68 protein-coding genes (2 of these 68 cut by a window edge) are annotated in these 115,343 nt (G+C 36.9%); 46 read left to right on the top strand and 22 right to left on the bottom strand.

The features are described from left to right. The 4 genes from ACFSAH_RS02675 to ACFSAH_RS02660 form a co-directional block, all read left to right on the top strand. Positions 1–945: the 3' portion of a RagB/SusD family nutrient uptake outer membrane protein gene (locus ACFSAH_RS02675; protein ID WP_379661148.1), read on the top strand. It extends 528 nt beyond the left edge of the window; 945 of the gene's 1,473 nt are visible here — the last part of the coding sequence; its start codon lies beyond the left edge, outside the window; it ends in the stop codon at positions 943–945. Between the two features lie 6 nt (positions 946–951). Then, positions 952–2,484, top strand: a complete 1,533-nt coding sequence (locus ACFSAH_RS02670; RefSeq protein WP_379661147.1) for a cadherin-like domain-containing protein — start codon at positions 952–954, stop codon at positions 2,482–2,484. Between the two features lie 61 nt (positions 2,485–2,545). Then, positions 2,546–6,832, top strand: coding sequence for a sialate O-acetylesterase (locus ACFSAH_RS02665; protein ID WP_379661146.1), 4,287 nt, complete (start codon positions 2,546–2,548; stop codon positions 6,830–6,832). Positions 6,833–7,079: 247 nt separating this feature from the next. Next, positions 7,080–7,781: a hypothetical protein gene (locus ACFSAH_RS02660; protein WP_379661145.1), complete on the top strand. Its 702-nt coding sequence runs from the start codon at positions 7,080–7,082 to the stop codon at positions 7,779–7,781. A gap of 66 nt (positions 7,782–7,847) precedes the next feature. Here the strand turns inward: ACFSAH_RS02660 and ACFSAH_RS02655 are convergent, their stop codons facing one another. The 5 genes from ACFSAH_RS02655 to ACFSAH_RS02635 form a co-directional block, all read right to left on the bottom strand. After that, on the bottom strand, positions 7,848–9,269 hold the full coding sequence (locus tag ACFSAH_RS02655) for a sialate O-acetylesterase (RefSeq protein ID WP_379661144.1): 1,422 nt from the start codon (positions 9,267–9,269) through the stop codon (positions 7,848–7,850). Further along, the gene (locus tag ACFSAH_RS02650; protein WP_379661143.1) at positions 9,269–9,973 is read right to left on the bottom strand and encodes a DUF6250 domain-containing protein; all 705 of its coding nucleotides are present in this window, start codon (positions 9,971–9,973) and stop codon (positions 9,269–9,271) included. The genes ACFSAH_RS02655 and ACFSAH_RS02650 overlap by 1 nt, the downstream gene beginning before the upstream one ends. A 129-nt stretch (positions 9,974–10,102) precedes the next feature. After that, entirely contained in the window at positions 10,103–11,323 is a 1,221-nt protein-coding gene (locus tag ACFSAH_RS02645) for a BACON domain-containing protein (protein WP_379661142.1), read from the bottom strand. A 60-nt stretch (positions 11,324–11,383) separates the two neighbouring features. Next, the gene (locus tag ACFSAH_RS02640; protein ID WP_379661141.1) at positions 11,384–12,874 is read right to left on the bottom strand and encodes an alginate lyase family protein; all 1,491 of its coding nucleotides are present in this window, start codon (positions 12,872–12,874) and stop codon (positions 11,384–11,386) included. Between the two features lie 209 nt (positions 12,875–13,083). After that, on the bottom strand, positions 13,084–17,121 hold the full coding sequence (locus ACFSAH_RS02635; RefSeq protein ID WP_379661140.1) for a hybrid sensor histidine kinase/response regulator transcription factor: 4,038 nt from the start codon (positions 17,119–17,121) through the stop codon (positions 13,084–13,086). Between the two features lie 405 nt (positions 17,122–17,526). Here ACFSAH_RS02635 and ACFSAH_RS02630 point away from each other — a divergent pair, with 405 nt between their 5' ends. The 6 genes from ACFSAH_RS02630 to ACFSAH_RS02605 all read left to right on the top strand — a co-directional run bounded on the left by ACFSAH_RS02630 (position 17,527) and on the right by ACFSAH_RS02605 (position 26,530). Further along, positions 17,527–18,720: a glycoside hydrolase family 88 protein gene (locus tag ACFSAH_RS02630; RefSeq protein ID WP_379661139.1), complete on the top strand. Its 1,194-nt coding sequence runs from the start codon at positions 17,527–17,529 to the stop codon at positions 18,718–18,720. Positions 18,721–18,746: 26 nt separating this feature from the next. Beyond that, on the top strand, positions 18,747–20,000 hold the full coding sequence (locus tag ACFSAH_RS02625) for an alginate lyase family protein (RefSeq protein WP_379661138.1): 1,254 nt from the start codon (positions 18,747–18,749) through the stop codon (positions 19,998–20,000). Positions 20,001–20,014: 14 nt separating this feature from the next. Beyond that, on the top strand, positions 20,015–23,116 hold the full coding sequence (locus tag ACFSAH_RS02620) for a SusC/RagA family TonB-linked outer membrane protein (RefSeq protein ID WP_379661137.1): 3,102 nt from the start codon (positions 20,015–20,017) through the stop codon (positions 23,114–23,116). Between the two features lie 11 nt (positions 23,117–23,127). Beyond that, positions 23,128–24,846, top strand: coding sequence for a RagB/SusD family nutrient uptake outer membrane protein (locus tag ACFSAH_RS02615; protein ID WP_379661136.1), 1,719 nt, complete (start codon positions 23,128–23,130; stop codon positions 24,844–24,846). A gap of 78 nt (positions 24,847–24,924) precedes the next feature. Continuing rightward, the gene (gene rhaM, locus ACFSAH_RS02610) at positions 24,925–25,236 is read left to right on the top strand and encodes an L-rhamnose mutarotase (protein WP_379661135.1); all 312 of its coding nucleotides are present in this window, start codon (positions 24,925–24,927) and stop codon (positions 25,234–25,236) included. A gap of 124 nt (positions 25,237–25,360) precedes the next feature. After that, a complete protein-coding gene (locus tag ACFSAH_RS02605) occupies positions 25,361–26,530 on the top strand; it encodes a right-handed parallel beta-helix repeat-containing protein (protein WP_379661134.1) in 1,170 nt (389 codons plus the stop codon). A 192-nt stretch (positions 26,531–26,722) separates the two neighbouring features. Here ACFSAH_RS02605 and ACFSAH_RS02600 read toward each other — a convergent pair whose 3' ends face one another. Beyond that, positions 26,723–27,577, bottom strand: coding sequence for a transglutaminase-like domain-containing protein (locus ACFSAH_RS02600; protein WP_379661133.1), 855 nt, complete (start codon positions 27,575–27,577; stop codon positions 26,723–26,725). A 70-nt stretch (positions 27,578–27,647) separates the two neighbouring features. Between ACFSAH_RS02600 and ACFSAH_RS02595 the strand changes: the two genes are divergently transcribed. The 3 genes from ACFSAH_RS02595 to ACFSAH_RS02585 all read left to right on the top strand — a co-directional run bounded on the left by ACFSAH_RS02595 (position 27,648) and on the right by ACFSAH_RS02585 (position 40,229). Beyond that, the gene (locus ACFSAH_RS02595; protein ID WP_379661132.1) at positions 27,648–28,433 is read left to right on the top strand and encodes an O-methyltransferase; all 786 of its coding nucleotides are present in this window, start codon (positions 27,648–27,650) and stop codon (positions 28,431–28,433) included. 443 nt (positions 28,434–28,876) lie between these two features. Beyond that, on the top strand, positions 28,877–39,322 hold the full coding sequence (locus ACFSAH_RS02590; RefSeq protein ID WP_379661131.1) for an MBG domain-containing protein: 10,446 nt from the start codon (positions 28,877–28,879) through the stop codon (positions 39,320–39,322). A gap of 37 nt (positions 39,323–39,359) precedes the next feature. Next, positions 39,360–40,229, top strand: a complete 870-nt coding sequence (locus tag ACFSAH_RS02585; protein WP_379661130.1) for a PorP/SprF family type IX secretion system membrane protein — start codon at positions 39,360–39,362, stop codon at positions 40,227–40,229. A 179-nt stretch (positions 40,230–40,408) separates the two neighbouring features. Here the strand turns inward: ACFSAH_RS02585 and ACFSAH_RS02580 are convergent, their stop codons facing one another. Then, positions 40,409–41,584: a helix-turn-helix domain-containing protein gene (locus ACFSAH_RS02580; protein WP_379661129.1), complete on the bottom strand. Its 1,176-nt coding sequence runs from the start codon at positions 41,582–41,584 to the stop codon at positions 40,409–40,411. A 576-nt stretch (positions 41,585–42,160) separates the two neighbouring features. On the opposite strand from ACFSAH_RS02580, the gene ACFSAH_RS02575 reads away from it, so the two are divergent. After that, entirely contained in the window at positions 42,161–58,885 is a 16,725-nt protein-coding gene (locus ACFSAH_RS02575; RefSeq protein ID WP_379661128.1) for a BspA family leucine-rich repeat surface protein, read from the top strand. A 13-nt stretch (positions 58,886–58,898) separates the two neighbouring features. Beyond that, positions 58,899–59,768 carry a PorP/SprF family type IX secretion system membrane protein gene (locus tag ACFSAH_RS02570; RefSeq protein ID WP_379661127.1) on the top strand — a complete coding sequence of 290 codons (870 nt, stop codon included), beginning with the start codon at positions 58,899–58,901 and terminating at the stop codon, positions 59,766–59,768. A 980-nt stretch (positions 59,769–60,748) separates the two neighbouring features. Here ACFSAH_RS02570 and ACFSAH_RS02565 read toward each other — a convergent pair. Continuing rightward, positions 60,749–61,885: a BamA/TamA family outer membrane protein gene (locus ACFSAH_RS02565; RefSeq protein WP_379661126.1), complete on the bottom strand. Its 1,137-nt coding sequence runs from the start codon at positions 61,883–61,885 to the stop codon at positions 60,749–60,751. A 516-nt stretch (positions 61,886–62,401) separates the two neighbouring features. Here ACFSAH_RS02565 and ACFSAH_RS02560 point away from each other — a divergent pair. From ACFSAH_RS02560 to ACFSAH_RS02460, 21 genes are all read left to right on the top strand, one after another. Next, the gene (locus ACFSAH_RS02560; RefSeq protein ID WP_379661125.1) at positions 62,402–63,382 is read left to right on the top strand and encodes a deoxyhypusine synthase family protein; all 981 of its coding nucleotides are present in this window, start codon (positions 62,402–62,404) and stop codon (positions 63,380–63,382) included. 242 nt (positions 63,383–63,624) lie between these two features. Then, positions 63,625–64,956 carry a c-type cytochrome gene (locus tag ACFSAH_RS02555; protein ID WP_379661124.1) on the top strand — a complete coding sequence of 444 codons (1,332 nt, stop codon included), beginning with the start codon at positions 63,625–63,627 and terminating at the stop codon, positions 64,954–64,956. A gap of 48 nt (positions 64,957–65,004) precedes the next feature. After that, a complete protein-coding gene (locus ACFSAH_RS02550) occupies positions 65,005–67,992 on the top strand; it encodes a TAT-variant-translocated molybdopterin oxidoreductase (RefSeq protein WP_379661123.1) in 2,988 nt (995 codons plus the stop codon). A gap of 24 nt (positions 67,993–68,016) precedes the next feature. Continuing rightward, positions 68,017–69,486 (top strand): NrfD/PsrC family molybdoenzyme membrane anchor subunit, encoded by a 1,470-nt coding sequence (nrfD, locus tag ACFSAH_RS02545; protein ID WP_379661122.1) that lies wholly within the window; start codon positions 68,017–68,019, stop codon positions 69,484–69,486. A 5-nt stretch (positions 69,487–69,491) separates the two neighbouring features. Further along, complete coding sequence (locus tag ACFSAH_RS02540) at positions 69,492–70,028, top strand: DUF3341 domain-containing protein (RefSeq protein ID WP_379661121.1); 537 nt, start codon at positions 69,492–69,494, stop codon at positions 70,026–70,028. After that, positions 70,012–70,602 (top strand): c-type cytochrome, encoded by a 591-nt coding sequence (locus ACFSAH_RS02535; protein ID WP_379661120.1) that lies wholly within the window; start codon positions 70,012–70,014, stop codon positions 70,600–70,602. Before ACFSAH_RS02540 ends, ACFSAH_RS02535 begins: the two co-directional genes overlap by 17 nt. Positions 70,603–70,618: 16 nt before the next feature. After that, entirely contained in the window at positions 70,619–71,854 is a 1,236-nt protein-coding gene (locus ACFSAH_RS02530) for a quinol:cytochrome C oxidoreductase (RefSeq protein WP_379661119.1), read from the top strand. A gap of 27 nt (positions 71,855–71,881) precedes the next feature. Beyond that, entirely contained in the window at positions 71,882–73,066 is a 1,185-nt protein-coding gene (locus ACFSAH_RS02525; protein ID WP_379661118.1) for a cytochrome c oxidase subunit II, read from the top strand. Positions 73,067–73,084: 18 nt separating this feature from the next. Further along, on the top strand, positions 73,085–74,980 hold the full coding sequence (locus tag ACFSAH_RS02520) for a cytochrome c oxidase subunit I (RefSeq protein ID WP_379661117.1): 1,896 nt from the start codon (positions 73,085–73,087) through the stop codon (positions 74,978–74,980). Between the two features lie 75 nt (positions 74,981–75,055). Beyond that, entirely contained in the window at positions 75,056–76,108 is a 1,053-nt protein-coding gene (locus ACFSAH_RS02515) for a COX15/CtaA family protein (RefSeq protein WP_379661116.1), read from the top strand. 7 nt (positions 76,109–76,115) lie between these two features. Beyond that, on the top strand, positions 76,116–76,973 hold the full coding sequence (cyoE, locus tag ACFSAH_RS02510; protein ID WP_379661115.1) for a heme o synthase: 858 nt from the start codon (positions 76,116–76,118) through the stop codon (positions 76,971–76,973). 1 nt (position 76,974) lies between these two features. Then, the gene (locus ACFSAH_RS02505; RefSeq protein ID WP_379661114.1) at positions 76,975–77,556 is read left to right on the top strand and encodes a cytochrome c oxidase subunit 3; all 582 of its coding nucleotides are present in this window, start codon (positions 76,975–76,977) and stop codon (positions 77,554–77,556) included. A gap of 36 nt (positions 77,557–77,592) precedes the next feature. Beyond that, positions 77,593–78,294, top strand: coding sequence for a cytochrome c oxidase subunit 3 (locus ACFSAH_RS02500; RefSeq protein ID WP_379661113.1), 702 nt, complete (start codon positions 77,593–77,595; stop codon positions 78,292–78,294). A 17-nt stretch (positions 78,295–78,311) separates the two neighbouring features. Beyond that, a complete protein-coding gene (locus ACFSAH_RS02495) occupies positions 78,312–78,668 on the top strand; it encodes a cytochrome C oxidase subunit IV family protein (protein ID WP_379661112.1) in 357 nt (118 codons plus the stop codon). Position 78,669: 1 nt separating this feature from the next. Beyond that, positions 78,670–79,359: an SCO family protein gene (locus tag ACFSAH_RS02490; RefSeq protein ID WP_379661111.1), complete on the top strand. Its 690-nt coding sequence runs from the start codon at positions 78,670–78,672 to the stop codon at positions 79,357–79,359. A 5-nt stretch (positions 79,360–79,364) separates the two neighbouring features. Beyond that, positions 79,365–79,937, top strand: coding sequence for a DUF420 domain-containing protein (locus ACFSAH_RS02485; protein WP_379661110.1), 573 nt, complete (start codon positions 79,365–79,367; stop codon positions 79,935–79,937). A gap of 4 nt (positions 79,938–79,941) precedes the next feature. Continuing rightward, positions 79,942–80,220 carry a hypothetical protein gene (locus ACFSAH_RS02480; protein WP_379661109.1) on the top strand — a complete coding sequence of 93 codons (279 nt, stop codon included), beginning with the start codon at positions 79,942–79,944 and terminating at the stop codon, positions 80,218–80,220. Between the two features lie 54 nt (positions 80,221–80,274). After that, positions 80,275–80,664 carry a DUF983 domain-containing protein gene (locus tag ACFSAH_RS02475; RefSeq protein WP_379661108.1) on the top strand — a complete coding sequence of 130 codons (390 nt, stop codon included), beginning with the start codon at positions 80,275–80,277 and terminating at the stop codon, positions 80,662–80,664. Next, on the top strand, positions 80,651–81,316 hold the full coding sequence (locus ACFSAH_RS02470; RefSeq protein ID WP_379661107.1) for a DUF2461 domain-containing protein: 666 nt from the start codon (positions 80,651–80,653) through the stop codon (positions 81,314–81,316). Before ACFSAH_RS02475 ends, ACFSAH_RS02470 begins: the two co-directional genes overlap by 14 nt. 3 nt (positions 81,317–81,319) lie before the next feature. Next, positions 81,320–82,159: an OmpA/MotB family protein gene (locus ACFSAH_RS02465; protein WP_379661106.1), complete on the top strand. Its 840-nt coding sequence runs from the start codon at positions 81,320–81,322 to the stop codon at positions 82,157–82,159. Between the two features lie 104 nt (positions 82,160–82,263). Next, positions 82,264–82,896: a hypothetical protein gene (locus ACFSAH_RS02460; RefSeq protein ID WP_379661105.1), complete on the top strand. Its 633-nt coding sequence runs from the start codon at positions 82,264–82,266 to the stop codon at positions 82,894–82,896. 28 nt (positions 82,897–82,924) lie between these two features. On the opposite strand, the gene ACFSAH_RS02455 is transcribed toward ACFSAH_RS02460, so the two are convergent. From ACFSAH_RS02455 to ACFSAH_RS02400, 12 genes are all read right to left on the bottom strand, one after another. Next, on the bottom strand, positions 82,925–85,366 hold the full coding sequence (locus ACFSAH_RS02455) for an outer membrane beta-barrel protein (protein ID WP_379661104.1): 2,442 nt from the start codon (positions 85,364–85,366) through the stop codon (positions 82,925–82,927). Positions 85,367–85,422: 56 nt separating this feature from the next. Beyond that, positions 85,423–86,553 (bottom strand): PepSY-associated TM helix domain-containing protein, encoded by a 1,131-nt coding sequence (locus tag ACFSAH_RS02450; protein WP_379661103.1) that lies wholly within the window; start codon positions 86,551–86,553, stop codon positions 85,423–85,425. Positions 86,554–86,794: 241 nt separating this feature from the next. After that, positions 86,795–88,015, bottom strand: coding sequence for a hypothetical protein (locus ACFSAH_RS02445; protein ID WP_379661102.1), 1,221 nt, complete (start codon positions 88,013–88,015; stop codon positions 86,795–86,797). 20 nt (positions 88,016–88,035) lie between these two features. Next, positions 88,036–90,561: a TonB-dependent receptor gene (locus ACFSAH_RS02440; RefSeq protein ID WP_379661101.1), complete on the bottom strand. Its 2,526-nt coding sequence runs from the start codon at positions 90,559–90,561 to the stop codon at positions 88,036–88,038. 141 nt (positions 90,562–90,702) lie between these two features. After that, complete coding sequence (locus ACFSAH_RS02435) at positions 90,703–91,929, bottom strand: DUF4374 domain-containing protein (RefSeq protein WP_379661100.1); 1,227 nt, start codon at positions 91,927–91,929, stop codon at positions 90,703–90,705. Positions 91,930–91,941: 12 nt separating this feature from the next. Beyond that, on the bottom strand, positions 91,942–92,586 hold the full coding sequence (locus ACFSAH_RS02430) for a hypothetical protein (protein ID WP_379661099.1): 645 nt from the start codon (positions 92,584–92,586) through the stop codon (positions 91,942–91,944). A 101-nt stretch (positions 92,587–92,687) separates the two neighbouring features. Then, complete coding sequence (locus ACFSAH_RS02425; protein ID WP_379661098.1) at positions 92,688–93,233, bottom strand: RNA polymerase sigma-70 factor; 546 nt, start codon at positions 93,231–93,233, stop codon at positions 92,688–92,690. A gap of 48 nt (positions 93,234–93,281) precedes the next feature. Continuing rightward, positions 93,282–93,593: a DUF6686 family protein gene (locus tag ACFSAH_RS02420; protein WP_379661097.1), complete on the bottom strand. Its 312-nt coding sequence runs from the start codon at positions 93,591–93,593 to the stop codon at positions 93,282–93,284. Positions 93,594–93,658: 65 nt separating this feature from the next. Then, the gene (locus ACFSAH_RS02415; protein ID WP_379661096.1) at positions 93,659–94,939 is read right to left on the bottom strand and encodes a DUF4374 domain-containing protein; all 1,281 of its coding nucleotides are present in this window, start codon (positions 94,937–94,939) and stop codon (positions 93,659–93,661) included. 23 nt (positions 94,940–94,962) lie between these two features. Next, the gene (locus tag ACFSAH_RS02410) at positions 94,963–97,365 is read right to left on the bottom strand and encodes a TonB-dependent receptor (RefSeq protein ID WP_379661095.1); all 2,403 of its coding nucleotides are present in this window, start codon (positions 97,363–97,365) and stop codon (positions 94,963–94,965) included. A gap of 183 nt (positions 97,366–97,548) precedes the next feature. Next, on the bottom strand, positions 97,549–98,268 hold the full coding sequence (locus ACFSAH_RS02405) for a DUF4198 domain-containing protein (RefSeq protein WP_379661094.1): 720 nt from the start codon (positions 98,266–98,268) through the stop codon (positions 97,549–97,551). Positions 98,269–98,284: 16 nt separating this feature from the next. Further along, entirely contained in the window at positions 98,285–99,571 is a 1,287-nt protein-coding gene (locus ACFSAH_RS02400) for a PepSY-associated TM helix domain-containing protein (protein ID WP_379661093.1), read from the bottom strand. A gap of 254 nt (positions 99,572–99,825) precedes the next feature. Between ACFSAH_RS02400 and ACFSAH_RS02395 the strand changes: the two genes are divergently transcribed. From ACFSAH_RS02395 to ACFSAH_RS02375, 5 genes are all read left to right on the top strand, one after another. Then, positions 99,826–100,428 (top strand): ribonuclease HII, encoded by a 603-nt coding sequence (locus tag ACFSAH_RS02395; RefSeq protein ID WP_379661092.1) that lies wholly within the window; start codon positions 99,826–99,828, stop codon positions 100,426–100,428. Between the two features lie 3 nt (positions 100,429–100,431). Further along, positions 100,432–101,640 (top strand): glycosyltransferase family 4 protein, encoded by a 1,209-nt coding sequence (locus tag ACFSAH_RS02390; RefSeq protein ID WP_379661091.1) that lies wholly within the window; start codon positions 100,432–100,434, stop codon positions 101,638–101,640. Positions 101,641–101,701: 61 nt separating this feature from the next. Further along, positions 101,702–102,784, top strand: a complete 1,083-nt coding sequence (gcvT, locus tag ACFSAH_RS02385) for a glycine cleavage system aminomethyltransferase GcvT (RefSeq protein WP_379661090.1) — start codon at positions 101,702–101,704, stop codon at positions 102,782–102,784. Positions 102,785–102,895: 111 nt separating this feature from the next. Beyond that, the gene (locus tag ACFSAH_RS02380; protein ID WP_379661089.1) at positions 102,896–103,609 is read left to right on the top strand and encodes a 2-phosphosulfolactate phosphatase; all 714 of its coding nucleotides are present in this window, start codon (positions 102,896–102,898) and stop codon (positions 103,607–103,609) included. Between the two features lie 4 nt (positions 103,610–103,613). Further along, complete coding sequence (locus tag ACFSAH_RS02375; protein WP_379661088.1) at positions 103,614–104,513, top strand: SMP-30/gluconolactonase/LRE family protein; 900 nt, start codon at positions 103,614–103,616, stop codon at positions 104,511–104,513. Positions 104,514–104,691: 178 nt separating this feature from the next. Here ACFSAH_RS02375 and ACFSAH_RS02370 read toward each other — a convergent pair whose 3' ends face one another. Further along, a complete protein-coding gene (locus ACFSAH_RS02370; protein ID WP_379661087.1) occupies positions 104,692–105,507 on the bottom strand; it encodes a DUF4349 domain-containing protein in 816 nt (271 codons plus the stop codon). Between the two features lie 183 nt (positions 105,508–105,690). Continuing rightward, complete coding sequence (locus tag ACFSAH_RS02365) at positions 105,691–106,017, bottom strand: nucleotide pyrophosphohydrolase (protein ID WP_379661086.1); 327 nt, start codon at positions 106,015–106,017, stop codon at positions 105,691–105,693. 628 nt (positions 106,018–106,645) lie between these two features. On the opposite strand from ACFSAH_RS02365, the gene ACFSAH_RS02360 reads away from it, so the two are divergent. The 5 genes from ACFSAH_RS02360 to ACFSAH_RS02340 form a co-directional block, all read left to right on the top strand. Continuing rightward, the gene (locus tag ACFSAH_RS02360) at positions 106,646–107,662 is read left to right on the top strand and encodes a LacI family DNA-binding transcriptional regulator (RefSeq protein ID WP_379661085.1); all 1,017 of its coding nucleotides are present in this window, start codon (positions 106,646–106,648) and stop codon (positions 107,660–107,662) included. A 311-nt stretch (positions 107,663–107,973) separates the two neighbouring features. Then, positions 107,974–110,937, top strand: a complete 2,964-nt coding sequence (locus ACFSAH_RS02355) for a SusC/RagA family TonB-linked outer membrane protein (protein WP_379661084.1) — start codon at positions 107,974–107,976, stop codon at positions 110,935–110,937. Positions 110,938–110,955: 18 nt separating this feature from the next. After that, entirely contained in the window at positions 110,956–112,533 is a 1,578-nt protein-coding gene (locus ACFSAH_RS02350) for a RagB/SusD family nutrient uptake outer membrane protein (protein ID WP_379661083.1), read from the top strand. Positions 112,534–112,563: 30 nt separating this feature from the next. Then, a complete protein-coding gene (locus tag ACFSAH_RS02345; protein WP_379661082.1) occupies positions 112,564–113,634 on the top strand; it encodes a SusE domain-containing protein in 1,071 nt (356 codons plus the stop codon). Positions 113,635–113,707: 73 nt separating this feature from the next. Further along, positions 113,708–115,343: the 5' portion of a glycoside hydrolase family 13 protein gene (locus ACFSAH_RS02340; protein ID WP_379661081.1), read on the top strand. Its footprint extends 218 nt past the window's final position; the window shows 1,636 of its 1,854 coding nt (coding positions 1–1,636); it begins with the start codon at positions 113,708–113,710; the stop codon falls past the right edge of the window.

The following is a 115,343-nucleotide window of genomic DNA, read 5'->3' as shown; positions in this document are numbered from 1 at the left end:
ATCAATGATTTTAAAACACCACGTACACCGATGTTAGAAATTCATAACCAAATTATACTGGATCTGCAAACCGCCAGAAACCTTTTGAATAGTTATGAGGATTATAATAGTAAATTAACCCGTTCGCAAATTACGAGAGGAGCAATTGATGCTTTATTTACAGATTTCTATTTATGGATAGGAGATGCTGGAAAAGCTATAGCTTCAGCTGATAATCTGGTTACCGACACGGGAGAACCAAAAAATGCATCGGTTTATGGATACGCGACCTTAGCAGGAACTACTGCTGCCGAGAGATATACTTCTGACTATGCCAAAATGTTTACAGAGGGTTATTCTAAAGAAAGCATATTTGAAATAGCTTTCAATATGGATGAAAACTCTACTTCCAGTATATATGGTATATATGGAGAAAGCAGTTTGTCACAGTTTAAAGCAAGTAATATTATAGTGAACAAAATTTCATCGTCAGACCTTAGAAGAGATATTGTTTTTAATACCGGAACTACAAAAAGTTATGTTTATAAATTTTTTGAAAAATCTGGTTTCGACAGAACTACCATGAATGATAAGAATGTGATCATTTATCGTCTTGCTGATATCTGCTTACTGAAAGCAGAAGCTTTAATGAAGAGAGCTAATAGTGGAGATAGAGATAAAGCACTGATATTGCTTAATAAAATCAAATTGAGGGCGGGATTAGTCGCAATACCTGCAGGTGATTTTGCATTAATGTCTAATACAGAGGTCATAGATGAAATATTGTGGGAAAGAGCTAGAGAATTGTGTTTTGAGGGTAAAAGGTGGTTCGATTTGGTTAGAAATAACAAAGTTATAGAGCTTATGCCTGATAAGTATAGCGATCCCAGGAACTTTGTTTGGCCAATTAACCTCAAAATAATCAGACAAAATCCCAATATCATACAAAATGAATATTATAAATAAATGGTCATGAAGAAATTTGGAAATAATTTTTTGAAAGTTCTGGTAATATCTCTTATTGTGACCTTGGTGGGTTGCGAGAAATTTAAATTACTGAAGGATGAAGATATGGATAATGTATCTGCAGGTGCAAATACAAAAAATATTACTTTTACTGAATTCCTTAAATCCAATAATTATCAACAGGATGATAGGTATAGTGTCCTGAAACAATATGCAAAAGCTGTTAAAAAGGCAGGTCTGGAACCTTTGCTTGACGAAGCAGATAAAAGCTTCACAATAGTAGCTTTTACAGATGCTGCTATGAATTTATTTATAACGACAAGTGGTTATACAAGTATTGATGATGTTCCGAATGAGGTTTTAAAACATCTTATTTTGAACAATATCATAGAAGACGGAAAGTTTCAGGTAATAGATTTTGCGGAAAATGAGGATGTTGGGTTTAAATCTCTTACAGGAGACAGTATCTTTTTTAAGCGGGAGCCTATAGCATCTAATCCTTATGTGCTGAAAATAAATTCAGTTAGCAGATATGCATCTGCAAGTGCAACAATCAGATCACGGGATCTGCCCTACAAAAATGCAATAGCGCATGTTTCCAATACAATAACGTTCACAAAAAAGAGCGAAGCAACAATAGATAATCCACCAGCTGATTTGCCAACTTCTAAAGATACCCTTTATGTATCTAAAGACGCTGTGCTGTTATTTGCTGCAAATGTAAGTGGTTACTCTGTGTCTAATGCTACGGGACCTGACGCCTTTCAAACCAAGACCGCAACACCTACAGTTACTCGAAGGCTTTATCTGCAATTCCCTATCAGACAGCCTAAGTTTACAGCCAGAGTTGGCGTGGCTACTTTGAAAATGTTTCACATAAGAACTGCTAATGGAGTCGGAGAAAGTCAGATTGATGTTTTTGCTGATGGGAAAACTGATTGGTTTGAAAATACAACCTCCTTTGCTGATTTACCGATAATGGGACCAAAAATATCAGAATTTAAGATACCATCATCTGGTGCTACTAATACCTGGTTTGGTACTACTATTTCTTCTCCAGTCATAGATGCGATTGAGAGTGGAGAAACGTTTATTAATATTGGCGTATTTAATATATCTAATTCAAATGTCTATTTTGGACATAAGGAATACACTGGTAATACAGATAAAAAGGCATTTATTGTATTGGAGAGTACACCTCCCCCTGTTATAGGAAATGTAAATGTAAATGTTGTACAAGTTAATCTGTCTGATTTTTATAAAATCATCACAAAGCAGAATATATCCTCTACAGGGACCAGTGATAAAAATATCAAATATATAATCACCGAAGTTCCCAAATATGGGACAGTTATGTGTAATGGGATTCCTTTGAAAAAAGGAAGCGTATTTACACAACATCAGCTGAGTCAGAATGTGGTGAAATATTTATGTAATTCCGAAGCAACAGCTGGTTCAGATGAAGTGAAAATAGAAGTGCAGGATTACACCGGCGGGTATTATCCAGATATTATAACACTGCCTATTCAAATTAACTAAGTATAAAGGACTTCCGTAAAACACGGAAGTCCATTTTATTATAAACCAATTCTTATATAAGATGTATAAACTTATACTGGTATTTTTATGTCTTTTTGTTAGTGCTTTTGTAAAGGCACAAGAACAAAGTTTTCTTCCAATAGCAGATGTCTCTGTTTATGAAGGGAGTATAACGACAAATTATGGCGCTGCAGATATATTGGTAAAGCACCGAAATGGGAATAGTGTTACTCGTTTTGGTTATTTAAAATTCAATATATCAGCCTTTAATCTTACTGCAGCAGGTAAAGTAACTTTAAAGCTTTACTGCCGCACCAAAGAAACAGAAACATCACCGGTAAATGTGAATGTTTATGCGGTAAAAGATAATGATGTGAGCTGGACAGAAAGTGGTCTCAACTGGAATAATAAGCCAGCATTAGCTAATCAGCTTTCTAGTGTAACTGTAGAAGAGTCTGGAAAATATTATGAATGGGATGTCACCGCTTATATCCAGCAACTAATTAATAATAATATCAATGAAGTTTCTTTTGTATTGGCCGATATTGCCGACGGAAACAATACGTTGACTTTCAATTCCAAAGAAAATACACAGAATAAACCCCAATTGATAATCGGCGAGCAACCGGAGGCCAATCAGTATAACTCAGTTTACTATGTAGATGCCGATAATGGACTAGATAGCAATGATGGACTTTCAGAAAATACTCCGTGGAAAAGTCTTTCAAAAGTAAATGGAATTAAATTTTTACCGGGAACAAAAATCCTGTTTAAATCAGGCGGAATATGGGTTGGGCAGCTAAAACCAAAAGGTTCTGGTTCGGCATCTATGCCTATTATCATAGACAAATACGGTACAGGTGCAAAACCACTTATCGATGGCAACGGGCTGGAAGGAGAAGGTGTGGTTTACCTTTACAATCAGTCTTACTGGGAAATAAATAATCTGGAAATTACCAATAACGCGGCAACAGAAGGCGACCGGCGGGGCGTGGAGATCAATCTGGCAAATTACGGAACGGCAGAACATATCCACCTGAAAAACCTGTACATCCACCATATAAAAGGATTAATAGGGCATGATTTGGCGCACAAAAAAACGGCAGGTATTTTTATAGGCGTAAGCGCTGATAATCTGGTAGATACCCGCTATAATAACATCCTGATAGAAAACTGCATTATCCATGATATACAAAATCAGGGAATAGTAACCAAATCGGTATCGGAAAATATTTACCCCGGAGAACCCGATTTTGAAAGAAGAAGGTTTACCAATGTCATTATCAGGAACAATATCCTGCATCATATATCCAAAAACGCCATGATTATCAGAATGACAGATGGCGGATTGGTAGAACGTAACCTGTGTTATGAAACAGCGATTGGAGATGGTATTACACCTATCACCGGAAACACCATTTTTTCAAGAACAGTACGCGGAACGGTTTTCCAATATAACGAAGGCTTTTTAAACCGCTCGCCGGATTACGACGGCAGCCTTTACGACCCCGATTTGATAAGCCCGGGAACTATCTGGCAATACAGCTACAGCCACGATAATGCGCATGGTTTGGTATGGTTCTGCACCGACCCGAGAGATACAGGCGTAGTGGTTCGTTACAATATCAGCCAGAATGACAAGGGAAGACTGGTTTATATTAACTACGCTTTCACAAGTGCCTCTGTTTATAACAATGTATTTTATGTGGGCGAAAATGTGTCGCCGGTTATTATTGAAGAAAACAGGAATAACGACCACAATTACAAATACTACAACAATATTGTTTACAATAACAGCAGTACGTCGGCTTATAAGCTGGCAACATCGGGCAGCGGAGTACAGGTAAGAGATTTCAGCCATAATATTTTCTATGGCAATCATCCGGCAGGAGAACCGGCAGACCCTTATAAAATTACAGCAGACCCTATGTTTATCAATCACGGAAGCGGAGGAACAGGTTTAACCACATTGGACGGATATAAACTGAAACCCGGCTCACCGGCTCTGGGAGCAGGAAAAATAGTGTCGGACAATGGCGGAAAAGATTTTTACGGAAATCCGGTATCATCATCAACAGCGCCTAACATAGGGGTATATAACGGAGAAGGGCAAACTTCCATGGTAAATCCCAATTTCCATTTGTATTTGCTGATTGGGCAGTCTAATATGGCGGGTCGCGGAGTTGTTGCAGGAGAGCATACATACAGAAGTCATCCCAGAGTTTTAATGCTGAATGCCGAAGGAGAATGGGTAAATGTAAAACACCCTATTCATTTTGATAAATCTGCCGCCGGAGTAGGTTTGGGAATGGAGTTTGCCATAGAAATGGCAAATGATAATCCTGATGTTACCATAGGATTAATCCCCGCCGCTGTAGGCGGAACGGCGATTACTGCATGGTCTCCCGGTGCAACAGATGTAGCCACCGGATTAAAACCTTATGATGATGCTGTTTCGAGAACACATACGGCTTTACAAAAAGGCGTGTTGAAAGGGATATTGTTCCATCAGGGAGAAGCGAACAGTGGAAGCACCAATCCTTCAACGTGGATAACAAGAGTAAAAGAGCTGGCAAACAATTTAAGAACAGAGTTTAACACGCCCAATATTCCTTTTATAGTAGGAGAATTGGGTTATTTCAGGGCGACGTCACCTAATATCAATAATATATTACCAAAACTGATTTCAGAAATTCCCCAATCGGATTTCGTATCAGCAGAAGGATTAACGGATATAGGAGACGAAACACATTTCGATAGCTATTCTCTGGATATTTTAGGCAGGCGATATGCTGCAAAAATGCAGCAATTACAGAATGCGTCTGCAATAACAACATTTACATCCGGAAACCTCACAGTTTTAAGGGCCGGTGATGGCACAAGGGCAAATGGCACAGGAGCACAACGGCTGTTTATAGACGAATATACACCGGGCGGAAACTTTTTAAGAACCGTAGCCCTGCCCACAAGGGAAACAGTTACTGGAACAAACAAAGCGCTGGTAGCTCCCGATTTAAACAGCAACTATGGTTTGATGACGCTGTCAAACGATTCAAGCCGTCTTGTGATTCCCGGATATGAAGCAGGTTTAGGCGATTCGGGCGTATCAACAGGTTCGGGAGAAAGGGTGATAGGTTTTGTAAATGCGGATGGCGACATTGATACAAAGTACACTATTGATATGGGCAGCAATAATTTACGGAGCGCCACAGCTGATGATGATAATGTTTGGGCAATTGGTACCAGTTTGGGAGTAAGGTATATGGATATAACAAATCCTGCCACATCAACAATATCAGGAAGTCCCGGCTCTCCAAGAGGGATAGGTGTTTTTAACGGACAGTTGTACGTATCTTCGAGTGCATCAGGATATTATTTATATAAAGTAGGAGCGGGTTTGCCAACTACAACGGGGCAGTCAGCAACTTTACTTCCCGGTATGCCTGCAACGGCAGGAGACCCTTACCAGTTTGCTTTCTTTAATACCGAAGGGAATACTGAGCCTGATTTATTGTACATAGCCGATAATACATTAGGTTTACGTAAATTTTGGTATAACGGAAGCGTTTGGCAAGACAAAGGATCCGCTGCGCTTTCCGGGTTAAGAGGTCTCATCGGAAAATATTCAGCAACAGAAGGAACCGTTTTATATGGAGTAACCAATACTACGTTAATCAAATTCGAAGATAGCTCTGCTCCGGCAGCAAATATAGCCGTTACACAAACGGTATTAAATACGGCATTAACAAATACCACTTTTAAGGGGATTGCTTTTGCACCGGAAAAAGAAACATCAGAAGAAGAAACTACTCCTGTAAATCTCCTTTCATTTACTACCGAATTGCGAAATAATAAGGTTCGCTTGCAATGGAGTACAGCTTCGGAGCAGAACAACGCAAGGTTTGATATACTGCGTTCATCAAACGGTAAATCTTTCAGCAGGATAAATTCTGTAGAGGGTTATGGCAACAGTACAAAAACGCAGTATTATGTTTATACGGATGAATCATCAGTTCCGGGAATAAATTATTACAAGCTGAATCAAGTAGATTTTGACGGTAAGATGAAGGAATACGGTCCTGTTACTGTAAATACAGTTCAATTCAGCCCGGAGTTTAAGATTTACCGGGCGGATGATAAAATTTATGTACAGGCATATTCTTCGGATGAAAATCAAGGCGTTTTAGTGATAACAGACATTGCAGGGAGGGAATTGTTCAGGAGGAATGTCGGGTTGATTTCGGGATATAATAGTTTTTCGGTTGATTTTAATGCCATACCGAAGGGAATATATCTTGCCCGTTTACAAACGCAGGCTAAAACTCTGACTGCTAAATTTGTAAATTAGGCGGGTTAGCCTGTTTGCGTCCTTCTGACCGTAGGGAAGAATCCCACATGCAGGGTGTCTTTATGGTGAGATGCCTGCCTGACCGGCGAGGCAGGCTTCCTTGCGTCAGCATGACGGTAGCTTTTAGGGAACATCATCTTTAACTTAACGCTAATACGAAAGCGTTCGGGATTAAGATGATGCACTTTAATTCATGACCCTGTTAACGTTTGAAATAAGTTACTTTTGATGATATAAAGTTTGAAACATGTTGAAGAACATCACAACAATTACACTACTGATTTTTACAGCTTTTGTATCTACAGCAAGAGCAACTACCCCAAAACCTGTAGCCTATATAAATAATCAGCCTATAGAAGCTGCGGAGCTAAAGCGTGAGATGCTGCGCTACAGATCTGTAATATACAGTGAATATGCGGCGACTTATAATCTGGCGGAAGTAAAAGATTTCTGGAATAAAGAATTTAAAGGAATAAAGCCAATAGATTTGTTGAGGAACAGAGCATTAAAAGCGTTAACAGAAATAAAAGTACAGCAACAGTTGCTGGAAGAACAAAATTTATGGCCCTATAAAAATTATGGCGAATTGCAGACCGCATTGCAGCAGGAAAACGAACAGCGGCAACAGAAAGTACAGCGACAAGAAATCATCTACGGTCCTGTTGTTTACACCGAACAGGTATTTTTTGATTATAAATTCAGCAATGCGCTAATTCCTCTGAAACGCTACCTCACCGGAACTAAGATCCCTGTGACCGACAGCCTGTTACTGAACCACTATACCTTGTTGAGAAAAGAAGGAATATATTCTGAAAGAAAAACGTTTAATAATTTAAAAAAACAGGTACAGGACAATTATATAGAAAGAGAATATGAAAAACTAGTTGCAGCTATGGTAAAAGAGGCTAGGGTGATAACGATTGATAGTTATCACAGCTTAAAGATATAACTTTGTTTAACTTGATGTTTGGCCAACCACAAACAGATTACAAACACATATCAATAAGTTTTTGCGTTATTTGATTTTTGCAGTAAAGGGACACATTGGTAATGCCCAGTTATTAAAAACATTCACAGGGCCATAATTTTTATATGCATATCGTAAATATTCTGCTTTTTTTACCTGTGGGCAGGTTAGTTGTATGGCTGTGGTATTATTTATAAATAATGCATCTGCTGTATGAAACTTTTTATCAGCTCCTGCCAGTTCAAAGCCAGTTAAAGCGCCGTCGCTGTGTAATCCTCTGATTGCATAATCAAATTCAAGAATTACTTTTTCATCTTTTATTCTGACAGATTTATACATCGGGCCACTAAATGGTATTTCAGTTTTGCCATAAGTTTTTGCTAATGCCTGCAATGCTAATCTGCTTCCTACTACGTCTTTTTGAGGGGGATGTATACAAGTAGGATGGCCTATATCAGCTGTTACCGCCATACCGCTATTTGGAATTGTTTCTAGAGACTCTAATTGCGCCTGTCTTAAGTGGGCGGCTTCTAAACTATCCGGATGACTATAATTATATGGCGCTATTTGCACATAGTAGAATGGTAAACTTTCAGATTTCCATAAACTTCTCCATGATTGAACCATAGCCGGGAACAATCTACTGTATAAAATAGGATTTTGCCTGTTAGATTCACCCTGATACCATAAAAAACCTTTGATAGTATAATTGGTTAGAGGATTTACCATACTGTTAAAAATTAGCGTAGGTTCTGGTCTTGGGTTTTTAATTTCTTTAATGTCTTTCTTAAGAACTTGCAGTGAAACTTCCGGAAACTGAGTTTGGAGTGTTTCTTTATCCATCCAAGCTTCAATTTGAGACCCTCCCCAACTGGAAACAATGATTGCAACAGGCACATTTAAGCTTGTTTGCAAATGTTTAGCAAAGAAGTAAGCTACAGCGCTACAATCTGCCAGTGTAGCTGAGGAAGCATTTCGCCAATTACCTTTACATTCTTTCTCTGTTTTGTTATTGAATTTTCGTTCTACATTAAAAAACCGAATGTTATCGGTTTCCTTGGCGGTTGTTATTGCATTAAGGGCATTATATATTGGTTGCCCCATATATCCGCTTAAAGGCATATCCATGTTTGATTGTCCTGAGCAAAACCAAACTTCACCAATGAGTATGTTTTTTAAGATAATGGTACTGCCATCAGAAATATTTATAGAGTAAGGCCCTCCGGCTGTTGGAGTTTCAATTTGTGTAAACCATTCTCCATCCTGATTAGTAGAAGTAACGTATTTTCTTTTATCCCATGAAGGAATGACAATTACTTTCCCTCTTTTATCGGACTCTCCCCATATTTTAACGGAAGATTTTTGTTGTAATACCATGTTGTCTCCCAATAATGCAGGGAGCTTTACCTTTGCGTTTGATGTAAGAGTAAAGAATATAGCGGTAGCAAATAAGCAAAGAAATGTTTTCATTAAATTACTTTAAACTGTGTTAACCTTATTCTGGATTGTGTTGTTCTAAACCCGAACCAACCAGATGTGTATGGACTATCATCATTAAAATCAATGAGTAAATTTCCATCAATAAAGTACTTTACATTTCCTTTTTTACATTCAATTTTGATATCGTACCAATGGTTCGGTTTCAGCAAATGCTGTTCATCTATAAATTCTGTGATAATGGCAGGTTTCAAATTTTGTTTTTCGAAAGCATCAAAATCGCCACTGTATTTTCTAAAACGCGTTGTTGTATTGTTGTTTCCTCCATAACCTAAATAATACATTTTTAGGCTGTAGTAGCGTTCGAATATTCCATTTCGCCACTTGCTTCGTTCAAATATATCATTTGGGAAAAGCGGGTCTGTTGCCATCCAAAAACAATTAAGATCGCTTAACCGATCCCCAACTATACCTTCTTCCATTACACAGGCTTTGTAGCTAATTTCAATATCTCCTGAAAGCTTTTCGTTTCGCCATAAAGTAAATCCTCCCGGAGCTCTTATCTCTAAAGTATCTCCAAAATGCTTTATCTGATTATTTAAGCTGTCGACAGCCTCAATAGTCCAGTATTTTGAAAAAGATGCAGAATCTAATCCGGAAATAAACTCCCGCTTAGTATTGTTTCTGCAGGATGAGAATAAGAGGAGAAATAAATAAGTAACCCATTGATGGCTCATAAATAAATTTACGATAATTTATTTTAAAATATAGAAGGTGTCCAAAAAAGCCTAAATTGTAACATTGAGCTTGTCGAAATGCTCAGTCCTGACAAAAGGCGGTACTTTTTGGACACTCCCTTGTGATTTTTATCTATTCATAACCAAACTCATATCATCTATATAGGGTTGCTGATTTCCATTTCTTACCCATGATATATAGACTTCTGTTTTTCCTGCAGGTACGGTAAAAGTATAAGAGACTTGCTTAAATTCATCTACACTACTTGGCGTACCTCCAGAAGCTTCGGTATGTCCAAAAGTAATTTCTCCGTTTAAAGGGTTTGTTAATGATGCCACATCTGCAACATTCTGTACGGCTCCTAATCTTATGTTTCCGGTTTGTACAAAACTGGCGTTATTAGCCGGCGTTTTGTACCAGAAAGAAAAAGTATATGATTTTCCTGAAGTTAGTCCACTTAGTTTCCTCCAAAACCAATCCACGGAAGTTGTTGTTTCATTGGCTCTCATTCTTACAAAAAGGTATGATTTTCCTGTTCTGATCACAGGACTTACACCTGCAACAACTCTTACAGCTGTTCCGCTTCCACCAAATCTGCCAATACCAGATGTAGCCGAACCACCCCATTCCCCACGAGGTGGCCATGATTGATTTGTTGTAATCAATTCGAAACTGTAATCCTCCTCAGGAGTGTCTAATAGATTTATACCTCCGTCTGCTTCTGTTTTTTGAACAACCTGTATGGTTCTGGTTAAAGTGCCGGCGGTTATCGATACAGTTCCGGTACGGGAAGATGTTCCTTCATTATTTGCTATGGAAATTTTCACAGTTCCGTCTTCTAAACCCGAGTTTGCTCCATCAAAGGTTATCCAGTCTGCATCGCTGGAAGCAGTCCATTGCATGTTACATATAAATGCAATTGATTTTGAATTATTTTGGTAATCTACGTTTATAGGACCTTGGGTGGTAATAGTCAATTGAGGAGTAGCGGTATCTCTGTACTGCTGTTCTACTAAAATAGTTTTGGTAATATCTCCGGCAATCATGGTTATGGTTGCAGATCTCTCTTCACCTGATTCATTTCTGGAAACAAGTGCTTTAAATGTGCCACTCTGACTACCTGTCGTTCCGTCCGGGAAAGATATCCAATCTGCATTGGAAGAAACGCTCCAATCCATGTTAGATAAAAACTCAACTTCTAAAGTATTGCCATAAGTACTTACTTCAGAAAAACCAGATGTTTTTACATAAAGTGTAGGTTTATTTACCAACTCTTCCTTCTTATCACAAGCTTGTAATAGAATTAGAAACATCATCAGGGAAGCTATTTTACCTGTATTCTTTTTCATGTTTTCCCTTGATTTGTTCAATAAATTTCGTTTCATATTTAGGTTATTATGAATAATGATTTAATTAACAGATGCAGAAAAAAATCTGGTGAAGCCCAGTAAGTCCATGTAAGCTGTTTCTCTATTGAATCGTCCTGAATTAATAAGAGCTTTTACAGGTGCACTATTCGGGAAGTATCTTAATCCTAATTCGTACATGCCCGGATTATCGCCCGCTTTTGTCATTCTATCTGTCTCTCCGCAATAAAAACCAGATTTTATACAAGAATCCATCTCACGATAGAAATCGCTGTAGTACTCAAACGGGAATAGTAGATTTTCGCCTGTTGGAGCAGTATAAGCAAATAGGTCGATGCCATTATTATGGCACATTCTTGCTACTGTTGTTAATAGAGTTTGTGTAAGGTGCGCATATTGCAAACCCCTTACTGGACCTGTTTTATGGCGATATCTGTCGTAGATTTCTCCTCTTGCAGGTGGAGCAGCGTTAGGGTTTTCTCTTTCGCAGGGTTGGTCTCCGGGCATGAATATACATCCCTGAATTAACTCGTACATGTCTCTTGGGTTGCTTGGAGAGTTTAACGCATACTGAATCATAGCCTCGTCTTCAGTAACAAAGCCTAACATCATGATCCCCATGGTATGAGCTACCAGGTGATTTTGATAATATTGCTTATTAAAGTAATCGTTGTTTTCCCATAGTTGAATGCTCGCCAGCGCTTCTGTATAAAGTATGCCAAACCAATCTAAAATAATTGTTTTGGTTTGTTCATCCATAATATCTTCCTCTACAAGCATATCATAAGCACAAAGCATAGGAAACATTCCTCTGGTTAGGTACATGCTGTTCCCCGCATTAGATACATATTGAATTCCTTTACATTTGATTGCCCACTCTTTTATAATTTCTATAGACTTTTGGGCGTATTTTTTATCGCCTGTAAACCAATATGCCATTGCTAAATCTCTTGAATATGAAGCGGGAATATAACTTGCACTGATAAAATCTGCGGGATTAGTTCCTGTGTACGGGTTTGTTATATAGTTTAAAGCGGTATTACAGCGGTTCATTAAATTGTTATATGTTGTTGTAATACTGGGCGATGTATTATTATTGATCTTTGTTTTTAAATCCAACAATTCCTGGGCGGTGTATAAAATAGATGGGTGCTTGAAATCCATTGCTACAGATTTTGCCATTTGTGTTACTTCTATTATTGTTGGCACCCCTTTCACATTAACGGTTAATTTTCCGATACGTAAAGAACCCTCATTTCTTAAAGCATTAATTTTAATAATAGCATTTCCTTTTCCCTCGGTTGGGCTTAAAAACGTAATCCAGGATACATCAGAAGAGATGTTCCATGAAGCATCGGCAACAAACTTTACGCTTTTTTCTCCTCCTTCAAATCCTACCTCCATCACTTTTCCGGATATTAGAGATATTTCTGAGCTGCCAGTATCAGCATCTTTTTTAGTACAACTAACAGACTGATAGAGTACCAGCAACATAACGATTAATTTCGCGTTCATCTTAACTTGCTTTTTCATGACTTTTAATTTTTTGGTCAAATTGGTATCCTTTAAGAGTATTGCTCTGTATAAGGATAAACAGCATTTGTAAATTAGTTTATAATGGTTACCAAGTTCAAAAGTAGCTTATGCAAATGGCTTTAATACATTATAATCGTACATAAGATTACATAAAAATGTACAGCAAAATCGTCGGGAATAACTTTAATGGCTGTTTAAAAGGCCTATTAGTCTTGTTCTCCCTTATCTAATTTATCCAGAAATGATTTGCGATATGCCGAAGGAGAAACACCGAAATAATCTTTGAACGATTTGCCGAAATAATTTAATGAGCTAAATCCTAAGTGATAGGCAATGTCACTAATATTATGTTCCTGATTTTCGCGAAGCATTTTCGCTGCCGTATTAAGCTTAATGTTCTGGATAAAATCATGTGGCGTTTGCCCGGTAATACCTTTCATTTTCAGGAATAATTTTGTCCTGCTGATAGCCAGTTCACTACAAAGCAGCTCTACATCTATATTCCCGGAGACTATATTGTCTTCTATAATTTTGATGGATTTATCTATAAATTCCTGATCCAGTGGATTTAGAGCAACTTGTGCGGTATTGTTATTCCCCTGTTTCCGATATTTTTCCTGTAGTTTTATACGGTTATTTAATAGTGCTACACAGCGTGTAATTAACAAACGAATATCAAAAGGTTTTGTTATATAATCATCAGCTCCGCTATTATATCCAATGATATTTTGATCTCTGCTGCTTAAAGCTGTCAGTAGTACAACCGGAATATGACTGGTATCGAAGTTGTTTTTTATTCTGGCACAAAGATTAATACCTGAAATTCCCGACATCATTACATCCGAAAGGATAAGATCGGGAGAACTATTTTGAGCTATTTTAAAAGCATCCTCTCCATTATTTGCTTCATAAACATTAAATAATGGTTCAAATATTTTGATCAGTAGTTTTCTGATCTCTTCATCGTCTTCAACAATTAATATACTGGCCTGCTGTTGCAGAATCTCTTTTTGCTCTTCTATAAGATCATCTATAAATTCCTTATCCTCATCCAATATCTCAATTACTACAGGCTCATATTGTTTTTCATTCTCAATAACTTCAACGTTGGCATCATTCTTAAAATGATGATTGCCCAGTGGCAATTCTACTATAAAGAGGCTGCCTTTTCCTTCTTCACTACTTAACTTTATTTTTCCGTAATGGCTTTTAACAATGTTAAGCGCCAGGGACAAGCCAATTCCTGCACCTGTATTAGATAGATCAGCATTAATTGGATTATTTACCTGAAAAAATCGGTCGAATATCTTTTCGGTCATCTCTTCCGGAATGCCAATTCCGCTATCTTGAAATAATATTTCTACAGCAGTTTCAGTAGTATTTATTGCAATTTCTATCTGCCCCCCTTCGGGTGTAAATTTAAATGCGTTAGAAAGTATATTGTTAAATACCTTTTGCAGTTGTATGTGGTCAAACCATAAAAATATATGCTCCCCTTCATACTTAAAATCAAAATTGATTTTTCTTAAGTTGGCATAACTGGTAAAAGAATCGTAAATCTCTTGTGTAAATTGTACAATACTTTGCTGCGAAACTTTTAATTTAAAAATCTCTTTATTGTATTTCAAAAAATCTAATAGCTCGTTGATTAACTGAGACATTTTGGATGCCCTGTTATGTACTTCCTTAAGGTTATTTTTAATGGCGGGAGTTGTATTTTTGGACATCAGAATAAGCTCTAACTGACCGGATATTAAGGTGACTGGTGTTTTTAGTTCATGAGAAATGTTTCCCAGAAAACGCATCTTAGATTCGTTAATGGCATCTTTTTGTTGCTGATCTCTTCTCTCTAATTCAAGCGATGAACGTAAGGCCAGTCTGGAATAATAAAAATAGAAAATACTTCCTGCAACACTCAAACCTGCAATGATGTAAAATAAATAAGCGTACCATGTGGCATAAACTGGAGGGATTACAGAAATTCCCATCCGTATTTCCTCAGATTTTGATTGCTCTCCAAACAGCTTATTCCTGACTTTTAAGACATAATCACCATAAGGTAAATTCATATATCTTATGGTTCCCTGAGGGCGAAAATCAATCCATTGTTCATCATAACCTTCCAAAGTATATTGGTATTGCGGTTGCCCTAAATTAACAAAGTTGTTGTTGCCTGTTTCTATTGCAATATTGTTTTCATCATGTTTAAGTTTTAATTGCGTTGTGTTTTGTAAGGTTTGCGATAATATCCCGGAAGAGCTGTCTGTTGCTACCTCTTTATTATTTACCCACAGCTTTGAAAAATAGATTTTTACAGGTAGTTTTTTAGAAAACAGGCTGTTTTCCTTTACTGTTGCCATACCATTCAATCCGCCCATTACTATTTGTTGATGGCTGTCTTTTATAATATCGCCCGGAATCATGGAGCTAAGTACAAAACCATTTTGCAAATCATAGTTATAGCAGCTCTTGTCTTTAATGTCTATACAGGACAGACCATTGGCTCCTGATACCAATAGATAATTATTTTGTAACGATCGTATAGCGCTTATGTAATCACTGGAGATATTACTGTTCTTCCTGCTAATTTGGCTAAAATATTCTGTCTCAGGATTGTATATTAAAATCCCCGATCCGGCAGTACCAATAATTATGTTGCCATTTTCTTTGGCAAAAAGTGCGGTAATGGTGTTTTTTGAAGAAGATGTTAGCTGAAATATTCGTCTGTCAAAGCTGCGGACATAATTTTGTTTGATGTTATAATTGCATAACGTGTTTCCGCCAATCCATAATGTTTTATTTTTATCTATCATGAGCGAATTGACAGCATAAATATATTTATCAAGAATTTTGATCTTGTGGATATTTCCGGTATTTAAATCCATATAGTACATGCCGGAGAGTGTACCTATAAACAGCAGGTTCTTGTACCTGACAATAGCTTGTACAATTTCCGATCGTTTGGTATTATCCAGCGGATCAATGGTATAATTCGTAAATTCTCTGGTCTCTGAAGAATAAGCACTAAGGCCTCCAAGATGCGTACCTATCCACACAATATGATCTTGCTGATCATAATACAAAGACTTGATATTATTATGAGGAATGGTCTTTTGTTCTTTAGTATAATATCTGTAAGTATCCCGCAGAGGATTATAGGAAATGAGTCCCCTGCCTTCCGTACCAATCCATAGAATGCCGCTTTTATCTTCTACAATCTTACTTACAATAGGACCTTCTCTTTGTTCAAAACCCAGATCATAATATTTAAAGATGTTCTTCCTGTAATTGTAATAGTCTAAACCGCCATAGTAAGTACCAATCCACATTGTTCCCTGGTCATCCTTGGTAATAATCCAAACAGATAGGTTGCTCAATCCCGGTTTACCTTTTTCGGCAAGCCCCTGGTGGCTTATGCTACCTGTTTTAGTATTTAAAATATCTAAACCAAGCATCGTTCCTATCCAAATGTCGCCATTATCGTCCTCACAAACTGCCCGTACGTAATTGCTGGATAATAATGGAGCCTGATATTGTTTAATCTTGCCATCCATAGAAATACAGAATAAGCCTTCATTAAATGTAGCAATCCAGATATTATGTTTACTGTCTTCATTAATAGAGATCACTTCTGTTTTTAAAGGTAATACTCTTCTTTTTGCTCCGGACTTTTCAAAACAGAAAACGCCGCCATTTTTAGTCCCGGCATAAAGTTTCCCGGAAGAAGATTCTTTCATGGCAGATATAGTAGAGTTGTTTTTGTTTAACACATACTTTAATACAGACTTTCTGCCATCGTAACTAAAAATACTGTCTTTCATGCCAATCCATAATCTATTTAGTCCGTAATGGAACGTAAGGGAAGGAAGTGTCTGTGTATTTCCCTGTTTGAAAATGATTTTGGATTTCTCTTGTTTCAGGTCGTATTCAATAATATGATAATCAGTGTTTACATATAACTGTCCTTTTTTGCTACCGCACACTGTGGGTACAAAGTTAGATTGTACCCAGTTGTTCATCCCCATTAAATTAACCGATTCTATTCTATTTCCGGTATATTTTTTTACACCGTCTTTGGTACCAACCCATAATACACCGTATTCATCCTGATAAAGCCCGTTCACAGTCATTTTAGAAAACTGGAGGTCAACTGCAAGATGTTGCAGTTGCACATCCGCACAATACCCGGAAATAAAATACAAGCAGAAAATCTTAGCAAATAATAGTTTTGCACATCCCTTCATAGCGCTAACTTATTAGATAACGAAAATGTAACAGATAATAATTTAGATTAATAAGCCGCAATACATATTTCCATATTGCAACTTATCGAAATTACCGAAAAAGTTTTATAGCCCCAATCTAATCTTTATTTGTAATACGCCGGTATAAGGTCTCGTAAAAAAAGACGATGGACTGAAAATATCTTTCTTTTGATGGTTTGCAGCATATTTCTGAAGTGCAGAGGCTTCATGTAACCATAAAAGGAAGTAGTAAGAAAAACACGAAATTATAGAATGATTGATACTTTTTTGTAGAATTTTTATAGCTATTACCAAGTACTTTTGCTTTTATCCAATTGTAAACAGGCCAATAAATAGTTTGATTTCCCTGTTTTTATGATTAATTATTTTACAACTTATATGCAAATGAAGAATTATTTAGTGTGTTTAGCCGCTTTGATATCAATACTTAGCTGCAAGGTTTCTTCTCCTCCATCTATGTCCGATATTATTGACAAAAGTCTAGATCGGGCAGTAGAACAAAGTACTTTAATGTATGCTGTGATAGATAGCATTCCGGAAGCATTGCCCCGTTCGATAAATCCAAATGGAAGTTTAGAGACCTCTGACTCCTATTTCTGGACCAGCGGTTTTTATCCGGGGACTTTATGGTATTTATATGAGTACACTAAAGACGACAGATTTAAAGAAATGGCTGTTAAAATGAGCGATAGGGTAGAGATTCAGAAATTCAACACAGATAACCACGATGTAGGCTTTATGATTAATTGCTCTTTTGGAAATAAGCTTCGCTTAACAGAAGATAGCTCTTGTGTTGATATCATTGCAACAACAGCTAAATCCTTGGCAACTCGTTACCGCCCAACAGTAGGTTGTACACGTTCATGGAGCCATCCTGCCACTTCACATTGGCAGTTTCCGGTTATTATAGATAATATGATGAACCTGGAATTGCTTTTAAAAGCATCTAAATTAACCGGAAACCAACAGTTTCACGATATAGCCATATCTCATGCCAATAAAACTATGGCGAACCATTTCAGAGAAGATTTTAGCTCTTATCATGTAATAGATTACGATACGCTTAGCGGAAAAGCAATAGATAAACGTACGTGGCAGGGCTACTCAGATAATTCAGCATGGAGCAGGGGACAATCTTGGGCTTTATATGGATATACTATGATGTACAGGGAAACCAAAGATAAGCGCTATCTGGAACAGGCTAATCATATAGCTTCTTTCTTAATTAATCATCCAAATTTACCGGATGATAAAATTCCTTACTGGGATTTTGATGACCCTAAAATACCCAATACCTTAAGAGATGCTTCTGCTGCAGCTATAATGGCTTCTGCGCTTATAGAGCTATCTGCTTTTGCAGATGCAGAACAAGGCAAAAATTATATGGCTGTTGCAGAGAAACAGTTAAGAACTTTGTCTTCTGACGAATACCTGGCAAAGAAAGGAGAAAACGGAAATTTTATTTTAAAACATAGTGTAGGTTTCTTGCCCCAGAATAGTGAAGTAGATGTTCCTTTAACTTATGCCGATTATTATTTTATAGAAGCGCTTATGAGATATAAGGCACTGAAACCTTAACCAATTAAATCTAATTGAACGTAGATATGAAGAAAATATATAAGGCAACAATTTGCGCTGTTTTATTGGTAACAATCTCAATAATTCCACACTCTAAAGCACAGGATATCAGCGTGAAAAAAGGGCATCCCAGACTAATTCTCTCCAATACGGATATAAAACAGATGAGGGAAAATGTATTATCCGGAACAGAGCCATGGAAAACAAGTTGGGGAAATCTGAAACACCAATTGGACAGCTATGTAGATAAAGGAACTCCAAAAGTTTATCGCGGCAATATCAGCATGGCATTTTATCAGGCAGCTATTAAGGAAGGCAGTATGGCAAGAGATCTTTCTATTGCTTATCAAATAACTAAAGATAAAGCTTATGCAAATAAAGCTATAGAGATTATTAAATCCTGGTCTTCTGAAGAAGGAGGACTTGCCGGATTATCCTTTGATTCCACTAAATATTATCCCAATACAGGAATGCTGGTATCCAGAGGAGTATTTACATTCTTATATGCTTACGATTTGCTGGCAGCTGATAAATTAATTGATAAAAAAACAGAAAAACAATTCAAGAACTGGTTAAGAATATTAGTGCCGCATATTAAGGAAGGAGCCAGACGCTGGGAAATTAATGATTACTTCGGGAAACAATATTATCAGAATCATATAGCTGCAGACGCGGTTGGTTTACTGTCTCTTGGCGTTATCCTTCGGGATAACCAACTGGTTAAATATGCCTATGACGGACAAGATAATCCGCGTAACATAAAGAATGTAATAGAAGGGTTAATTTTAATGAAAGACCAAAAACCATATTCAGGAGAACCAGGTTCATGGCCTGTGCAAGACGGGGAAATAATGGATAGATACAGGCATTTTGCCCTACACCATTATCAAGAAACAACCAAACCCAACAGAGCTTTACAATATGCAGGTCTCTCTACTAATTTACTGGTAATAGCAGCAGAAATAGCACAGTTAAACGGATTGGATTTGTACGGATGGAAAGCGGCAACGGGAGAGGAGATTAAACAACCTTTACTTTTCTACGCTGATTTTTATATCCAAAAAGATGCTTCAATAAAAGGGGGATTTTACGATGGCGAAACTTATTGGATAAACACCAATAACCAAGCTACATTCTCTCTTTGGGAAGTTGCTCACTCAAGATATCCGAGTGAGGCTAAATTTAAAGAAGTCCTTAAAAATAATGACCGTAGTTCCGGGGATCTGCATCTGTTAGGGCCTGTTTTATTAACCCATGGACGTAGTATTGATAACGAATAGCAAAAACAGAAGTTATGAAACCAATAAACCTTAAAAGAAAAAAAAGAAAAATACACCATTTGTTTATGGTGATGTTTCTACTGTTAATTCCTTTGTTAAATCTAAAGGCGCAACAAACCATCACAATAAGCGGAACTGTTGTTGATTCAAATAAAGAACCGCTTACCGGCGCAAGTGTTGCCATAAAAGGCAAAACAATCGGTACCAGGACAGATATAGATGGAAAGTTCAGCTTACAGGCTTCACCAACAGATATTATTGTTTTTTCGTTTATGGGATTCGTTAATCAGGAGATTATAGCCAGCGGAATACAAAATACAATAATCATCTTAGAAAATCTATCTACTGATCTTAATGAAATTGTTGTAGTCGGTTATGGGACTCAGAAAAAAGTTAATTTAACAGGAGCAGTAACATCTGTAAATATAGCAGAACAGGCAGAGAGCAGGCCAATAACTAATATATCTTCTGGATTGGCAGGCTTAAGTTCCGGGTTATATGTAAATCAAGCTACCGGAAGGCCTAACAATAACGGAGCATCGCTATTAATTCGCGGACAAGGAACATTAAATAACGCTGCTCCTCTGGTAATTATAGACGGAATGGAAGGGAACATCAATGATGTGAATCCGCAAGATGTAGAATCTGTTTCGGTACTAAAAGATGCATCATCATCTGCAATATATGGGTCCAGAGCTGCAAACGGCGTATTATTAATCACTACTAAGCAAGGTTCAGAAGGTAAAACTACCATTAATTACAATGGTTATGTTTCTTTCGCCCAACCATCCAATACCATCAAATCTGTATTTAATTACGCAGATTATATGGAATATTATAACGAAGCAGCTTATAATGTAGACCCCGCAGCACAACCTCCTTATTCCGAACTTAAAATTGCGGAATGGAGAGTAAACACGGATAAACCGTATTTATATCCGAACACCAATTGGTCTGAGGAAGTGTTTTCAACCGGAGTTTCAAATAACCATAACCTGTCTTTTAATACGGGATCAAAAACTGTTAAATCTTTTGGTTCTTTTTCATACCTGAATAATCCCGGTATAGTGGAGAATTCAGCTTACGAGCGATTTATGGCAAGGTTAAATATCAGTGCAGAGCTAAAACCATGGATAACTCTGGGTATGAACTTAAATGGGTTAAAATCTGATGCAGATATGGGGTCTAACTACATAGGAAATCTATTTAGCACCATTGCACATCCCGGAATGGTATACAGACATCCCGATGGAAGATACGGAGCAGCGGAAAATCCGGAAGAAAATCAACAGCCACAAAGTCCGTTATACAGTTTAAATCAGTTCCAGGGAAATATTAATGATAACAGAATTTCTTCCCGTTTCTATGGAATTATAAAACCTTTTGAAGGCTTGTCCATAGAGGGATCTTTCAACTACCGTTATAGCGGAACATTAGAAGAAGAAACACCATTTTTTGCAGATAGATGGAGCTTTCAGTCCAATACGGTAACACAAATTGCTTCGGGCAGAACTTATGTAAGAAACAGAAGTCGTTCCAATACACATTACCTTGGTGATATCGTAGCTCGTTACGAGAAAAAAGTGTTAAACAAACTACAATTAGGAGTACTGACTGGAGCAAGTCAGGAAAAAGATAACGTAAAATGGTTTGAAGCAAAAAAATATGACCTTCAGGCAGATAATTTATCTGTAATTAACGGTGCAACAGGAGAATCTGAAGCTACCGGAACAGCAGCAGATTGGGTAATGCACTCTTATTTCGGGCGTCTGAATCTTTCATGGGATGATAAATATCTTTTGGAAGCGAATATAAGAAGAGATGGATCTTCCCGCTTCAACAAAAATAATCGCTGGGGAACTTTTCCCTCTTTCTCTTTAGGTTGGCGTATTACCGAAGAAGAATTCATGAAAAACGTGAGTTGGGTAAATATGCTAAAGTTAAGAGGTTCATGGGGTGCATTGGGTAATAATTCAGTAGGAAACTACGAGTATCAACCGGTATACAATACAGATAATTATATTCTTAACAACGCTATAGCTGCAGGTTTAGCCCAAACTGCTTTATCTAACGCATTTATATCATGGGAAACTACTTACGTAGCCAATATCGGTGTTGATTTTAGTTTGGCAAAAACAAGGTTAGATGGATCCGTAGATATTTTTGATAAAGACACACGCAATATCCTGATAGATCTTCCTGCACCGTTATTGGTAGGAAATGCAACTATACCTACGCAAAATGCGGCGAGGGTTAACAATAAAGGTATTGAGGCCAATTTGAAGTGGAACGACAAAATCGGTAATGTCAAATACTTTGTAGGAGGAAACTTTACTTTTATCAAAAACGAAGTAACGCGTTTTAAAGGTGATGAGCAATCAATCAGCGGAACAAATCTGATACAGGAAGGCTTACCAATCAATGTTCAATATGTTTTAGCTGTCGACAGAATATTGCAGTCTGATGAAGACATGCTTTACGTAGAAAAAATGATAATGGATGCGCCTATAGACGCCGGCACCGGGTTCAAAAGAAATCCTTTTGCAGCATACGGAACACCACAAAAGGGAGATTTTCTCTATAAAGATTTAAATGGTGATGGTATTATAGACGATCAGGACCGTTATACAGTTGGTTATGGGAGAATCCCAAGAACAACTTACGGAATTTCATTTGGCGCAGAATGGAAGGGGTTCGATTTTTCATGCCTTCTGCAAGGCGTTTCTGGTTTGCAGGTTTACTGGCAGGATAAGTTCTATCAGCCCTTCTTTAATGTAGGAGATGTGATGAACCGTGAAATAGCCGAAAACGCATGGCGAGAGGGAATAACAAATGCGCAATACCCGCGTTTGCTAACCCGTACCAATGTCATTAACTCGCATCCAAGTGATTTCTGGGTTCAGAATAAATCATACCTGAGAGTAAAAAACCTGCAATTAGGGTATAAATTTTCCGATAAAGTCAATAAGCAATTAAATACCAAACAAATCCGGCTGTTCGCGAGTATGGAGAATTTCCTGACGTTTACAGACTATAAGGGAATAGATCCGGAAGTAAACGGAACAACCTATCCTACTCTAAAGCAAGTATCATTTGGTTTAAACATAACTCTTTAAAATTAGCTATTATGAAGAATTTAAAATATATAGGAGCTATTCTGGCAGTATTAAATTTAAGTAGCTGCTACAAGTTAGATGTTGCTCCTTATGATACCATTGCGCAAGGTAATTTCTGGAAAACAGAGGCAGATGCAAAATCTGCTGCTATGGGGGTATATGCACAATTGAAGAATATGGGAGCGTTTGGCTATATGCCATTATGGGATACCTACTCAGATATAGCACTTGGTCCCGGAGGTCCGGTAGAACAGGGAACCTACAATGGAACCTATGACTTTCTGGTAACCAACTGGAAAGATACTTATGACGGTATAAACAGAGCCAATACAGTTATTAAGAATGTGTCAACAATGGATATTGATGCTGCTGTTAAATCAGATGTATTGGGAGAAGCCCGTTTTTTAAGAGCTCTGTACTATTTCCATTTAGTAGATTTCTTTGGTGCAGTACCTATTTACGATGAAAGCTGGGATGTAGCGGAAAGATTTAATGAGATGCTTCTACCAAGAAATAGCACAGAAGAGGTTTGGAATTTCATTATTACAGATTTAACATTTGCAATAGATAATCTTCCTGTTAGTTGGGCACAAAGTGATTATGGAAGAGCAACAAAAGGAGCCGCTTATGCACTTAGAGGCAAGGCATATTTATATACTAAGAGCTGGAAGAATGCAATTGCAGATTTTGAAGAGATTGTTTATAACAGAACCCATAATTATGATTATTCCTTGTTTTCTGATTATACCACGTTATTTACTTCTTCCGGGCCTATAGCAGGTGACAGAGAATCTATATTTTCTATACAAAATAAGGGAACTGTAGGCAATTTGTATGGTATGGAATTAACCACGCTTTATGGAACCAGAGGTGCTTTTGGTGGTGGTAGAGCTACTTGTATGCCATCTGTTAAACTCGCCGATATGTATGAAGAGAAAGACGGAAGAATTTTCAATTGGAACAATCATATTCCAAATTTTAACGAAAGCAATGATGTAAAAAGAACAGCATTTAGAGCCACGCTAAATTCAGGACTAAATGCTTTAGCCACCATTCCGGATACTGCAAGATTAGGAAATATTTACAGAAACAGAGATCCCCGAATGATGCAATCGCTTATAGTTCCTTACTCTTATTATGATGGGTTTATTGTAGGAACAGGTCCTAAAAGACAGCTTTACGCCGTTGCTTCAGGCGCTACTGTTGCCAATGGATTTATACAGAACGATCGTGGTTGGAACGTTTACTTCTACAGAAAATTTGTACCTATAGGCGATATGGGAGGAACAATTACCAACAGAAACCACACACCAATTAATTTTCCAATCATTAGGTTTGCAGATGTATTGTTAATGCTTTCTGAGGCCTATAATGAAGATAATCAATTAGCAAATGCAGTAAGGGAATTAAATAAAGTAAGAGCAAGAACGTCTACCAATATGCCGGCCATTAATAGCGGTCCGGTTTGGTTGAATGTTAGCGGTAAACAAGAGATGTTCGAAAGAATTGTACGCGAAAGAGCCGTTGAGCTGGCAGGTGAAGGACATCGTTACAGCGATTTAAAAAGATGGAGATTAGCTGTAGAATATTTGAACGGAAAGCAGGAGAAAGACTTTACAGGAGAAATACGTTTTACCAGAAAGTTTGAAGACAGAGATTACCTCTGGCCAATTCCTACAGCAGAAACACTAATTAATCCTGATTTGTTGCCCAACAACCCAGGTTGGTAAAACACCTTAATAATAGTATGTAAGTTGAGTTCCTTAAGAAAACCAACTTACATTTTCTAACACATAAAATTCCAGAACATGCAAAAAATAGCTTTTAAAATGTATTTGAAACCCGGTTATGAAGAAGAATATAAAAAGAGACATCATGAAATCTGGCCAGAGTTAAAGCAACTATTAAAAGAATCGGGAATTAGCGATTATACAATATTTTTTGATAAAGAATCTAATGTTCTATTTGCTGTTCAAAAAATAGAAGGTAAGAACTCTCAGAAGCTTGGCGAAAATGAAGTAGTAAAAAAATGGTGGGCATATATGGCTGATATTATGGGAACTAATGCGGATAATTCACCGCTAAGTGATCCGTTAAAAGAAGTTTTTCATATGGACTAACATAGCGAAGCACTTACGAATTAAGTGTTTCTCTGGCTCTTCATGTAAGCAGTTACTTTTAAAATGGATATGCTTTTTCTATTTACATATTCCGGATTATCTAACCAAATAAATATAAACCATTATGAAAAGAACACATTTATTTTGCTTTGTACTTTTAGTAAGTACTGTACTTGCATCCTGCAAAAATGCTATAGAAGCACCACTGGAGAACACCAATCTCTCTCCTTCCAAAAAGAACAAACAGGAAACAGGTATAACAGCTGCGGTTAATTATTACATTCCGCACAAGGGAATTTCAGATCATTCAAATGCATCAATTAATGGTAGTATAGCCTGGTATCTGAGCCAGTATGGAGCAGGAACAGCCAGTAGCCCTAATATATTCTATTTAACCAGTGACACTTCGTATGTGTGTAGTAATAGTATTATTATGCCTGCCTATACCAGAATAGACGAGAGTGGAGCAAATGCAGTTATAGAATGTAATAACAGTTCCTGGACATCCACTGCACCAAATCAGGAATTTATAAGGTTAGTGCCAGGTTGCAGATTGCTAAATATAGAAATCCGATGTAATTTTAAACCTAAAGTAGGAGTGTTTGTCAGAGGGGATAACACGCAAATTATTGGAGCTACCATCCATAAGAGCAGCAGAACCATAAGCCCTTCTTATACCGTATTTGTAAACGATAGCCGGAATGTCCAGATAGAAGATTGTTTAATAAGAAGAAGTGGCTGCGATAGCAACGAAGAAGACTTTGAAAGAATAGGATACCTTATTTATCTGAATCATGGGAGTGATATACAGATTATGAATAATGATATGGCAGTTTCTCCTTCATCTGGTATTGGTTTCAATACTACAGATACGTTAACCATAGCTTATAACCAGATTCATGATACCGGAAGAGCTGTAAAACCAGGATTTATTTCTGATGGTATCACTTCTTATCATAATGGGAATACAGCAAATAGATATGTGCATATTGCCCACAACACCATTTGGAACAGCCGTAATCACGGAATACACGTTAGCGGAAATGGCTTTAGGATAGAAAATAATACTATTTATAGCAGTGGTTTAAAAACAGCGGCATCTAATATATCTCTGGCAGATCATAAAACGCCTTATGACTGTTCTAAGAATTCTGTGATTAAGAATAATATTTTGAGTAATTGCCCTGCTTTAGGTGGGCCTTCTATCAAATTGGATAAATATAATACTTCAACGGTTACTGTGTCTGGAAATACTGGATGTTTGACAACGTTGTTAGGAACAACCTGTCTGTAGGATAATTATACATCACCCCGTTTTGTCAGATATTACCATAATTAGCTCATATCTGAGCTAATTATGGTGTTTAGTTATACATTAGGAATATGCCAAAATATGGAAATATGTTGTTGTAAATTTATATTAATTCTACTGGAGTTATCAAAAACGCTTCTGTTATAGTATTGTGTTTTATAGCCTTATAATAGTCTAACTTACAATCCCCAATAACTCTTTAATCTCATTAACCTTATCCTGAGAGCCTAATTCCTCATACGCAGAGATGAGATTCCTCAGCACCCTTTTAATAATATCTACATTAGAACAGGGTTCATAAAAAGAACGGTCTGGTTGTACCTTAAGCTGTTTTAGAAAAAGATCTATATCTCTTCTTCCAAATATATACCCCCGGTTGAAAACGTTTATATAAAACAAGACATCGTTATCATATTGGGTTTGGTTCTCTTCATCTACATAAGCCAGAATAAAATGCTGAGGCAGATTTACACCATAAATAGGAATATCCAGTTTTTGTGCAATAATGGAATAGATAATGGCCAGGCTGATCTGATTTCCTTTTTTAGATTCTAAAACCTGGCTGATATAAGAGTTTTGCGGGTCCTTATGATTTGTCGTATTCCCGCTAAAACCATAAATATGATAGAATACATTATTTATCAGCCTCACTTTTTCCGAAGGACTGGATTCGTACATCATCTGCATCCATACTTCGCGTTTAATCTCTTCTATTTGATTAATAACCTTTTGTTCGTCAAGATCCGGATATTGATATCTGTTAATGATCAGAATCCCTCTAAGCAAATCAAAAGAACCGCTGTTGTACCAAAGTTCCAGATCCATTTTGACATTCTGAAACTGTATCTTATGTATAAGATTAACCAGTCGCTCCTGTAAAATAGGGTTAAAAGACTTTTCCCACTCTAACTCCAGATAAGAAACAATGTCTTCGCCGTAAGATAGCAGTCTGTCTTCTATATGTTGAAAGATCTCCGGGTCCGGATCGTCTAACAACCTGATTAATGCTGGAATTTCCTTCTCGTTCATCACTACTCCTTGAAAATAATCAAAAAACCATTCAGCAAAAAATATTCACCATATTATTTACCTTTGGCACATGGTAAAATTTCAGTTCATTAAAGACTTTATACTTCATAGAATCACTTCGAAAACCAGACATGGTGTACACTCACCTTTTGTGTACAAATTAATTGATGAGGTTATCTATGATTTAAAATCTAAAGATGAATACAAAAATATCGAAGATTTACGTAAAAAGTTAATATTCGATGATAGAATTATTACCATAACCGATCTTGGGGCTGGTTCGCACATGAACAACAATAAGCAAAAAGCGGTTTCACAAATAGCGGAAAATGCTTTAAAACCCCGTAAACTGGCACAGTTGATTTATCGTTTGGCAAAAACAATGCAACCTGCTACTATCATAGAATTAGGTACTTGTTTAGGGATAACGACGGCTTATCTGGCCAAAGCCGCACCTGGTGCACAAGTAATTACAATGGAAGGCTGTCCGGAAACCGCTAAGGTTGCGCATGAAAATTTTAATGCGTTGGATCTTAATAATATTCGTTTGGAAGTAGGAAACTTTGATGATAATTTTCCAAAAACCATAGATCAATTTCCAAAGCTGGATTTTGTTTTTATTGATGGTAACCATAGAAAAGAAGCTACATTAAATTATTTTAATTGGAGCTTACCTAAAGTACACGAAAATTCCCTGCTGATTTTTGATGATATTTATTGGAGCAAAGGGATGAAAGAAGCCTGGGAAGAAATTAAAAATCATCCGGATGTAACCTGTACAGTTGACTTGTTCTGGATAGGATTAGTATTTTTTAGAAAGGCGCAGGCTAAAGAACATTTTAAAGTGAAGTTTTAAAAAATCATCCAAATTACTAAACCTTCTTATAGGAGGTCCCTTCCCTATGGTCAGGACGACAAAAATGCTATGCCAGACAATAGGGTTAAAAGTAAAAAATAACCAATCCTATTTGCAGTTTCCGGTAAATATCATTAGGTGTTGTGCCAAAAAAAAATCCAGATGTAAGAAAAGCTAAAATTCACCTTTTTTGTTTATTCAATTGCTATTTTGTACTTATTGTTCTGTTTTTGAGTGAGTTTTGGTGTTTCTGTGTTTTCCCAATCTGTCTTTTTTCTTACACAATTTCTACAACTATTCAAAAACTGAAGTTTTTTGAACTGTAAAAACTCGTTTTCAGTATCATTCCCCAATTAGCTTTGCTTCACTAAACTAAATTTTAGAATACTATGCTTTAAGGTTAGATGCTCTCCAGATCTTAAAGCATACTAAACGTATGATGTATGGATAGATTTTTACGAGTTTTGATTTTGGGATTTTTGTTGTTGTGTTTTGATGTGTTTCATACAAAAGCACAAACGACAGTTCAGTTAACGGCAAATCCAATAACTGCAAATGGAGTAACATTTACATTGAGTGGCAATGCGGAAGTTACAGATTGGAAAGGTGGGGCGTTTTCCTTTCCAACGAAAGCATATGGAACTACAAGTGAGGCTACAGTAACTATCAGCCAACGCATTAAAATAACCTCTCTTTATTTTTCCTGGGGGACAAATGTGCAGGGAGCTTCAGTTCAATTATATGATGGGGCAACCTTGAAACAAACTATCCCATGGCCGGGGAATGGTACAACGGTACCTGTAAGTAATGTAGTAGCAGATAAACTTATCTTTAAGGAAACTGGTCCGAGTCAGAATGGGTCAGGAGATTTACAGTCGATCACTTTTAAAGATGTTACAGTCGGTCCAACCATAACAACTACAGCATTGTCAAGCTCATCCTTTACAACTTGCGAAGGAACATGGTCTACATTATCTACTTTTACTGTATCAGGGACAGATTTAACAAACAATATTACCATCACAGCGCCCGCAGGCTATCAGATTTCTGATAATTCAGTTTCCGGCTTTTCCGGAAGCATGAGTCTGAGCCCAGCGGGCGGTACGGTTACAGCCAAAACAATATACGTAAGGCTGGACGGAACCAATACCACGTCCAGTCCCGTATCTGGCAATATTTCAATAGCAAGTACAGGAGCAACCACGCAAACATTAGCGGTAAGTGGAACAGTGAATAAGTTACCGGCTATCAGTGCTCAACCGCAAAACCAGATAAAATCAGTTGGGGATAATGTTACATTTTCTGTAACGACAAGTAATGTGACTAATTATCAATGGGAGTATTATAACAGTGGAATATGGAATGTGCTTAACAACGCATCTGCCGTTGTAGGAGCTAATACTGCCACAGTCACTATTTCATCTTTACAAGCCACTCAAAGCAATATAAAACTTAGGTGTAAACTAACAAATGATTGTGATATTATTTATTCTGATGAAGCAACATTAACCGTAATAGCACCCAGTACCCAGAAGGTTCTTTTTGTAAATAAAAGCGTTACCGGCGGAAATGGTTCGGGAAACAGCTGGGCAAATGCTATTCCCGAACTGGCAGATGCTTTGAAGTGGGCAAGACAGAACAAAGATACAGACAAATGGTCGTCAGAAAATCCTTTACAGATATGGGTAGCTTCCGGAACATATTACCCGATATACAACGCAACTGATGGAGCTTTTACGACAAATGGCAACCAAGATAATGCCTTTGTAGTCCTGAAAGATATTCATCTGTATGGTGGGTTTGCTGGAACAGAAACTGATACTGAATCGAGGGATTTAGCAAATATATCCAATAAAACGATTTTAAGCGGTGATATTGATCTTGACGATGGCAATGATGGAACTATTAATGGAAATAATGCAAGGCACATCATTATAAGTGGCGGAGGATACGGAGACAGAGCTGTGATAGACGGTTTCACAATAACCGGTGGAGATGCAAAAGAGAATAAGGAAATTATGGTTAACGGAACACCCGTATCTCACAGAAAGGGTGGAGGATTGTACTTTCAGGAATTTACGCCACTGGTACGAAATGTAATGATCACCAATAACTATGCAGAAGAAAGAGGTGGAGGGTTGTATTGTGCAGATGTATCACCTGATGCCGTGTTCAAAGATATAACCGTTGCTAAAAATAGAACCAGCGGAAATGGAGGCGGGGTAGCTACTAACGATAGCCAGATTTTTATTAGTCAGGCAGATATTAGAGAGAACCATGCCAATAACGCTGGCGGTGGTATCTTTAGTGAAGGTGCTGGGGCAAGGTTAGCAAATGTAAAGATAGTCAATAATACCAGTAGCAATAGCGGAGGTGGATTGGGAACTGAAAGAGGAAGCGCTAAACTTACCAATGTTATTATCACTGGAAATACGGCTCAAAATTCAGGAGGAGGGATAGCTAATTCTGCCGGTAACGCCATTCTAACAAATACAACTATTATTAATAATACTGCATTACAAGGGAGTGATATGTATAACAATAGTTCCAGCCCAGAGATCCGTAACAGTATAATATTTGGGAATAGCGGAACGCTGATATTTAGCCAGGGAAGCAGTAACCCTGTTTATAAATATAGTTTAATACAGGGGTTAACAGGCACAGATAATGGTAATATTGATGCTTCAGGTATAACAGCCACAGATATATTCGTATCTCCAACGACCGGAGATTATACCCTTAAACAAGGTAGTGTAGCTGTAAATGCAGGTAGTGATACCTTTTATCAGCAAGGACAAGAACCCGATTTATCAGCAATAACAACGGACTTATCGGGCAACCTGCGCAAGCAAAGAGGCGCTATAGATTTAGGCGCTTATGAAAGCAGTTTTTATGGCGATCCAAAACCTGGTGTTAATAACATCTTATATGTTAAAAAAGACGGTGCGGGAATCAATGACGGTTCGTCATGGGATAACGCCCTGCCTGAACTTGCCGATGCTTTAAAGTGGGCAAGACAAAATAAAGATGCAGGCAAATGGTCGTCAGCCAGTCCGTTGCAAATATGGGTAGCCGGAGGTACTTATTATCCAATGTATAATGCTGCCGATGGCGTTTTTACTACAGATGGAAATAAAAACAATGCCTTTGTAATGGTAAAAGATGTGCAATTATACGGAAGTTTTGCAGGTACAGAAACTAATCTTTCTGATAGAAATTTAAATCAAATAGCTAATAAAACCATATTGAGTGGCGATATAGATCAAAATAATACAGTAGACGAAAACAACGTAAACCACGTCTTAATAGCTTCTGGTGATATAGGGAATGCTGTTTTAAACGGGTTCACAATTAGCGGAGGTAATGCTTCGGTATCGGGTAATATTAGTGTTAACGGAAATAACATAACAAAAGCATCAGGAGGAGGGATATTTACCTTTTCCTCTTTGTTAAATATACAAGGTGTTCATCTTACCGGAAATAATACAACAGGAGAAGGAGGGGCATTATATATAGAAGGTAATGTTAGTCCTGTTTTAACTAATGTTATAATTACAGGAAACAATGCTCTTATAGGAGGGGGAATCTGTAATAAATCATCCACCTCCTTTTTCTTAACTAATGTAACCATAGGAGCTAATAACGCATCGGCAGGCGGAGCCATTTATTTAACAGAAGCAGGTACTTCTCTTAAAATACGAAATAGTATAATCAAGGGTAACAAGCAGGGGAATAATCCTGTTACAATAGGAAATCATACTGATCAGGCAACTATAGACTTTCATTATAGCTTAGTCGATTCTTACGCAAACTATTCGGGCTATGCTTCTGAAGAGAATGTAGGTAATATAGATGCAACGGATAAAGCTATAGAAGATATTTTTGTATATCCGTTGGTCGCTGGTTTAAATACAGGTGGAGATTATACCCTGAAAGCCGGAAGTGCAGCAATTAATAAAGGAAGTAACACATTTTATCAGGCAGGTCAAACACCAGACTTATCTTCTGTAAATAAAGACTTAGCGGGAAATACCAGAGTTTTTGATGGTACAATAGATATAGGTGCCTATGAGCGCCAAATGAAGCAACAGCTTATCACACTGGCAAATGTAGTTAACGATACGTTATCCGTAACTTACGGAGATGCCAATGCGGTAGCCACAGGAACAGGCGCTATTACCTATATCTCTTCAAACTCAGGAATTATTGAAGCAGGCGTTGATGGACTAAAAATTAAAGCAGCAGGAGAGGCAAATATTTCGGTAACAGCAGCAGGTAATGCACAATACGACCCAGCAACAAGGACTCTTCCTGCAAAGATTGCCAAAAAGAACTTAAGCATTACCAATACAAATCGCAGTAAAACTTATGGAGAAACCCTGGCAAGCACCGACTTTACCGGCACTATAACCGGTATTGCCAATAATGACAACATTACGGTAAGCCGTAACAGTACAGGTTCCGGATCAACTGCAATTGTAGATACTTATACTATAACCGCTACGCTGAACGACCCTGACAGTAAGTTGGCAAACTACGAAGTAAGCCATACAGACGGAACGCTAACGGTAGATAAAAAAGCATTAACGGTAACAGTGGATGATAAGACCAAAGTATACGGAGACGCTAATCCTGCATTCACCGTAAGCTATGATGGTTTGGTAAACGGCGAAACAGCACTTACGCCAGCTCCAACCCTTACAACCATAGCAGATGAACAGTCAATAACCGGCAATTACGATATAACAGCAAGTGGAACATCGGCAAACTACGATGTCACGTTTGAGACCGGAACCTTAACAATAGGTAAGAAAGATCTGACCATCACCAATACAGACCGAAGCAAAATTTATGGGGAAACGCTTACAGGAGTAGATTTTGAAGGAACAATATCAGGCATTGTCAATAACGATAACATCACAGTAAGCAGGAACAGTACAGGTTCCGGATCAACTGCAATTGTAAATACTTATGCTATAATTGCTACGCTGAACGACCCGGACAATAAACTGTCTAACTACGAAGTAAGCAATACTGCCGGGACGCTAACGGTAAACAAAAAAGCACTAACAGTAACGGCAGAAGACAAGACAAAAACCTACGGGGAAGCCAACCCGGCATTCACGGTAACTTATAATGGTTTGGTAAACGGAGAAACAGCGCTTACTCCCGCTCCAACCCTTACAACGATAGCCAATGCACAATCAGTGATAGGTGATTACGATATAGCAGCAAATGGTACATCAGCAAACTACGACCTAACATTTGAAACAGGAACCTTAACAATAGGCAAAAGAACTCTGACTATCACCAATACCAACAGGAGCAAGACCTACGGTGAAACCCTTACAAGTGCCGACTTTACCGGCACCATAACGGGCATTGCCAATAACGATAACATCACGGTAAACCGTAACAGCAATGGGTCTGAGGCAACAGCAAATGCAGCAACCTATCAGATTATAGCTACTGTTGTCGATCCGGGTAATAAACTCGCAAACTATGAGGTAAGCAATACAAATGGGGAACTTACCGTTGACAAAGCAGCTTTATCCATAAAAGCGGAAGACGCTGCTAAAATATACGGAGACGATAACCCTGTGTTTTCAGTAAGCTATACGGGTCTGCAAAATAATGATACCGGAGCAGATTTAACAGGAACCTTAACTTTCGACGGATCTGCAACCACAGCCGTAAACGTAGGTACTTATACCATAGAACCCAAAGGACTGAGTTCAGGTAATTACGATATTACCTATCATAACGGAACCTTTTCTATCTCCAAAGCATTGCTAAACATAACGGCAAATTCAGTAGAAAAAGACTATGACGGACAGGTATATAGCACAAACCCAACCGTTACTTATGAAGGTTTTAAAAATAATGATACAGAAAGCACACTGGCAGGAAACCTTTCTTTTACGGGTTCTTACGTGTCGGCAAAAAACGCGGGAACCTATATCATCAATCCAAGAGGATTAAGCTCTTCCAACTACGATATTACTTTGACCCCCGGCAATCTCACTATCAATAAAGTAGCGTTGGAAATAACGGCAAATGATTTCGAAAAAACTTATGACGGGCTAACTTATACAGGAGGTAATGGGGTACGCTATTCCGGATTTGTGAACGCAGAAACAGCTGCCGATTTGCAGGGAACGCTAACCTATACAGGCAGCTCTCAGAATGCCAAAAATGTAGGTGCATATCTCATCAGGCCAAGGGGATTAAATTCGGGCAATTACCAGATTTCCTATTATGACGGAAGCCTGGACATCCGGAAAGCAAGCCTGCAGGTTACAGCTAAAAATGATGAAAAGGTATATGATGGTGTGGCGTATACCGGTGGCAAAGGTGTAGATTACATTGGTTTTGTCAATAACGAAACGTCAAGTGTATTAAGTGGTGCTTTAGCCTATGACGGAAGTTCGCAGGGAGCTGTTTCGGCAGGAAACAATTATACCATTACGCCAAAAGGACTAAGTGCTGCAAACTATGAACTGGTATATACTTCGGGAACTTTAAAAATAACCAAGGCACCGCTTACCGTTACAGCGAATAATTTTACAAAAACTTATGACGGTCTTGCTTACACAGGAGGCAATGGCGTTGTGTATCAGGGATTGGTGAATAACGAACCATCTTCTGTGCTAACAGGAACAATAACTTACAGTGGAAATTCGCAACAAGCAGTCAGTGCAGGTGAATATGATATCGCGATAAGCGGATTGTATTCTAATAACTATGCGATTGATTATGAAGGAGCCAAATTAACCATTAACCCTAAAGTACTAACCGTAACCAACACCAACCTTTCAAAAACTTATGGCGAAACACTGGCAGCAACAGACTTTACAGGAAGTGTTGTCGGATTGGTTTTGGGCGATAATATCACAGTATCCAGAAATAGCGACGGAGCACAGGCAACAGCAGGAGTAAACACTTATTCTATCATTGCTTCATTGAATGATCCGGATAATAAGCTGGGCAATTACATCCTAACCAATACCAGCGGAACATTAACAGTTAACCAGAAAGAACTTATTATTACAGCAAAAGGCCAGACTAAGACCTATGGTGATGCGTTGACTTTTGGTGGAACGGAATTTAATACCACAGGATTAGTAAATGCGGATGAGGTGAATACCGTAACCTTAAACAGCGTAGGTGCAATAGCTACAGCAACAGCTTCCGTTTATCCTATAGCAGTTTCTAATGCACAGGGCTCCGGTTTAGCGAATTATAACATTAGCTATACTGAAGGCAATTTAACAGTAAACCCTAAAACAGTAACGGTAACAGCTACAGACAACGGAAAAATTTACGGAGCAGCAGAACCACAATTAGTATATACCTATACACCTGAATTGGTAAATGGGGACAGTTTTTCAGGTAATCTGCAAAGAATAGCAGGAGAAAACGTAAACATTTATCAAATCCATCAGGGAAATCTGGCTTTGAGCAATAACTACATCCTGGATTATGTTGGTGCCAATTTCAGTATTACGCCTAAAGCTTTAACGGTAACGGCAGAAAATAAGACAAAGATTTATGGAGAAGTAAATCCGGAACTGACAATGATTTACGATGGGCTGGTAAACGGTGAAACAGCCTTATCACCATTGCCTGTAATTACCACTGTAGCTACGGTGCAGTCAGGCGCAGGTACTTATGATATCAACGTAAGCGGAACATCAGAGAATTATAACATAACATTCAACAAAGGAACATTAACAGTCGGTCAAAAAGCACTGACCGTGACAGTAGATAACAAAATAAAGGTTTATGGAGAAGCAAATCCGGAGCTGACAGTAAGTTATGATGGTTTGGTAAACGGAGAAACGACACTAACACCAATGCTAACGATAACTGCTTTGGCTAATGAACAATCAGCCATAGGCAATTATGATATTGTTGCCAGCGGAACGTCTGCAAACTACGAAATCACATTCGAGCCAGGAACTTTAACAATTGGTAAGAAAGCCTTAACCATTACCAATACCAACCGGAGCAAAACCTACGGAGAGACACTTACCGCAGCCGACTTTGAAGGAACAATAATCGGTATTGTTAATAATGATGATATCACGGTAAGCCGGAATAGCAGCGGTGCACAAGCACTGGCAGGAGTAGATACTTATTCTATAGTTGCTACATTGAACGACCCTGACAACAAGCTGACGAATTATGAGGTAAGCAATACAGACGGAACGTTAGCAGTAAACAAAAAAGCGTTAACGGTAAGGGCAGACGACCAAACGAAAACCTACGGTGAAGCCAACCCGGTATTCACGGTAAGCTATGACGGATTGGTAAATGGTGAAACGGCATTATCGCAGTTACCGGTAATAACTAGTGTAGCTACAGAAGAATCTATTGTAGGGGTCTATGAAATTAATGTAAGCGGCACTTCGCCAAACTACAATATCACGTTTGAGCCAGGAACCTTAACAGTAGGGAAGAGAAATCTGACCATCACGAATACCGACAGAAGTAAAACCTACGGGGAGACACTTACCGGAGCTGATTTTGCAGGCACAATAACAGGTATAGCGAATGATGACAACATTACGGTGAACCGTAACAGTACAGGGGCAGCCGCCATAGCAGGAGTAAATACCTACGCCATCACGGCTACGCTGAACGACCCGGATAATAAGCTGTCGAACTACGAAGTAAGCAATACTGCCGGAACGTTAACAGTCGGTCAAAAAGCACTGACCGTGACAGTAGATAATAAGACAAAGGTTTATGGAGAAGCAAATCCGGAGCTGACAGTAAGTTACGATGGTTTGGTAAACGGAGAAACGGCATTAACACCAATGCTAACGGTAACTGCTTTGGCTAATGAACAATCGGCCATAGGTAACTATGATATTGTTGCCAGCGGAACGTCTGCAAACTACGAAATCACATTCGAACCAGGAACTTTAACGATTGGCAGGAAAACCTTAACCATTACCAATACTAACCGGAGCAAAACCTACGGAGAAACTTTAGAAGGTGCCGACTTTGAAGGAACAATAATCGGTATTGTTAATAATGATGATATCACGGTAAGCCGGAATAGCAGCGGTGCACAAGCACTGGCAGGAGTAGATACTTATTCTATAGTTGCTACATTGAACGACCCTGACAACAAGCTGACGAATTATGAGGTAAGTAACACCAACGGAACGTTAGCAGTAAACAAAAAAGCGTTAACGATAAGGGCAGACGACCAAACGAAAACCTACGGCGAAGCCAACCCGGTATTCACGGTAAGCTATGAAGGTTTGGCAAACGATGAGATAGTATTGACACCAGCGCCAATGATAACAACTCTGGCTAATGAGCAATCAATCGTAGGCAGTTATGAAATTATAGCAAGTGGAACATCTGCTAATTACGCTATCACATTTAATAAGGGAATACTAACTATCAATAAAAAGCAACTGACAGTAACATCAGTTAATCGTAGTAAGGTTTATGGGGAAGCGTTAACACCATCAGATTTTACAGGTACAATCTCAGAACTGGCGAATAACGACAATATCACGGTAAATCGTAACAGTACAGGCGCACCGGCAACAGCAGGTGTAAATACCTATCCAATTATAGCTTCGCTAGATGATCCGGATAATAAACTTGCTAATTATGAAGTGGCTAATATACAAGGTGTCCTCACGGTAAATAAAAAAGCTTTGATAGTGAGAGCCGATAATAAAGCTAAAATTTATGGTGAGGTAAATCCGGTCTTGTCGGTGAGTTATCAGGGTTTGGAAAACGGTGAAACATCTTTGCCTTTGGTGCCTGCAATATCGACAACAGCAACACAGCAATCGGCTACGGGAGAATACCCAATTACAGTTGTTGCAACATCTGATAACTATGAGCTTACAGTTGTGTCAGGAATATTAACAATTGGAAAAAAGCCAATAACTGTCACTGCCGACAATCAGCAGAAAGTTTACGGAGAAACCGATCCGCAGCTAACTTATACCTATACGCCATCTTTGATAAATGGAGATGTTTTTTCGGGAAATCTGTTCAGAACCGATGGAGAAAATGTGACTGAATATGTTATAGGTTTGGGGAGTCTGACATTGGGAGATAATTACAGTATTAACTATAACCCTGCGAAATTAACGGTTACCAAAGCTATGCTTTATATTAAAGCAGATCATACAGAGCGTTGCTATGGCACAGATAATCCGAATTTTAATATCAGTTACGAGGGATTTAAATTCAGTGATAATCCGACAAGTTTAACGGCACAGCCAAAAGTAATTACCAATGCTGTCCAAACTTCTGATGTTGGAACTTACATATTGCTGATCAACGGTGGTAAATCTTCAAATTACGATTTTATATACGAGGAGGGTTTGCTAAAGGTAAATCCGTTGCCTAAAGTTTCGATAACCAGTAATAGAGGAAATAGCATTAGTAAGGGAGAAACAGTAACGTTGACTGCAAACGGAGGATCTGTTTATTATTGGAGCAATGCAGATGGAATTTTAGGAACACAATCGAATCCGGTACTGGAAGTTCGTCCAATGAAAACCACCACGTATATCGTTACAGCAACTAACGAAAGCGGATGTGCGACTACAGAAAGCTTTACTATAGAAGTAAAAGAAGATTACATAGCTGTAAAAGCCGAAAACTTCATTACACCAAACGGAGACGGTGTTAATGATAATTGGGTAGTGACCAATGTAGATGCCTATCCGGAACATACATTAACTATTGTAGACAGATCCGGAAAAGTGCTTTATAAAACCAGAAATTATCGCAATGAATGGGATGGAACAGCAAACGGACTGCCTTTATCAGCAGGAACCTATTATTACATTTTTGATTTCGAAGGAAAGAATGCTATTAAAGGATTTATAACAATTGTAAAATAGGGAGTCGGACAAAAGGGAATCAGTAAAAAACACACAGATGAAACCAATAACTAAATATATATTGACATTTGGGTTGGCAGTAGCACTGTCATCCCAAACTAAAGCACAGCTTAATCCTATGAAAAGTCAGTATTTCCAGAATCCATATCTGGTAAATGCAGCAATGGCGGGTTACCAGAATAAAGCAGAAGTTTTTCTGAATTACTCCAATCAGTGGAATAAAATAGACGGGGCGCCGGTGCTGTTGTCGTTTTCTGCGGCACAACCTGTAAATGATAAAGCAGCGGTTGGATTGAATATAATTAATGACAAATCGGGCTTAATGAGGAAAACTCAGGTAGCCGGAAGTTTTGCTTATAAAGTTCCCTTCAGCGCAGAACATCATATCAGATTTGGCGTCTCTTTAAGTTGGTCGCAAGATAGATTAGACTATACCATGGCCACTAGCTCTGGTGTAAATGACGTTCAACTGGCTCAATTCAATGATAGAGAAAATTATCTGGATGGAAACTTTGGGGTAGCCTATCAGTTTAAACATTTTGAAGCGCAGTTTAGCTACTTGAGTCTCAACCAGAAGAGATATGGACGTATTGCTTCCGTTGATTATGCTACATTTTACAGCGCTGTAAGCTATATGATTAATTTTGACCAGAGCTTTGGTGTAAAGCCACTCTTTGCTTACAGAGGAATAAAGAATTATGATAATCAGTGGGATATGGCCGCAGAATGGAAAGCCGATATGCTGCGGTTTTATACCATGTATCACAGTAATAAAAGCTTCACTGGAGGGATAGGATATTTGCACCAATCTAACTTAAATATATCGCTAATGTACAATTCTGAACCTAGCGATCTCAGGGGATTTAGTGGCGGTATTTTCGATGTTGTAGTAGGGTATAAGTTTTAGTCAATTTATAGAACGGAGAAGGAAAATTTTAAACTCCGTTCATTTTTGCTTTTAATTGTTAGGTTACCTTGAATTTTATGAGGTATAATGTGTCTGCTCTGACAGTAAAAGGATGGACCGAAGAGCGGTATTGATTCTACAAATTAAGTTTTACACAATCTTGGTACAAAATTATCCACTTACTCTTTTGAGAAATACTGTTTAGGCATTACCCCTGTTTCTTTCTTAAAGGCAGTATAAAAAGTAGTCAGGCTTTTAAAGCCAGATTCGTTAGCCAAAGCCTCTATGGTAAGCTGATTTTTCTTTTCAGGATACATCTCTATAAAATATAAAACCCGATATCGATTGGTCCAATCCCTGAAATTTTTTCCGATATGATTATTAATGATCTGAGAGCACTGATGCACAGGAATTCCCAGCAGATTAGCTAAATCCAGAATTTGGAAATTAGGATCTAAAAAAGGCTTCTTAGTACTCATTGTCATCTCTAAAAGGGATTGATCCACAGTGTATTGCTCATTATCTAAAGAGATCGGATTATAAGGAGTACCTGTAAAGTCTTCGGTCTTTTTATCCTTTCTGATAAAAGAAGAGTTCGCCTGTTTTTTATGAATGTTTACATTTACCAGTAAGTAACCATACAACAAATTAGGTTTGTGTAAAAGATAAAGGATAACAAAAGTTAAAGCAATACAATGAAGTGTTAAAAACCAGGGGAATGAGTTGAATTGATACTGAATAAACAGAGAAGAAATGCTAATTGCATGAAATAAAGTTGCTGCTGTTAATATAAAAAACAACCATATCTTATTTGCTCTCCACTTTTTTTGTTTAAATAGTTTAGAATTAATCAGGGTAATCCAACTCATGGAGAGATAGCTTACCATTAAAGCAATTCTGAAAGAAGCCATGAAAATTGCAGGAAAAACACCTGTCTTTTCCGTGATAAATATATTCTTGCTTTGCGAAACAAGATTTGCAACGGCTTCCCAATTTACCTGATGGTCAAAAGATAAAGGGATAAAATGAATAAAAGCAATGATAAAGGGGGTGAAATGAAGCCATTCTTTAGTCGTTAGTTGTTTTTGATCATTTACGAAAAACTTAATATAAAGAAATAAACAAGCCGGAATAATATAATATAAAGGGGTGAAAAATATATATAAAAACGGGAACAAGCCTAATTGATGATGATTTGCCAAAAGAAGTATAATAATTTGCCCAACCCTGGTGAAGATAATAATAGACAAAAACCGGGTTAATTTTCTGATATCTCTATTGGTGAAAAATAGATGAAGAGAAAATATTAAAAATAGAAAGCAAACAGATACGAGAATAATATTTATGGTGTTCATATAAATTATACCGCAAGTTATAGGTTTTTTAGAAAACATTTTAAAAAGAGTGTTTTTTATCTTTCATTGATTGATCCATATCAATATTCCGGTAATTTATTTTTCCTGTTATGGAAATGAAAAATAAAATTTACCATGATGATAAACTTTTGAAAAACTATTCTACCTATTCTATGTTGTATAGAAAATAATTTACCAGAAAATATACTATAGGAAAACATTTATGCTACTAAAATTAAAAGCCGGGAAATACACTCTCGAAGCTAAAAGAAAAACATTTTAACAAAGTACAGAGCTTCAATTTTGAAGATTCAGTAAAGAGATCTAACCGGTAATTGTCTATTGGTGTTGGAATAATCTGTGTTACCCAGTTTAGGGTGGGGCAGAGAAGCTATGTTTCCTGAAGGGAAATAGTGGAAGGAAAGCGTTTGGATTTACCTGTCAATATCTCTTAACTCTGCTATTGAGGCTTTGTACTATACATTATTTTTTAATAACAGAAAAACTATTTGAATAATATCAGGGAAACCTTGTGAGGTTTTACCCATTATAACTAGTCCTAATTAACAAACGTCTATGAAAAAGAGAATTTTACCTTTTTTGTATTTATTGCTATTACTTGCTGTAAAGTTTAACGCTTTAGCACAAAATATAGTACCAGGTAGTGCAGATAATTTTGTGACCACCTGGCAAGTCACTTCAAGAGATCTGGGCATAATCATTCCTGCCAATACAGCTGAATATACTTATAACTATCAGATATATTGGGAAAAAACAGATGATAGTAATGTATATAATCGACAAACCAGTTTGACAGGTACTGCTCAGATACAGTTTCCGTCTGCCGGAACTTATCGGGTAGAGATTTTTGGAAATTTCCCTCACTTTTATCTAGGGAAAGAAGGAGATGGGAATGCTTCAAAGTTAAGTTCCGTAGAGCAATGGGGAAAAATGAAGTGGAAGTCTATGAATAGCACCTTTAAAAATGCTGCTAATTTAAAATATAATGCATTCGATAGTCCCGATTTAGCTGAAGTTAAGGATTTGTCCTGGATGTTTGCTGGTGTTGGTTCGTTCAACTCCCAGTTGAATAACTGGGACGTATCTAAGGTTACAGACATGAATCATATGTTTTATGGATGTGCAAGGTTTAATAATAACTCTCTTAATAATTGGAATGTATCTCAGGTCACCAATATGAGTTATATGTTCTCAGGAAATATTGGATTCAATCAGAATTTGAATTCATGGAACGTAAGCAGTGTCAAGGATATGAGTTATATGTTTGAAGGAGCTTTTGTTTTTAATCAACCATTGGATAGGTGGGAAGTAGGCAATGTGACGGATATGTCCTCCATGTTTAGTGACGCAAGGAACTTTAATCAAAATATAGGGACATGGAATGTATCAAAGGTTACTAACATGTCGAGGATGTTTCGGGAAGCATGGCAGTTTAATCAGGTTTTGAATAATTGGAAGGTTTCTAATGTTACTGAGATGAGCAGCATGTTTTACTATGCCAAAAAATTCAATTCGGATATATCGGGTTGGGATGTGTCGAAAGTGACAAACATGACAAGTATGTTCTCTCATGCACCTGAGTTTAATCAGAATGTAGGAAACTGGAATGTGTCTAGTGTTACCTCTATGAATAGTATGTTCGATTGGGCATTTGTTTTTAACCAGCCACTAGAAAATTGGGATGTATCGAATGTTGTTGATATGACAAATATGTTTAGGTTGGCCAGAGTGTTCAATAAAAACTTGGGGAATTGGGATATTAGAAATGTAAAGCTAATGGGTAGCATGTTAGATGATTGTGGGATGTCTATGTTGAATTATGACAATACTCTAATAGGTTGGGCTAAGCAGGCAGATAAAACACCAAGTGTAAGTTCCAGGGTAAATATGGGAGCTGATGGAATGAGGTACTGTTTTTCTGTTGCAGCAAGAAATAAATTAATTCAGGCCCATGGCTGGAGTATTATAGGAGATACTCAGAATTGTACAGAAATACCCATCATAAAGGGAGATCCCAATAATTTTATTACTACCTGGACAGTGGGGAATGAAGATAAAAGTATCACCATACCTGTTACAAAAATTTATTCCAAAGATTATAACTATCATATTTATTGGGAAGATGTAAATAATACTGCTGTTAATGGGATGGATGCTATCCTGACATCCAGTAAGAAAATAGACTTTCCAGCTCCGGGAACTTATAGAGTAGAAATTACAGGTGATTTTCCACAATTCTCTCTGATAGAGTATGCTGACGAGGCACCAAAACTTACCAGTATAGAGCAATGGGGAACCATAAAATGGGAAAGTATGGAAGGGGCCTTTAATAGGGCAATAAACATGGTCAGTAATGCCAGTGATAAACCTGATTTATCTAAGGTTAACAATATGAAGGGGATGTTCCTGTCTGCTGAAAAATTTAATCAGGATCTGAATGATTGGGATGTTTCTTCCATAATCAATATGCACCAACTTTTTTTCGGAGCTAAGGAATTTAATGGGAAAATAGATAATTGGGACGTTTCACGTGTTACCAATATGGGAGGAATGTTTTCAGGAGCAAGCCTTTTTAACCAGCCATTAGATAGATGGAATGTTTCGGCGGTTACCAACATGGAGGGAATGTTTCTGAATACCAAAGTGTTTAATCAAAGTCTCAACTCATGGAACGTTTCTAAAGTAAAGAACATGTCTAATATGTTTAATGGGGCCGAAATTTTTAATGGACAAATAAGTGATTGGGATGTTTCTGCTGTAACCAACACAGTATCCATGTTTGTAGGTGCCAGAAAGTTTAATCAACCGTTAAATCAATGGAAAGTAGGCAAGGTAACCAACATGGGCATGATGTTCTTTTATGCAGAAGCATTTAATCAGGATCTGAATGATTGGGATGTTTCAAAGGTGACAAACATGTCTAGTATGTTCAACTCTGCACTGAAATTTAATGGTAAAATAGATGCTTGGGATGTTTCCAGTGTGAATAATATGTCTAACATGTTCAATACAGCGCGTGTGTTCAATCAGGATATAGGTGGTTGGAATGTTTCAAATGCGACCAATATGTCCAGTATGTTTTCCGGTGCTCAGTCTTTTAACCAGGATTTGAAAAATTGGGATGTTTCTAAGGTAACTAATATGAGTTACATGTTACAGTGGGCTCCTTATAATTACAGCCTTGGTGGATGGAATGTGAGTAGCGTGACTAATATGGAAAAAATGCTTGATGTTTCCGGCTTATCCTTAGAAAACTATGATGCCACCCTTATTGGTTGGGCCTCGAGATCTGATTTACAGTCAAACGTAAAATTAGGGGCAAAAAGACTAAAATATTGTACAGCTGAGGAAGCACGGAATGAATTGATAAATAAGTGGGGATGGCAGGTGATGGAAGATGAGGTAGGGTGTCCTATTACACCGGGAAGTTCGAAAAACTTTATTACCACATGGACAGTCTCAGGAACAGATTTAAGTATTCCGTTATATAAAACAAGCTATCTCGATTATAATTATCATTTGTATTGGGAGAAAGTTGATGATCCTAATATAAAAGGTATGGAAATGGATATTACAGAAGAAAAAACGTTGACATTCCCTACAGCAGGTACCTACCGACTAGAAATATTTGGAGAGTATCCTCATTTTTACTTTGAAGATAATACACCAAATGCTCTGAAATTGATATCTATAGACCAATGGGGTACCAATAAATGGAAATCTATGCTTAAGACTTTCCAGGGAGCCAAAAATATGGAGTATAAAGCAACGGATAAGCCCAATCTGTCAGTGGTAGAAAATATGAACTTTATGTTTTATGGGGCTGAAATGTTTAATGGTAATATTGGAGATTGGGATGTCTCTAAAGTAACCAGCATGACTTCTCTGTTTCATGGAGCCATTAGATTTAATACCGATCTATCTAACTGGAAGGTCTCTAATGTGACTAAGATGGGCAATATGTTTACTAACGCATCTATGTTTAATGGAAACATTAGTACCTGGAACGTTTCTAAGGTAACAGATATGAGGTTTATGTTTTTTGGAGCTTCTGTCTTTAATGCCGATGTATCTGATTGGGATGTTTCAAATGTTACAAATATGGGCTTCATGTTTAACGGAGCCAGTAAGTTCAATATTAACCTGTCTGGTTGGAATGTGGGTAAGGTGACTAGTATGACGAATATGTTTCAGATGGCATCGCTATTTGATCAGCCTATTGGAGGATGGAATGTGTCTAATGTAACCGATATGTCGGCTATGTTTTACAACGCAGAGAAATTTAATCAGGATTTGAGTACCTGGAACGTTTCTAAAGTCAATAAGATGGTTTCGATGTTTGCATTTACCAAAGTATTTAATGGAAATATAAAAAACTGGGACGTGTCCAATGTTACCAATATGGTGAATATGTTTATAGCAGCAGAGGCTTTTAATCAGGATATCTCGGGGTGGAATGTAGCGAAGGTGACCGATATGAGCAGCATGTTTTCTGAAGCAAGTGCATTTAATCAGAATTTAGGTTCATGGAATATCTCCAATGTGACCATCATGAAAGATATGCTGAATAAATCGGCATTATCTAAAGACAATTACGATGCAACACTTATAGGTTGGGCAAATCGGGGAGGCTTAAAACAAAATGTAAAATTAGGAGCGTTAGATCTTGTTTATTGTGCCGGTAGCCAGGCCAGAGAAACACTGGTTACCAATTTTCAATGGAACATAGTGGGCGATACACAAGAATGTTTAGAAATTCATGGTGAAGATAATTTTATTACCACATGGCAGGTGAGTGGTAGCGATCTAAGTATCACCATTCCAATAAATCCTGCTTATACTACCTATAACTATCATATTTATTGGGAAGATGCCCTAAACTCTGCAACTAACGGAGTAGAAGCTAATCTTACAGGAAGTAAGACCCTTACCTTTCCGGCAGCAGGAACGTACAGGGTAGAGATAGCAGGTGATTTTCCTCATTTCTATCTGAATAATTACAGTGATGCGCCTAAGCTGCTTTCTGTAACCCAATGGGGTACCGGAGTGTGGAAATCAATGGAAGCAGCTTTCTACGGAGCTAAAAACATGAAGCTTAATGCAGATGATATACCCGATTTGTCTGAAGTAAGCAGTATGAAAGAAATGTTTGCCTCCGCGACATTATTTAACGGAGCCATTGGTGGTTGGAATGTTTCCAATGTGACCAATATGCATGCATTATTTGCCAATGCAGCATCCTTTAATGGGGATATCAGTAATTGGAATGTGTCTAGTGTAACCAACATGTCCAACATGTTTCAGGGAGCAACAGTGTTTAACCAATCTATAGGAGGTTGGACCGTAGAAAAGGTCACCAATATGGAGGCCATGTTTGCAAAAGCCAAAGCCTTCAATAAAAATATAGGCAGCTGGAACGTAAGCAATGTTACAAACCTGAAAAACATGTTTTCAGAAGCTACAGTATTCAACCAGCCATTAAATAACTGGAATGTAGCACAGGTAACAAACATGTCAGGTATGTTTAATACCGCTTTGAAATTTAATCAGTCTTTAACAGACTGGAAAGTTAATCTGGTGACAGACATGAGTCTCATGTTTGCCAAAACAGATGACTTTAATCAAGATTTAAGCAGTTGGCAAACTGCTGCACTTACCGATATATCTGGCATGTTTAGCCAAACAAGATCATTTAATGGGGCTCTGAATACCTGGGATGTGTCGGCAGTAACAAAAATGGAGAATGTTTTTAATGCCGCTACTTCATTTAATAAGTCGGTAAGTGCATGGAATGTTGCCAATGTAAGTACTATGCAGGCAATGTTTTCAGGTGCATCTAACTTTGATCAAAGCTTAGCCACATGGGATGTTAGAAATGTGACCAATATGGCGGGAATGTTAGATAATTCCCATCTATCAAGAGAAAATTACGATGCAACATTAACAGGATGGGTAAGAGATAATTTTGTATTGAAGCAAAATGTGCCATTGGGCGCAGCAGGACTTACTTTCTGTGAGGGGGGGCTATCCAGGTCCAAACTAATTAATGATTTTGGATGGGTAATTACAGGCGATTCAGAAGATTGCCCTATTGTACCCGGAAGCACAGATAATTTTATAACTACCTGGGTTGTGGACAATTCAGACCTCACCGCTCTGGTACCAGTTAACCCCGCTCATACTTACAACTACGTTGTACGTTGGGAAAAAGTAGGCGATGCAAGCCAGACCAGCGTAAGTATGAATATTACAGGCGATGAGTTGCTGACTTTCCCTTCTGCAGGAACTTACAAAGTAGAAATAGTAGGAACCTTCCCGCAGTTCTACTTAAATAATAATACAAGCCATAAATCAAAACTAGTTTCCATAGACCAATGGGGTAAAAGCCAGTGGAAAGCTATGAATAATTCGTTCTACGGAGCATCTAATCTGGAGTATAGGGCAACAGATATTCCTGATTTGTCTGCCGTACAAGATATGAGCGGAATGTTCAGGGATAATACCATATTTAATGGAAACATAGGCAATTGGAATGTAGCAGCAGCTACCAATATGAACGCCATGTTTAAAGGAGCAACATCTTTTAATCAGGATATAAAAAACTGGGATGTTTCCAATGTAACCAACATGGGCGCTATGTTTGAAAATGCAGAGCTATTTAATAAGGACCTCGCAGATTGGAGCGTAGCAAAAGTAACAACTATGAATGCCATGTTCCAGGGTGCAAGAGCTTTTAATGGAAATATAGGCAATACCTGGGATGTAGCCGAAGTGGTAGATATGGGAGCTATGTTTGCCAATGCTATTGTTTTCAATCAAAGCTTGGGCAACTGGAATATATCTAAAGTAACCAACATGCAAAATATGTTGGATTATTCTGCACTGTCTAAAGCCAATTACGATGCCACGTTAATAGGTTGGGCATCACAGCCAACACTTAATAATAATGTAAAATTAGGGGCAGAAGGGTTAACCTATTGTTTAGGAAGAAATGCCCATACCGATCTGGAAAATAACTACCAATGGGTAATTTCAGGCGATACGGAAAATTGTCCGATTACACCGGGTACTACAGAAAACTTTGTAACTACCTGGAGGGTAAGTGGTACGGATCTTACTGTTACCATACCAACCCACACCTCATCCAATTATAACTATAGTATCTATTGGGAAAAAATAGGCGATCAACAAGTAAACGGTATAAAAACAGATATCACAGGCGATGGCCAATTAACCTTCCCTTCTTCTGGTGATTACAAGGTGGAGATCTTTGGCGACTTCCCTCAGATTGATATGGGGAAAGCAGCTTATACCGATCATTCAAAACTTATTTCTATAAATCAGTGGGGTACCAATAAGTGGAAATCCATGTTGAAAGCATTTTATGGTGCCGTGAATATGACCTATAATGCATCTGATAATCCAGATTTGGCAGAAGTGAAAAGTATTTCAGAAATGTTCTCCGGAGCATCCTCTTTTAACGGAGCCATTGGAAACTGGGACGTGTCAAATGTAGAAGAAATGGCCATGGTGTTTAAAGATGCTACACAATTTAATCAGAGCCTAAGTAACTGGAATGTATCCAATGTAAAGGGAATGAACTATATGTTCCAGGGAGCAACTTCATTCAATCAGGATTTGGATAGCTGGCAGGTTTCCAATAAAATGGAAAGCATGGGGGGAATGTTCCAAGGAGCAACCAGCTTTAATGGTCTTGTACAAGGGTGGGATGTTTCTAATGTAAAGGACATGATGTATATGTTTAAAGATGCCACTTCCTTTAATAAGGATCTGGATACATGGAACATCACTTCTAAAATGCATACCATCAATAACATGTTTGAGGGGGCTACTGGTTTCAATGGACAGCTAGGCGCATGGAATATTTCGGCTGTAACCAATCTGGCAGAAATGTTTAAGAATGCCACCTCATTTAATCAGGACTTAAACCATTGGGTAACAACCGGTACAAAGGGAACAATGAAGGGAGTGTTTGAAGGAGCAACCAGTTTTAATGGAATGCTGAGCAATTGGGATGTGTCTGGTGTGACCGAGATGGGGAGCATGTTTAAAAGTGCTGGCGCATTTAATCAAAGCCTGGCTAACTGGAATGTATCCAAAGTATCCTCTATGAATGCAATGCTGGATAATTCAGGCTTATCTAAAGAAAATTATGACGCCACATTAGTAGGATGGGGCAGTAGAACCGATCTTAGACAAGGAGTTAATTTAGGTGCGGCAGGTTTGCTTTATTGCGCAGGAACCACCGCAAGAAATAAATTAATCACTCAATTTAAATGGGTAATAACCGGCGATACCGAAGACTGTATACAGCCAGGTAATACCGATTATTTTGTGACCACCTGGAATATTCCTGCATCTGATTTGACGGTAACTATACCGGTAAACAACGCCGGTGTATTCAATTACCATATATCATGGCAAGATGTAAATACATCAACCGTTAATGGTAAAGTAACCAATTTAAAAGACACTTATGTCATCAATTTTCCTGCAGCAGGTACTTACAAGGTAGAAATAGCAGGCGATTTTCCGCATTTCGCTATAGATAGCAATCATGATGGGTATAAACTGGTTTCCGTAGATCAATGGGGAGTTAACCAGTGGCTTTCTATGAAAGAAGCGTTCAAAGGAGCTTCTAATATGACTCTCACCGCAACAGATAAGCCAGATCTGTCAACAGTAAAAGATATGAGTGGAATGTTTTCCGGAGCATCATCTTTTAACGGAGATATTGGCAGTTGGAATGTGTCTTCTGTGGAAAATATGAATCATCTGTTCTCCGGAGCCACTCAGTTCAATCAAAATATAGCTAACTGGGATGTTTCCAATGTGATCGATATGAGTTACATGTTCCAGAAAGCAACTGCCTTTAATCAGAATTTGCCATGGGCCGGAAAAACAGCTAAGGTGACCAATATGGCTTATATGTTTGCCGAAGCAACATCGTTTAATGGTATAATAGACAACTGGAATGTATCAACGGTTAATAATATGAGCCACATGTTCCAGAAAGCATCAGCTTTTAATCAGTCGTTAACGTGGAATGCAGGTAGTGTTACCAACATGTCTTATATGTTTTCTGAAGCAACTGCCTTTAATGGAAATATAGGGAATTGGGATGTGTCTGCAGTTGAGGATATGAGCTATATGTTCCAAAAGGCAATAGCTTTTAACCAAAATCTAGCCTGGAATACAAGCAAGGTGACCAATATGGCTTCTATGTTCTCCGAAGCAACTTTGTTTAATCAGGATATAGGAACATGGGATGTGTCGAAAGTTCAAAACATGAGTAATATGTTCTATAGGGCGGGTGCATTTAACGGAAATATAGGAGAGTGGAAAGGAAAAGTAGCAAACGTAAAAAATATGGCGGGCATGTTTAACGAAGCCTCGCTATTTAATCAAACACTGGCAGACTGGGATGTTTCTAAGGTGACAGATATGAAAAAAATGTTCTCCGAAGCCACCAGTTTTAATCAGAATGTAAGCGGCTGGAATGTGAATAATGTGACAGAAATGGATCAGATGTTCAGACAGGCTACTTCATTTAATCAGAGTTTAGGTAATTGGAATGTGCGAAATGTACGCAGCATGGACGGCATGCTGGACTACGCTGATTTATCTATAGCCAATTATGAAGCTACATTGCAAGGCTGGGTAGCATTGGGTAATTTGAAACATAACGTGGTGCTTGGAGCAGAAGGCCTAAAATATTGTAGAGCAGAAGTGCACAGAGAAACATTGAAAAATACTTACAGCTGGCAAATCTTAGGCGATATACAAAGTTGTACAGATAATTTTGTAACCACCTGGCAGATTCCTGCGGGTAATTTATCACTAACTATACCTGTTAATTCAGCCTATACCTATAATTACGATATCTATTGGGAAAAAGTAGGCGATTTAAATATCAATGGAAGGATGCCGGCAAACCAGGGGGCAGCAACAATTACCTTCCCTTCTGCTGGTGACTATCGCGTAGGTATTATAGGTGCTTTCCCTCATTTCTATCTAAATGGAAATGCAGATGCCGATAAATTAAAAAGTATAGACCAATGGGGTACAATAGAGTGGAACTCTATGAACAATGCATTTAAAGGAGCGGTAAATATGGTGTATAAAGCAACAGATAAACCCGACTTAAGTGATGTTGTTGATATGAGTGGTATGTTCCAGGATGCAAAGGCATTTAACGGAGATATCGCCAGTTGGAATGTGTCTAATATAGACAATATGTCTGCTATGTTTGCCGGAGCTTTAGCCTTTAATAGAAGTTTAAGTAACTGGGATGTAACAAAAGTAAAGGACATGAGCGGTATGTTCCAGAACGCCACCTTGTTTAACCAAACTTTAGCATGGGGTAATAAAACAGGAGTAGTTACCCATATGAATAATATGTTCTCTGGAGCTTCAGCCTTTAACAAACCTGTTAGCGGCTGGGATGTGTCTAAGGTAGAGAATATGAGTGGTATGTTCCAGCATGCAACCTCTTTTGATCAGGAACTAGATTCGTGGTCGGTAGCCGCTGTAAAAGATATGACGGACATGTTCTCCGGAGCATCTTCATTTAACCATGCCCTTAACGGATGGAATGTATCTGCAGTGAAAAACATGAGTGGTATGTTCCAGGATGCAACCTCGTTTAATCAGAGTCTGAGCAATTGGAATGTAACAGTTGTAACACACATGACCAATATGTTCTCTGATGCAGTTTCATTTAACCAAAGTTTAGGAATGTGGCAAATAGTTGCCACCACAGATATGAGCGGTATGTTAGACCGTTCAGCATTATCTTTAGCAAATTATGATGCTACCTTAAGCGGATGGAAATCATTTAATGATTCGCAAACCACACCAATAACCGGTATAACATTAGGAGCTGCAGGGTTGGATTATTGTAGTGCTAAGCTGGATAGAGATGTATTGGTAGATAATAATACCGGAGGATATAACTGGACTATCAATGGAGATAAGGAAAGTTGTAACATGCGGTTTATTACCACCTGGACGGTAGCCGCTGGAGATACAAAAATTACTGTTCCTGCGAATACCAGCGATTATACTTATAGCTACAGCATCAATTGGGAGGATGTAAGTAATCCAAGTAATCAAGGTGCAATAGCTAATGCAACAGGTGCAGAGCTTATTGACTTTGTTAACCCAGGAACCTATCGGGTAGAAATTCACGGTACTTTCCCGCATTTCTATTTGAATGGCCATGCTGATGCACCTAAGTTAGTAAGCATAGATCAGTGGGGAGAGAGCGATTGGAAATCAATGAAAAATGCTTTCAAAGGAGCGGTGAACATGACGTATAATACCATAGATATACCCGATTTAAGTGGGGTAACAGATATGAGCGGCATGTTTGCAGGAGCATCTTCCTTTAATGGAGCAATAGGTGGCTGGGATGTTTCCGATGCCAAAGATATGACCTCTATGTTTGAAGGAGCAAGCTCTTTTAACCAAAACCTGAATAGCTGGAATGTTTTGCAGGTAGAAAACATGTCAGCGATGTTTAAGGGAGCTACAGCCTTTAACGGAATTATTGGCAACTGGAAAGTGAATAATGTTACAGATATGTCAGCAATGTTTAACGGAGCCAAAGCCTTTAACCGTGCTTTAGGAAATTGGACTGTTGATAAGGTAACTACCTTAGAAAGTACATTCGCTGGAGCCGAAACATTTAATCAGGATTTAAGTTCATGGAGAACACCTGTGGCAATAACGCTGAAAGATATGTTTAGTGGGGCAAAACTCTTCAACCATCCTGTAAAAGATTGGGATGTTGCTTTAGTAAACAATATGGAAGGCATGTTTAATCATGCCGAAGCATTTAATCAGTCTTTAGCAACATGGAGTGTGGCAGCAGTTACAGATATGGCCAATATGTTAAGCCATTCAGGTCTGTCTATGGCAAATTATGATGCTACGCTGATAGGTTGGGCATCACAATCGCTCAAACCAAACGTTGCTTTAGGTGCCGATGGATTGCAGTATTGTCAGAGTGCCGAACAAAGAACTATTTTAATGGGAAGCCCGTTAAGTTGGAATATCACAGGAGATACAGAAGGCTGTTCTACTAACTTTGTGACCACCTGGACCGTAAATGCTGCAGACTTAAATATAACTATACCGGCAAATACAGCAGACTATACTTATAACTATAGTGTTTATTGGGAAAAAACAGATGATGTAAACAGTAAAGGTTCGGTAAACGATGCCGAAGATGCTGTGGTGCTGACTTTCCCTGCAGCAGGCACATATAAAGTTTCCATTTCAGGAGAATACCCTCATTTTTATCTTAATAATGTACAATCCAATGCAGCCAAACTCAGCAGTATAGAACAGTGGGGGAATATTCAATGGAAGTCTATGCACAAAGCATTTCAGGGCGCCAAAAATATGGTCTATGGTACAGCTACAACCATAGGTGCTCCAGACCTTTCCTTAGTGAAAGATATGAGTTTTATGTTTGCCGGTGCCTCTAAATTTAATGGCTCTATAGGGAGCTGGAATGTCTCTGCCGTTGAAGATATGAACAACATGTTTAATGGAGCCAGACTGTTTAATCAGCCTTTAAATAACTGGGATGTTTCGCAGGTGAAAAATATGTGTTTCATGTTTAATTCAGCAGCAGCATTTAATCAAGATCTGGCATGGGGTGTTAAAACAGCTCATGTAACCAATATGTCCTCTATGTTTTATGATGCTGTCGCCTTTAACGGAAATATTGAGAACTGGGATGTAAGCAATGTGTTAAGCATGGATGGCATGTTTCAGGGGGCATCAGCATTCAATCGGGATTTGGATAGCTGGAATGTTAGCAAGGTGAAAAATATGAGCGAAATGTTCTCTAAAGCAACCGCATTTAACGGTCAGATTAAAAATTGGGTGGTTTCTGCCGTAGAGAATATGGATGCAATGTTTAGCGAAGCCAGCGCATTTAATCAGGATATCTCAGGTTGGGATGTAGGGAATGTAATAGATATGGACCATATGTTCTCTAAAGCAACCTCTTTTAACCAGTCGCTAGGTAACTGGAATGTAGGCAAAGTTTTAGATATGGAGGGGATGCTGGATTATTCAGCCTTGTCTATGGCAAATTACGATGCAACATTAATAGGCTGGGCCACTAAAACATTGAAAAATGGAGTGATTCTGGGAGCCGAAGGTTTAAAATACTGCCAGTCAGAAAATGATAGAACAGCTATAATGACAAACTTTAGTTGGACTATTAAGGGAGATAGTAAAGGCTGTGCAGATAATTTTATCACCACCTGGAAAGTAGATGCAGGTAACTCAACCATAACCATACCAGTATCCGCTAATGCATCTTATACCTATAATTATGATATCTACTGGGAAAATACAGGGAATACAAGTCAAAAAGGAATAGTGAATGATGTACAGGGCAATGGAGTGATAACTGTTCCTGCACCTGGAACATATAAAGTAAGTATTACCGGAGAATTCCCGGCAATTTATCTGAACGGAGGCACAGAAGCTGCAAACTTATTAAGCATAGACCAATGGGGAACCATAAAGTGGCAAACCATGGAAAGCGCATTTAAGGGAGCATCTGATATGGAGTATGCTGCAACAGATAAACCAGACCTTGCACAGGTAAAAAATATGAGTGCCATGTTCTCCGGTGCAACCAGCTTTAACGGTAGTATTGATGGGTGGAACGTTGCGCAGGTACAGAATATGAGCGATATGTTTAATGGGGCCACGCTGTTTGATCAGGAATTGAATAGTTGGAATGTATCCAATGTAACCAATATGAGCAATATGTTTAAAGCAGCAGGTAGCTTTAATGGAAACATAAAGAATTGGCGCGTAAATAAAGTAGCTAATATGGCGCAAATGTTTGCTGACGCCATTAAATTTAATCAAAGTCTGGCCAGTTGGAATATATCTAATGTGTCTGATATGACAGGAATGTTGGATAGAACAGCTTTGTCTATGGATAATTATGATAATACATTAATTGGCTGGGGCGCTTTAAGCTCAGTGAAAAGAAATGTAATACTGGGAGCAGACCAACTAAACTACTGTCGTGGACAAGTAGCCCGTGCCATGTTAATAAGTGCTTTCAGTTGGGATATTGTTGGTGATAATCAAAACTGTCCGGAGTTGGTGATTACAGCAGTGGCAGGTAATAAAATTTATGGTCAGGATGATCCGGAATTAGCTTACAACGCAACTGGTTTTGTAAACGGAGAGGATGAAAGTATATTAAATGGTGCATTGGGTAGAGTAGCAGGAGAAAACGTAGCTACTTACCCTATCAATTTAGGAACATTAACAGCACCAAACTATAATATCACTTTTAATACGGCAGACTTTACCATTAATCCGGCAGGATTAAAAGTAGTGGTTACGCCAGGTCAAACTAAAGTTTATGGAACTTCAGACCCAATATATAAATATTCGGTAACAGGCTTTGTAAAAGGAGAAAATGAAAGTTTGATGCAGGGGCAACTAACCAGAGCAGCAGGAAATAATGTGGGGGATTACAACATAGAGATAGGAACCCTTCAGGCCAATAACTATACTATTTCTGAGTATACAGGGGCGATATTTAAAATTACACCTGCTCCGTTAAAAATAGTAGCCAACCCAGGTCAGTTTAAAACCTATGGACAAACAGACCCTGTGTTAACTTACACGTCAACAGGTTTAATTCCGGGAGACGACCCGAATGATGCTAGTGTGATAAGCGGAGCATTATCCAGAGTCCAGGGCGAAGCAGTTAGAAAATACGCCATTAATAAGGGAACTCTTGTAGCGCCAAACTACAGTATTAGTTTTACCGGATCAGATTTTGAGATAAAACCAGCAGGACTGATAGTAACGGTAGATCCAAACCAGAAAAAGATGTACGGAAAAGCGGATCCCGTACTCTCTTATACCGCAACAGGTTTTGTGTTGGGAGAAGATAAAACTGTCCTGAAAGGAGCTCTAAAAAGAACAACAGGAGAAATTGTAGGATTGTATCCTGTTAATCAGGGAACTTTGGCCGCAGATAACTATACCATAACCTTCCATACGGATAACTTTGAAATTACAAAGGCTGGATTGGAGGTGGTTGCAGATCCAAACCAAAGTAAAGTATATGGTGAAAACGATCCCGATGAATATACTTATGTCGCCACAGGTTTTGTCAGAGGAGATAACTATAATGTTTTAACAGGTAAACTGGGTAGAGTTACAGGGAATAATGTGGGTAGTTATGACATCAATCAAGGTACCCTGGATGCTGCCAATTACGATATAAACTTTACAAAGGATGTATTTGAAATAACACCTGCAGAGTTGACAGTAATAGCTACAGAAGGACAACACAAAACTTATGGAGACACGGATCCTGTTTTTGTATATACCGCAAGTGGTTTTGTAGCCGGAGAAAATCAGTCTGTAATTACAGGTAGTTTATCAAGGGTAAGTGGAGAAGCTGTAAGAGTTTATGCCATTACTCAGGGAAGTTTAACCGCACCAAACTACACCATCAATTATATAGAAGCCGGTTTCGAAATCAAGGCCAAAGAACTTATTGTAGATGCAAAACCGGGGCAAAGTAAAGTGTACGGAACAGCAGATCCTGTACTGGATTACGATGTTACAAATTTTGCCTTCAATGAAGATAAAACAATCATGAGAGGAGCATTGTCCAGATTAGAGGGTGAAGAAAGAGGTATGTATCCAATGAATAGAGGAACATTGTCGGCACCAAATTATACCATTAAGTTCAATAGTGCCGATTTTGAAATTACCCCTGCAACTTTAACAGTGACACCAAAAGCCGGACAGCATAAAATTTATGGTAATCCTGATCCTGAACTTATGTACGATATTACCGGATTTGTAACAGCAGACGATGCAAGTATTGTAGAAGGTGCATTATCCAGAAAATCAGGAGAAAATGTTGGAAATTATCCAATAACCATAGGAACACTTTCCGCACCTAATTATGTGCTTACCGTGTTAAATGAAGTTTTTAGTATACAAACCAAAGAACTGAAAATAATAGCTGATAGTGGGCAGCACAAAACTTACGGGGACCAGCCAGATCCCGAGTTGACTTATACAACAGAAGGTTTGGTTTGGGGAGACAGATTAACAGGAGAGCTGGCAAGGCAGTCGGGTGAAAATGTAGGTAAATATGATATTGAGAGAGGGACATTGGATCTGGCTAATAATAGCAGTAATTACCTTGTCCAGTTTGTGGGGAATAAATTTACCATTAATCCTGCTTTATTAACCATCACTCCGGAAGCCAACCAACAGAAGGTTTATGGAGAAAGAGACCCTATAGAGCTGCTTTATACAGCTGATGGTTTTAAAAATGGAGAAGATCTGTGGATAATGACGGGGACTTTAGCGCGTGCCTCAGGAGAGCAGGTTGGGCTGTATAAAATAACTCAGGGTACTTTAAGCTCGGGGTCTAATTATACTATGCAGTTGAAAGACGAAGATTTCGAAATTAAAAAGGCCATATTGAGGGTGAAGGCAAAAGATGTTGAAGTATGCCAGGATGAACCATTGCCGCTGACCTACGAAATAGAAAGTGCTGATTGGGTAAATGGAGATAATGAAAGTGTGCTGACTGCGAAGCCAAAAGTAAGCGGGCCATCTACAGGAAGTAGCGTTGCCGGTGTGTTTGATTTGGAAGTACACTCTGCTGCGGCTGATAATTATGATTTCAATTATCAAAAAGGAAGATTAGAAGTTTATGCAGCGCCACAACCCACTATTGTAAAAGTGAGCGAAGCAGAACCTGTGGTAGGATCGGTAGTGATATTAAAAGCCGGAGGCAACGCAAACTCTACCTACGAATGGACCTGGGAAGGAGGTACAGGTGTAGCTACAGATGAAGAAGTATCTATTCTTGTAAGTAAACCAGAGATAACTGTTTCTTTAACAGAGACTACAGCAAACGGCTGTAGCGCAACAGTCACTTATCTTATTAAAGCCAGAGGTGGAATAGAGATTTTAGTGCCAAATAACTTTATAACTCCTAACGGTGATGGTAAAAATGATGTTTGGATCGTGAAAAATCTGCAATATTTTTCAAATACGTACCTGACCATAATAGACCGTTCAGGGAAAAAAGTTTATGAAACACCAAACTATCAAAGTGATTGGGGAGGAGTATCATCATCCGGCGAAATTCTGGGAGAAGGAACCTACTACTATTTGCTAGAGGTAGAAGGTCATGTGTTAAAAGGGTTTATTACAATAATTCGTTAATCGATCATCATCTATGAAGAAAATAATGTTGATTATAATAATGGCAATGGCTGCAAAAGCAGCCATGCCTCAACAGTTTGGACAAATGGGGAGGTTATATCAAAACCCTTATCAAACTAACCCGGCCATGGCAGGAAATGATGGAACAACCAGTATTTATTTAAACTATTCCAATCAATGGAATAAAATTAATGGGGCACCAAAAGCATTATCATTATCAGGTAGTACACCTTTAAACGAAAGAGCCTATGTGGGGTTAAATGTGTTTTCAGACAAGTCTGGTTTGTTGCGTAAAACGCAAGGCATGGGAACCTTTGCTTATCATTTTCCCTTAGGAGAAAAACAAAAACTTAGACTGGGGGTGTCATTGAGCTGGACAGACGACAGGCTGGATGCAGATAAAGCAATAGGAGATCTGGACGATCCACTATTAATGGGCTATAATGACAGGAGCAGTTACCTTGATGGGAATTTTGGTGTGGGCTATACATTTCAATCTTTTGAAGCACAATTTAGTTGGTTAAGCATCAATAATAAACGTTACGGACGTATAGCTACTGTAGATAGAAGTCTTTATTACGCATCATTAGCTTATAGCTTCAATATTGATGATAACTTTAGTTTAAAGCCACGAATAGGGTACAGACATCTGGATACAGGTAAAGATAATTGGGATGTAGCTATGGCCTGGGGAGTGGATATAGTAGATATTTATACGGTTTACCATAGTACCAATAGCTTTACAGGAGGTTTTGGAGTACGTACAGAAAAGAACTTCAGGTTAGGATTTTATTATAGCAATGAAGCCAAAGAAACCCGAAGTTTTAGTGGGGGCGTATTTGATATAGTGGTGGGATATGTGTTTCCTCCACGCAAAAAATAGACAATATGGAAAGGAGTTCTTTTTTCAAAAGTCCTTTCCATATTTCATAAAGAATAGTTCCTCATTATTCATTAAGCATTAAAAACTCAACATTCATCATTCAACCGGTTTATAGTTAAATAATAGCTGCTACTTAAAGTTGGAAGATCCCTCTACTGCGGTCGGGAAGACGTAAAAGGAAGAAGCAGGAGTTCATCTTGAGCGAGCTTGCGAGTCGAAAGATCTGTTTCAAAAGTCTTTATACTAAAGAGTTCCAGTTGATATGAAACTTCCTATATCAGAATCACTAATTCAAACGAGAGATATTGCTGAGAAAAAAGAGATACCTCCAGTCGTCGGTATGACAAGGAAGCTTGAACGCTATGAAATCCAATAATCCTGTATAATCCGTGGTTCAGATAAATAAGGATAGCTCATCGATTCAATATTCAATAGTTCATTATTTAAAACAGTTCATAGTTTAACCCCATTCATAGTTCATAAAGTTCATCATTTAACCAGTTTCTGCTATTTAAAGCTGAAGATCCTTCCACTGCGGTCGGGATGATGTACAAGGAAGAAGCAGGAGGTTCCTATTGTGCAATTTTTTAAAGAGGGATATTAGTGATATAATAGAGGGTTGATAGAGGGTTCATAGAGGTAAAGCTCTATAAATACTCTGTTTTAGTACTTCTATATTTATACTTAAATACTACTATTTATATTCTCATAAATAGCTTTTGAGATTGCAAAATCCTGCACTTTTAGGAATGTTATCAATTCTGGCAGAGGAAATGTGTTAATAATTAGTGGTTATTTTTCGTGAATATTCACAGATGGCTAATAGCTGATAGCCCATGGTACAGGGGTAATGAATTCACCATTCATCGTTTATTATTCCCCTATTATACCGCCTGTTTTTTTTAGGATAATCTTTTAGAAAGTTGACTTATAGAAAGCCTGGTTGTATTTATACAGAAGATTTTGCAGCTATTCTCCATTTAAAAAGCTTCGCTTAATGCAAAATAAAATCCAGATATACGTTTCTCGCCGGGTCTTTTTTCTCCCATTCCATAATCAAGTCGTACGGCTAGATTTTTATCCAGGTCAAAAAAGAACCTGCCGCCTACACCATAATTAGGTTTTAAAGATTTAACAGTTTCATTTGCATGTGGAGCTACATTCCCAACACCGCCAAAAGCCACTATTCCAAACCGGTCAGAAAACCGGTACCTCAGTTCAGATTGCATAGCAAGGTAATAATTGTCTCTATATCGGCCGAGATAATATCCACGCATGATTTCGTCATTCCCCATTTGTCGCATGGCATAAAAAGGGACAGGTGTTTTACTGTCTAGCCCCTCGAAAAGTAATTTTCCGGCCAGTACCAAATCTTTCCTCAGCGGAATAAATTGCCTGATATCTGCCGAATAGAAGTTACCATGAAACCTGTCCTTTCCAAAAAAATCAGGAGCATAGCCATATTTTAACTTTCCGAAAAAACCACGGGTAGGATAGGTGTTTGAGTTACGCGAATCATACACCTGAGTGATTTTCAATATAAGAAATTGTCCCCCTTCCTGGTCGCTCGTAGGTAAATGGGTAAATATACCTCCAGGATCTTTGTCTTTAAACTGATGAGACTCATATTCAGCACCAATACCAGCGTAATAATTTTTCAGGAAGTTTCGTTCAACTTCTGCATTGGCTCTCAGTTTCAGTTGTTTCAATCTGTTTTTATCTGCTTCAAGAGTAGCGTTTCCAATTCCGTAATAATTAAACGGATTATTGTAAAACTGCAGTGTATAAATTTGGTGCCACAGGTTTTTTTTAGACCATAAGTCAGACTTAAAACCCAATTGCGTTTGTCCTTTAGTACTGGTCATCAGCGAAAGGCTGGCTTGTGAGGGGCGTATGGTTAAATCATGGATATCTGTGTAAAAAGAATAAAGTCCGGCTCCACCTATCATAAATCCAGCCTCCTGATTATATCCGGCAAGAGGCAATAACATAAAACTATTGTGACGAGTGGTATCCTCCGGAAAAAAGTGATTAATTACCTTATTCACAAACCTCATTTGCGAAAAGGCCTGAACAGATATGCTGCAAATGATAAGAATCAAAAGTACTTTTTTCATTAGATAGTTAAAATAAACTGATAGGCAATATTCTCCGTACCGGTCTTTTTGTAAATATAATATTTTAGACTTTAGTTGTTGGTGTTTTAATCTTTTATTGATTACCCTCTAAATCTTATTACTTCCACTATATCAGTACTGTACTTTCTCCTCAGTGCCACTTAGATAGTTGTGTTCTTGTCATTAGATAACATCATTTTCTTAATAAAGAAAAAGAGTAAAGCTTTAATTATTGATACGGTTTTTCCTGTGCTTTTATAACACCATTATTAATAATAACCCTTACAGCTCATCTTCCGGAACTCATTGTTTGTAGGTTCAATGTTTATCATTAATAAAGCAAGAAGAAGGAGAATGGAAATCAGGGGAGTTGAATGTTTCTGATTTATCATTCATCGTTCATCCTCCCAAATTCATTGGTCATAAGTTCAGAGATCATCAGAGTTCCATGTTTGTGCTTGCATTCATAGTGGTTAAAAGATAAAAAGTCTTACTTTTGTCCAAAAATTTAATGACATGAGTGTACAAAGAGGTCCTATATCACAGTTTATAGAGAGAAATTATCTGCACTTCAATGCTGCAGCTTTAATGGATGCCGCTAAAGGATATGAAAAGCATCTGGAAGAAGGTGGTAAAATGATGATTACATTAGCTGGTGCTATGAGTACAGCAGAACTGGGAATATCGCTTGCCGAAATGATTCGCCAGGATAAAGTAGCTATCATTTCCTGTACCGGAGCTAATCTGGAAGAAGATATTATGAACCTTGTTGCGCATTCACATTACAAGAGAGTTCCGAATTACAGAGACCTTAGTCCGCAAGACGAGTGGGATTTGTTAGAAGATCATTATAATCGTGTTACGGATACCTGTATACCAGAGGAAGAAGCATTCAGAAGATTACAAAAACATATTTTCGAGATATGGAAAAAGGCAGAAGATGCAGGTGAACGTTATTTTCCACATGAGTACATGTACAAAATGCTGTTGAGTGGTGTATTAGAGCAGTATTACGAAATTGATCCTAAAAATTCATGGATGCTGGCTGCTGCAGAAAAAAATATTCCGATTGTAGTACCGGGATGGGAAGATTCTACTATGGGTAACATTTTTACTTCTTATACCATAAAAGGTGAGTTAAAGGCTTCTACCATGAAGAGCGGGATTGAGTATATGGCTTGGTTGGCAGATTGGTATCCTAAAAATTCAGAAGGAAAAGGTATTGGTTTCTTCCAAATAGGGGGTGGTATTGCAGGAGATTTTCCAATTTGTGTAGTACCTATGCTATATCAGGATTTAGAAATGGAAAATATTCCTTTCTGGAGCTATTTTTGTCAAATTTCTGATTCAACAACTTCTTACGGTTCCTATTCCGGAGCGGTACCTAATGAGAAAATTACCTGGGGTAAATTAGACGTAAACACGCCTAAGTATATTGTAGAGTCCGATGCTACCATAGTAGCACCGCTTATTTTTGCCTGGGTGTTGAAACAATAAATAAAAAAAGATATAAAAAACAAATTGCCTGAAATGCATTTTTCGGAGTCAATCACCGAAAAATGTGTTTTATATCATTTCAGGATTAATTTTCAACTAGTTTAGAATGGTTTTAAATTAGGAAAATCGGTCATCAAATTGTCAGGCAAAAGGTAATTAATTATACTTTTGTGGTGCGAAAATGAAATAGTAGTGCATTTTCAATCAGGAAACATTAAAAAATTTAGTATAACAAGCTCAATATGAGAAACTTCTCATCTGATTTTAAAAAATTAGTAAGATCCCTTCTGATAGTCTCGGCTATCATTATTGGAGCCTCAGTTGTATCTGTTGCTCAGGAAGCTGCTGAAGAGCCTGCTACTGCAGGTGGTGCCGAGGCGGTTGTTGGTGATGCGGCTGCCGGTGAAGCTTTATTTAAGGCTAACTGTACCTCTTGTCACGCTGTAGACAAAAGAGTAATGGGGCCGGCTTTAGCGGGTGTTGATCAACGTCATGATAAGGTGTGGTTACACAAATGGATTAAAAATGCTCCTGCAATGGTTGCTGCTGGTGATGCAGCTGCAGTAAAGATTTTTAATGAGTATAACCAGGCGCCAATGACACCGTTCCCTCAGTTATCTGATGCGGATATTGATAACATCCTGGCTTTCGTGAAAGCAGAAGAGGCTAAAAAAGCGGAAAAACCTGCTGCGGGAGGTGCTGCTGAAGCTGCTGTTGATACAGGTGTTAGTGGATTAATGATTGCAGGATTAGTGGCGGTGATAGCAATTGCGTTGATCGTTATTCTGGTCTTAAACAGAGTGATATCTACGTTAGAGCGTTTGCTGCTGAACAAAGGCGAGGCTTTATTGTTAGACGAGGAAGAAGAAGAGGCAGAAGCGAAAGATCGTTATGCTGGCGTAAGAAAGTTCTTGAAAAACAAGAAAGCAGTATTCTTCTCTGTGATTGTGTTGTTGGTTGTTGTTGGTGCTTACAGTACTTCGGTAATGTGGAATACGGGTATACAACAAGGGTATCAGCCGGTACAACCTATTAAGTTCTCTCACCAGTTACACGCAGGAACTAATCAAATAGAGTGTCAATACTGTCATACAGGTGCATGGAAATCTAAAAACGCATCAATTCCTTCATTAAATGTTTGTATGAACTGTCATAAGTATGTACAGGCTACAGATAAATATGATGGTGAGATTTCTCCGGAAATCAAAAAAATCTATGCGGCACTGGATTACGATCCTGAGACTCAGAAATATGGTGAAAATCCAAGACCAATTGAGTGGGTTAGAATTCATAACCTTCCGGATTTGGCCTATTTCAATCACTCGCAACACGTAAACGTTGCAGGTATTGAGTGTCAGAAATGTCACGGACCTATCGAAACTATGGAGGAAGTTTATCAATATTCTCCATTAACGATGAAATGGTGTATCAACTGTCATAGAGAGACAGAGGTGAACCATAAAGATAATGCGTTTTACGATAAGGTTATCGCGGCACACGAACAAATTAAGAAAGGTGAAAAAATCACAGCAGCTGTCTTAGGAGGCTTAGAGTGTGGTAAATGTCACTATTAATTAATTGGTTAAGTAATTAGAGTAAACTATAAGTCTTATATAGCTTAAATGGAAAGCACAAAGAAATATTGGAAAGGTTTAGAGGAGCTAAATAAAACTCCTGAATTCGTTGAGAAAAACAAAGGCGAATTTGCTGAACCGCTTCCTATCGAAGAAGTATTAGAAGGTTCAGGATTGAAAGCTTCTACTCCACGTCGTGATTTTTTGAAGACTATGGGATTTGGTATAGGTGCAGTTTCTTTAGCTGCATGTACAACAGCTCCTGTCAGAAAATCTATTCCATACCTTATCAAGCCAGAAGATGTAACTCCTGGTGTGCCTAACTATTACGCCTCTTCTTTTAAAGGAACTGGTGTTTTAGTTAAAACTAGAGAAGGTAGACCTATCAAACTGGAAGGTAATCCAGCTTGTCCTATCAATTTTGGGGGATTAAGCGCTCAGGGACAAGCTTCTGTTTTAGATCTTTATGACAATTCTAAGCTTCACGGACCATTGTTAAACGGAAACGATGCGTCATGGGAAGATGTTGATAAATATGTTAAGGCTGAGTTGTCAAAAGCTCAGGCAGCGGGGAAAACTATTGCAGTAGTAAGTTCTACGGTTAATAGTCCCTCGACTAAAAAGGTAATTGCTGAATTTGCTGCTAAATACCCAAGTACAAAACACGTAACATACGATGCGGTTTCTTTTGCTGGTATTATCAAAGCGAATGCCGACAGTTTTGGTAAAGCAGTTGTTCCTCAATACAATTTTGAAAAAGCACAGGTAGTTGTAAGCATCGGTGCTGATTTCCTTGGATCTTGGATTTCTCCATCACAGTACGCAACTCAGTACTTTAAAAACAGAAACTACAAGTCTTTGGAAGGCAAAAAAATGTCAAGACATATTCAGTTCGAGTCAATATTGTCTCAAACTGGTACTGCGGCAGATTCAAGGATAGTTATAAAGCCTTCACAAGAAGCTGCAGCAGCATTGGCATTATATGCTGCATTAACAGGGACATCGGTAGCAGGCGCTAGTCTTGCATCAAACCCAGCTGCAGATGTAGCTGTGAAATTAGCAGCTAAAGAATTATTAGCGGCTAAAGGTTCTGCGTTGGTGGTTGCGGGTTCTAACGATGCTCAAATACAGAGTGTGGTTAATGCCATTAACAGTGTTTTAGGTAGTTATGGATCTACAATAGATTTAGATAACCCAAGTAACCAATTTACAGGTAACGATACAGATTTTGCTGCATTATTGAATGATGCAAAAGCAGGTAATGTTGGTGCAGTGTTCTTCCTGGATACTAATCCGGCTTACTCTTATACAGATACTAATGCAGTTAAGGAAGCTTTAGCTAAAGTAGCGTTGAAAGTTTCTTTTGCTGATAGAGAGGATGAAACTGCGGCTTTATCTAATGTTGTTGCAGCAAATAATAACTTTTTGGAAGCATGGGGCGATGCGAATGCGTTGTCTGGGTATTATACAATAGTTCAGCCTACTATTAATCCTATCTACAATACCAGACAAGCTGAAGAAAGTTTGTTGGTATGGGCAGAAAGTACTACTCCTGATTATTATACTTTCGTGAAAAATAACTGGGAATCAGCAATTCTTCCGGGATCAGGAAAAACATGGCAAGACGTGTTGCAAACTGGTTTTGTTTTAACAGCACCAAAAGCAGCATCTTCTTATAGCTTTAGTGGCAGTGTAGATGCCTTAGCATCATCATTAGCTTCTAAATATAAAACTACAGATGCTATTGAGCTTTGTTTATATACAGGTGTCATGGGGATTGGCGAACAAGCTAACAACCCTGTATTGCAAGAAACACCAGATCCTATCTCTAAAGTAACCTGGGATAATTATGCTGCTGTAAACCCTAAATTTGCTGAGAAATTAGGATTGAAAGAAAACAGTTTAGTGAAAGTAACAGGTGGCGATTACTCGGTAGAATTACCTTTGTTGTTACAACCTGGTCAGGCACATGAAACTGTGGCTATTGCTTTAGGTTATGGTAGAGAGAAAGCAGGTAAAGTAGGAACAGGATTAGGTAAAAATGCTTATCCATTCTTAGGGGTATCAACTGTAACTATAGAAAAAGTTTCTGGATACTATGAGTTGGCACAGACTCAAACTCACCATTCTTACGAAGGTAGAAATGTAATCAGAGAAACTTCTTTCGCTGACTATAAAAAAGATCCATCAAGTGGTAATCCGCATAATCATCATGCAACGTATGATTTGTGGAAAAAATACGAAACTCCAGGAAATAACTGGGTAATGGCAATCGATCTGAATGCTTGTACTGGTTGTGGAGCTTGTATTGTTGCTTGTAACATAGAAAATAACGTTCCGGTAGTAGGAAAAGATGAAGTACGTCGTCGTCGCGAAATGCACTGGTTACGTATAGATCGTTACTATACTTTCAACGAAGAGGGTAAATCAATTACTGAAGAAAAAGAGATTGATAAGATCGAAGGTAGAATGGAGAACATTTCTGTTGTTCATCAGCCGATGATGTGTCAGCACTGTGACCATGCTCCTTGTGAGACTGTTTGTCCGGTATTGGCAACAGTACACTCTTCAGACGGTTTAAATCACATGGCTTATAACCGTTGTGTGGGTACCAGATATTGTGCAAACAACTGTCCGTTCAAAGTACGTCGTTTCAACTGGTTTAACTACTGGAATGATTCACGTTTTGATAATTACCTGAACAATGAATTTACGCAATTGGTACTGAACCCGGATGTTACTACACGTTTCCGTGGGGTAATGGAGAAATGTTCAATGTGTATCCAACGTATTCAGGCAGGTAAGCTACAAGCAAAAATGGAAAGAAGAGAGCTTCGTGACGGAGATATCAAAATGGCTTGTCAGCAAACTTGTGCGTCTAATGCAATTATTTTTGGTGATGCCAACGACCCTAATTCAGAAGTATCTAAGGCATTGAAAAATGAGAGAGTATACTACGTGTTGGAAGAAATCAACGTTCAACCAGGCGTTGGTTATATGACAAAAGTTACGAATACAGGGTTACAGGAGGCTTAATTTAAATATTATTAGAAAAAAAATATGGCATCTCATCACGAATCGATATTAAGAGAACCGTTAATTACTGGTAAGGACATTACCTACAGAAGAATTTCAGACGAGGTTCTTCTACCAGTAGAAAATAAACCAAACAAGGCTTGGTGGATTGGATTCATTGTAGCAGTTGCGGGTGCTTTGCTTTGGGTAGTTAGTATTAGTTATACATTTTGGAATGGTATAGGTGCATGGGGATTGAATAAAACAGTAGGTTGGGCATGGGATATCACCGGTTTCGTTTGGTGGGTAGGTATCGGTCACGCCGGAACGTTAATCTCCGCAGTATTATTACTATTCCGTCAGAACTGGAGAAACTCCATTAACCGTTCTGCAGAGGCGATGACAATCTTTGCCGTTATTTGTGCTGCTACATATATTGTGGCACACATGGGACGTCCCTGGTTGGCACATTTCGTGTTCCCGCTTCCAAATCAGTTTGGTTCATTGTGGGTTAACTTTAACTCTCCTTTGATCTGGGACGTATTTGCGATTTCTACTTATTTCTCTGTATCATTATTGTTCTGGTACATTGGTTTATTGCCAGATATCGCTACTATCAGAGATAGAGCAACCGGTGTAAGAAGAAGAGTTTATTCTGTTCTTTCTTTCGGCTGGACAGGTTCTGTTAAAACATGGCAACGTTTTGAGGCAGTATGTTTGATCTTATCAGGTCTTTCTACACCTCTTGTACTTTCGGTACACACTATTGTATCTTTTGACTTTGCTACTTCGGTAATTCCAGGATGGCACACCACAATCTTCCCTCCATATTTCGTTGCAGGGGCGATTTTCTCAGGGTTTGCCATGGTTCAAACTCTATTACTGATCACTAGAAAAGTATTAGGTTTAGAAAACTACATCACCATGTTCCACATTGAATCTATGAACAAGATTATTGTTTTAACTGGTTCTATCGTAGGTGTTGCTTATTTAACCGAGTTGTTTATTGCTTGGTACTCTGGTGTGGAATACGAGCAATATGCGTTCTTAAATCGTATATCAGGACCGTATGCATGGGCTTACTGGTGTATGATGACTTGTAACGTAATTACTCCACAGTTGTTCTGGTTCTCTAAAATCAGAACCAATATAGCGGTGTCATGGATATTGTCTATCATCGTAAATATAGGTATGTGGTTTGAGCGTTTTGTAATTATCGTAACATCGTTACACAGAGACTATATTCCATCAAGTTGGGCAATGTTCTATCCAACCTGGGTTGATATATCATTATTTATAGGTTCAATTGGGGTGTTCTTTACCTTGTTCCTGTTATTCATTAGAGTCTTACCATCAGTTGCGATGGCTGAGGTGAAATTGTTGGTGAAATCATCATCAGAGCAAAGTAAGAAAGCATTAATTGAAAAGGGAGTTCTTAAACCAGAGGAGGTTGAATACTACAAAGAGTCTTTAACCAAATTTGATAGTGTTAACCAAGCAGATTACGCAAAATAATAACAATGAGCAACACTAAATATATTTTAGCATCTTATGCAGATCCTGATGATATGATGTCAGGTATCGATGCTTTACAAAAAAATAATATTAAGATCTATGACGCTTTTACTCCTATGCCTATTCACGGTATAGAAGATAAGTTAGGTGTTCAAAGAAGTCGTTTACCAATCGTTGCATTCTTATTTGGTATTACTGGAACTATTTGTGCTTTCAGTTTAATGTACTACACTTTGGTTTATGATTGGCCGATGAATATAGGTGGTAAACCTGCATTTGCTTTTCCGGATTTTATTCCTATTATGTTTGAGCTTACAGTTTTATTTGCAGCTTACGGAATGGGATTCACTTTCTTCTATAGAACGCATCTTTTTCCGGGAAGAGCACCAAGAGTGATGGATTTTAGAGCTACTGATGACCGTTTTGTTTTAGCAGTAGATGCTGCTGAAAACACAGATCACGAGAAATTAGATTCTTTGTTTAAAGAAACTGGTGCAGTAGAAGTTAAGTACAACGATAGAAAATATGTTAGCTATGAATAAGACCGGTATATTAAGTTTAGCACTAATAGCTTTTAGTACTGTAGCTATATTGAGCTCTTGTAAGGATAAGAGAAGTACCGGATTAGAGTTTGCACCAAACATGTACGAGCCTATTGCTTATAACCCGGATCAAAAGAATCCGAATTTTGCTGACGGTAAGACTGCTCAGACACCTCCAGCAGGTACTGTTCCGGTAGGTTATACTCGTTTTGAATATCCAAATACAATGGATGGTTTCCATGCTTCTAAAGCAGCGGTAAATCCTTTGGAAGCAAATGAGAAAAACCTGGCTCACGGTAAACAGATGTATGTTGCCATGTGTGGACCATGTCACGGAGTGGATGGTACAGGTAACGGCCATATAGTAGAATTGGGTAAATTCCCAGCACCACCTTCTTATGCTACAGGAAACTCTTCAAGAGGTGGTTTAATGAAAGATTTAACAGACGGTCAGATTTACCATACTATTGAGTACGGTTTAAACCTGATGGGATCTTACGCTTCTCAGCTTTCTCCAGAAGAAAGATGGCAAGTAGTAATGTATGTTAAACAATTACAAAACGGACAACATTAATTGATCAAAAATAAAAATGGGAACTCACAGTCATACGCATAATTTTTCGGAACAATACGAATTCTCAGGAAAAGCTAAAACGTATAGTTTAGTAGCAATTTTGATCGGTATTGTTGCTATTGCTTACGGTTTCATAACCGAGGACGGTGCTAATCATCACGCACAACGCACATTTGCCAATTTATTATTAATGGCTTATTATTTTGCTTGTGTTTGTGCAGCAGGTACATTTTTCTTGGCGGTACAGTATGTAGCCCAAGCAGGATGGTCTGCAGGATTGCTTAGAATACCACAAGCTTTTTCTAAAGTATTGCCTATTGCCAGCATTATTTTAATAATAGTAGCTGCAGCAGGTTTATTTACACATAATTTATATAATCACTGGAACCACGAAGGTATAGCAGAGGTTGGTCATCCCAATTATGATGCTATTATAGCAGGTAAAGTAAGTTTTTTAAATATTCCTTTTTTCCTGACCAGATTGGTTATCTTCTTAGGTGTTTATAGCTTCTTTGCTTATTTATTGCCAAAGCTTTCTAACAATGAAGATTTGGATGGCGGCTTAGCAAGCTATAAAAGAAGTATCAAAAATTCAGCTATATTTTTGGTAATCTTTGGTTTCACAACACCTATATGGGCATTTGATACCATCATGTCATTAGAAGCTCATTGGTTTTCTACTATGTTTGGCTGGTACAATTTTGCGGCTATGTGGGTTGCAGGTTTATCAGCGATAGCCATTGTTACTATTCTTTTAAAGAAAAATGGATATTTAGGATGGATTAACGAAAACCATATTCACGACTTAGGTAAGTTTATGTTCGCTTTCTCTATATTCTGGACTTATGTATGGTTTGCTCAATTTTTGTTGATTTACTATGCAAACATGCCTGAGGAGACAGTGTATTTCTACAAAAGGTTCGAACCTGAGTATTTACCTTGGTTTTGGTTAAACCTAATTCTTAACTTTGTATCTCCGTTATTAATTTTAATGACCAGAGATGCTAAACGTAAAATGAACGTAATCTTGTGTGTTGCAATATTACTGATATGTGGACACTGGTTAGATTATTATATGATGATTATGCCAGGAACGGTTGAAGAACACAGAGGTTTTGGACTAATAGAAATCGGTATATTCTTAGGTTTTGTGGGCTTATTTACTTATTTAATGTTAAATACATTAAGTAAAGTGGCTTTGGCTCCAAAAAACCACCCGTTCTTAGAAGAAAGTGTACATCACCACATTTAATAGAAATCTGGTACTACTAAAAATAAAATGAATATAAAGAAGTATTTAAATTTTAGAACAGCATTATCTTTCACTGGGTTACTGACATTGTCGGTAACTTCAGTGATGGCTCAAGAAGCTGTGGACGCTGCAACAAAACATGAAGGTTTAGGTAAAGTAGTATCTTACTATGTTCTGTTGTTTCTTTTAGCTTGTATGTTCATAGGTATCATAGGAAAGGTACTGCAAGTTTACGAGCTGACTAAAAAGATACAAGGAAAAAAAGAAGGAATCTCCTGGAACAAGTTTAATGGTGTAATGTTTGTTGCAGCATTAATTATTGGTTTATACGGAGCTTATTGGTCTTTTTCTGTTCACGGTTCTCAAATATTACCTCAGGCAGCATCAGAACATGGTAAAGCAGTAGACACTATGTTTAATACTACTGTAATTATTACTACTATAGTATTTGTATTAACGCATATTGCACTATTTATATTTGCTTATAAATATAAATTCAAGAAAAGCAAAAAAGCTTTTTTCTACCCACATAACAATACTTTAGAGAAATACTGGACTATTATTCCTGCTATTGCTTTAACAATATTAGTATTAATGGGTTTCTTTATCTGGAGAGGTATTTTTAACCTTACAGATGACCAGATAGCAAAAGCTATAAAAGTTGATGTAACAGCACAACAGTTTAAATGGAATGTGAGATACGCAGGTGCTGATAACGAGAATGGTAAGAAAAACTTTAAGTTGATAGGTAGCTTAAATGGATTGAATGCACTTGGTCTGGATTTGTCTGATAAAAGAAACTACGACGATTTAACGGTTAATGAAATTGTATTGCCGGTAGGTAAGCCAGTAAGATTTAGTTTAACCTCAATAGACGTATTGCACAGTTTTTATATGCCACATTTCAGGGTTCAGATGAACTGTGTACCTGGTATGCCAACATTCTTCCAGTTTACTCCAGATATTACTACTGCAGAAATGAGAGAAAAGTTGAACGATCCTAATTTTGATTACAATTTATTGTGCGCTAAAATTTGTGGAGGTTCTCACTATAATATGAAGTTTGTGGTAAGGATTGTTAGTGAGGGAGAGTATCAAAAATGGTTAAAAGAGCAAAAGCCTATTGTAACCGAAGATATGATCAAAGAATACCAGCTGGCTCTTGAAAAAGAAAGCAACGGTATCGGTAACAAAATTGCATTAAACAACTAAGAGAAATTAAAAGAGATTATGGCAACAGCTGCAATTCATACAGATACATTACATGATGACCATTCTCATGGGCATCATAAAGAAACGTTTCTGACTAAGTATATCTTTAGTCAGGATCATAAAATGATAGCTAAGCAATACCTTATCACTGGTATGATAATGGCATTGATAGCGATGGGTCTGTCTATTTTATTTAGGATCCAATTAGCTTATCCTGATTCTAGTTTTCCTTTGATGGAGGTATTATTGGGTAAGTTTGCTCCGGAAGGTAGGTTAGATCCAAACTTCTTCCTTTCGTTGGTTACTATACATGGTACCATTATGGTATTCTTTGTATTGACTGCAGGGTTGAGTGGTACTTTTTCGAACTTATTGATTCCATTGCAGTTAGGTATTCGTGATATGGCATCTCCATTCATGAATATGCTTTCATACTGGTTATTCTTTGTTGCCAGTGTAATCATGGTATCAACATTCTTTATTGAATCAGGACCTGCTGGTGCGGGTTGGACAATATATCCACCGCTATCTGCTTTACCTAAAGCTATGCCAGGTTCAGGTCTGGGTATGACTTTATGGTTGATTTCAATGGTGTTTTTTATCATTTCCAGTTTGTTGGGTGGTATCAACTATATTTCTACTGTGCTGAATATGCGTACAAAAGGAATGGATCTTTGGAAAATGCCTTTGACTATTTGGTCTTTCTTCTTAACAGCTGTAGTAGGTCTATTGTCTTTTCCGGTATTGGTAGCGGCAGTAGTACTTTTAATTTTTGATAGAAGTTTTGGTACTTCTTTCTACTTGTCTGATATTTATATTGGAGGTCAGGCATTGGCAAATGAAGGTGGTAGCCCTATATTGTTCCAGCATTTATTCTGGTTCCTTGGTCACCCTGAGGTGTACATTGTAATTATGCCGGCTTTAGGTATCTCATCTGAGATTATCTCAACCAATTCTCGTAAACCTATTTTTGGTTACCATGCGATGGTTTACTCTTTAATAGGTATTACAGTATTGTCTTTCATCGTATGGGGACACCACATGTTTGTAACTGGTATGAATCCGTTCTTAGGCGGGGTGTTTATGATTACCACGTTAATTATTGCGGTACCGTCTGCGGTAAAAACATTTAACTATTTAGCTACACTTTGGAGAGGAAACATACGTTTTACTCCTGCGATGTTGTTTGCTATTGGATTGGTATCTTTCTTCATTTCTGGTGGATTGACAGGTATTTTCTTAGGAAATGCTACATTGGATATTAACTTGCATGATACTTACTTTGTGGTAGCTCACTTCCACTTGGTAATGGGATCTGCAGCTATATTTGGTATGATCAGTGGGGTTTACCATTGGTATCCTAAGATGTACGGTAGAATGCTGGACGAGAAATTAGGTTACCTGCATTTCTGGTTAACTTTTGTGTCTGCTTATTTGGTATTCTTCCCTATGCACTTTATGGGATTAGATGGTGTGCCACGTAGATATTACTCTTTTACTGAGTTTGAATTTATGAACGAGTGGTTGTCTGTAAACGTATTTGTTACCTGGGCTGCTATTATTGGTGGTGTTGCACAGTTCGCCTTTGTTTATAACTTCTTCCACTCTATGTTCTATGGTAAGAAAGCAACGCAAAATCCATGGAATTCTAATACATTAGAATGGACTACACCAGTTGAGCGTTTACATGGTAACTGGCCGGGAGAAATCCCAACTGTTTACCGTTGGCCTTATGATTATAGCAAACCTGGACATGACGAGGACTTTATCCCTCAGAATGTACCGCATTCAGAAACCATGACTTCTAACCTTCCTCATGATTTTGAAGGAAACGAAGAGGCAGAAAGAATACAGGAAGAGTGGAATGCGAAAAATCTTGTAGCTAACAGCGAAAGCGAAAAAGAGGTAAAATAACTTTAAGAAGTTTCAAATATATGGGGTGTCCATGTAAGAATTACCTTACTAGATACCCCATAATTATATGGAGTAATGCATCAGAAAAAAGAAAAGCGGTTTATCAGGTATAATCTTTATACTATTGTGCTGCTTTTTTTAGTCATTTTGGCAGGAGGAGTTGTGAGGAGTAGTGGATCTGGGATGGGATGTCCTGATTGGCCTAAGTGCTTTGACCATTACATTCCGCCAACGGATATTTCTCAGCTCCCTGCTGATTATCAGGAAAAATATGTTGCCAAGCGAATCGAAAAAAACGAACGTTTTGCCAATATGCTGGACAAGATGGGCTATAATGAACTGGCTGATAAGGTAAGGCATGATGAAACTATAAAAGTACCGGAAGAGTTTAATGTAGCTAAGACTTATACTGAATATGTAAATAGATTGGTAGGTGCTACTACAGGAATATTTTTGTTACTCTCTTTCTTCTTTTCTTTTGTATACATCAAGAGGGCTACACGTATTTTTGTATTGAGCTTGCTGAACTTATTTCTGATTGTATTTCAGGCCTGGTTAGGGTCTATCGTAGTGTCTACAAATTTGTTGGCATGGACTATTACCGTTCATATGATTGCCGCCATATTGATTTTGGCAATAGCGATTTATACTTATCATTATGCCCGATCTTTGGAAGATAGGTCTGTTTTATCCGCTAATAGTCAAACTTTGATAAAACTACTGCTTTATTCCGCTTTATTGATTTCTTTTGCCCAGATTGTTATAGGTACAGAAGTCAGGGAAACAGTGGATGCTATTGTTCAGCTCAATCCCCATTTAGGCAGATCAGAGTGGCTTAATGGTGCCGGAGAGATTTATCATGTACATAAATTACTGGCTATTGTGGTGGTTGTTTCTGCCCTTATTATCTATATTCTAATTAAGAAAAGGAATGTGGGAGAGAATCAATTGAAATTTGCTAAATATTGTCTGCTGTTAGTAGGGTTCCAATATTTTTTAGGTGTAGTTTTGAATCAATTCGCTATGCCTCCGGCCGCACAGGCACTCCATATGTTGTTTGCTACCATTATGTTTGGTGCTCAGTTTTATTTGTTATTGATGCTCAACACCAGAGCCTCATTAAATTAATTGTTAATTGAAAGCGTTTATAAAAGACTTTAAGAACCTTGTTAAGCTAAGACTTACGCTATTAGTGGTTTTTTCTGCATCGGTTTGTTTCCTTATTGCCGAAGAAAGCCAGCATGCTATCCATTGGATAAATTGGTTGAAATTAATAGTGGGAGGTTTTTTGGTTACGTCTGCAGCAAATGGTTTTAACGAAATTATTGAAAAAGATCTGGATAAGCTGATGACCAGAACGCTGGACAGACCTTTGCCTTCTGGAAGAATGACTAATGGTCAGGCGCTGGTATTAAGTTTGGTTATGGGAATTTTTGGAACCTACCTGTTAGGTAGCCTTAATTTAACCACCGGCTTATTATCTGTTTTTTCTATACTTTTTTATGCGTTTATATATACACCGCTAAAAAGGAAATCGCCTATTGCCGTGTTTTTTGGAGCCATCCCTGGAGCATTACCTCCATTAATAGGTTATGTGGCGGCTCATGGAGCTATAGACCATATTGCGGTAATTCTGTTCAGTATACAGTTTATGTGGCAATTTCCACATTTCTGGGCTATTGCCTGGGTATTGGATGACGATTATAAGAAAGCTGGTTTTAGACTTTTGCCAACCACAAAAAGAGATAAAATAAGTGCGGGTTTTGCTTTGTTTACAACCGTAGCACTTATTCCTATCAGTTTATTACCAACAATTTATGGTTTTGGTGGAAACATTGTTGCCATAATTTCTGTAATTTTAGGACTTTGGTTTTCGTGGTTAGCGTTAAAGTTATTTATTAAGTTGGATATAGAGTCTGCCCGGAAATTGATGTTCGGAAGCTTTATTTATCTTCCGGTAGTGCAGCTGGCATTATTGTTTAATTTGAAATAGTATGATTATGCAACAACATATCAATAACGAAGTAGATAAATATAACCTACAGCCTAAGAAGTTTATTATGTGGCTGTTTGTTGTATCTTCAGTTATTTTCTTTGCTGGTTTAACCAGTGGTTTTATTGTATATACAGGATCGGGAAGGGTTTTGAACGTACAACTGCCAAAAGTTTTTGGTTACAGTACCATTGTCATATTCCTGAGCAGTATGAGCTTGTATTGGGCTTCGCAACAAACAAAGAAAGGGAATTTTGGAAAGCAAAGGTTAGGGCTTTGGCTTACCTTCCTTTTGGGAGTAGTGTTTATTGCTATGCAAATTCATGGCTGGAAGGTTTGGATTGGATTAGGAGCTTATTTTATCAACTCAAACGCCAGTATTAGTTTTGTTTATGCATTTACATTCCTGCATATATTACATATATTAGCAGGGCTAGTAATTATAATAACAGCATTAGTAAGTAGTTACGGAAAATTGCCAGGAGTTATTAATGGTTTTAGAATGCAGCTTACTTCTATATTTTGGCATTTTGTAGATATACTATGGATATATCTGTACCTTTTCTTACTTTTGAATCAGTAAAATTTTTAAATAAAGAATTTACAACCTACATTTTTAATGAACACAACAGTAGCAAAATTAGACGAAGTTAAAAACACTCCATGGAGTGGAGGTAAGTCTCCTTTTTCCGTAGAATACGGAAAATTGATGATGTGGTTTTTCTTGGTATCGGATGCCTTTACATTCTCTGCATTTTTGGTGTACTATGGCGCTCAAAGGTTTAGCAAGTTTACCTGGCCAGATCCGGACGTTGTTTTCCAATCTATTCCAGGAATAACAGATAGCGGTGCCCCATTGGTATTTGTGGGTATTATGACCTTTATATTGATTATGAGTTCTGTAACTATGGTATTAGCCGTAGAAGCAGGGCACAGAAACTCTAGAAAAGAGGTGATTGGCTGGATGGTAGCTACAGTTATAGGGGGTTTAATGTTCTTAGGCTGTCAGGCTTTGGAATGGTCGCATTTACACCACGAAGGTTTTTGGTGGGGAAGCGTACCAAGTGCCGAAGTAATGGCTACTTTGGGTTCTGACCATGTGAGTACCCTGCAGTTTGCTAACCTGTTTTTTACAATTACAGGATTCCACGGATTCCACGTTACTACAGGTATAGTATTGAACATTATTGTCCTGATCCAAACGCTAAATGGAACTTTTGAAAGAAGAGGTAGCTATTTAATGGTTGAAAAGGTTGGTTTATACTGGCACTTTGTAGACCTTGTTTGGGTATTCGTATTTACATTCTTTTATTTGGTTTAATTTTTTAACATAGTAATATGTCATCTCAAGATACACATTTAGCACACGCAGAAGACCATGGTGAAATGACCAAGGGTAGAATCTGGAAAGTATTTTTTATTCTGTTATTCTTAACTCTTATTGAGTTCCTTATCGCATTAGGTTTTGTGCATCACTGGCAAATTCTTGCCAAAGGAGCATTTGTAAATGCAGTTTATATAGTTTTAACGCTGATGAAAGCATACTATATTATAGCTTATTTTATGCACCTGAAATTTGAGAAACCATCATTGATTATTTCAATAGCAGTTTCCTTTGTATTTATCATATACTTTATCATCCTTTTATTGGTAGAAGGTGGGTATATGCATCATATCAAGGCAATTTTTCACTAACATGATGAGGAATCAATTTCCTTTAACAAAAATATTAATCCTGGTCACCATTTTAGCGGTACCAGGATTTTTGTATTATTTACTTCAGGATAAAGGTAAAAATCGCTATAAACCTTTACCGTTTTATGGACCTAAAGAAGTAGCAGAAACTTTTACCGAAAGAAGGGGAAAGAAAATCCCAGATACTATTTATCATCGTATTCCCAATTTTTCCGGTGTAAATCAGATAGGAGAAAAATTTGATTTCGATAGCGTGAAAAATGAAATCGTTATTGCAAATTTCTTCTATACAAACGCTGAAAAATTAGGGGACGAAATGTTTAGACAGATTTCGTGGTTGAGAGATAGGTATGCTGATAATAAAATGATCCGTTTTGTATCTGTTTCCATAGACCCAGAGAATGATAACGGCGCGGTAGTACAGGAGTTTGCCAGACAACATAAAGCTTTGGCAGGGAAATGGGATTTAGTAATAGCAGATACCAGTGTGGTTTATCCCTTGGCTTCTAATGGCTTTTATGTAAATGCGTTTAAACATGGTAATGACTATGTGCTGAGTGAGAAGTTAATATTATTGGATAAACAGCATCGTATCAGAGGTTATTATAGTTGCTTACTGGCCGAAGATATGAAATCTCTGAACGATGAGATTAAAGTGTTGATTACAGAAGAGTTAAGAAAAATGCAGTAATTTCTATGAACGATAAGTTGATTTTCAGGATAGTAACAGGAGTATCTATATTTGTATTTTTGGTGGTTGTTTTATTAAACAGGAAAGTTATTCCGGTAGTGATAGAAACACCTTCCTATATCTATTTCCTACCTAAGCTAAATGCTATCATTAATGGAACTTGCAGTGTGTTGTTACTCTTGTCTTTGTATTTTATCAAAAACAAAAACATCACTATGCACAAACGTATCAATCTGTTTGCGTTCTTTTTATCTTCCTTGTTTTTAGTGTCTTATATTGTTTTTCACTATTTTGCACCAGAGACAAAATTTGGGGATTTGAATGGGAATGGTATTCTTGAGCCTGAAGAAGTTTTAGCTGCAGGTAATTTAAGATATGTTTATTACGTTATTCTTATAACTCATATTATACTTGCAGCTGGAGTACTACCTCTGATTTTATTGAGTTTTTACAGAGGTTTACAGATGAATGTAGAAAAGCATAGGAAATTAGTGAGGTACAGTTTTCCAATTTGGCTTTACGTTACTGTAACGGGCGTTGTGGTTTATTTAATGATATCACCTTATTATCAATATTAAGGATATGAAAAAGTTAAAAATTTTGTTTACTGTTTTTTTGTTAAGTGCGGGTTTTAGCCTCATCGCATTTGATGCCCATGCACAATGTGCCATGTGTCAGTCTACTGTAGAGTCTAATGTTATGGAAGGAGGCAGCACTGCAAAAAAATTAAACTCGGGTATTATGTACTTATTAGCAGCACCTTATCTTGTGGTGGCAGGTATAGGTTTTCTTTGGTACAAAAAGTATCGTAAAAAAGACATAGTCATCGATATAAAAAACGAAAAAATAAATTTAAATTAGTACTTAGAACCCCGGATAAACGGGGTTTTTTTATTCAATTTAAAAGCTGTCTATATGTCTAAAACATCTAAAATAGAGGCAATGGCCAAGGCTAAATGCCCCAGATGCAGAAGAGGGAATCTTTTCCAAAACAGTATGTACGGTTTACGTTCGCAAAAAATGTACGAGGTGTGTCCACATTGTGGATTACGTTTTGAAGTGGAGCCCGGTTACTTCTATGCAGCTATGTACGTAGCTTATGCCATTAATGTAGCCGTAGCTGTAACTGTTGGTGTGGCCACTTACATTATCACCAAAGAAGATAAATCTCCGTGGGTATACATTATTGCTATTTTAATTGCCAGTGTACTTATTGCACCTTTTAATTTCAGGTACTCCAGGGTAATTCTCTTACATTTATTGTCTCCAAAAATCAAATATAACCCGGATTATGATTACGATTAAGAAGGAAACACTGGATTTTTTAAAACAGCTTAGAAAGAACAACACGAGAGAGTGGTTTGATGCGAATAGGGATTTATATGAAGTGGCTAAACAAAATATAGATGAATTTGCCACTTTTATGATTATGGAAATTGCCAAGTTTGATCCCGAAATTCCAAGAGATTTAAGTCCGAAGAAATGTATTCTGCGCATTTATAGAGATGTGCGGTTTAGTAAAGACAAACAACCTTATAAGAATAATTTTGCTATTATTATAGCCAAAGATAGGATGGTAGAAGGACCTTGCTACTTTATACATATAGAACCGGGCAACAATTATATTGGTGGAGGTTATTGGCGCCCTTCTGCGGAGCCTTTGAAAGCATTAAGACAGGAAATAGATTATAACATATCAGAGTTTTTATCTATAATTGAAGAGAAGAATTTTAAAAACTATTTTGGAGATTTAAGTCGGGAAGACGTTTTAAAGACCAATCCTAAAGGCTATGAAAAAGATCATCCTTATATAGCGTTTTTGAAGTTGAAGAGTTTTGTTTGTTCCAGGGAGTTTGATGATCAAAGCTGGTTAAAAGAAGAAGGAATTAAAGAAATGATTAAAGGGCTGAAGATGATTAAACCGTTTAATGATTTTTTGAAAATAGCACTAGATTAAATTATGAAATATTTGAAATTATTGGCTACCGTAGGGGTATCTTCTTTATTGTTGAGTTCTTGTGTGGTTATGTCCAAGAAAAAGTACGAAAGATTACTTTCAGACAAAGATTCGTTATCTACAGGATGGAATGCATCAAATGTGAAAATAGAGTCGCTTGAAAGTGAATTAGGCCGTTTGCGTAACGATACTGCTTTCTTACATCAAAAGATTGCCGGTTTAAATAAAGAATTAGGCGACTTAAGAGGGAATTACGCTACTTTACGTACAAACAGTTCGTCTGAAATAAACAAGCTGTCTGAGGATCTTAAAAGAAGAGAGCAAAGGTTAAAAGAAGTAGAAGATATACTGAAAAAGAGAGATGAGGCAAGCAATGCACTTAAAGACAGGTTGCAAAAAGCACTTCTTGGTTTCCAGGATAAAGGGTTGACCGTAGAGATGAGAGATGGGAAAGTTTATGTTTCTTTAACAGATAAGCTTCTTTTTGCAACAGGAAGTATAATCATTGATGAAAGAGGAAAACAAGCTTTACATGAACTGGCTAAAGTATTGAATACCCAACCCGAAATTAACATAGCTGTTGAAGGACATACCGATAATCAACGTGTGGGAAATCTGGGACAAATAAAGGATAACTGGGATTTAAGTGTATTAAGAGCAACTTCTGTAGTGAGATTCCTAACCGCAGATCAGGGAATATCTCCTAATCGGGTTATGGCTACAGGAAAAGGAGAGTTCCAGCCTTTAAATAATGAAAATACTGCTGAGGGTAGAAGCAAAAACAGAAGAATTGAAATAGTGCTTTCTCCAAAATTGGATGAGCTTTATAAGTTGATTAACTAAGCTACCTATTTTACCTATCCATATAAAATATCAAATTATTATATGGATAGGTTGTTTATTTTAAAGAAAAAAATAATGTATATTCATCGAATTTTAAACTTACGATGAATAGAATTTTTACTTCACTTACTTTAGCTGTCTTCTCTGTTATTTTTCTTGCCTCATGTGCAGGTGGTTATAATTTTATTAAACCTCAGCAGGCTGTTTATACGGAACCAGACACAGGACTATTAAAACTTTCCTATAAATATGATGTGCTCAGGGCTGCCGGAAATAAAAAATATGTAAAAAGGGAAATCAACAGTAACATCAGGCTGGTTTCTTTAAAAATAACCAATAACGATTCTCGTTCGGTGAAGTTTTTACGTGATTTTGCTATATATAGTGATCACGATTTCTTAAATGTCATACCACTAGATGTCGTACACACTCAATTAAAGCAAAGAGCGCCTTTATATCTGCTTTATCTGTTGCTAACCCCTGCGAAATTATATAAAACAGAAATGCAAACTAATGGTATCGCAAAAAACGAAACCATTTTTCCTGTGGGATTAATTATTGGGCCAGGTATAGCCTTGGGAAATATGATAAGGGCAAATTCGGCGAATAATAAATTTAAAAAAGAACTTATAGAGTATAATTTATTTGACCGGGAGATTAAAGCGGGAGAAACAGTCTATTTTATTATAGGGATTAAGGAGGGAGGATTCCGTCCTTTGTCTATCAAAAAAATATAACTGGTCTTATAGTTGAGTAAAAGGAGGTTTAACCTCCCTTTACTCTTTCTGTTACATCTTCGCTACCTGTTGTTCTTTCTCTCTTTTTTATGTTTTGGTTTCCAAATCTATAAGTAAAGGACAGCATAGCTCTTCGGTTATCCAGGTTAATATGGGTGTACATATCAATGTTTTCGTACTGAGTAGTTCTTTTTAGCTGTTTGCTTTGAAAGATATCATTGACCATTAATTTAATAACCGCCATATCATTCAATAAAGATTTTTGTATACCTGAGGATATTACAAAAAATGGTTTTTGGGAAGATATTCCATAAACTACTTTTGAGTGGTATAAGCCACTTACTTCGGCACTAAAGCCATTTCCTAAACGTAAGGTATTTTGCGAATTGAAGCTAAAGCTGGTCATGCTATTGTTTAAGGTTCCCTGTTGGTGATTACCTTTATATTCGTTACGGTAAAGGTTTGCAAAATGGCTTCCGCTCCACCATCTGGTTATATTGGTTGATGCGGTGAAGCTAATTCCATAATTGACAAAACTACTCAGATTTAACGGGGTAGAAAATGTGGTGTTAATAGAGTCTATCTGTCCCGGAACCCAGTTCATTACGTCTTTTGTATAATTGTAATTTATTGCCGTAATGTATTTACCCTTAATGCTATGGCTTAGTTGCAAGGTATGTGTAAGTTCTGGTTTTAAGAAAGGATTACCCTGATAAAATAAAAACGGATCTCTAAATACTCTGAATGGGTTCAAATCACCATATCCCGGTCTTTCTATTCTTCTGCTATAGGCAAATTGTACTTTATCGTCTTTGTTAACAGCTTTGGTAAGGAAGAGGCTGGGGAACAATTGGAAATAATTTCTGTTAACCAAAGAATCTGAAGTAATCTGGTGTCCTTTGGTTTGGGTATATTCGCCTCTGAGTCCTAACTGAATACTAAATGAATTTAAGTCTTTGTTAACCGATAAATACCCAGCATGTATTTGTTCGTTATACCTGAAATAATTGCTGCTACCTGCATCATTTACCCATTGGTTGTTCTTTAGGGTATCGTAACTAAGATTATTGTCTGCTTCAACAAAACTGCTTTTTATTCCTAATTCGAGTTTTCCATTTTTTAGAAAAGGTTGTGAATAATCTATTTTTCCAACATACACATCTGTAGTGGAGGGTATATAGCCTTTTCTAAAGGATGGGCGGTCATTATAATCTCCTGTAACACCTTTATATTTTGTATCTAAATTAAGTAGGGAGGTAAATGAATTGGAAGAATAGTCGGCATCAGCAGCTATTTCATAACCCTCTTTGTTAAATTTATGTACGAAATTGAGGTTATAAGTAAGGCTTTCCCAGCTTTGTTTATCATAGTTGTGGCTTAAAGCATCACTTATAACGGTAGTAGCAGTATTATCTAATAGTAGATTTCCTGTCTTGCTATCATGTGTGTATTTGCCAGAGTTACCATTTATCAGGAAACCTAAAGTGTTTTTGTCGTTAAGAAAATAATCTACTCCGGCTCTGAAATTGTGGGTATGCAAAGGTTCATCTGTTTTTGTGTCCTGGAAAGATGTTCTATCCGGTTTACCGGAAGCTATCCCATTGTCATAGAAGTTTCGTGAAAAATCTAAATATTCAGTTTCGCCTCTATACCCATAGGTGTAATTTCCGTAGGCATTTAATTTTTCGGACCGGAAATTTAATGTTGCACCACTATCGTAACGGGCTTTACGGCTACTTCCGCCATTTAGAGTTACTGAACCATTGAAACCTGTTGCGGTATTTTTTTTCATCACAATATTAATGATCCCTCCGTTACCTGCAGCATCATATTTTGAGGAAGGGTTGCTCATTACCTCAATTTTAGAAATGGAGGAAGAATTTGTCCCTTTAAGTAAATTAGATAGTTCCCTGCCCGATAAATAGGTTAGCTTTCCATTGATTAATACCGATGTGCCTGAACGTCCTTTGAGCGACACATTGCCATCATGATCTACGTTTACGCCGGGAGCTTTTTCAAGTAATTCTAATGCTGTATTCCCTTCGGATAATATACTGTTTTCTACGTTTAAAACGGTTTTGTCTATTTGTTGTTCTATCAGCGGTTTTTGGGCAACAACTGTAACTGTACTTAACATTTGGGATGCTTGAGACTCCATAATTAATGCACCCATGTTTGTGGTATTCCCATCATAGTTAAAAGGCTTTCCTGTATAGGGTTTATAACCCATAAAGTTGGCCTTGATGAAGTATTTCCCTTTTGCTATTCCGCTGAAACTGAAGTTGCCTAAAGAGTCGGTTAAGGTTCCTTTTACCCGAACAGAGTCTGGAAGTCTGAGAATAGAGACACCTGCATATTCTATAGCCTGGTGGTTGGTGTCTTGTAGTTTGCCATTTATTTTTACGGACTGGGCATATGTTGATCCTGCTGCACTTAAAATGCAGCCAAGAAATACGATTTTCTTTAGCATATTTAAATATTTAAGATGATATAGGAAATAGTAATAGTATAACCGTTATGGTATGACTAAACGATAGCGGTTTCGCCAGGTGTTTTTGTAGGTCTTTTTCTTTTGTTTTTCTTTTTTCGACCCCACCAGATATAAAATCCGGTGATTGGTAAACTGGCACACACTAAACTGGCAAAGAAAAATAGGAATTTAGTGGGTAAACCGGCAAACGCACCTACATGGAAGGCATAATTGGTTCTTCTTAAATAGGAAGCAAAGTCTTCTTCTTTTAATTTTTTCTGGGTAGACGCTACAGGTTCTAGCGTATGCTGATCCAGATTTACATAACGCCACGAACCATTGTGCATATCTACACATAGCGCAATTACATCTGATGCTTTTTTAGGGAAAGATACAATAATAGCGTCTTTGTTATATTCTCCTATTTCTGTGATGCCTTTTTTCCAGGCGGCATCTACCTGTGATAAACCAACCACAGATTGGTTTAAGGTTGTATCTGATTTAGATACAATTCTTTCTTTTACAGTACCACCGGTTATTTTAAAGAAACCATTAGAAAACCAGGGGAAACTCATAATTAAACCGGTAATGGCAAAAATAAGGGAGATAATAAGCGTGTAAAAACCTAGTACATTATGTAAATCGTAATTAAGGCGTTTAAACCTTGCTTTCCACTTTATTTTAAAGCTTTTGTGAATATTGGTTTTATTCCATTGTTTAGGCCACCACAAAATGATTCCGGTTACGAGCAGAATGAAAAAGATAAAAGTTCCCCAACCTACAATAGGGTCTCCAATAGCTTTAGGTAACCATAAATGAAAATGTCCTTCTTCTATAAAATGAAAGAAATCTTCATGATCTATGACACCGGTTATTTCTGCGGTATATGGATTGATGTATATTAAGGAATCTGAATCGAGTCTGAAATGTGCTGTCTTATTTTCTCCGTGATACCATACAGAAAAGATCTTTTTATCTGGAAAATGTTTGTGAACTTCGTTATATAGTACGGAAGGAGGTAAAAACTCACCCTCTGACGGTTTTTCTGCATGTAACCATGGAGATGTTAGTTGTTTTATTTCTTGTTCAAAAACGAGGATACAGCCTGTGATACTTAATATTACTACTACAATTCCAGAAACTAATCCTAACCACAGGTGAAGCCAGGCATTTATTTTTTTGATCATTTTTATATATTAAGGATATTACTAGATAGTAGCTTAATTGTTAAAATACCGAAGGTTTTATTGGGAATTGTGTTACTTTTTGACGTTTGTGAAGAAAGTAAGATTAGTTAACTGCTGATTTTAGAGTAGCATAAGCTGTTGAAATGGTCACTAAATTTTGATCGTGGATGAACGATAACAGTAAATAAAGTAGCTGAATATTCAATTGATTCACAAATTGAATATTCAGCTACTTCAATAATTATTTTATTTTGTTTACATGGTAAATATCTGCAACCCCCGGATCAATTTCCGCACCTCTTTTAACCGTATTGTTTTCTGGATTATATTCATAAACAAACCATCTGGATTCATATGTTTTAAATACATCATATAATTTTCCATTTTCCATAAAATTCATTTTAGTTCTGGATCCCGTACTTCCTGTCAATAGTCTTAAATCTGCTATTACTCTTTGATGTGCAGGATCAACTACAAAAGGACAGATATAAGCTTTACCATTTCCTAATTTTTGGATATTAGCGGCAAAAGAGTTTGCAAACACATTGTAGTCTTTCAAATCAAAGAAATAATCAGGATCAATTTCTGTTTCTCCTGACTTAATGCGTAAGATACCATAGGCTCCGGTTGTGGTACGTCTTGTCATGATATATAAATCATTATTATCATCCAGAAAAGTAGTTTTATTTACTTCCCAGTGGCCGGCAGCAAAACCACCTCTAGGATCTTTTGTTATCTTACCATTTGCCAGACTTGGATAATCACACACATATACATAGGTTGTGTCTATAATATCTGCCTTCGTGATATTGCTTTTATATTTGTGACCAACAAATAGTTTATTTCCTCTTACAGTCAGGCTTGTAGGTACAATATAAGGATCGTCATCCTGACCATTGGTTTGCTTCGGGATATACTTTATCATAGGAATCTCAACAGTCAATGTTTTATTGAGTGTCAGATTCTTGGTATTCATGAAATAGATTGGTTGTTCCAGTACATTTTTAATCTTATTTGTAGTACCGGCAGTTTTAGTGATGACCAATTCATCTGCCGAACTGACTTCATCCAAAACTTTTCCAAGATAAAAGTTTCCTGAAAATGCGAAATTATTAGTTTCTTTTAATTTACCCTCGCTTGTAATTTCGAGCTGGCTAAAACGCGTACCATCATTAGATAAATAGAATTTACCCTGATGATTATAAGCGTATACACCATAAAATGAAGCGGGAAGGTACGAGGTTATGTCTATACCTTTATTATTATTAGGAGACAATAAAGTGTCTTTCATTAAATCATTTGTTGTTAACAGGTATGACCCATTGGATGTAGTAACCCAAAAGCTATAGAGATTACCGCTTGTATCAATTACATCGGGAGTCGCCTCGTTAGGCGATTTTTTACACGCTGTAAATAAGGTTGTTGCAACAAAACAGGTTGCAAGTAGTTGTTTAATATTCATAATATATATTTTAATTGTTTTTACATTAATGATAATCTTAACTTGAGATAGAATGCGCGCCCAGGTTTCTGTAATCGGAAGTTATCATAAGCCCGTTCATCTGTAAGGTTACGAGCTTCGAATGAAATGTTATATTTATTCTGAAGCCAGGAATAACTTAGGACTGCTGAGTGAATAGTTTGTGAAGGAATATGGTCTTTAGATGCCAATGATCCTAAATGAGCCTCGCTTAGATAAAACCAATGGCTGTATTGAGATAGGTATGATAATTGAATCCGGCTTCCTTTTTGAAACCAATCATTCTGAATAAGGCTTAAATCCATGCTTCCATAAATCCAGGGTCTATTTGGAATCTGATAGTTGTATGATAAATTTACTTTTTGATTGGTTTCATCTGTATATTTATTGTTGTCGATAGCTTTATCATAAGTTCCATTAAGGGTAAGAGCAATCAAATCTTTATATCCGTATTTCACTTCAGTGGAAAAACCATATAGTTTTACTCCGGGTATGTTATAGTATTGAAAATAATCTTTATCTACAATTCGGGTATTTATATAGTCATCAGCCAGACGGTAAAAGCCTGTAACATCTATATTTAAAAAATTATTTTCATTGATAAATGTGTTGTAATAAAAGCCCGAATTAATATTGTCGCTACGTTCTGGTTTTAAATCAAAATTAGATATTGTATTTACCCCATCTCCAAAAAACTGTGTCATGCCGGGTAGATTATATGCCCGTTCGTAAGATAATTTCCATCCTCCATCTTTTGTAATCCGGAAGCGGGAAGCAATACTCGTACTATAGAAATTCCAGTTCTTTTTGTATCGTACTATTTCTCCACTGATATATTCATTATTACCAGTGAATTTTCGTTCATCTATATCATGTGTAGCATTTAGTCCATAATATTTTACAGCTACAACATTGGATAAGCGTTTGTTAAACCACTGATTTTGCCACGATAAACCGAAAAGGTGCCTGTCTAAATTAGATAACAAACCCGAGGAAAGATCGTTGCCAATGATCATATCATATTGTTTCTGATGGCTATTGTTATAATTATAATTGAAGTTTATACTTTGATTACGTTCTTCATCAAAGTCATAATTGAGGTTAATTCTTGCTAAATTATTAGTGATGTTAAACTTATTATGTATGGGGGTGTTGGGTTGGGATGCATCTCTGTTAGCAATCCAATTTCCTGACCAGGAATAGTTATATAAAGCGGTATCTCTTACATGTCGTGTGTCATAACTGTAGCTGGTATAAATATCGGCAAATAAACGGTTGATTATAAAATTGCTCTTTTTGTAAGTTAACGAGGGCATCCAATAATTACTTTCGGACCAATTTCCTCCTTTTACAGCACTAAGTGTGGCGCCTAATTGATTTTGTTTATGATTTTGTGAGTAAGTTATACCTGCATAAAACTGATCAGCCCAGGGTTTATCACGAACGCCAACTTCGAACTGTCCCATTGCTGATGTATAGGCATCGTTAAAACGTTTGGCTGATGGGATAGTTACGAATTCGTTTCCTCCTCCTTCTTTTGGAACAACTTCCTGAATAATCACATTGTATTTCTCTTCAGAATACATTTTATAGTCATTATCAGAATGGTTATAAAAGGCATTCAAACGAAAAGATAACTTATTTTTTGGATTGGTATATGTGCCTACTAAAGCAGATTGATGAGTGTTGAATGAACCTAGGTTATAACTAAGATCCAAAAATGGTCTGGCTCTTCGTTTGGTGATAATATTGACAGCGCCACCCAAAGCATCTGATCCTAAGAAAGCGGGAACTACCCCTTTATAGACTTCTACACGGTCAATCAGATTTACTGGGATATTGTTTAAGGACATAGATGATCCGAAGTTATCCATAGGAACACCATCTATGAATATTTTAGCATCTAAACCGTTTATCCTGAATACAAAATTAGATCCTAATCCGCCATCTTCCCGTATAGTAATGCCTGTAGCTCTTTTTAGAACCTGTGTAATATTTGCAGCTTCATTTGCATTTTTGTTTAGATCTATGACGCTTACATTAAAGCCTGAACGTTTTATCTCGTGAATTTTTTCTTGATTCTCAGACTTCCCAATGACAGTAACTTCTTTCATGAAGTTATCGCTTTCTTTAAGTTGGATATTGTGTGTATTAGCCTTAATGGGGATAAGTGCTATTTCTTGCGAATATTCTAAATAACCTAATGCCCGCACTTTTAAAAAGATGGGCTTATTAGGCAAATTGTCAATTTTATAAAAGCCATCAATGTCTGAAACAGTATTTACGTCTGGTTTTAAAATACTCACAACAACACCTGCTATCGGATTTCCAAAATTGTCTTTTATATAGCCATTGATTGAAGTTGTTTTCTCTTGTGAAAAAGCAGGAGAAATATATAATAAACAGAGTAGGATGATTGCGTTTTTATAGATATAGTTTTTTGAACTTTGAATGTTTGTTTTTTTTGCTGAAAAGCAAAAAGACCAGGTTATAGAGCGATTAAGACTGGATAATTTCAGTATAAACATTTAGACTAGTTAAAAATAATATTGTTTTACTAGTCAAGTAGCTTAAATGTAAAAGTACCGAAGGTGTTAGTCGTAAAAAAAAGATTTTTTTATGGTTGCTATTTTAAATGGTGTGCTTTTTAGCTTGATAAAGCTTTGTCTTTAGAAGTTTCTATCGATTCTGAAGATATAATCAGTCTCCCCAGATAATTGTACCCCCTTTTTGAGAGTACCAGATTTAATATCATAAATCCAAATGTAATTATTCTCTTTACCTGCATTTACTGCTATATATGCTGTGCCTTTTTCAACAATTACACATTCTTTTCGTGTTCCCTTATCTAAAGGCAGGTTGATCTTTTGGGTAGATTGATTTTTTAAATCTAAAAGATGAAATTCAAAATTGTAAGTGCTGTGGAGATCGCTGAAATTTGTATATAAATCTTTCCTTTCGCTACGTACTATAGCTTTGTTGTTTCCTAAATACCATAATCCATAAGCGTGATTGTTGATTATAGAGGATATATTAAAGAAGTAATTTTGATCGAGCAGGTTTTCATCCGCTTTAATTCTGAAAATTCCAGTAGGTTCATTTGGCATATTCCCCATAGCTATACCTGGACATGTCATGAAATAAAAATCACCATTCTCGTTTGTAAAAGAATAGGGTTGCACAGTGTTTATCCCTCCAGGATAAGCAGATCTGGTATCTTTTTCTATATTAGTTAGCGTTAGTTCAGGATAGTTAAGAGTAGCCATATAAATGGTGTCGCTTGAGTTATAGTTGTACGATTCGTTAAATTGATGAAAAGTAAACCCTATAAATAATTTGTTTTCCCTTTTATGAATAAAGCCAATAGATGTTGATTCAAACTTGCCTTGTGGTTTGGGTAAGGGAAGCGGTCCGCTTTCTATAATATTAAATCTTGTGGTATTTATTTTGTGATATTTTGGTATAGAAGAAGTTTTACGATCAAGTCCAACCAATAGCAACGTGTCAGGGCTTAACCAGAAAAAGTTTTCAATTCGGAAATCTTCTATGTTTAAGACCCCAGTTTCTTTCAATCTTGTGGTGGTTTTTACATATCTGGACAATTTGTTGTTTTTAGAGTCAAGATGGTAATAGTTGCCCGATTTTACAATCATTTCTCTACTCACTATTTTGTCGTTTAATAGTACTCCATTTTTTTCTGGTGTTAAAATACCTTCGGTTAAAGAGTTTGTCTGTAAAAGATATTCTTGCTTATCAAATCCCAGTATGTAAATACTATATTTTTTCTTTTCTTCTTTGTCTTCGGTTTGTTCTGTGCAAGCACTCAATAAAACCTGAAGTATAGCAAGAAGACATAAATTAAAATAGGTGAATAAATACGGATTTCGTGTTTTCAAGTACAAGAGAAATTAAATACTGAAATGGGTCATTAAATGTTTTTGTAAAACCGGAGGTAAGTGCACTATGTCTTTTTCATTTACAACGATAGGTTTTGAGGAAGGGCAGGTATTGCTTAACACAATATAGGTTTGTCCCGTCTTTAATTTGATTTTATCATGATAACCCTGAAGAGTAAGTACGATATCTTTTTTGGGGCTTAGTAATATACTGCCACAGAAATCTATCAGACTATTGTTTAAATCTATCTTACCATTGCTTTTAGGAGCCATAACAATGCTGTAGTTTCCTGAATCTATATGTTTTATCTGGTTGCCTTTAGAGTTGTCAAAAGCAAAAAGACGTTGTTGTTCCTTTTGGGGGCTTAGGTAAGAATAAGTGAGGCCAACCGCTAAAACTAGAAATAGTGATGCAGCTATTTTAGAAATAAGACGTATTGGATGATTGCTGATTTTAGGTTTCGAAATCTGCTTCTCTTCTATAAAAGAACTTATTCCGGACCATATTTCCTGCTTATCGGTTGTTTTATGTAGTTCGTTAGGAAGCTGAGAATTATCAAACTCATCATGTGCTAACCATGCATTAACCAATGCCTCCTCTTCGGGGGTACAATTGCCAAGATGGTATTTTTCTATGAGTTCTTTATCTATTTCCATTTGAAAAACTTTTATACGAGAGTTTCTCTGGCATAAAAATAATGCAATTTTTTCAAATAAGTAGCACAGGCAACTGATAGCCGTATGTCGAGCTGGGAAGTTTAAGAACGAAAAGTAGGAATGTTGTTTTTTAAGGAGCTTAAAGCTCTTGTGATATGGTATTCAACAGCTCTTTCTGATATGAGTAGAATAGAGGCAATTTGTTTGTTGGTAAGCCCTTCTTCTCTGCTCATTTTGAACACCTTTTTGCATTGACAAGGTAGTTTCTCTATCAGCATATTTACTTTTTCGAGCAGATTAGAAAATACAATACGATCTTCTGTACAATTTGTAGCTAGTGGACACTGGTGCAATGTGTTTTCTAATAGTCTTTGCCTATTTACTTTGTTACGTATGTATTCAAAAGTTTTAAATTTTGCAGATCGGGCAAGATAGTTTTCTACCGTTGTTAGTTCTAACTTATCTCTACGTTCCCAAAGAGACTTAAATATGTCTTGAACTAATTCTTTGGCCACTTCGCTTTCTTTTATATTGTTATAGCATATCGCATAAACTTTTTCCCAATAACGCTCATATATCGTTTCGAACGTTACTTTGTTGATAGGAGTGGAGCTGGTGCTTTTATTTGGAGTATCTGCTGATGCCATATTATTTCCTACAAATATATATTTATTTAGATTGAATATAAATAAAAGTTAATATAAAAGCTGATAAACCTCATGCATGTATTCTGCTTCTTCTATGGCGGTTAGAAAACAAGTCCACTCATTCTCACTGAAGATTAAATTTACCTGTGAATGTTGTGTAGAAATAAGAATTCTTTCTTCGTCATCCGGGAAAGCTAAAAATGTATGGTCGCTATTTTTAATATACTTCTTAAAAGCCAGAAACTGCTTGTTCTCGAACGTCAACATAAGACTTTTGTGCCAGATGTATGTTCTTTTGCATTCTGGGCAATAACTGATTACTGTCTGGTCTTTTTGGCTGAGTAGGATTGTTGGACACATGAACTGAAATTTATGCGGTACCCGAAATTCAGATACCGCAGATTTAAGGATTAAGGGATTTTTTTTTAATATTTTAGTTTCTGAATAGCGGTTATATTACCACCTTCAACTTTTAAACCTCTGGTTGCAACAGCTGTTTCTCCATCGATAGCATAGACGTAATTTCCGTCAGGAGTATTTACTCCCAGGTAACCAACTTTTGCATCATCAGAAGTAATATTATACCTGGTAGTGAAAGAAGTAATTACTTCCGGCAAACCAGTAACCCATTTAAATGTTTGAGCATAAACGTCTACAACTGCCAGCTTTCTGGTATTATTATAGGCAACAGTTCCAGGAGCACCATACATGTTTAACATAAATTTGCCTTTTCCAATATAAGTTTGGTTTGCGATATGATGACCTCCAGATTTTTCCTGTACATTAAAGAAGTAAGTCTGATCAAAGGCAGTAGTGCCTTTTTTTATTCTAACAATTGCTGATGGTTTAGTTGTTGTTTGAATAGTTAATTTTGTTTTTCCGTCAGGACCAAGTTCTGTTGGATGTGGTTCTGTTGCAGATGCAGGAGAAAATCCATATACATCGCCTTGTTCATCTACAGCTAAGCCATTATTCATATAAGCGCCAATAGAAGCAGTACGATTGTCACGAATAATTTTTTCTAATCTTAAATCAGGATAAGAAAATACTGCAACCCAGGTGCTGTCAGGGAATGATGTGCCAAACGCATCTGTGCTCAAACCCCTAATACTCATGTAAGGTGCCAATAATTTATCACCAAATTGAGTAGCCCAGGTAAAATGAGCTCTTTCTCCGTTACCTGCAAGTTTAACGATATCATGATCTGCAGTTCCAACAATTTCTTGTTTATCTGCATTTACGCGGAAAAAGTTTGCAGTTTGGTTGGTTCCACTACGCGGAATTTTAATCAATACAATATCATCTTTCATGGGAGCAAATGTTTGAACTGTTTCCGATTGAAAGTTTGATATTTTTGTTAGTTTTCCAGCAGCATTTAAGCCATAAGTAGTAACAGCTCCCGGGTTTCCTTGCCCATAAAGCATACTAAAGAATTTATTTTTATGGGTAACATAATATCTATAAGTACCTTCCTGTTCTATACCATTACCTAATATGGAGATACTTCCTTTATGAAGACTGTCTACTTCTAAGATATAATCTGCAACACCCGTACTGTTGGCTGGTGTAACAGTTACAATATATTTTGTTTTTGTAGTGTCCTCACTTACAGGGTCAGGTTCTACAAAGGATGTTTTTTTATCACAAGCACTTAATATAGCCAGTGAAGTAGCTGCAAGAATTGCAATTTTGTTTGAGATTTTCATTTTATTGAAATTTATGATTATGATTAATTTGATTTTCTACTGAAATAATAGCGTGTTTTAACATAAAATCCACGACTTGGTTTTTGAAGCGAGTAATTATCTATTAAAAGATTATCCATTAGGTTTTTACATTCAAAAGCAATATTGTACTTGCCGTTTGCCATAGTGTAGACAATGCTTGCATCATGTGCATATTGTCTCTCTGTTAAAAATTTTGTACTGGTTGTTCCATAGGCCGGTGTGTATAGATAGAATGGGGCTACATAAAGTAAGTTATACCCAAAACTTAGGGTATTGCCTTTTCTATAAACGTTATGAAGGAATACAGAGAGATCAACATTACTAAAGAATGTTGGTAAATTGGGCATAGGTGTATTATAGCTTAAACTTGGTACATTAGAATTTTGTTGATAGATTGATTTGTCTTTGATATCCTGATAAGTCACATTTATACCAGATGTAATGAGGTTTTTATAAGAATATCTTATCTCTCCGTCTATACCTTTGTTTTCTACATTATCCCAGTTTTTCATGGATTGTTTTACCTGATTTGGATCAAGATTAACTCTTATGAAATCTGAAGTTTTTCTGTATAGAGCGTTAACGTCAAAATTAAAACGATGGATTTTATTAATGTGAGTCGCCCAGGTAACTCCGGCATTATAGTTATAGCTTTGCTCTGGTTTCAGGCTTATATTCCCACTAATATTAAGTAAATCGCCAAAAAGCTCTTCCGTTTCCGGTAATCTGTATGCTTTTTCATGCGAAGCTTTAATTTGCAGATTTGGTAATAAGAAATACGTTGCTGCAATACCATAACCTAATTTATTGTATTTATTTACCTGTTCCAGATAGTAGGTTTGTGCTCCCCATGATTCTGAGATAGTATAACTCTGAGAATACTTGTTTCTTTGATAAAAATATTTACCAAATACGGTCGTATTCCATTTTTCATTGGGCTGAAATCTATAACCTAGTCCGGTAATATTTTTTGAAGATATTCTCGGTTGCTCATTGGCTTCGCTTTCTGGAGATAATGCATCCCACCCTTTTCTGTTAAAAAAATTGGTAACGTTGTTTAGCATAATCGCATGAGAATCTGCAATTTTATATGACAGATTTGCTGTTGCTAAACCATTGTTGTTTCTAAATTTATAAAGCTGTCTGGTTTGTTCTCCACCAGCAACCCCTACAGGTCCGGGTTTAGTTTCGCCAAGCCAATTATATTTAATATTTACTGTATCTATATTCTGTTCATGACCCAGATTATAATTGGCACTCATATTAAAATTTAGGTTTTTTAGAAAAAGATCATTTTTTTGATACTTCATTTGTGGAATAATGGTATTACCTTCTCTAAACCAAGATCCATAAACCACTTTCATGCGGGCACCAGTTTGTATATCGGCTTTATTTTGGCCAGCTGTTATACCAAAAGTTAGTTTGTCTGCATACTTTTTATTAACAACTCCAATATTTGCAATAACTGTTTCGTTATGATAATTATCATGAAATCTTCTCACCCTAACTTCTGGATAATATTTGCCAGTATAGAGATCTGATGTTTCTACCGTGACCCAATAATTATTGTCGGAGTAATTTTGAAATGCATTTACCTGGAATGTTATACCTTTTTTTGTTATAATTCCGGCATTTACAGAACTACGATGAGTATTAAAAGACCCAAAAGAATAAGCGGCATCAGCATAAGTTCTTGGAGAGCTATCCGTAACAATATTAACCGCTCCGCCTAATGCGTCAGAACCTAGCCAAATAGGTACAACACCTTTATAAACTTCAACTCTTTCTGCCAGGTTAATGGGGATGTTATTGATCTGAAATGATGAGCCGAAATTTTCCATAGGTACTCCGTCAATGAAGAACTTTACCTGTCTTCCGTTGAAACCATTCATAGCAAAGTCTATTCGCGACCCCACACCTCCAGATTCTCTAACTCTAATTCCAGAGACTCTGTCTAAGGCATGAGAAATATCTAATGTGGTATTATGAAGTTTTTTGGCATCAATAGCAATTACGTTATAAGCTTGTCTGTTTACATCCTGAACGGCAGATCTTCCGATAACAGAAACCGTTTCCATCTGCTGAACGTTTGTAATCATCTTGAAGTTGAGTGGGTAATTTTCTGCTGGTTTTAGAGATACCTCTTTAGAAGCAGTTGTCATTCCCACTGATGATGCTTGTACAGTCTGTTTCCCTGACGGAATATTCTTCAAATTGAAATTTCCGTTTAGATCCGATGTTGTACTTAAAGAAGTATTTAAGATTTTAACAAGAGCTCCTGGTATAGGTTCTCCATTTTCATCTGTGATTTTTCCGTTGATACTCGATTTTGAGTTTTGGGCAAAAGAGTAGAATAAATTAGTGAGCAATAGTGCCCCGATCAGCAAAAATTTTCTAATTTGCATTTACTTTTAATTTGAACGTTAGAAGTTTCCCTCTCGCGAGGGTATGAGCCGTACAGTTGCCGCTGTACGGCTCTCTTTAAATCCTGTAAAAGTTGCCGCTTTTACAGAATTCGAAAGAATTTGTGCCTGCCTTACCCATAGCTCAAACCGACCGAGCCGGGTAAGCAGGACTTAGTTTCTTAATTATTTAGACACTTCAAAACTATAAGTAGCCCCTTGCCATTCGGCTTTGTATTCTTTGCCATTATGTTCTCCACTGTTTTTGACAAAATTACTGGCTTCTATTACATATCTTCCCGGCCAGATTGGATTGAAGTTTATCATTCCGTTAGTGTCGGTAATAAATTCTTTGCTCCATCCTTCAGGTGAAAATACAGATACTTGTTTATTAACCAGAGGCTTACCATTTAAGATAACTTTTACTTGTACGTTTGAAGTTGTTTTATAAACTTTTGTTTCATTAGTGCTTATCTTCAACGGATTAGAAACCTCATCTAAGTTTATAGTAGCGTTTTTTCCTACAGTAACAGCGGCTAATGATGAGAACTCATATTTTGTAGTTCCCCCAAGGTCTTTTGCCTCATGTACCACGGTAAGCGTATATACTCCATCTTTTTCTGGTGTAAAATGAGCGGAGAAATGGTCTTCTTTGTCCGTAGTATTTAATTTAATCTTTTCCTTTCCGGGAGCACTAAGCCATAAAGAGAATTCTTTTACATCAGAATACCATTTTTGTGTCTTCTCTTTTTCATTAGTTGCATATTCTCCATAGAATATTTTTACCTCATGGTTTAGTCCATTCTTTCCCACGGTGTTGGTCTCTATCCATAGGGCATGTGCAAACAACTTGTTTGCACTAAAAGTGATGAGTATTGTAATAATCAATAGTTTACAGGTTTTCATGTTTGTTATTTTATTTTTATTGTGATTTAGTTTCTTCTGTTTGTATAAGTAAGTTTTCCAGAACGGGTTCTCTTTTCTTTCTTGTTTGAGGAACAAAAGGTTTTGCATCCGTTGTCTCAGTCTGATTGTTTTCTGTCAACCTCTTTTTTTTGCTTTTCTTGTTGTTTTTACCAAATTTTCTTCCCCACCATATTAAAAAACCAGTTATAGGAAGTGACGCCCCTATTAATGTGGATAAAAATGCAAGTACTTTTCCGGGGAATCCCAGGATACTTCCTACGTGAATATCATAATTCATTTTTCTTAGTTTTCCACCGAAACCGGCTTCCTCGTAAGAAGAATCATATACTGGATGGTCTCCTTTAAGTTCTTTTAGGGTATGTTGATCGAATTTATAATTACGGTTGTTGTAGAATTGGCCGCTTGTAGGATAAATGGTAATACTTATTATAGATTTTGATTTGGAAGTGTCCGGAAAGCTATAATAAAAACCCTCTGATTTGGGGTTTTCACTGATGACTTTATTGAATGCCAAATCTATCGCTTGTTCTGGTGTGTAGAACTTGTTAGCCTGTAAGGAGTCTGATTCAAGTCTTTTAAATTCTTTTAAACTTTGACCGCCAGAAGTTGCCCAGTATAAGCCTTCGCTATACCATTTTATACCCCAGACCATTCCCGTCAGGGCTATTGCCAGTAAAAATAAAAGAGAATAAAATCCTAAAACATTATGAAGGTCTAAATTCACACGTTTAAAAGAAGCTCCCCACTTTATCTTAAAACTTTTATCACGGGTGCTTTTATTCCACTTTTTAGGGTACCACCAAACCAATCCTGTTATTAAAAGAATTACAAATACCAGTGTGGCATAATTAACCACGGGACGTCCAATCTCATAGGGTAACCACAAAAAACGATGTCCATTTAATATAAATCTAAAAAAATCTGTTTGACCTTTTTCTCGCACTTTTTTACTTATAATTTCTCCAGTGTATGGGTTTAGTTTTAATGTAGCACCTCCTTTTCTTCGTTCTCCTAAACCAACATTTACTGTACGGCCCAATTGGTAATTGGCATAGGAGAGTTTCATGTCCGGGAACTCTTTTTTTGAAATTTCTTGTATTGTAGAAGGGGAGATTACGGGTTTGTTTTGGATTTCTATTCTGGTTTCTGGTTCTATAAAATATGCAGTTATTTCTTCGTTAAATACCCAAATGCAACCGGTAATGCATACTATAAAAACAATAACACCTGATATAAGCCCTAACCATAAATGTAACCAATTATTGATCTTTCTAAATTTCATTCTATATTTTATTTAGATTAATTATAGATAAGGCAAAAATAGAGTATCTTTTTTATTATCCAAAAAATTATTTAGAATAATTATAAATAAGTTTGTTTTTGTTTTATATTATTGATAATTAGTTATTTATGTTTTTTTGGATACGGTTTGTTTCGGTATATGAATATGTTTACGTATTGAAATATATAAAGTGGGATAAAGAAAATAGAAATGATTAATTAACTTAGAAACTTTACATCACTTATAAATACAAAATGTTATTACCTTTTTTTCAATCAGAATTAATAGAAGCAGGGTGCGATGAGGCGGGTCGGGGCTGTTTAGCCGGACCTGTGTTTGCGGCTGCGGTTGTTCTGCCTAAAGACTTTTCTCATGATCTGTTGAATGATTCTAAGCAATTGTCTGAAAAGGAAAGGAAAAAGCTGAGAGATGAGATTGAAAAAAGTGCTTTAAGTTATGCTGTAGCCTCGGTAGATCATCAAGAGATAGATCAGATAAATATCCTTAATGCCTCTTTTTTGGCTATGCACAGAGCGTTAGATCAATTATCATTAAGACCAGAGTTTGTCATTATAGACGGAAACAGATTTAAGCCTTACCAGGAGATTAATCATCAGTGTGTGGTAAAGGGAGATGGAAAGTATTTCTCTATAGCTGCCGCTTCGGTGCTGGCAAAAACATATAGAGATGAGTATATGGAAGCTTTGCATGCAGAGTTTCCTCAATATGATTGGATTAAGAATAAAGGCTATCCAACTTCTAAACACCGTATTGCAGTTAAAGAGCATGGAATAAGTATTTATCACAGAAAGACATTTAGAATAAGCGATCCGCAATTAAGTATTTTTAATACATAATTTATGAGAGTTTTAATCCTTAGCAATAGAGTTCCTTTCCCCCGAAAAGGAGGATATTCGATTGTAATTTACAATACGATGAGAGAATTATTGCGGCAAGGATGTCAGATAACTCTCTTTAGTTTGAATCCGACCAAACATTTTGTTTACACCAACTCTATAGACGATGAAGTGTTCAGACAAATTAATTTTTATACCTATAGTGTCGATGATCGGGTCAATGCCAAAGCTGCTTTTTTTAATCTGTTTACCAATAAGTCATATAATGTTAGCCGTTATTTTGAAACATATTGCGCCAATAAACTGGCGCAGTTATTAAAAAACGAAAGTTTTGATGTTGTGTTATTTGAAGGTTTACAGGTAGCCTCTTATATAGATGTTGTACAGTCTAATACAGCAGCGAAGCTATTTTTTAGATCGCATAATATAGAATCTAAGGTATGGAAAAGACTGGCTTTAAAAGAAAGCTTTTTACCAAGGCGTATTTATTTAAATTTACTTAGTAAGAGGTTGCATCTCTTTGAAACCGGAGTGATTAACCGTTTTGATGTCTTATTGGCCATCAGTTCGGCAGACGAACATTTTTTTAGAAGTATGGGCTGCACTCAAAAAGTGCTTACTATTCCCGTCGCATTAGATCTTACTGAGTATGTGACGACAACAGCTTTAACGCCGCATAAAAGTGTTGGTTATATTGGTTCTATGGATTGGCGTCCAAATATAGAAGGACTTAGGTGGTTCTTAGATCAGGTATGGCCACAATTACAGGAACTGCGCTCGGGCATAAAGTTTCATTTGGCAGGAAAGAAAATGCCGGTAGAGTTTCAGTTGAATAATCAGCCCGGCTATATTCTGGAAGGGGAGGTTGAAAACGCACTGGAGTTTATTGCTAAACAGCATGTTTTTGTTGTTCCCTTATTTGCCGGGGGAGGAATGCGGGTAAAAATCATTGAAGCAATGGCTTTAGGTAAGTGTGTTATTGCTACCTCAATTGCTGCAGAAGGAATTAATTATTTGCATGATAAAAATATTTTGATTGCAGATAAAACAGATGATTTTTACAAACAAATTCTCAGGTGTTTTACAGATAAAACACTTATTAAACGGATAGGCGCAGAAGCCAGGTTATTGGTGACACAACAGCATGATATAGAAAAAGAGTGCAGAAAGATGTTAACTATCTTCGAAAATACTTGTAATAACAAGGCTTGATGTTTTTTTCTTAATTTCGCGGCAGATTTTATCGTATAAAAGATAAGTCTCTGGTTTTATCATGAAGAATACTGCGTTAACAGAAAAGCACATCGCTTTAGGAGCCAAAATGGTGCCCTTTGCGGGTTTTAATATGCCCGTTCAATATTCCGGAATCAATACCGAACACGAAACCGTAAGGAAAAGCGTCGGTGTTTTCGATGTAAGTCACATGGGCGAATTTATTATTAAGGGAGAAAAAGCTTTGGACTTGATCCAAAGGGTGAGTGCTAATGATGCATCAAAGCTATTTGATGGAAAAATACAGTATTCATATTTCCCAAATGAAGATGGAGGAGTGATAGATGACTTACTGGTTTATCGTATAGACGAAAAAACATATATGTTGGTAGTGAATGCCTCAAACATAGAAAAAGATTGGGACTGGATAAATAAGCACAATACTGATCATGTTGAGTTAATCAACATTTCGGAGCGCACTTCTCTTTTAGCTGTTCAGGGGCCCGATGCAGCAAAGGCATTAAATCCATTAACAGATATCGAACTTTCCAGTATGGAATACTATACTTTTAAAAAAGGAGTATTTGCCGGAATCGAGAATGTTTTAATTTCTGCTACAGGTTATACCGGAGCCGGTGGTTTTGAAATATATTTTGACACAGTGCACTCAGAAAAAATATGGGACGCAATATTTGAAGCAGGAAAAGTTTACGGCATTCAGCCAATAGGTTTAGGTGCCCGGGATACCCTGCGTTTAGAAATGGGATTCTGTTTATATGGCAATGATATTGATGAAAACACCTGTCCAATAGAAGCGGGTTTAGGTTGGGTAACTAAATTTAGTAAAGACTTTGTTAACTCAGAAACCCTAAAACAGAAAAAGGAAAATGGTGTAACAAGAAAACTGGTAGGCTTTGAGATGATAGACAGAGGGATTCCACGTCATGGTTACGAAATTGTAGATGGAGAAGGCAGAACAATAGGAGAAGTAACATCAGGAACACAATCACCATCATTACAAAAAGCTATTGGCTTAGGTTATATAGAAAGACCTTTCGGTAAAGAAGGGACAGAAGTGTTTATCAATATCAGAGATAAAAAGATTAAAGCTAAAGTGGTAAAACCACCATTTTATAAAGGATAATAAAAATATTTACAGGAAAACCAGAAATATAAAAGTATCCGGAGAGGTGTAAACGTAATAATCCGCTGAACTTTTAAATCCTGAGTTCTTCTTTTGAGCCCTACAATACGCATGAATAAGAGAAAGATAGAGGTCTGTTTAACTCCCGTTTTGCTCCCTCTTTATGATATAGAAAACTCAATAGTTGTTGTCATAGATATTTTTAGGGCAACAAGTTCTATCTGTTATGGAATAGCTAACGGAGCAGAAGCTATTATTCCGGTAGCCAAGGTAGAGGACTGTCTCAACTATCAGCAGACAGATTGTTTATTAGCCGCAGAAAGAGATGGTAAAGTAGTAGAGGGGTTTGATTTTGGGAACTCACCTTTTGCGTATACAGAAGATAAAGTAAAAGGAAAAACCATTGTTTTAACAACTACAAATGGAACCTATGCCATTTCCGAGTCAAGAAAAACAGCCTATCAGGTTATTGTTGGTTCGTTTTTAAATTTGGATGCCATTTGTAATTACTTGCAAAAGCAGGATAAGGATGTCCTGTTATTATGTGCCGGATGGAAAAACAAATTCAATCTGGAAGACACCTTGTTTGCAGGAGCTGTTGTTACTCAAATGGGTTTAGATAATTTTGAATATGATGATTCTGCTTATGCTGCAGAAGATCTATATCTGCAAGCCAAAGATGATTTAAGCGGTTATACCTCAAAAGCATCACACGGAAAAAGAATGCAGAAGCTAAATCTGGAGAAAGATATTGCATTTTGTTTAAATCACAACCTAACCAATGTAATTCCTGTCTTAGTAGGAGATAAATTGGTTAAAATGTAAAAACATGAAAACATCTTGGAAGAAACTTGCCGTTTTACTTTTCTCGATGATACAAATTGGAGAAAGTTATTGTCAGGTTTCTTCTATAGTAAAAGATGGAGTTAAGCCAATCTTAATAGCCCGTAGTTTTTCTTTCTCAGAAGGTCCCGCAGTAGATAAAAAAGGGAATGTCTTTTTTACAGATCAGCCCAATAATAAAATTTGGAAATATGACATTAAAGGGAATTTGTCTCTGTTTATGGATAGTGCAGGACGATCTAACGGAATGTTTTTTGATTCCAAAGGAAACCTGCTGGCCTGTGCCGATGAAAACAACCAGCTTTGGTCTATAGGTAAGAACAAACAAAAAGTGGTGCTTTCGGATAATATCAACGGAAAGCTTTATAATGGGCCTAACGATGTTTGGGTAAGTGCTGCTGGACATGTCTATTTTACAGATCCCTATTACAAAAGAAGCTATTGGACTCGTACACAAACAGCATTATCTGTTAGTGGTTTATATGTGCTTTATAAAGGGGCTTCCGAAGCGGTTTTACTCGATTCTAATTTTGTGCGACCTAACGGAATAATAGGCTTTCCAACAGGAAATATTTTATACGTAGCCGATATAGGAGACAATAAAACCTATAAATACACAATTTTATCAGACGGAAGTCTGTCAGAACGAACATTGTTTGTTAACAAAGGTTCGGATGGAATGACAATTGATACAAAAGGAAATGTGTATACCACAGGGAAAGATATTGTGGTGTTTGATAGAACCGGGCAACAAATAGCACATATTCCAGTCCCCGAACCTAAAACCACTAACCTGAGTTTTTATGGTAGAAAGAGAGAAAAGCTATTTATCACAGCAGGAAAAGGTGTTTATTTGTTGGATATGCAAGTTAGGGGTTTTAAATAAACAAAGTATCATTATTACCGTTTCATATCAGACAATTTAGGGAAATGGACCACTTCCCTAAATTGCCCCAATAAGTAAAAGGCTTAAGTTCTTATTGATAAATTCCTGTTCCTGATGAATTTCACGTGGAACCCATTTTTACGTGTTTGCAAAATCAATGATGTATTCTTTGTAGGCCTTATAATTGCTTCTTTGCCTTTTGTTTTTGACGATAATTTCTGAAAAAAACAATAGCTATTATAGCTAAAATCCAAAGAGGCCATAAGGTAATTAACCCCAGTACCAGATTTTTGAAAATACTTATGCCATTCGCAAAAGCATTTTTTAGATCCTTCCCGAAAGAAGGTTTTACAATTTCGCTGTTGGCAGAAGTAATATGGATTTGAACCTCACTATATCTGATTTGTTTTTTTAACGTGTTAAAGCTGTTCTCCGAAATATCAATCGTCGTTTTTAGCTCGCTCAGTTTATTCTCTATCTCCAGCATATCGCTCATCTTTGTAGCCTTGGCAAGCAACTGCACATACCTGTTCAATAATGCTTTTTGTGCATTTATAGAAGTCTCTGTTTCTACATATTCTCTGGTAACATCCTTTCTCTGAATGCTTTTTCCGGTCATTTTACCTGGAACACCTTCCAGTTGATCAATGAAAGCCTCAAACTTTACCGCCGGAACACGACACTTTAGTGTGGTATATTGATAACTACCACTAGAACTATTATCTTCCTGTTCGGTATAACCACCTAAATTTTTTAGTAGCTCATTTACTTTCTGAACGGCAGACAAACTGTTATCCGATTCAAATGAAATATCTGCTGTTTTGATCATCTTTAAAGCAGAATCTACTGTTTGGGTGTTGCTTTCAGTCGGTGTGGGAGGTGTAGCTAATAAAGCCTCAGACTCTACCATCCTGTCTTCTGATGATGAGGTAGCAGAAGGGGTGCTGCAAGAATAAAGCAGAAATATAAAAAGTGCAGAGAGTATTGTTTTCATAGACGTATTTTAACCTAAATACCTCAACTATGAAAAAGGTAACCTTTATGCACTTTGTCTCTATGTTTTTTGAACTACTTAATGGATAGCCAAAGCGGGGATATGAAAATAATTCAGATAGATTTTATCGATTTATTACAAAAAATAAGCGGTTTATAATTGGTTTGTTAAAATGTATCCTAATTACTTTAATTTTTCGTTGTTTTTATGCCTTTCCGCATCCCGGATAGATTTCTTATCCAGGTTCTTTTCTAAGGCATCGGTTAAATCTATTCCTGTTTGGTTGGCAAGACAAATAAGAACAAATAGAACATCAGCCATCTCATCTCCTAAATCCACTTTTTTATCAGATTCTTTAAAAGATTGTTCTCCGTATTTTCTGGACATGATACGGGCCACCTCGCCCACTTCCTCCATAAGAATAGCCGTATTTGTTAACTCGTTAAAATATCTTATTCCGGTAGTGTTTATCCATTTGTCTACCAGTTCTTGTGCTTCTTTTATAGTCATAATACGAATTTAATATAGCTAATATCATGAAAAATTATAATGATTAGAGAGTTTTGGAAAACCTTTCTATGTAAACTATTATTATACAAACAACAGTTGTTTGTATAATAATAGAAATCGAATTTATTTCTGGTGATAAAATTAAATTTTTTACTATCAAAGATTTCTGGTTTTTTACTCTCAACAAAAACTGCATTGTTAGGTTTTTGTTATTATAGTATAATACTACTATTCTTTTTAAGATATTTGCGAAGCTTAAATAAGCTAGTAGGATATGTCTTAAAAAGGGCTTTTATAAAATGGCAATGAATAAAATCTTGATTGGTAAATGGTAATTGATTTGGATTATATGTTAGTAAGTGATGAGTAAGTATTTGTGGTTTTAGTCCTGTTTAAGTTGTTTGTAATGAGGTTTTGCGGTGAATATTCGTCTGTGTAAGTTATCTTGGTTTATTTTTCCTTTATCAATGTCAATTCTTGTTTTTTGAAGTGAATATTATTAATTGTTCTTTGGTAATAGGGTTTTATGTTTTATATCGTTCTAGCTTATCATTAGCAAAATTAAAAAGTATATATAGTAGCTTATTTTTATATTTATCGACAATAATCCTGATTTTTTAGTGATAAAATGGATACCATTAATATTAAACAATTAGCAGCAAAGTTAAATCTTTCGAAGTCTACAATATCTAGAGCTTTTAGAGGTCACTCAGATATCAGTGAGAAAACAAAAAAGCGAATTCTAGACATGGCAGAGAAGTTGAACTATCAACCTAATCATCTGGCAAGTAATATGAGAGAGCAAAAAAGTAAAACTATTGCCGTTATTGTTCCGGAAATAGCCAACAACTTTTTCTCTCAGGCTATACATGCGATAGAAGGTTATGCCAAACAAAAAGGATATCATATATTGATATATGTAACCGATGATGATGCCGAAAAGGAAGCTGCTTACATTTCTCATTTAAGTAATGGAAGAGCAGACGGAATTATCATGTCTGTTTCTGGAGAGGGCAGAAAACATCAGTATTTGAAGAAAATTAATCAACAGAGACTACCTATTGTTTTTTTCGATAGAGTTTATGAAGATGTTAAGGCTCCTAAAGTAACTACTAATGATTATGAAAGTAGTTTTTTAGCTACCGAGCATTTAATAGAGCGAGGGTGCCGTAGAATAGCTTATCTGGTTGTCAATAAGAAGATGTCTATAGGTAAAACAAGAATGAATGGTTATATGGATGCCTTAAAGAAGTATCATATTCCAATGAATGATCACCTGATTGTTGATTGCTGTAATACATTGGAGTTAAATCGGCGGATTTTGTTGGAATTTTTAGCTGAGGAAAAACCTGACGGAGTTTTTGCTTCAGTTGAACGATTAGCTTTTGCTACTTATTATTCTTGTTATGAATTAGGAATATCAATTCCTAAAGATTTAAAGATAATTAGTTTTTCTAGTTTAGAAATTGCAACATTATTAAATCCTGCTTTATCAACAGTTACTCAACCCGCCTTTGATTTGGGTCATCAGGCAGTAAGTCTGCTTTTTGAATTGCTGGAAAAGAAGAAAAATATACAAGAATTGAAGAATAAGAATATTGTATTAAACTCCGAGATTTTTAAGAGAAAATCGACTGATGTTTGAGATGCTAGTTCAAAATAAAATCATGCATTTTGAGAAAAATGAGAAGAAAAAACATATTTATACATATTAAATATTTCAAAAAAACGGAACCGTTCCCGATTGTGTGAGGTTTTGTTGGTGTATTTTTTAATTTATAAATTTTATTTATGTGTCTTATTTTCAGTGATTTGTGTATTTATTAGTGTGTTTTTGTTTTGTTTTTGTTAAATATTTTTGAAAATATTTTTGAAAATATAATTAAAGCACTAAATTAGACGAGCTGATGTTAATACAGTAACAAACTAGTTATCACCAATAATAAACAAATTAAAATGAAAATTTTTTACTTAAAAATTTGTGGACTAAGTTCGTTTTTTTTATTCCTAAGTACATTCTTTGCTATGGCACAGACAGGGAGTATAATAGGAAAAGTGCTAGACGAACATGATCTACCTTTGCCTGGCGCTACTATAATTGTTGAAGGTTCAGGAAAAGCAACCCAAACGGATGCCGATGGTAATTATAAAATTAATAGTGTGGTTTTCGGGAACGTTTCCGTTACTGCTCGATTTGTAGGATATAATTCAATGACTAAAAAAGGTATGGTAAGTAATCAGCCTTTGAAACTGGACTTTGAGTTATTACCTAATAATAAAAGCTTGGAGGAAGTAGTAGTAATTGGGTATGGATCTGTTAATAGAAAAGACTTAACAGGATCTGTTTCAACAGTGTCTTCTAAAGATTTCCAAAAAGGAACCATTACTACACCCGATCAACTGATTCAGGGAAAGGTAGCGGGAGTATCTATCACTAGTAACGGTGGAAATCCAGGAGCTAGTGCTACAATTAGAATAAGAGGAGGGGCATCATTAAATGCGAGCAATGATCCGTTAATAGTTGTGGATGGTAATCCGTTAAGCGGAGACGAGATTAAAGGTGTATCTAATGTTTTATCATTAATTAACCCTAATGATATAGAGACTTTTACCATTCTAAAAGATGCAAATGCAACTGCAATTTATGGTTCTAGAGCTTCTAACGGTGTTATTTTAATAACCACTAAAAAAGGAAGTAACGGAAAGCCACAGGTGAATTTTAGTACCAACAATTCTATAGCTACAATAGCCAAAAAAGTAGATATCTTAAGTTCAGATCAGATAAGGGAATATGTTCATACTAATGGAACTATTAATCAGATAGAGCTTTTAGGAAATCACAATACAGATTGGCAAGATATTATATTCAGAGAAGCTTTTACAACAGACAATAATTTAAGTATATCTGGAAGTATAAAAACTATTCCTTATAGAATCTCCACTGGTTATATTAATCAAAATGGGGTATTATTGACTGACAATATGCAAAGAGGAGTTGCTGGTTTGAATTTGTCACCCAAACTTTTTGATCAACATTTAAAAATAGATTTAAATGTTAAAGGCTCTTTAAGCAAATCACATTTTGGAGATCATGGTGCTATGGGGGCTGCTATTTCTTTCGACCCTACACAGCCTGTATTAAGTATCGGGAACGGTTTCGGGGATTATTTTGAATGGTTATCCGGAAATGTCCCCAATCCTAATACACCAAGAAACCCATTAGGATTATTAGAGCAAAGAGAAAACATAGGTAAAACTCAAAGAAGTTTCGGAAATCTTCAGTTAGATTATAGTCTTCACTTTCTGCCAGAGTTACATGTGAACTTTAATTTTGGCTATGATGTTGCAAAAGGGAAAGGATATACAAAAATATCAGAGCATGCTGCATCTAACTATTCAACCAGAGGCTTTTATCAGGATTACGGTAATAAATTAGATAATTATTTTGTAGAAGGCTATTTGAATTATACTAAAGACATTAAAGAAATAAACAGCAATATTAACGCAGTTGTTGGGTATGGATATTATGATAATAAGTCAACTTTTTATAATTACAAATCTTTTAATGCTTTAGGAGGTATATTAAGTACGCCTAATTTTGATTTTGATGTACCTCAAAATAGGTTGTTGTCTTATTATGGACGTTTAATTTATACACTAAGTAATAAGTACATTGTTTCAGGTACATTAAGAGCTGATGGTTCATCAAAGTTTAGTGAAGACAGTCGTTGGGGGTATTTCCCGTCAGCGGCATTTACCTGGAGAATAAATCAGGAAGGATTCTTACAAGGACAATCTTCAATTTCTGACTTGAAATTGAGACTGAGCTATGGCGAAACCGGAAATAAAGATGGAATTGCAAATTATTCCTATATACCAAACTATTATTTAACAACCGGGGAAAGCCAGTATCAAATTGGGGATACATTTTACCAGACTTATACACCTATTTCTTACGATGCAGAGTTAAAATGGGAAACAACACAAACATATAACGCGGGAATAGACTATGGCTTTCTAGACAATAGGATAACAGGAAGTATTGATGCTTATATTAAAAAGACAAAAGACCTGCTTGCTGTTGTAGAAATTCCTGTTGGTACCAATTTTAACAATCAGATATTGACCAATGTGGGCAATATGGAAAACAAAGGAATTGAAGTTAATCTTAATTTCGAAGCCATAAAGAAAAACAACCTTACTTGGAATGTAGGAGTAAATGGAGCATATAACGATAATAAAGTAACTAATTTGAGTTTGGTAGGTGATAATACGGTACCACAATCGGCGAGAAATGCTACCGGAGGAACGGGTAACAGCATTCAGTACCACTCTGTAGGTTATTCTCCTTTCGCTTTTTATGTTTATAAGCAAGTTTATGATACTAACGGAAAGCCTTTAGAAGGACTGTATGAAGATTTAAATGGTGACGGTATTATTAATACCAATGATATGTATTTGTACAAGTCGCCCGTTCCTAAATGTATTTTAGGATTTAATACCTCATTAACTGTAAATAAGCTAACATTTACTACAGTGTTAAGAGCTAATATTGGAAATTATATATACGATAACATTGGATCAAACTTAGGTACAAAGAGAAATATTATTAGCCCAAGTGGAAATATAAACAACGCAGGTACAGATGTGTATAATACCAATTTCACAGTAAATCAATACAATAGCGATTATTATGTGAAAAATGCATCTTTCTTAAAGATGGACAACTTAGGGGTTTCCTATGCTTTTGGTAGCCTTATTAAAGGAATAAACAGTAACCTTTCTGTAGCAGCCAATTGTCAGAATGTATTCGTTATTTCTAAATACAAAGGAGTTGATCCCGAGAATTTCACAGGTATAGATTATACCCTGTATCCGCGTCCGAGAACATTTACTCTAGGTGTAAATTTTCAGTTCTAAAACTTAAAAAATTGAAAGATGAAAAGGTTAATAAAAATATTATCGATAGGTCTAGTGATGTTAGGTTTAACATCATGTAATAAAGATCTTCTAAATCTGAAACCAACTAATGATATTACAGCAGACGAAGTGTATAAAGATTTGGATGGTTACAAAAGAGCTTTCGTTAAAATATATGCAAGTTTTGCTTTAACGGGTGGAGGCGGAGCAGGTTCAGGGGATTTAGGTGGGATAGATGCTGGACAGTCTGATTTTCTGAGATTGTATTGGAATATTCAGCAGTTAACTTCTGACGAAACTTTGTGTGCATGGAATGACCCAGGTATACCAGATATGAACTTCGGTATGCCCGCATCGGACAATGTGATGATTAAAGGTTTATATGCCCGTAGTATTTATCAAATTACGTTAGCCAACGAGTTCTTAAGAGAGTCTACCGAAGCCAAACTAAACAGTAGAAATATACCCGCTGCAGATAGAGAGAAAATTGCCCAATTCAGAACAGAAGCAAGATTTTTAAGAGCCTACCAGTATTGGATATTGATAGATTTATTTGGCAACCCGATATTTGTGACAGAAGACAATGTAATTAGTAAAAATGCACCCAAACAAATTTTTAGAGCAGATTTATTTGCCTACATAGAAAGTGAACTTTTAGAAATTCAGAATGAATTGGCCGATCCGAAAACCAATGAATACGGAAGAGCAGATAAAGCCGTTGCTTGGACCTTATTGGCAAAGCTATATCTTAATGCAGAAGTTTATTTGGGCAAAGGAAAAGGAAAATACACCGAAGCCGTAACCTATGCAAAAAAAGTAATTGATGCGGGTTACCAATTAGCACCTATATATAAAAACTTGTTTTTAATAGATAATAATGTAACCAGTAAATCCGAGATAATTTTTACGATAAATTATGATGGAGAGAAATCCCAAAATTTCGGTGGAACTACCTTCATTATTAACTCCTTAATTAATGCCGATATGAATCCCGGAAGCTATGGTGTACCAAGTGGCGGTTGGGGAGGAAATAGAGCAGTAAGCCTATTGCCTACATTATTTAATACGGCCGACAAGCGAGCTATGTTTTACGGAGATAAAGCAGATAATGAAGAGTACAGCCTCTTTACCGATGGCTTAGCAATAACTAAATTTAAAAACATGAGTTCTACAGGCACTGCAGGTGCTTCTCATGATGGGACGTTTAGCTCACTAGATTTTCCGCTAATGAGACTAGCCGATGTTTATTTAATGTATGCAGAAGCTATATTACGTGGAGGAACCGGTGTACCACAAGGAGATGCCTTAATTTATTTCAATAAAGTAAGAGAAAGAGCATATGGCAATACTTCAGGGAACTTAACAACTGTAAGTCTAGACGATATTTTAGACGAAAGAAGCAGAGAGTTATATTTTGAAGGCTATAGAAGAACCGACCTAATCAGATTTGAGAAATTTACGGGAAGCAACTATTTGTGGCCTTGGAAAGGGGGCTTGAAAGAAGGTAAAGCTATCGAGTCTTTTAGAACTTTATTACCTATACCTTCCAGTGAAATTATTGCGAATCCAAATATTACACCTAATCCTGGTTATTAATCAGACTAAAGGATTTAAATCATGATTAAAATGAGAAAAATATTTATAAAAGTCTTAACCCTTGCCGTGGTATTGCTAGGATTAGGAGCTTGTAAAAAAGACGAACAAAAATCTATCCTCAATCCAAAAGGAGAAATAGAATTAAAGGCATCAACTGATCAGTTGGTTTTAGAGAAATCTATGGAAGAGCAAGAGGTGATCTCATTCACTTTTAACCAGCTAGATTTTGGATATAACGCAGCAGTTATTAATGTTTTGCAGTTTAGTGAAAAATCTGACAATTTTTCCAAACCTCTAGAGGTAACTTTGTCTGCCAAAGAATTGAAAAAAGCGTTTAATGGTCTAGAATTTAACCAGATTTTGCTCAAATTAAACCTACCGGAAGATGAGTTTTCTGACATAGAAGTAAGGTTGATGTCTTATGTAGGCAATAAGCTAGGGCTTACCTACAGCAATAAGGTAAGTCTTAATGTAAAACCTTACCCGCTAGTATTTCGTGTATATGTTCCGGGACATTATCAAAAAGGTGCTGATAATCCTACAGGATGGACACCAGAAACAGCAGACAGTTTAATATCTGCTACCGGGAATGGCATTTATGAGGGAGTGATTTATTTCCCGAATGCAAATACTACTGATGACGATGCTTTTGAATTTAAAATTACAACTAAGAAAGATTGGGAAAATGGTATTTATGGAGATCTTGGGAATGGAAAAACAGAGTTAGGAAAAGGGAATAATTTCAAGGTTCCGGGAGCAGGTAGCTATAAGATTACATTAAATACCAATGACGATACTTATAAAATAGAAAAATTCAGTTGGGGAGTGGTGGGAAGTGCAAATCCTACCAGTGATGGATGGAATGTTGACTCGGACATGAGATACAATAATACAACAGGCTTGTGGGAAATTAATATCACGTTTTTAACTGGAGATTTTAAGTTTAGATACAACCATGATTGGGGAATCAACTTAGGGGCTGATCCGGACGGAGAAATCGGAGATCTAAAAGATAGTGGGGCTGACATCCCAATTACTGCCGGGAATTATAACATTGTTTTAGATGTCGGAAATAAATCTTACACAATAGTTAAAAAATAACATTATTCAGAGTATTCAGAAGCAGATTGGATAACAGTTGTTTCTGAATACTTCTTAATAAAAAACTTGTAAAATGATCCGTAAGTATAGTTTAACCTCATTATTCTTTGTTTTTTTTATCAGTTTATCTTTTGCCCAAAAAATTGATCGGGTAGAACCTATATCATGGTGGACAGGAATGAAAGATACCCGTCTTCAATTAACTGTTTATGGGAATAAAATTGGTGAAAGAGGGGTAGAAATAAGTTATCCCGGAGTTTATGTAAAAAAAATACATCGGGTAGAAAACCCTAATTATCTATTTATAGATCTGGATATTTCATCAGAAGCGAAACCAGGAATAGTTCCTTTAAGGTTTGTGAAAAAAGGAGAAAAAGCTATACCGTATTCTTATACGTTAGAAGCTAAATCAGATGCTAGTAATAGAATCATGGGAGTAAATAGCAAAGATGTTATTTATCAAATTATGCCTGATAGATTTGCCAACGGAGATCCTAAAAATGATATAGTAAAAGGAATGCGAGAAGTAAAGCTAAACCGAGACTCTATGTATTATCGTCACGGAGGAGACTTGAAAGGACTTATTTCCAAATTAGATTATATCAAAGACCTTGGGTTTACAGCAATATGGCTTACCCCTGTTTTAGAAAATGACATGGGCAATGCGTCTTATCATGGTTATGCCATTACCAATCATTACAAAGTAGACCCACGTTTTGGTACTAATGAATTGTATAAGCAGTTTGTAGAAGAGTGTCATAAAAGAGGAATTAAAGTAGTTAAAGATATTATACATAACCATTTTGGAGACCAGCACTGGACAATCAGAGATCTCCCTTTCAAAGACTGGTTGCACCAATGGCCAACCTTTACACAAACTACTTATAAAGATCAAACGGCAATGGATCCTTATGCCGCAGATATCGATAAAAAACAAATGCTAAATGGTTGGTTTGTAGAGTCTATGCCAGATTTGAACCAAGAGAACGAGCTTGTGCAAAATTATATTAATCAGCATATTATATGGTGGGTAGAGTACTCCGGTTTAGACGGGTTAAGATTAGATACTTATCCGTATAATAATTTAGATTATATGCGTGAATGGGCTTTACGTATGAACCTAGAGTTTCCTAAGCTAAGTGTTTTTGGAGAAACGTTAGTAAATAGTGTAATTAGTCAGGCATTCTTTTCTAGAGGAAATAAATTAAACCAAGGTATAGAAACCGCTTTGCCCGGTGTAATTGATGTACAGGTTAAAGACGCTATTTTCGAAACTCTAAATGGTAGCTTTGGGTGGACATCAGGAGTTAATCAACTTTATACAGTTCTTTCGCAAGATTTTGTATATCAGGATCCTACTCAGAATGTTCTCTTCTTAGATAATCACGACTTGAGTAGGTCTTACTCGATTTTAGGGGAGAATCTGCAAAAATTCAAAACAGCATATTCCATTTTATTAACAACCAGAGGAATACCGCAAATATATTACGGTACAGAAATTTTAATGAAAAACTTTAGTAATCCTGATGGTTTAGTACGTTCAGATTTTCCGGGAGGATGGGCTGATGACAAAGTAGATAAATTTACTGCAAAAGGAAGAACGGCAGAGGAAAATGAGTTTTATAACCATCTGAAAAAAGTGCTTCACTACCGTAAGAATACAACCGCTTTACAGGATGGTAAATTAATGCAGTATGTACCTGTTGATG

Source organism: Pseudopedobacter beijingensis (assembly GCF_042678145.1).
Lineage (GTDB): Bacteria > Bacteroidota > Bacteroidia > Sphingobacteriales > Sphingobacteriaceae > Pseudopedobacter > Pseudopedobacter beijingensis.
This window is presented reverse-complemented; position numbering and strand designations above follow the sequence as displayed.

Bases quoted from the DNA above. Each gene is read 5' to 3' on its own strand.
- ACFSAH_RS02670 (WP_379661147.1), top strand. From the start codon at position 952: ATGAAGAAATTTGGAAATAATTTTTTGAAAGTTCTGGTAATATCTCTT.
- ACFSAH_RS02665 (WP_379661146.1), top strand. From the start codon at position 2,546: ATGTATAAACTTATACTGGTATTTTTATGTCTTTTTGTTAGTGCTTTT.
- ACFSAH_RS02660 (WP_379661145.1), top strand. From the start codon at position 7,080: ATGTTGAAGAACATCACAACAATTACACTACTGATTTTTACAGCTTTT.
- ACFSAH_RS02655 (WP_379661144.1), bottom strand. From the start codon at position 9,269: ATGAAAACATTTCTTTGCTTATTTGCTACCGCTATATTCTTTACTCTT.
- ACFSAH_RS02650 (WP_379661143.1), bottom strand. From the start codon at position 9,973: ATGAGCCATCAATGGGTTACTTATTTATTTCTCCTCTTATTCTCATCC.
- ACFSAH_RS02645 (WP_379661142.1), bottom strand. From the start codon at position 11,323: ATGAAAAAGAATACAGGTAAAATAGCTTCCCTGATGATGTTTCTAATT.
- ACFSAH_RS02640 (WP_379661141.1), bottom strand. From the start codon at position 12,874: ATGAAAAAGCAAGTTAAGATGAACGCGAAATTAATCGTTATGTTGCTG.
- ACFSAH_RS02635 (WP_379661140.1), bottom strand. From the start codon at position 17,121: ATGAAGGGATGTGCAAAACTATTATTTGCTAAGATTTTCTGCTTGTAT.
- ACFSAH_RS02630 (WP_379661139.1), top strand. From the start codon at position 17,527: ATGAAGAATTATTTAGTGTGTTTAGCCGCTTTGATATCAATACTTAGC.
- ACFSAH_RS02625 (WP_379661138.1), top strand. From the start codon at position 18,747: ATGAAGAAAATATATAAGGCAACAATTTGCGCTGTTTTATTGGTAACA.
- ACFSAH_RS02620 (WP_379661137.1), top strand. From the start codon at position 20,015: ATGAAACCAATAAACCTTAAAAGAAAAAAAAGAAAAATACACCATTTG.
- ACFSAH_RS02615 (WP_379661136.1), top strand. From the start codon at position 23,128: ATGAAGAATTTAAAATATATAGGAGCTATTCTGGCAGTATTAAATTTA.
- rhaM (WP_379661135.1), top strand. From the start codon at position 24,925: ATGCAAAAAATAGCTTTTAAAATGTATTTGAAACCCGGTTATGAAGAA.
- ACFSAH_RS02605 (WP_379661134.1), top strand. From the start codon at position 25,361: ATGAAAAGAACACATTTATTTTGCTTTGTACTTTTAGTAAGTACTGTA.
- ACFSAH_RS02600 (WP_379661133.1), bottom strand. From the start codon at position 27,577: ATGAACGAGAAGGAAATTCCAGCATTAATCAGGTTGTTAGACGATCCG.
- ACFSAH_RS02595 (WP_379661132.1), top strand. From the start codon at position 27,648: ATGGTAAAATTTCAGTTCATTAAAGACTTTATACTTCATAGAATCACT.
- ACFSAH_RS02590 (WP_379661131.1), top strand. From the start codon at position 28,877: ATGGATAGATTTTTACGAGTTTTGATTTTGGGATTTTTGTTGTTGTGT.
- ACFSAH_RS02585 (WP_379661130.1), top strand. From the start codon at position 39,360: ATGAAACCAATAACTAAATATATATTGACATTTGGGTTGGCAGTAGCA.
- ACFSAH_RS02580 (WP_379661129.1), bottom strand. From the start codon at position 41,584: ATGAACACCATAAATATTATTCTCGTATCTGTTTGCTTTCTATTTTTA.
- ACFSAH_RS02575 (WP_379661128.1), top strand. From the start codon at position 42,161: ATGAAAAAGAGAATTTTACCTTTTTTGTATTTATTGCTATTACTTGCT.
- ACFSAH_RS02570 (WP_379661127.1), top strand. From the start codon at position 58,899: ATGAAGAAAATAATGTTGATTATAATAATGGCAATGGCTGCAAAAGCA.
- ACFSAH_RS02565 (WP_379661126.1), bottom strand. From the start codon at position 61,885: ATGAAAAAAGTACTTTTGATTCTTATCATTTGCAGCATATCTGTTCAG.
- ACFSAH_RS02560 (WP_379661125.1), top strand. From the start codon at position 62,402: ATGAGTGTACAAAGAGGTCCTATATCACAGTTTATAGAGAGAAATTAT.
- ACFSAH_RS02555 (WP_379661124.1), top strand. From the start codon at position 63,625: ATGAGAAACTTCTCATCTGATTTTAAAAAATTAGTAAGATCCCTTCTG.
- ACFSAH_RS02550 (WP_379661123.1), top strand. From the start codon at position 65,005: ATGGAAAGCACAAAGAAATATTGGAAAGGTTTAGAGGAGCTAAATAAA.
- nrfD (WP_379661122.1), top strand. From the start codon at position 68,017: ATGGCATCTCATCACGAATCGATATTAAGAGAACCGTTAATTACTGGT.
- ACFSAH_RS02540 (WP_379661121.1), top strand. From the start codon at position 69,492: ATGAGCAACACTAAATATATTTTAGCATCTTATGCAGATCCTGATGAT.
- ACFSAH_RS02535 (WP_379661120.1), top strand. From the start codon at position 70,012: ATGTTAGCTATGAATAAGACCGGTATATTAAGTTTAGCACTAATAGCT.
- ACFSAH_RS02530 (WP_379661119.1), top strand. From the start codon at position 70,619: ATGGGAACTCACAGTCATACGCATAATTTTTCGGAACAATACGAATTC.
- ACFSAH_RS02525 (WP_379661118.1), top strand. From the start codon at position 71,882: ATGAATATAAAGAAGTATTTAAATTTTAGAACAGCATTATCTTTCACT.
- ACFSAH_RS02520 (WP_379661117.1), top strand. From the start codon at position 73,085: ATGGCAACAGCTGCAATTCATACAGATACATTACATGATGACCATTCT.
- ACFSAH_RS02515 (WP_379661116.1), top strand. From the start codon at position 75,056: ATGCATCAGAAAAAAGAAAAGCGGTTTATCAGGTATAATCTTTATACT.
- ACFSAH_RS02505 (WP_379661114.1), top strand. From the start codon at position 76,975: ATGATTATGCAACAACATATCAATAACGAAGTAGATAAATATAACCTA.
- ACFSAH_RS02500 (WP_379661113.1), top strand. From the start codon at position 77,593: ATGAACACAACAGTAGCAAAATTAGACGAAGTTAAAAACACTCCATGG.
- ACFSAH_RS02495 (WP_379661112.1), top strand. From the start codon at position 78,312: ATGTCATCTCAAGATACACATTTAGCACACGCAGAAGACCATGGTGAA.
- ACFSAH_RS02490 (WP_379661111.1), top strand. From the start codon at position 78,670: ATGATGAGGAATCAATTTCCTTTAACAAAAATATTAATCCTGGTCACC.
- ACFSAH_RS02485 (WP_379661110.1), top strand. From the start codon at position 79,365: ATGAACGATAAGTTGATTTTCAGGATAGTAACAGGAGTATCTATATTT.
- ACFSAH_RS02480 (WP_379661109.1), top strand. From the start codon at position 79,942: ATGAAAAAGTTAAAAATTTTGTTTACTGTTTTTTTGTTAAGTGCGGGT.
- ACFSAH_RS02475 (WP_379661108.1), top strand. From the start codon at position 80,275: ATGTCTAAAACATCTAAAATAGAGGCAATGGCCAAGGCTAAATGCCCC.
- ACFSAH_RS02470 (WP_379661107.1), top strand. From the start codon at position 80,651: ATGATTACGATTAAGAAGGAAACACTGGATTTTTTAAAACAGCTTAGA.
- ACFSAH_RS02465 (WP_379661106.1), top strand. From the start codon at position 81,320: ATGAAATATTTGAAATTATTGGCTACCGTAGGGGTATCTTCTTTATTG.
- ACFSAH_RS02460 (WP_379661105.1), top strand. From the start codon at position 82,264: ATGAATAGAATTTTTACTTCACTTACTTTAGCTGTCTTCTCTGTTATT.
- ACFSAH_RS02455 (WP_379661104.1), bottom strand. From the start codon at position 85,366: ATGCTAAAGAAAATCGTATTTCTTGGCTGCATTTTAAGTGCAGCAGGA.
- ACFSAH_RS02450 (WP_379661103.1), bottom strand. From the start codon at position 86,553: ATGATCAAAAAAATAAATGCCTGGCTTCACCTGTGGTTAGGATTAGTT.
- ACFSAH_RS02445 (WP_379661102.1), bottom strand. From the start codon at position 88,015: ATGAATATTAAACAACTACTTGCAACCTGTTTTGTTGCAACAACCTTA.
- ACFSAH_RS02440 (WP_379661101.1), bottom strand. From the start codon at position 90,561: ATGTTTATACTGAAATTATCCAGTCTTAATCGCTCTATAACCTGGTCT.
- ACFSAH_RS02430 (WP_379661099.1), bottom strand. From the start codon at position 92,586: ATGGAAATAGATAAAGAACTCATAGAAAAATACCATCTTGGCAATTGT.
- ACFSAH_RS02425 (WP_379661098.1), bottom strand. From the start codon at position 93,233: ATGGCATCAGCAGATACTCCAAATAAAAGCACCAGCTCCACTCCTATC.
- ACFSAH_RS02420 (WP_379661097.1), bottom strand. From the start codon at position 93,593: ATGTGTCCAACAATCCTACTCAGCCAAAAAGACCAGACAGTAATCAGT.
- ACFSAH_RS02415 (WP_379661096.1), bottom strand. From the start codon at position 94,939: ATGAAAATCTCAAACAAAATTGCAATTCTTGCAGCTACTTCACTGGCT.
- ACFSAH_RS02410 (WP_379661095.1), bottom strand. From the start codon at position 97,365: ATGCAAATTAGAAAATTTTTGCTGATCGGGGCACTATTGCTCACTAAT.
- ACFSAH_RS02405 (WP_379661094.1), bottom strand. From the start codon at position 98,268: ATGAAAACCTGTAAACTATTGATTATTACAATACTCATCACTTTTAGT.
- ACFSAH_RS02400 (WP_379661093.1), bottom strand. From the start codon at position 99,571: ATGAAATTTAGAAAGATCAATAATTGGTTACATTTATGGTTAGGGCTT.
- ACFSAH_RS02395 (WP_379661092.1), top strand. From the start codon at position 99,826: ATGTTATTACCTTTTTTTCAATCAGAATTAATAGAAGCAGGGTGCGAT.
- ACFSAH_RS02390 (WP_379661091.1), top strand. From the start codon at position 100,432: ATGAGAGTTTTAATCCTTAGCAATAGAGTTCCTTTCCCCCGAAAAGGA.
- gcvT (WP_379661090.1), top strand. From the start codon at position 101,702: ATGAAGAATACTGCGTTAACAGAAAAGCACATCGCTTTAGGAGCCAAA.
- ACFSAH_RS02380 (WP_379661089.1), top strand. From the start codon at position 102,896: ATGAATAAGAGAAAGATAGAGGTCTGTTTAACTCCCGTTTTGCTCCCT.
- ACFSAH_RS02375 (WP_379661088.1), top strand. From the start codon at position 103,614: ATGAAAACATCTTGGAAGAAACTTGCCGTTTTACTTTTCTCGATGATA.
- ACFSAH_RS02370 (WP_379661087.1), bottom strand. From the start codon at position 105,507: ATGAAAACAATACTCTCTGCACTTTTTATATTTCTGCTTTATTCTTGC.
- ACFSAH_RS02365 (WP_379661086.1), bottom strand. From the start codon at position 106,017: ATGACTATAAAAGAAGCACAAGAACTGGTAGACAAATGGATAAACACT.
- ACFSAH_RS02360 (WP_379661085.1), top strand. From the start codon at position 106,646: ATGGATACCATTAATATTAAACAATTAGCAGCAAAGTTAAATCTTTCG.
- ACFSAH_RS02355 (WP_379661084.1), top strand. From the start codon at position 107,974: ATGAAAATTTTTTACTTAAAAATTTGTGGACTAAGTTCGTTTTTTTTA.
- ACFSAH_RS02350 (WP_379661083.1), top strand. From the start codon at position 110,956: ATGAAAAGGTTAATAAAAATATTATCGATAGGTCTAGTGATGTTAGGT.
- ACFSAH_RS02345 (WP_379661082.1), top strand. From the start codon at position 112,564: ATGAGAAAAATATTTATAAAAGTCTTAACCCTTGCCGTGGTATTGCTA.